The sequence below is a fragment of the Moraxella sp. CTOTU47616 genome (assembly GCF_032017465.1).
Classification (GTDB): domain Bacteria; phylum Pseudomonadota; class Gammaproteobacteria; order Pseudomonadales; family Moraxellaceae; genus Faucicola; species Faucicola tetraodonis.
In genome coordinates this window covers 57,672-173,014 of record NZ_DALZPU010000002.1, presented here as the reverse complement: position 1 = coordinate 173,014, position 115,343 = coordinate 57,672, and the positions used below count along the sequence as shown (strand labels likewise).

Annotated in this window: 95 protein-coding genes, 2 tRNA genes and 1 other RNA gene (2 of these 98 cut by a window edge); 61 read left to right on the top strand and 37 right to left on the bottom strand. The window is 42.6% G+C overall.

Going from position 1 to position 115,343, the window contains the following annotated elements:
* The 6 genes from pepN to nfsA all read left to right on the top strand — a co-directional run.
* A protein-coding gene (pepN, locus tag RTS10_RS02855; RefSeq protein ID WP_409455577.1) for an aminopeptidase N crosses the window boundary here: on the top strand, positions 1-267 show its 3' end. It extends 2,448 nt beyond the left edge of the window; 267 of the gene's 2,715 nt are visible here — the last part of the coding sequence; its start codon lies off the left edge, out of view; its stop codon occupies positions 265-267.
* Positions 268-322: 55 nt separating this feature from the next.
* Positions 323-1,576: a YbfB/YjiJ family MFS transporter gene (locus RTS10_RS02850; RefSeq protein WP_312539147.1), complete on the top strand. Its 1,254-nt coding sequence runs from the start codon at positions 323-325 to the stop codon at positions 1,574-1,576.
* Between the two features lie 21 nt (positions 1,577-1,597).
* Positions 1,598-2,338 (top strand): nitroreductase family protein, encoded by a 741-nt coding sequence (locus tag RTS10_RS02845; RefSeq protein ID WP_312539146.1) that lies wholly within the window; start codon positions 1,598-1,600, stop codon positions 2,336-2,338.
* 39 nt (positions 2,339-2,377) lie between these two features.
* A complete protein-coding gene (locus tag RTS10_RS02840) occupies positions 2,378-3,733 on the top strand; it encodes a solute carrier family 23 protein (protein WP_312115044.1) in 1,356 nt (451 codons plus the stop codon).
* A 108-nt stretch (positions 3,734-3,841) separates the two neighbouring features.
* Positions 3,842-4,705, top strand: coding sequence for an HpcH/HpaI aldolase/citrate lyase family protein (locus tag RTS10_RS02835; RefSeq protein WP_312384014.1), 864 nt, complete (start codon positions 3,842-3,844; stop codon positions 4,703-4,705).
* A 70-nt stretch (positions 4,706-4,775) separates the two neighbouring features.
* Complete coding sequence (gene nfsA / locus RTS10_RS02830) at positions 4,776-5,552, top strand: oxygen-insensitive NADPH nitroreductase (RefSeq protein WP_312384012.1); 777 nt, start codon at positions 4,776-4,778, stop codon at positions 5,550-5,552.
* A 111-nt stretch (positions 5,553-5,663) separates the two neighbouring features.
* On the opposite strand, the gene purB is transcribed toward nfsA, so the two are convergent.
* The 8 genes from purB to RTS10_RS02790 form a co-directional block, all read right to left on the bottom strand.
* Positions 5,664-7,046 carry an adenylosuccinate lyase gene (gene purB, locus RTS10_RS02825; RefSeq protein ID WP_312539144.1) on the bottom strand — a complete coding sequence of 461 codons (1,383 nt, stop codon included), beginning with the start codon at positions 7,044-7,046 and terminating at the stop codon, positions 5,664-5,666.
* Positions 7,047-7,126: 80 nt separating this feature from the next.
* Positions 7,127-8,173: a multidrug resistance efflux transporter family protein gene (locus tag RTS10_RS02820; RefSeq protein ID WP_312539143.1), complete on the bottom strand. Its 1,047-nt coding sequence runs from the start codon at positions 8,171-8,173 to the stop codon at positions 7,127-7,129.
* 59 nt (positions 8,174-8,232) lie between these two features.
* Positions 8,233-8,955, bottom strand: coding sequence for a 7-carboxy-7-deazaguanine synthase QueE (queE, locus tag RTS10_RS02815; RefSeq protein ID WP_312539142.1), 723 nt, complete (start codon positions 8,953-8,955; stop codon positions 8,233-8,235).
* Between the two features lie 72 nt (positions 8,956-9,027).
* Positions 9,028-9,423 carry a carboxymuconolactone decarboxylase family protein gene (locus RTS10_RS02810; protein WP_312539140.1) on the bottom strand — a complete coding sequence of 132 codons (396 nt, stop codon included), beginning with the start codon at positions 9,421-9,423 and terminating at the stop codon, positions 9,028-9,030.
* 35 nt (positions 9,424-9,458) lie between these two features.
* Complete coding sequence (locus tag RTS10_RS02805) at positions 9,459-11,285, bottom strand: ATP-dependent nuclease (protein ID WP_312115032.1); 1,827 nt, start codon at positions 11,283-11,285, stop codon at positions 9,459-9,461.
* Between the two features lie 87 nt (positions 11,286-11,372).
* Positions 11,373-12,194: a 2,3,4,5-tetrahydropyridine-2,6-dicarboxylate N-succinyltransferase gene (dapD, locus tag RTS10_RS02800; protein ID WP_203172024.1), complete on the bottom strand. Its 822-nt coding sequence runs from the start codon at positions 12,192-12,194 to the stop codon at positions 11,373-11,375.
* A gap of 170 nt (positions 12,195-12,364) precedes the next feature.
* Positions 12,365-13,054 (bottom strand): LrgB family protein, encoded by a 690-nt coding sequence (locus RTS10_RS02795; RefSeq protein WP_312539137.1) that lies wholly within the window; start codon positions 13,052-13,054, stop codon positions 12,365-12,367.
* Between the two features lie 56 nt (positions 13,055-13,110).
* A complete protein-coding gene (locus RTS10_RS02790; protein ID WP_312539136.1) occupies positions 13,111-13,572 on the bottom strand; it encodes a CidA/LrgA family protein in 462 nt (153 codons plus the stop codon).
* Positions 13,573-13,746: 174 nt separating this feature from the next.
* Between RTS10_RS02790 and RTS10_RS02785 the strand changes: the two genes are divergently transcribed.
* Together RTS10_RS02785 and cysK are read left to right on the top strand one after the other, a co-directional pair.
* Complete coding sequence (locus RTS10_RS02785; RefSeq protein WP_312523402.1) at positions 13,747-14,646, top strand: LysR family transcriptional regulator; 900 nt, start codon at positions 13,747-13,749, stop codon at positions 14,644-14,646.
* A 212-nt stretch (positions 14,647-14,858) separates the two neighbouring features.
* Positions 14,859-15,875: a cysteine synthase A gene (gene cysK, locus RTS10_RS02780; RefSeq protein WP_312539135.1), complete on the top strand. Its 1,017-nt coding sequence runs from the start codon at positions 14,859-14,861 to the stop codon at positions 15,873-15,875.
* A 195-nt stretch (positions 15,876-16,070) separates the two neighbouring features.
* On the opposite strand, the gene RTS10_RS02775 is transcribed toward cysK, so the two are convergent.
* Positions 16,071-17,441: an MATE family efflux transporter gene (locus tag RTS10_RS02775; protein ID WP_312523406.1), complete on the bottom strand. Its 1,371-nt coding sequence runs from the start codon at positions 17,439-17,441 to the stop codon at positions 16,071-16,073.
* A gap of 221 nt (positions 17,442-17,662) precedes the next feature.
* Positions 17,663-18,655 (bottom strand): hypothetical protein, encoded by a 993-nt coding sequence (locus tag RTS10_RS02770; protein ID WP_312539133.1) that lies wholly within the window; start codon positions 18,653-18,655, stop codon positions 17,663-17,665.
* A gap of 290 nt (positions 18,656-18,945) precedes the next feature.
* Between RTS10_RS02770 and hemW the strand changes: the two genes are divergently transcribed.
* The 8 genes from hemW to RTS10_RS02730 all read left to right on the top strand — a co-directional run bounded on the left by hemW (position 18,946) and on the right by RTS10_RS02730 (position 26,717).
* On the top strand, positions 18,946-20,094 hold the full coding sequence (gene hemW / locus RTS10_RS02765) for a radical SAM family heme chaperone HemW (protein WP_312385753.1): 1,149 nt from the start codon (positions 18,946-18,948) through the stop codon (positions 20,092-20,094).
* Between the two features lie 78 nt (positions 20,095-20,172).
* On the top strand, positions 20,173-20,958 hold the full coding sequence (locus RTS10_RS02760) for a TatD family hydrolase (RefSeq protein ID WP_219331390.1): 786 nt from the start codon (positions 20,173-20,175) through the stop codon (positions 20,956-20,958).
* A gap of 287 nt (positions 20,959-21,245) precedes the next feature.
* Positions 21,246-21,947: a TetR/AcrR family transcriptional regulator gene (locus RTS10_RS02755; RefSeq protein ID WP_312539131.1), complete on the top strand. Its 702-nt coding sequence runs from the start codon at positions 21,246-21,248 to the stop codon at positions 21,945-21,947.
* A 100-nt stretch (positions 21,948-22,047) separates the two neighbouring features.
* The gene (locus RTS10_RS02750; RefSeq protein ID WP_312539130.1) at positions 22,048-22,710 is read left to right on the top strand and encodes a pilus assembly FimT family protein; all 663 of its coding nucleotides are present in this window, start codon (positions 22,048-22,050) and stop codon (positions 22,708-22,710) included.
* Positions 22,707-23,129: a type II secretion system minor pseudopilin GspI gene (gene gspI / locus RTS10_RS02745; RefSeq protein ID WP_312539129.1), complete on the top strand. Its 423-nt coding sequence runs from the start codon at positions 22,707-22,709 to the stop codon at positions 23,127-23,129. The genes RTS10_RS02750 and gspI overlap by 4 nt, the downstream gene beginning before the upstream one ends.
* Positions 23,126-23,938 carry a type II secretion system minor pseudopilin GspJ gene (gene gspJ / locus RTS10_RS02740; RefSeq protein WP_312539128.1) on the top strand — a complete coding sequence of 271 codons (813 nt, stop codon included), beginning with the start codon at positions 23,126-23,128 and terminating at the stop codon, positions 23,936-23,938. Before gspI ends, gspJ begins: the two co-directional genes overlap by 4 nt.
* Positions 23,939-23,964: 26 nt before the next feature.
* Positions 23,965-25,188, top strand: coding sequence for a type II secretion system minor pseudopilin GspK (gene gspK, locus RTS10_RS02735; RefSeq protein WP_312539127.1), 1,224 nt, complete (start codon positions 23,965-23,967; stop codon positions 25,186-25,188).
* Positions 25,189-25,418: 230 nt separating this feature from the next.
* Positions 25,419-26,717, top strand: a complete 1,299-nt coding sequence (locus RTS10_RS02730) for an NCS2 family permease (protein ID WP_050325550.1) — start codon at positions 25,419-25,421, stop codon at positions 26,715-26,717.
* 60 nt (positions 26,718-26,777) lie between these two features.
* On the opposite strand, the gene ssrS is transcribed toward RTS10_RS02730, so the two are convergent.
* Positions 26,778-26,976, bottom strand: a non-coding RNA gene (gene ssrS, locus RTS10_RS02725) — 6S RNA.
* A 303-nt stretch (positions 26,977-27,279) separates the two neighbouring features.
* On the opposite strand from ssrS, the gene gpmI reads away from it, so the two are divergent.
* Both gpmI and RTS10_RS02715 read left to right on the top strand, forming a co-directional pair.
* On the top strand, positions 27,280-28,902 hold the full coding sequence (gene gpmI, locus RTS10_RS02720) for a 2,3-bisphosphoglycerate-independent phosphoglycerate mutase (protein ID WP_312539126.1): 1,623 nt from the start codon (positions 27,280-27,282) through the stop codon (positions 28,900-28,902).
* Positions 28,903-28,925: 23 nt separating this feature from the next.
* Entirely contained in the window at positions 28,926-30,443 is a 1,518-nt protein-coding gene (locus RTS10_RS02715) for a S41 family peptidase (RefSeq protein ID WP_312539125.1), read from the top strand.
* A 60-nt stretch (positions 30,444-30,503) separates the two neighbouring features.
* On the opposite strand, the gene cysE is transcribed toward RTS10_RS02715, so the two are convergent.
* The 4 genes from cysE to dnaE form a co-directional block, all read right to left on the bottom strand.
* Positions 30,504-31,430 (bottom strand): serine O-acetyltransferase, encoded by a 927-nt coding sequence (cysE, locus tag RTS10_RS02710; protein WP_409418205.1) that lies wholly within the window; start codon positions 31,428-31,430, stop codon positions 30,504-30,506.
* 119 nt (positions 31,431-31,549) lie between these two features.
* Positions 31,550-32,386 carry an RNA methyltransferase gene (locus RTS10_RS02705; protein ID WP_312385737.1) on the bottom strand — a complete coding sequence of 279 codons (837 nt, stop codon included), beginning with the start codon at positions 32,384-32,386 and terminating at the stop codon, positions 31,550-31,552.
* Between the two features lie 24 nt (positions 32,387-32,410).
* Positions 32,411-32,755 (bottom strand): Hpt domain-containing protein, encoded by a 345-nt coding sequence (locus RTS10_RS02700; RefSeq protein ID WP_219331382.1) that lies wholly within the window; start codon positions 32,753-32,755, stop codon positions 32,411-32,413.
* 172 nt (positions 32,756-32,927) lie between these two features.
* Positions 32,928-36,497 carry a DNA polymerase III subunit alpha gene (dnaE, locus tag RTS10_RS02695; RefSeq protein ID WP_312539124.1) on the bottom strand — a complete coding sequence of 1,190 codons (3,570 nt, stop codon included), beginning with the start codon at positions 36,495-36,497 and terminating at the stop codon, positions 32,928-32,930.
* A 148-nt stretch (positions 36,498-36,645) separates the two neighbouring features.
* On the opposite strand from dnaE, the gene RTS10_RS02690 reads away from it, so the two are divergent.
* A tRNA-Arg gene (locus RTS10_RS02690) sits at positions 36,646-36,721 on the top strand.
* 77 nt (positions 36,722-36,798) lie between these two features.
* On the opposite strand, the gene RTS10_RS02685 is transcribed toward RTS10_RS02690, so the two are convergent.
* Positions 36,799-37,200, bottom strand: a complete 402-nt coding sequence (locus tag RTS10_RS02685) for a hypothetical protein (RefSeq protein WP_060995430.1) — start codon at positions 37,198-37,200, stop codon at positions 36,799-36,801.
* 315 nt (positions 37,201-37,515) lie between these two features.
* On the opposite strand from RTS10_RS02685, the gene pdxA reads away from it, so the two are divergent.
* A complete protein-coding gene (gene pdxA / locus RTS10_RS02680; RefSeq protein ID WP_312114990.1) occupies positions 37,516-38,568 on the top strand; it encodes a 4-hydroxythreonine-4-phosphate dehydrogenase PdxA in 1,053 nt (350 codons plus the stop codon).
* 123 nt (positions 38,569-38,691) lie between these two features.
* Here the strand turns inward: pdxA and RTS10_RS02675 are convergent, their stop codons facing one another.
* Entirely contained in the window at positions 38,692-39,504 is an 813-nt protein-coding gene (locus RTS10_RS02675; protein WP_312539122.1) for a peptidoglycan DD-metalloendopeptidase family protein, read from the bottom strand.
* Positions 39,505-39,784: 280 nt separating this feature from the next.
* Positions 39,785-41,107: an MFS transporter gene (locus RTS10_RS02670; RefSeq protein ID WP_312539121.1), complete on the bottom strand. Its 1,323-nt coding sequence runs from the start codon at positions 41,105-41,107 to the stop codon at positions 39,785-39,787.
* Between the two features lie 129 nt (positions 41,108-41,236).
* On the opposite strand from RTS10_RS02670, the gene RTS10_RS02665 reads away from it, so the two are divergent.
* Positions 41,237-44,503, top strand: a complete 3,267-nt coding sequence (locus RTS10_RS02665) for an autotransporter assembly complex protein TamA (protein ID WP_312539120.1) — start codon at positions 41,237-41,239, stop codon at positions 44,501-44,503.
* Between the two features lie 149 nt (positions 44,504-44,652).
* A complete protein-coding gene (locus tag RTS10_RS02660; protein ID WP_312539119.1) occupies positions 44,653-49,419 on the top strand; it encodes a translocation/assembly module TamB domain-containing protein in 4,767 nt (1,588 codons plus the stop codon).
* A gap of 93 nt (positions 49,420-49,512) precedes the next feature.
* Here the strand turns inward: RTS10_RS02660 and RTS10_RS02655 are convergent, their stop codons facing one another.
* On the bottom strand, positions 49,513-50,136 hold the full coding sequence (locus RTS10_RS02655; RefSeq protein WP_312539118.1) for a TetR family transcriptional regulator: 624 nt from the start codon (positions 50,134-50,136) through the stop codon (positions 49,513-49,515).
* Between the two features lie 115 nt (positions 50,137-50,251).
* Complete coding sequence (locus tag RTS10_RS02650) at positions 50,252-51,640, bottom strand: deoxyguanosinetriphosphate triphosphohydrolase (protein ID WP_312539117.1); 1,389 nt, start codon at positions 51,638-51,640, stop codon at positions 50,252-50,254.
* 386 nt (positions 51,641-52,026) lie between these two features.
* Between RTS10_RS02650 and RTS10_RS02645 the strand changes: the two genes are divergently transcribed.
* Complete coding sequence (locus RTS10_RS02645) at positions 52,027-52,266, top strand: hypothetical protein (protein ID WP_312534914.1); 240 nt, start codon at positions 52,027-52,029, stop codon at positions 52,264-52,266.
* A gap of 123 nt (positions 52,267-52,389) precedes the next feature.
* Here RTS10_RS02645 and rsmD read toward each other — a convergent pair whose 3' ends face one another.
* A complete protein-coding gene (gene rsmD, locus RTS10_RS02640) occupies positions 52,390-53,013 on the bottom strand; it encodes a 16S rRNA (guanine(966)-N(2))-methyltransferase RsmD (RefSeq protein WP_309592689.1) in 624 nt (207 codons plus the stop codon).
* Between the two features lie 35 nt (positions 53,014-53,048).
* Positions 53,049-55,028 carry a penicillin-binding protein 2 gene (mrdA, locus tag RTS10_RS02635; RefSeq protein WP_312539116.1) on the bottom strand — a complete coding sequence of 660 codons (1,980 nt, stop codon included), beginning with the start codon at positions 55,026-55,028 and terminating at the stop codon, positions 53,049-53,051.
* Positions 55,029-55,510: 482 nt separating this feature from the next.
* On the opposite strand from mrdA, the gene RTS10_RS02630 reads away from it, so the two are divergent.
* The 6 genes from RTS10_RS02630 to adk all read left to right on the top strand — a co-directional run bounded on the left by RTS10_RS02630 (position 55,511) and on the right by adk (position 62,304).
* Positions 55,511-56,821: a DUF445 domain-containing protein gene (locus RTS10_RS02630; protein WP_312539114.1), complete on the top strand. Its 1,311-nt coding sequence runs from the start codon at positions 55,511-55,513 to the stop codon at positions 56,819-56,821.
* Between the two features lie 66 nt (positions 56,822-56,887).
* The gene (locus tag RTS10_RS02625; RefSeq protein WP_312539112.1) at positions 56,888-58,972 is read left to right on the top strand and encodes a heme lyase CcmF/NrfE family subunit; all 2,085 of its coding nucleotides are present in this window, start codon (positions 56,888-56,890) and stop codon (positions 58,970-58,972) included.
* A complete protein-coding gene (locus RTS10_RS02620; protein ID WP_050325568.1) occupies positions 58,959-59,534 on the top strand; it encodes a DsbE family thiol:disulfide interchange protein in 576 nt (191 codons plus the stop codon). Before RTS10_RS02625 ends, RTS10_RS02620 begins: the two co-directional genes overlap by 14 nt.
* A gap of 41 nt (positions 59,535-59,575) precedes the next feature.
* Positions 59,576-60,106, top strand: a complete 531-nt coding sequence (locus RTS10_RS02615) for a cytochrome c-type biogenesis protein (protein WP_312539354.1) — start codon at positions 59,576-59,578, stop codon at positions 60,104-60,106.
* Positions 60,106-61,386 carry a c-type cytochrome biogenesis protein CcmI gene (ccmI, locus tag RTS10_RS02610; RefSeq protein ID WP_312539110.1) on the top strand — a complete coding sequence of 427 codons (1,281 nt, stop codon included), beginning with the start codon at positions 60,106-60,108 and terminating at the stop codon, positions 61,384-61,386. The genes RTS10_RS02615 and ccmI overlap by 1 nt, the downstream gene beginning before the upstream one ends.
* A gap of 261 nt (positions 61,387-61,647) precedes the next feature.
* A complete protein-coding gene (gene adk, locus RTS10_RS02605; RefSeq protein WP_096489041.1) occupies positions 61,648-62,304 on the top strand; it encodes an adenylate kinase in 657 nt (218 codons plus the stop codon).
* 181 nt (positions 62,305-62,485) lie between these two features.
* Here adk and rpsT read toward each other — a convergent pair whose 3' ends face one another.
* The gene (gene rpsT, locus RTS10_RS02600) at positions 62,486-62,755 is read right to left on the bottom strand and encodes a 30S ribosomal protein S20 (protein WP_007117302.1); all 270 of its coding nucleotides are present in this window, start codon (positions 62,753-62,755) and stop codon (positions 62,486-62,488) included.
* Between the two features lie 350 nt (positions 62,756-63,105).
* On the opposite strand from rpsT, the gene RTS10_RS02595 reads away from it, so the two are divergent.
* The 5 genes from RTS10_RS02595 (at position 63,106) to RTS10_RS02575 (ending at position 69,908) form a co-directional block, all read left to right on the top strand.
* Positions 63,106-63,819, top strand: a complete 714-nt coding sequence (locus RTS10_RS02595; protein ID WP_312386045.1) for an NAD-dependent epimerase/dehydratase family protein — start codon at positions 63,106-63,108, stop codon at positions 63,817-63,819.
* Between the two features lie 43 nt (positions 63,820-63,862).
* Positions 63,863-64,378, top strand: a complete 516-nt coding sequence (gene rraA / locus RTS10_RS02590; protein ID WP_312539108.1) for a ribonuclease E activity regulator RraA — start codon at positions 63,863-63,865, stop codon at positions 64,376-64,378.
* Between the two features lie 165 nt (positions 64,379-64,543).
* Positions 64,544-65,800, top strand: coding sequence for an alanine racemase (alr, locus tag RTS10_RS02585; protein WP_312539106.1), 1,257 nt, complete (start codon positions 64,544-64,546; stop codon positions 65,798-65,800).
* A 232-nt stretch (positions 65,801-66,032) separates the two neighbouring features.
* On the top strand, positions 66,033-69,635 hold the full coding sequence (mfd, locus tag RTS10_RS02580; protein WP_312539105.1) for a transcription-repair coupling factor: 3,603 nt from the start codon (positions 66,033-66,035) through the stop codon (positions 69,633-69,635).
* Positions 69,636-69,704: 69 nt separating this feature from the next.
* On the top strand, positions 69,705-69,908 hold the full coding sequence (locus RTS10_RS02575) for an oxidoreductase-like domain-containing protein (protein WP_083106240.1): 204 nt from the start codon (positions 69,705-69,707) through the stop codon (positions 69,906-69,908).
* Between the two features lie 422 nt (positions 69,909-70,330).
* Here the strand turns inward: RTS10_RS02575 and RTS10_RS02570 are convergent, their stop codons facing one another.
* Positions 70,331-71,245 (bottom strand): sulfite exporter TauE/SafE family protein, encoded by a 915-nt coding sequence (locus RTS10_RS02570; protein ID WP_096489037.1) that lies wholly within the window; start codon positions 71,243-71,245, stop codon positions 70,331-70,333.
* Positions 71,246-71,334: 89 nt separating this feature from the next.
* The gene (gene ccoS / locus RTS10_RS02565) at positions 71,335-71,565 is read right to left on the bottom strand and encodes a cbb3-type cytochrome oxidase assembly protein CcoS (RefSeq protein ID WP_096489036.1); all 231 of its coding nucleotides are present in this window, start codon (positions 71,563-71,565) and stop codon (positions 71,335-71,337) included.
* 278 nt (positions 71,566-71,843) lie between these two features.
* Here ccoS and RTS10_RS02560 point away from each other — a divergent pair, with 278 nt between their 5' ends.
* Positions 71,844-72,179: a rhodanese-like domain-containing protein gene (locus tag RTS10_RS02560; RefSeq protein WP_227715609.1), complete on the top strand. Its 336-nt coding sequence runs from the start codon at positions 71,844-71,846 to the stop codon at positions 72,177-72,179.
* Position 72,180: 1 nt separating this feature from the next.
* Here RTS10_RS02560 and RTS10_RS02555 read toward each other — a convergent pair whose 3' ends face one another.
* From RTS10_RS02555 to lipA, 5 genes are all read right to left on the bottom strand, one after another.
* Positions 72,181-72,858, bottom strand: coding sequence for a YdcF family protein (locus RTS10_RS02555; protein WP_312539103.1), 678 nt, complete (start codon positions 72,856-72,858; stop codon positions 72,181-72,183).
* Positions 72,833-73,942 carry a UDP-N-acetylmuramate dehydrogenase gene (gene murB, locus RTS10_RS02550; protein WP_312539101.1) on the bottom strand — a complete coding sequence of 370 codons (1,110 nt, stop codon included), beginning with the start codon at positions 73,940-73,942 and terminating at the stop codon, positions 72,833-72,835. The genes RTS10_RS02555 and murB overlap by 26 nt, the downstream gene beginning before the upstream one ends.
* Positions 73,943-74,068: 126 nt before the next feature.
* Entirely contained in the window at positions 74,069-74,503 is a 435-nt protein-coding gene (locus RTS10_RS02545; RefSeq protein WP_036598052.1) for an RNA-binding S4 domain-containing protein, read from the bottom strand.
* 183 nt (positions 74,504-74,686) lie between these two features.
* Positions 74,687-75,574, bottom strand: a complete 888-nt coding sequence (locus RTS10_RS02540) for an alpha/beta fold hydrolase (RefSeq protein WP_312539100.1) — start codon at positions 75,572-75,574, stop codon at positions 74,687-74,689.
* Between the two features lie 112 nt (positions 75,575-75,686).
* Positions 75,687-76,760 (bottom strand): lipoyl synthase, encoded by a 1,074-nt coding sequence (gene lipA / locus RTS10_RS02535; protein ID WP_312539098.1) that lies wholly within the window; start codon positions 76,758-76,760, stop codon positions 75,687-75,689.
* 390 nt (positions 76,761-77,150) lie between these two features.
* On the opposite strand from lipA, the gene acnB reads away from it, so the two are divergent.
* On the top strand, positions 77,151-79,751 hold the full coding sequence (gene acnB / locus RTS10_RS02530) for a bifunctional aconitate hydratase 2/2-methylisocitrate dehydratase (RefSeq protein ID WP_312539097.1): 2,601 nt from the start codon (positions 77,151-77,153) through the stop codon (positions 79,749-79,751).
* 177 nt (positions 79,752-79,928) lie between these two features.
* On the opposite strand, the gene dinB is transcribed toward acnB, so the two are convergent.
* Positions 79,929-80,984: a DNA polymerase IV gene (gene dinB / locus RTS10_RS02525; RefSeq protein ID WP_312539095.1), complete on the bottom strand. Its 1,056-nt coding sequence runs from the start codon at positions 80,982-80,984 to the stop codon at positions 79,929-79,931.
* Positions 80,985-81,383: 399 nt separating this feature from the next.
* On the opposite strand from dinB, the gene RTS10_RS02520 reads away from it, so the two are divergent.
* The gene (locus tag RTS10_RS02520) at positions 81,384-82,385 is read left to right on the top strand and encodes a TerC family protein (protein ID WP_312539093.1); all 1,002 of its coding nucleotides are present in this window, start codon (positions 81,384-81,386) and stop codon (positions 82,383-82,385) included.
* Between the two features lie 110 nt (positions 82,386-82,495).
* Positions 82,496-82,975, top strand: a complete 480-nt coding sequence (locus RTS10_RS02515) for a YqhA family protein (RefSeq protein WP_312539092.1) — start codon at positions 82,496-82,498, stop codon at positions 82,973-82,975.
* Positions 82,976-83,088: 113 nt separating this feature from the next.
* Here the strand turns inward: RTS10_RS02515 and RTS10_RS02510 are convergent, their stop codons facing one another.
* Entirely contained in the window at positions 83,089-84,276 is a 1,188-nt protein-coding gene (locus RTS10_RS02510; RefSeq protein WP_312539090.1) for an aspartate aminotransferase family protein, read from the bottom strand.
* 79 nt (positions 84,277-84,355) lie between these two features.
* Positions 84,356-84,568, bottom strand: coding sequence for a DNA gyrase inhibitor YacG (locus RTS10_RS02505; protein WP_040404327.1), 213 nt, complete (start codon positions 84,566-84,568; stop codon positions 84,356-84,358).
* 90 nt (positions 84,569-84,658) lie between these two features.
* On the opposite strand from RTS10_RS02505, the gene RTS10_RS02500 reads away from it, so the two are divergent.
* Positions 84,659-85,297 (top strand): methyltransferase domain-containing protein, encoded by a 639-nt coding sequence (locus RTS10_RS02500; protein ID WP_007117322.1) that lies wholly within the window; start codon positions 84,659-84,661, stop codon positions 85,295-85,297.
* On the opposite strand, the gene RTS10_RS02495 is transcribed toward RTS10_RS02500, so the two are convergent.
* The gene (locus tag RTS10_RS02495; RefSeq protein WP_312539088.1) at positions 85,294-86,238 is read right to left on the bottom strand and encodes an RDD family protein; all 945 of its coding nucleotides are present in this window, start codon (positions 86,236-86,238) and stop codon (positions 85,294-85,296) included. The genes RTS10_RS02500 and RTS10_RS02495 overlap by 4 nt on opposite strands.
* Positions 86,239-86,543: 305 nt before the next feature.
* Between RTS10_RS02495 and RTS10_RS02490 the strand changes: the two genes are divergently transcribed.
* From RTS10_RS02490 to RTS10_RS02475, 4 genes are all read left to right on the top strand, one after another.
* Positions 86,544-87,473: a DUF3025 domain-containing protein gene (locus RTS10_RS02490; RefSeq protein ID WP_312539087.1), complete on the top strand. Its 930-nt coding sequence runs from the start codon at positions 86,544-86,546 to the stop codon at positions 87,471-87,473.
* A 175-nt stretch (positions 87,474-87,648) separates the two neighbouring features.
* Complete coding sequence (locus tag RTS10_RS02485; protein WP_007117325.1) at positions 87,649-87,933, top strand: hypothetical protein; 285 nt, start codon at positions 87,649-87,651, stop codon at positions 87,931-87,933.
* Positions 87,934-88,124: 191 nt separating this feature from the next.
* A complete protein-coding gene (gene mnmG / locus RTS10_RS02480; protein WP_160001626.1) occupies positions 88,125-90,011 on the top strand; it encodes a tRNA uridine-5-carboxymethylaminomethyl(34) synthesis enzyme MnmG in 1,887 nt (628 codons plus the stop codon).
* A gap of 83 nt (positions 90,012-90,094) precedes the next feature.
* Positions 90,095-91,051 carry an AEC family transporter gene (locus tag RTS10_RS02475; RefSeq protein WP_312539085.1) on the top strand — a complete coding sequence of 319 codons (957 nt, stop codon included), beginning with the start codon at positions 90,095-90,097 and terminating at the stop codon, positions 91,049-91,051.
* A 22-nt stretch (positions 91,052-91,073) separates the two neighbouring features.
* Here RTS10_RS02475 and RTS10_RS02470 read toward each other — a convergent pair whose 3' ends face one another.
* Positions 91,074-92,963, bottom strand: a complete 1,890-nt coding sequence (locus RTS10_RS02470) for an Lnb N-terminal periplasmic domain-containing protein (RefSeq protein WP_312539084.1) — start codon at positions 92,961-92,963, stop codon at positions 91,074-91,076.
* A gap of 384 nt (positions 92,964-93,347) precedes the next feature.
* Here RTS10_RS02470 and RTS10_RS02465 point away from each other — a divergent pair, with 384 nt between their 5' ends.
* Positions 93,348-93,638 carry a YeaC family protein gene (locus tag RTS10_RS02465; protein WP_219331352.1) on the top strand — a complete coding sequence of 97 codons (291 nt, stop codon included), beginning with the start codon at positions 93,348-93,350 and terminating at the stop codon, positions 93,636-93,638.
* Positions 93,639-93,771: 133 nt separating this feature from the next.
* On the opposite strand, the gene RTS10_RS02460 is transcribed toward RTS10_RS02465, so the two are convergent.
* Positions 93,772-95,085 carry an acetyl-CoA C-acetyltransferase gene (locus RTS10_RS02460; protein WP_095355327.1) on the bottom strand — a complete coding sequence of 438 codons (1,314 nt, stop codon included), beginning with the start codon at positions 95,083-95,085 and terminating at the stop codon, positions 93,772-93,774.
* 349 nt (positions 95,086-95,434) lie between these two features.
* On the opposite strand from RTS10_RS02460, the gene RTS10_RS02455 reads away from it, so the two are divergent.
* The 4 genes from RTS10_RS02455 to RTS10_RS02440 all read left to right on the top strand — a co-directional run bounded on the left by RTS10_RS02455 (position 95,435) and on the right by RTS10_RS02440 (position 99,912).
* Positions 95,435-96,817, top strand: a complete 1,383-nt coding sequence (locus tag RTS10_RS02455; protein WP_312539083.1) for a 3-oxoacyl-ACP reductase — start codon at positions 95,435-95,437, stop codon at positions 96,815-96,817.
* A 257-nt stretch (positions 96,818-97,074) separates the two neighbouring features.
* Complete coding sequence (locus RTS10_RS02450; RefSeq protein ID WP_312539081.1) at positions 97,075-97,971, top strand: MaoC family dehydratase; 897 nt, start codon at positions 97,075-97,077, stop codon at positions 97,969-97,971.
* Positions 97,972-98,078: 107 nt separating this feature from the next.
* Complete coding sequence (locus RTS10_RS02445; RefSeq protein ID WP_312539079.1) at positions 98,079-99,422, top strand: serine hydrolase domain-containing protein; 1,344 nt, start codon at positions 98,079-98,081, stop codon at positions 99,420-99,422.
* 70 nt (positions 99,423-99,492) lie between these two features.
* A complete protein-coding gene (locus RTS10_RS02440; protein ID WP_312539077.1) occupies positions 99,493-99,912 on the top strand; it encodes an HIT family protein in 420 nt (139 codons plus the stop codon).
* 40 nt (positions 99,913-99,952) lie between these two features.
* Here the strand turns inward: RTS10_RS02440 and modA are convergent, their stop codons facing one another.
* Positions 99,953-100,894, bottom strand: coding sequence for a molybdate ABC transporter substrate-binding protein (gene modA / locus RTS10_RS02435; protein WP_312539075.1), 942 nt, complete (start codon positions 100,892-100,894; stop codon positions 99,953-99,955).
* 241 nt (positions 100,895-101,135) lie between these two features.
* Here modA and RTS10_RS02430 point away from each other — a divergent pair.
* The 13 genes from RTS10_RS02430 to RTS10_RS02370 form a co-directional block, all read left to right on the top strand.
* Positions 101,136-101,222 (top strand) — tRNA-Leu (locus tag RTS10_RS02430).
* A 321-nt stretch (positions 101,223-101,543) separates the two neighbouring features.
* A complete protein-coding gene (locus RTS10_RS02425) occupies positions 101,544-102,659 on the top strand; it encodes a polysaccharide biosynthesis/export family protein (protein ID WP_065252762.1) in 1,116 nt (371 codons plus the stop codon).
* Positions 102,660-102,675: 16 nt separating this feature from the next.
* A complete protein-coding gene (locus RTS10_RS02420) occupies positions 102,676-103,107 on the top strand; it encodes a low molecular weight protein-tyrosine-phosphatase (RefSeq protein ID WP_312539072.1) in 432 nt (143 codons plus the stop codon).
* A 100-nt stretch (positions 103,108-103,207) separates the two neighbouring features.
* Positions 103,208-105,376, top strand: coding sequence for a polysaccharide biosynthesis tyrosine autokinase (locus RTS10_RS02415; protein WP_312539070.1), 2,169 nt, complete (start codon positions 103,208-103,210; stop codon positions 105,374-105,376).
* 44 nt (positions 105,377-105,420) lie between these two features.
* Positions 105,421-107,358, top strand: coding sequence for a polysaccharide biosynthesis protein (locus tag RTS10_RS02410; protein WP_312539068.1), 1,938 nt, complete (start codon positions 105,421-105,423; stop codon positions 107,356-107,358).
* 109 nt (positions 107,359-107,467) lie between these two features.
* The gene (locus tag RTS10_RS02405; RefSeq protein WP_312114902.1) at positions 107,468-108,439 is read left to right on the top strand and encodes a glycosyltransferase family 32 protein; all 972 of its coding nucleotides are present in this window, start codon (positions 107,468-107,470) and stop codon (positions 108,437-108,439) included.
* Positions 108,439-109,725 carry an oligosaccharide flippase family protein gene (locus RTS10_RS02400; RefSeq protein ID WP_312539066.1) on the top strand — a complete coding sequence of 429 codons (1,287 nt, stop codon included), beginning with the start codon at positions 108,439-108,441 and terminating at the stop codon, positions 109,723-109,725. Before RTS10_RS02405 ends, RTS10_RS02400 begins: the two co-directional genes overlap by 1 nt.
* 227 nt (positions 109,726-109,952) lie before the next feature.
* Complete coding sequence (locus RTS10_RS02395) at positions 109,953-110,945, top strand: glycosyltransferase (RefSeq protein ID WP_050325745.1); 993 nt, start codon at positions 109,953-109,955, stop codon at positions 110,943-110,945.
* A gap of 118 nt (positions 110,946-111,063) precedes the next feature.
* Positions 111,064-112,068 (top strand): glycosyltransferase family 2 protein, encoded by a 1,005-nt coding sequence (locus tag RTS10_RS02390; protein ID WP_312539064.1) that lies wholly within the window; start codon positions 111,064-111,066, stop codon positions 112,066-112,068.
* Between the two features lie 124 nt (positions 112,069-112,192).
* Positions 112,193-113,284, top strand: a complete 1,092-nt coding sequence (locus RTS10_RS02385) for a glycosyltransferase (RefSeq protein ID WP_312114896.1) — start codon at positions 112,193-112,195, stop codon at positions 113,282-113,284.
* Between the two features lie 4 nt (positions 113,285-113,288).
* Positions 113,289-114,371, top strand: coding sequence for an O-antigen ligase family protein (locus RTS10_RS02380; protein ID WP_312114894.1), 1,083 nt, complete (start codon positions 113,289-113,291; stop codon positions 114,369-114,371).
* Complete coding sequence (locus RTS10_RS02375; RefSeq protein WP_312114892.1) at positions 114,368-115,255, top strand: glycosyltransferase family 2 protein; 888 nt, start codon at positions 114,368-114,370, stop codon at positions 115,253-115,255. The genes RTS10_RS02380 and RTS10_RS02375 overlap by 4 nt, the downstream gene beginning before the upstream one ends.
* Positions 115,252-115,343: the beginning of a glycosyltransferase family 4 protein gene (locus RTS10_RS02370; RefSeq protein ID WP_312539062.1), read on the top strand. It continues 1,039 nt past the right edge of the window; 92 of the gene's 1,131 nt are visible here — the first part of the coding sequence; the start codon lies at positions 115,252-115,254; its stop codon lies beyond the right edge, outside the window. Before RTS10_RS02375 ends, RTS10_RS02370 begins: the two co-directional genes overlap by 4 nt.

Sequence of the window (115,343 nt, the reverse complement as noted above, 5' to 3'; positions counted from 1 at the left end):
CGGGTGCGTGCGGTGCTCGGCGGATTGCTTGCGCAGCCTACCAAAATTTGGACACAGCAGGGCGTTGAGCAGTATTTGAGCATGATGCAAGATTTGGATAAACGTAACCCACTGTTGGCGTCACGTTTGATTCAAGGTTTATCAAATTGGAATGCCTTAGTAGCAGACAAAAAGTCAATGGTTAACCAGGCTTTGATATTAAGCCAAGCTAATATGTCATCCAAAAATGTGAAGGAAACCTTGCAAAGTATGCTCAATAATCTTTAAAATGCAAGCTTAAACGCTGACAAGTCGTGTCAATAAAATCAAGGGGTAACGCAAAATGTCACAATCTGACCGACAACAGATTATATTTTGCTTTATCCTAGCGATTACCGCGCTTGCCGTGGCAATGGGAATCGGGCGATTTGCCTTTACACCGATTTTGCCTTTGATGATACAAGAAGGCACGGTGCATCTTGCGCAAACGGCGTGGTTATCAAGTAGCAACTATATTGGCTATTTGGTCGGGGCGCTGTCACTGCTTAAAAGTAAGCGACATCCGCTTTTTGTCATATTAGGTCTCAGCTTGGTGACACTCACCACTTGGCTGGCTTCGCTAAGCAGCTTTGCTTGGTTACTGGTGCTACGTTTTTTGGCGGGTGTGGCAAGCGCTTGGGTGCTGGTATCTATCAGTGCGTTTGCAATCAATTGGTTAAAATCAAGACAGGTAGTCACTAGCGGCTTGATTTACACGGGTGTCGGTATCGGTATCACCCTCACAGGATTGATTTGTAGCTATTTTATTTTTCAATCAGCGACGGCGACTATCGCGGCCCAGTCATCATTGAGTCCATTATCGAGTCGATTATGGCAGTATCTAGGCATGATTGCGCTGCTCGCCACCCTGCTTGTCACCTTTCTACTGGCGAAAATCAATTCGCAGTTTGCCTCAACAGCCGCTGCCAAAACCTCTCATACCAAAGCTACTCATACCAATCCTACCGCCTCTAGCATACCCCCAGCTGCCAAGCTAAAATTAGCGAATGTATTAACCGCCTATGGTTTGTTTGGGTTTGGCTATATTTTACCTGCGACTTTTTTGCCACAAATCGCCAAGCAATGGTTATCGGGTCAAAGTTATTTGCTGATTTGGCCGTTTTTTGGGCTGGCGGCGGCTTTGTCGGTAGTATTGTCGCAGGGGTTACAACACCGTTATAACAATTTTTCTTTGCTCGGCGTTTGGCGAGTGTCGCAAATTATCATGGCGGTTGGTACGTTATTGCCTGCGGTTTGGCAGTCGTTGGCAGGTTTGATGTTGTCAGCGCTGATGGTGGGCGGCACTTTTATGGTGGTGACGATGGCAGGGCTACAAGTGGCAGCAAGCCAAGTCACGCACTATCCTAAATACAATTTAAGTGCGCTGATGACCGCAAGTTTTGCCTTTGGGCAGCTTATCGGACCGCTAACTGCGCTAGTTGCAACAGGCAAAAATATTTGGCTTGCGTTGTTACCCGTCTCTGCCATCGTTTTGCTTATTGGGGTGGCGCTACTTTGGCGACCGTATCAACATCAACAATCATCAAATCATGTTTAAATCACTTCTAACGGGGTAATCATGAATAATCAAACCATTGAACTTTTACAAAATCATCGGGTGTATCGAGAATTTGACAGTAGCGCCACTGTGCCAGATTCGCAATTAAACGACATCATCAAATGCGCCCAGCAAGCGCCCAGTTGGCAAAACGGACAGCACTACAGCATTATCAACATCAGTGATAAGGCGTTACGTCAAAAAATCGTCGATTTGCAACCGCGTAACCCTCAGATTGCCCAATGTAGTGTGTTTTTGGTATTTGTGATGGATGGTTATCGCTCCTATTTGAGCAGTGAAGCGTATGATGGCAGCTTTGAGGGTTTTAAGGATAGTGATACATTGATTACCCTCGCTACCGATACGGCATTAGCAGCACAAAATGCCACGGTAGCGGCAGAGAGTTTGGGTTATGCCACCTGTCCGATTGGCGGTTTGCGTATGATTGCCAATGACTTAATCGAACTGCTTCAGCTACCAAAATATACCTATCCAATTTTTGGCTTATGTATCGGTAAACCAGCGGTTGAGATGCGCCTAAAACCGCGTTTACCAAAATCTGCAGTGTATTTTGACAATCAGTATCAAGTTGACGCGTTACCACAAACGCTCGCCGATTATGAGCAAACCATTTTGGCGTTTAATGAAGCGCGTGAGCGTAAGCCATACCGTCAAAAATTTGCCGATTACTACAGTCAACCGTATGTCGCTGCTGCAGAAGATTGGCTCAAAGCGCAGGGTTTTTTGACAAAACAAAAATAACGTGTAAAATTCGCGCAGTTGACAGATGAGAGCAAAATTATGGCAAATTCGCAAAGACAACCAACCCATCAAAATACCGGCAATGATAGCGGCTGGTTCCCAAAATGGCAGCCTTACGATGGGCATTTAGATCATCATCCTGTGCGTATTCATGAGTATTTACCTGCTGATAAAAGTCTGTTACTTGGGCTGCAACATGCGTTTGCGATGTTTGGGGCAACTGTGCTTGCGCCGCTATTGATGGGATTTGATGCCAACCTTGCGATTTTGATGGCGGGGCTCAGTACGGTGCTGTTTTTCTTTTTGACGGGTGGGCGAGTACCCAGTTATTTAGGGTCAAGTTTTGCGTTTATCGCGCCCGTGATTACCGCGACGGCTTATACAGGTTCAGGCTTTAACGGTAATTTATCCGTGGCGCTTGGTGGTATTTTTGTCTGTGGTATTTTTTATGGCATGGTCGGATTACTGGTGATGAAAACAGGGGTTGGCTGGATTGAGAAACTCATGCCGCCTGTGGTAACCGGTGCGATTGTGATGATTATCGGGCTAAATTTGGCGCCAGTGACTATCAAAGGCGTGTCGGGGAACCAGTTTGATAGTTGGGTTGCGTTGATGACGGTGCTGTGTATCAGTGCGGTCGCTGTGTTTAGCCGCGGTATGCTACGTCGTTTGTTGCTACTGATTGGTTTGGTATTGGCATATATGGCATATTTTGTGCTCACCAATGTGCTTGGGTATGGCAAGCCGATTGATTTTACCCCAGTTGCCCAAGCAGCTTGGGTGGGATTACCCAATTTTTATCATCCGACGTTTGATATCAACGCAATAATTTTGATTGCCCCGGTTGCCTTTATTTTAATCGCCGAAAATTTAGGCCATATCAAAGCGGTAGAAGCCATGACAGGACAAGCGGTATCGCCCTATATGGGACGGGCTTTTTTCGCCGATGGTCTATGTACGGCGATGTCATCGAGCATGGGCGGTACAGGCGTGACAACCTATGCGGAAAATATCGGCGTGATGGCAGTGACCAAAGTATATTCGACCACGGTTTTTGTGGTGGCAGGCTTGATTGCTGTGCTACTGGGGCTATCACCAAAATTTGGCGCGCTTATCCATACTATCCCAGCGCCGTTATTGGGCGGTGCCTCCATCGTGGTTTTTGGGCTTATCACGGTAGCAGGGGTCAAAATTTGGCTGGATAATCACATCGATTTTAGCAAAAATGCTAATTTAATCATTGCTGCGGTGACCGTCATTATGGGTGCTGGGGATTTTAGCTTACATATTGGACAATTTAATTTGGGTGGTATCGGTACTGCGACAGTGGTCGCCATCGTGTTAAATTTACTGTTTAGCCGCAGTGAAAAAGCCAAATTGACGGTTTTAAAATAACTTAAAAAACGCGCTACTTTGGGTAGGGCGTTGTTGCTGGATAAGCTGTTTGATAAGTTGTTTGCCAAAAAGAATATGTCACCAAAAATGGACGAAAAAGGATGTCGCATGAGCGAAAACAATGTAGCAAAACCCAAGGGATTGAGCGCAACCAGTTATTTGTTTGTACCCGCCATCAATATTGAGCGGGTGGAAAAAGCCTTTGCCCGTGGCGCAGATACGGTGATAATTGACTTGGAAGATGCGGTCAGTGATAGTGTCAAAATGGAGTCGCGTGACAATGTGGTCAATTATCTAAGCGGCGCTGATGCCCAGCCTGTTTGGGTGCGTATCAATGCCGCAAGTAGCAACCACCAAGCAGGCGATATTGATTTGCTCAAATCTTTGCCAGCATCTGCAATGAACAACGTGATTGGGGTAGTGCTACCCAAAGTCGAGCACGCCATAGAGATTGACCGTGTCCGTCATGCGCTCGCCAAACCCATGATTGCCTTGATTGAGACACCCAAAGGCATGGCAAATATACCCGACATCGCCGCTGCGGCAGGATTGACTGCGCTCAGTTTTGGCTTTTTGGATATCTGTGAAAAATTGGGCGTGCGCGCAGACAGCGAGGCAGGGCAGATGGTTGCCAACCAAATCCGTTATCAGCTAAGCTTGCATAGTGCCATCAATGCGCTCACCCCACCGATTGAATGCGTATACCCGCCTTTTAATGACGATGACGGTTTAACCCAGCGGGTAAATGGGTGGCGCGATTTGGGTTTTTCAGGGATGCTGTGTATTCATCCAAACCAAGTCGCCATTGTCAATGCACTGGCTAGACCCAGCCAAGCACAGCTTGCCTTTGCCAAAAAAGTGGCTGACCATTATGCACAGACAGGGCTTGCGGCATTTGCCATGGATGGACAAATGGTCGATACGCCGGTGATTGTGCAAGCCCAAAAGCTGATTGAAAAATACCAACCCTAAGGCTAATCAAACCCTAACCCAACTTATAACAACACAAACCATAACAAGGCAAATCATAACAAGGTAAATTATGACAACACATAGTGAGCATAGCGACAGTAAACCCACCCTAGAGACGATACTCAATCATCGTTCAATTCGCAAATTCACCAATCAGCCAATAGATGCAGCGACGTTTGAGCAGCTTATCGAAGCGGGGATGGCAGGCTCATCATCGGGATTTTTGCAGTCAGCAAGCATCATTCGGGTGACAGATGCAACGCAGCGCTATGACATACGCCGTATTTGCGCCGATGCCCAGCAAGCCAAAGACGGAGAAAAATACGGTCATCCCTATGTGGAGCAGTGTGCCGAGCTGCTAATTTTTTGTATGGACAACCACCGCCACCAAACCCTTGTACCCAATGCGCAAATTGATTGGACTGAAGTCACCATTGTTGGGGCGGTTGATGCAGCCATTATGGCGCAAAATCTGCTACTAGCGGCTGAGAGCATGGGATTGGGTGGTGTGTATTTGGGCAGTATCCGCAATGATATCAGACGGATGGGCGACATACTCAAACTGCCACAAGGCGTGGTGCCGCTATTTGGCATGGCATTGGGTTATCCTGACCAAAATCCTGCCATGCGTCCACGTTTGCCAAAGGCATTGGTGGTTTCCACCAACCAATATCAACCCGCTGACAAATCCGCATTAGACCAGTATAACCAAACCGTTGCCGATTATTATACGACGCGTGGTCAAGCAGGGTCAGATTGGGTGCACACCATTGAAAGTTATTTGGATAAACCCGTCCGTCCCGAGGTGCTGCCTTATCTGAACCAACAAGGCTATGCCAAAAAATAACCCAAAGCTCAATCAAACAATTCATCTAAAAAAAATTTATCTAAAAAAATCATGTAAAAAAATTCTGTAAAAAAAGGACGCTTAGGCGTCCTTTTTGATGAGCGAAAAGTCTTACTTTAATAAATTTTTCAAGTTTTTGGCTTGCTGTGCTGCATTACCTGTATAAGTGGCAGGGGTCAAATCAGCCAAACGTTGACGCTCAGCTTCTGGCACCGCTGTGAGTTCATCACCATTGACGAAGTTGACCATCATCTCACGGGTCATGGCTTGACCGCGGGTCAAGGCCTTTAGTTTCTCATAAGGTTTTTCAACATTGTAGCGACGCATCACGGTTTGGATTGGCTCCGCCAACACTTCTTGTGCAAGCGCTAGGTCTTCATTGAGACGATTGGCATTAAGCTCTAATTTGCCAATACCTTTTAAACAGGCGTCAAAGGCAATCAGACTTTGGGCAAAGCCCACCCCCATATTGCGAAGGACTGTCGAGTCGGTCAAGTCGCGCTGCATACGAGAAATCGGCAATTTTTCGCCCAAATGTGCCAACACGGCATTGGCAATACCTAGATTACCTTCTGAGTTTTCAAAGTCGATTGGGTTGACTTTGTGTGGCATGGTGGATGAGCCCACTTCGCCATCTTTGAGTTTTTGTTTGAAATAACCCAAGGAGATATACGTCCATACATCACGGTTAAAATCAATCAAAATGGTATTGTAACGGCGCAGCGCGTCAAACAATTCGGCGATATAGTCGTGTGGCTCAATTTGGGTGGTATACGGATTAAAGGTCAACCCAAGGCTGGTGACAAAGTTTTCGGCATTTTTTGCCCAGTCAATTTGTGGGTAAGCTGACAGGTGCGCGTTGTAGTTGCCCACCGCACCATTGATTTTACCTAGCAATTCTACGTTGTTAAATTGCTTGAGCTGGCGATGCAGACGGTATGCCACGTTTGCCATTTCTTTACCCAAAGTCGTTGGGCTCGCGGTTTGCCCATGCGTGCGCGAAAGCATGGGTTGGTCGGCATGGGTTTCGGCGAGCGCGGCAATCTCATCAATGATTTTTTGCATCGATTGCGCCAGTACGTCGCGACCTGATTTTAGCATCAACGCGTGTGATAAGTTATTGATGTCTTCAGAGGTACAGGCAAAATGGATAAATTCACCCGCGTCTTTTAGCGCATCGATATCGGCAATTTTTTCTTTTAAAAAGTATTCAACGGCTTTGACATCATGGTTGGTGGTGCGTTCGATGTCTTTGATACGCATCGCGTCTGCTTCGCTAAAATTGGCTACAATCGCATCCAAACGCTCATTGGTCGCTGCCGAAAAAGGCTGAATTTCATGAATATCGGCATGATTGGCAAGGGTCTGCAACCAGCGCACTTCCACCGTCACACGGGCATGAATCAAGCCAAATTCTGACAGGTAAGGACGTAAACTATCCACTTTACTGGCATAGCGACCATCAATAGGTGAAAGAGCGGTCAAAGTATTCATCAAATAATCCTAATCGGTTAAATAAAGGGTTAACGTAAAAGTGCCTGCATTATAGCAAACTATCACAACGTGGACTACCGCTAGCGTTGCTTGGCAAACAGCACAAGCCCAATAATCACCAACGCAATCCCCACAAAACTTAAGCCTGATGGCATGGGCGTGTGCAGCAGCAACATACCGCCTAACAACGCAAAAATAATTTCACTGCCTTGTGTGGCATCAACGGCGGCTAGTTGTTGTGGCTGTTTGGCAAGACTACGGGCATGTAAAAAAGTGGTCGTACCGAGCACACCTGCCATCAAGGCAACCAAAAAACTAATGGTCATTTGTGAGACACTGGGCGCGGGCGGTTGTACTATGACGCCTAATAGCAACCACATCGGCAATGACCCTAGCGACATCAGCCAGACTTTATGCAAAGGATTTGATAGCAGTGGGGAAGTCACTTGCGGCACTTTTTGTAGCAATTTGCTCGTTGCCAATTCGCTCGTTTCATTGCTCGTTGCCAATTTACTCGTTGCCTTGCTTGTTGCATGGGTATGATGGGTAGAGTCCCCTTTGGGTTGTCCTGCTTGCCAAATCAATTGATTACCTAAGGGAAAACAAAAACTTGCAATAAAGGCAGGCAGCGCACCAAATAGCAACAAAGCATGCCAATCAGTGCCTTGGCTCGTGCTATGCCTTAACCCTTCACCCACATTGGCAAGTACCACACCGATAAATACAATCACCGAATAGACAATGACCTTTTTTTGAAATGATTGCCCAAAAAAACTCAGCACCACCAAGCTTGCTACGACAGTGAATAAATAGGTCGCGGCAATCACCCACCCTTCCGCATAATCCGCCGCAAACGCTAGGAGTCCATACGTGCCCAGTCCAATGCCGCCCGTCACACACCAAAACTGCCAATGACTGACAAATAGTTTACCTAGCGCTAGTAGCTTGGACGGATTGAGTTTGTTTTGCAGTAAAATAAAAACCGATAACAACAGCCACATAAAAAAACAGCGAAAACTTGCTGACCAAAACCAATGTCCGCCTTGTACACTCATCAATTGATACAGTACAAACGACGTGCTAAAAAAAGCCGACGCAATCAGCCCCCAAACAATCATTTTTCCCATCGGCTTGATATTTCCCTAAGTTGTGTTCTAACGATTTGGCAGCGGCTAGTTGACAGCGGCTATTTGCCTTTGGCATCTGCCCAAATGATTTTATGCAGTTGCAGTTGAAAACGCACTGGCAGCGCATCGGCAAGTATCCATTCTGCCAAGTCAGTGGCAAGGGTAGGTACATTGGCTTGACGTTCTTCCACATTAAACATCGGAGAAAACCATACCGTTGCGACTTTTTTATCCAGTTGGTAGTCTGCGAGGATTTGTTTTGACCAGTCATAATCGTCGCGATTCATAATGACAAATTTGATTTGGTCATGGGCAGTTAAGTAGGGAAGGTTTTGCCACAGATTTTTATCGGCTTCTTGAGAGCTTGGGGTTTTGATATCCATGACCTTAGAGACCGCCGTTGGCACCTCTGCCACGGACAGCGCGCCCGAAGTTTCAAGCGAAATCTCGTAGCCATGCGAAAGTAGCAACTTCATCAAAGCGATTGCATTGGGCTGGGCTAAAGGTTCGCCACCTGTCAAACAAATACGCTGGCACGGAAAACTCTGACACACTGCCAAAATCCCTGCCAAACTCATGCGCTCGCCGCCGACAAAGGCATATTCGGTATCACAATACACGCAGCGCAGCGGGCAGCCCGTCAAGCGAATAAAAATCGTCGGTAATCCTGCAGTCAAGGCTTCACCTTGCAGCGAATAAAAAATTTCAGTGATTTTAAGTCCTGCTTCGGGGTCAGTGGTGGGAATGGCGGTATTGCGGATGGGTAGCGTTGAATTTGGCATAAATGTGATTAACTAATAAAAATTAGTGTTTATTTTATCAAATTTATGCCAATAAATCTTTGTGTTCAGCGGTTAAAGCAATTTCATTTCGGTTAACACGTCCACTGCAGCACGATAGGCTTCTTGTGCTGCTGGTGCACCGCAGTAAGGTAGACTATGCAGTAGCACTTCTTGAATTTCTGCCACGCTTGCGCCGTTATTAATCGCCCCGCGAATATGCCCTTTTAGTTCTGTCGGGGATTTTTGCGCGATTAAAAAGGCAAGGGTGACTAGCGAGCGGGTTTTACGATCAATGCCTTTTCCATCAGTGGCGTCGCGTTGCCATGTTGAGCCCCAGGCGTGTTCATTAATCCAATCTTGCAGTGGGGCAGTAAATTCGGTGACTTGTGACATGGCACGCTCCACATGCGCTTCGCCCATGACTTGTTTGCGCACGGCGATGCCGTTTTCGTAGTCTTGTTGTGCCATAAAAAGTCCTTAAATTTAATAATGGATGATAAAAACTATGAACTTATAAGTTTATCCAAAAATTCAATTAGTTCGCTTTCTAATATTTGTGACCATTCATTTTTGGTAGTTTCTTGAAAGATTTGATGATTATTTTTATATTTTAAATTTTTACCCTCTAGGTTGTTTTGCTCTACAAAATCTCTAAAAAATTTTTTGACATTTACATTGTCTTCAAAAACCTCAAAAGTATTTGGTGCAATTCCAATATTTGCGAACACTCTTTCTATTGCTCTAGGGTGATAATAGTTTTCAATACAGCTTTTTTTTAAAACATATCCATCAGCTTGATATTTACGAGCTATAAAAGAATCAACTCTTTGCTGTTGCTTTAACTTTTTTTCTTCACCTTGTTGTAAATCACTATCAATTAAAAGATACAAAAATCTATTAGAAGAAGAAAAATACTCAATATTAAGGAAGCTATCTATATCTTCACCCCCACCAAAAGGTAAAACTAGAATTCTAGGATTGCCTAATAAATTACCTAAGTCTAATGACTTGCATATACAATCATAAAATAAGGCATCGTTATGACTTTCAACAAATACTATTTTTTCATGACTATCCATTAAATTATAACTAGGCTTTATGCCTAATTCCTGAATAACTTTTCTAAAAAAAGTTTCGTTATTTAAATCATTCTTATATTCATAATTAGATTGTTGGGTTTTAGTACATAAAATTACTGAATCAAGAGCTGTTGAGCCAGTAAAAACTGGTGAATGAGTTGTAATAAAAATTTGATTTGTTTCAGATAAATCTTTGAAAGCTTCAATTAAATCTTGTTGCGCTGAAGGATGTAAAAAAGTCTCTGGCTCTTCAATCAAATAAATTATATTGCTTTGACGATTTTTTTCTGCCAAATAGCGAAATCTTGCTACCATAAAAATACGTCTATAGCCCGCTCCTTTGTGCGTCATAGGAATTAGTTTTTCATCATTATCGAACTTAAAGCTTACATCAACTGATTTAATGATATCTTTCCAAGAAATTAAAGGTCTGATTTCAACTTCAACCAAATTTGTCGCATATTCTTGCATGAAATGCTTAATAGCTTTTGCCTCTGATTGCATTTCAGTAAAAATTTCATTTTCAATTTTTTTTAATTTTGAATCTTCTAAACTATTTTCTCTATCAAAATAACTTAAAATTTCGCTGACAGATTGAGTTTTGAACTTTGTGTCTGCTTCTAAACCATAATCCGCTTTAAAAAACTCGACATCTGGAAGAAGGGTACTAATTTTAAATTCATCATTAACCCAATGGGCTCGAAATGGTTCATTAGCAAAATGGGATTTAATTTGTTTAATTTTTTCGTACTTGGAATTTCTGCCTTTTCCTGCTACAGGAACACTAATAGAGTTTTCAGCTAAAATTTTACTGATTTCTTCATCCGACTTAAAATAAATATTCTGTAAATCTTCTCTTTCAAAATCATTAAAATAGACCTTTTCTTCTGAAAATTTCGCTTGGTTAAAATTGATACTTTTACGATATTTTAGCGAATTATTATGTAAAAAAGATTCTACATATTCCTCTAAACCAGCTTCTTTTTTGAGTTTTGATTTTAGGCATTCTATCAGTTTGTCTTTCAGAAAATTATCTGTTAATTCTACTTCTATTTCTATGGGCTTATAAATATTGTTAAAATCATTATTACTTATGGGATAGTTCTTTAAGTCAAAAAAAGATGAAATAGCAGATAAAATTGAAGTTTTACCAGTGTCATTTTTACCTATTATAGAGTTGAAAGAGCCAAATTTAATTTCAGCTTCCTTAATACCTCTGTAGTTTTTTATTCTAATTGAGCTAATTAACATATCACTCCTCATATATTAATGAAAATTAAATAAAAAAACCGCTATTAAGCGGTTTAGTGTAGAAAGGAATGATATAAATGTCAAACATTAATCCATTCTTAACAAATCATTGATAGAGGTTTTAGAGCGGGTTTGTGCGTCTACTTTTTTCACGATGACCGCACAGTAAAGCGAGTGTGAGCCGTCTTTGCTTGGCAAACTGCCTGACACGACCACTGACCCTGCAGGAATACGGCCGTAACTGATTTCGCCTGTTTCGCGGTCTAGGATTTTGGTTGATTGACCGATATACACGCCCATCGAAATCACCGAGCCTTCCTCAACGATTACACCTTCAACGATTTCTGAGCGCGCACCGATAAAGCAGTTGTCTTCAATGATGGTTGGGTTGGCTTGTAGCGGCTCAAGGACACCGCCAATGCCGACACCGCCAGACAGATGCACGTTTTTACCGATTTGGGCGCATGACCCCACCGTCGCCCACGTATCGACCATCGTGCCTTCATCGACATAGGCGCCGATATTGACGTAAGATGGCATCAAGATAGCGCCTTTGGCAATGTATGAGCCTTTACGCGCGACGGCAGGTGGCACCACGCGCACGCCCGCTTTGGCAAATTGTTCATCGCCCCAGTCTGAAAATTTGGTTTCGACTTTATCAAAGAACTGCAGGTCACGACCGCCATTCATGATGCGGTTGTCGTTCAGACGAAAGGATAATAATACCGCTTTTTTGACCCATTGGTTGACCATCCATTCACCGTCTTTTTTTTCTGCGACGCGCAAGGTGCCCGCATCGAGCTGAGCGAGCACATCGTTGACGGCGGCACGCACATCGTCGGTGGCGTCATTGGGGTTGAAGTTGGCACGGTTTTCAAACGCATCTTCAATAATCTGTTGTAATGACATAATTTTTTCCTACAATCCAAAAAAAGGTAGGTCATTGTCGCTAATTTTATTTTGTTTGGCAAATATTAATACGTCATTTTGGCAAGTTTTCATGAGTAGATAGCTTTGAGGTGTTGTAAAATCACAGCAGGTATTAAAAGGCATGTGTTAAATAGCTTAAAGAGCATGGGTTAAATAGCCGTCATTAAATGAATCAGCGCAGGACCAAAAAATACCATAAATAACCCTGCCAATACCATCGTTAGACTGGCAATCACGCCTTCGCTTTCGTGGCGCTGACTGGCTCTTGCAGTACCAAAACCATGTGACGCATTACCCAATGCCACGCCGTGGGCAAGATGGAAACGGATTTTTGACCAGGCCAGTACCATATCGCCAATCACCATGCCGACCACCCCAGTAATTAAAGTAAATAGCGACACGAGCGCCGCTGAACCATGAATCTGCTGCGCCAAATCAATCGCAAATGGGGTAGAAATTGACCGTGCCATCAAACTGTAGGTGAGTGTGGCATCAAATTTAAATACGCTAGCAAACACCATGATGCTAGCAATACCCACCAACATGCCCACCACAATCGACACCGCAAGCACGGCAGCATAGCGGTAAATCAATTGACGATACTGATAAATCGGTATGGCAAATGCCACGGTGGCAGGGCCTAACAACTCAACAATCCAAGCGGTATCGGCAAAATAGGTTTGGTAAGAAATCCCAAGCACAATCATCAAAATAATCGTTACCGTCGCCACTGTGATGGCAGGATTGAGCCAAAATTTTGGGAAACGGGCATAGACCCGCTTTGCTAAAACATACGCCAAGATAGTCCAGATTAAACAGCCGATAGAGATAATATTCATAGTAAATTACGATTGGTATGATTAATGATTAATGATTAATGATTAATGATTAATGATTAATGATGGGCATGGTGCGTGCGGCGATACAACGCGCGCTTAACACGATTGCCTAGCATAAAAGTGATGGCAGAGCTCAGCATCACCAGTGCCGTACTCACGACAATGGTAATCATCAGCTGCCAACCTTTAGCAAAAAATAACTGCTGATATTGGGTAATCGACATCATCAGCGGAATAAATAACAGCACCAACTCACCCAAGATAAACTTCGCGCCGATATTGACCCAGTTGGGTTTAATTACCCCAGTTAATAGCAATCCCAGCATCAAAAACAGCCCCAAGATGCCAGATGACATAGGGAGGTTGAATAACTTTTTGAGGATGTCAGCTGAGCCCCATACCACACCAATGAGGGTGATTTGCAGTAAAATTTTGACCAGTGGCTTTTGTAACATAGGGTCTATTTTATGGGGTAACAGTTTATGACGTAATAGCTGCTGAAAAGTTGGAAGATTCATAGTGCGTTTCATGGTAAACAAGTCATCAACAATGAAGATATGTAGTATAAAAAAACCATTAACAAAAAATATGAATAATATTTTTAAAATTATGCGTAAAATCTATAGAGCTACAAAACGAAGCTATAACAATATAAAGCTATTTTATAAAGCTATTTTGGGCAGTGCACAAATATGATGACCTTAAAACAACTTCAATGCTTTATCACTGTGGTGAAGACCGGCGGATTTTCTCATGCTGCCGATACATTGAGTTTGACGCAGCCCACAGTGACCAAAGCCATTTCCAATTTGGAAGATACGCTAGGCGTGGCGCTCTTTGATAAGCAACTGATGAGCCGCAAGCGGGATATTGCGCTGACCGAAATTGGCGCATTGGTGTATGAGCAGGCGCAGACGGTGCTGCAACATGTCGGCTACCTTGAGCAGACGGTGACACAATATCAGCACATGGATCGCGGGCAGCTGCGGCTAGGGTTGTCACCACTCGGGGGTGAGTTGTTGAGCGATGCGATTTTTGAGTTTTATCAAACCCATCGCCATATTGAGCTGTCGTTGCTAGAAGATGGCGCAGAGTCGTTAAAACAAGCCTTGCTCGATGATACGCTTGATGTGTGTACCTTGATGCAACCGATTGAAGATAGCTTTGATTGTATCCCAGTGTGCGATTATCCCATTATGATGGTGGCACACCGGCAGCATATGGGCAATACCATCAAACAAGTGACTTTAAAATCTTTAAAAAATGCGTCGTTGATGTTATTTGCGTCTCATTCGTCATTCACCTCAATGATTGTCGAAGAGTGCCAAAAACTCGGCTTTGAGCCCAATATTATTTGCCACACCAACCAATGGCAACTATTGACGACATTGTTGAAAAAAAACATGGGGGTGACGCTACTGCCCAAATATTATACCGATAAACTCGATGACAAACAGCTGGTTTGCCTGCCGCTTGTCCAGCCTAATTTGACTTGGCAAATGGTGATGGCATGGCGAAAACACCGACCACTGACCCCAGCCATGCAAGCTTGGCTAAACATAGTACAGCGCCAAGCTAATAATAAAGTTTAATGGGAAAGTTTAATAGGAGAGTTTAATCGACAGGCTATCAACATTTGATAAACCTTTTGATAGCACTGTGTTACAGCTTTGTGTTACAGCCTTGTATTATAGACCCGGGTGTTAACGCTTTTTGATATATGGAATTTACCAAATGATGTTAGACACCGCAAAATCACTGCCGTAAAATCATTCAACAATACCTCAAAAAAAAGGGAATACCTATGCTACAACAACCTGACGACCACTACTCCGCACCCGCCAACCTTGGCACAGCGGTATATGCCAACAATGCTGATGCGATTGGTAACACGCCGCTGGTACGTCTTAATCATATCATGCCACAGGGGGTGACCGTGCTTGCCAAAATCGAAAGCCGTAACCCGGCGTTTTCGGTCAAATGCCGAATCGGTGCAGGCATGGTGCAAGCCGCTGAGCAAGCAGGGTTATTAAAGCCGGGTATGCAAATCATCGAGCCGACCAGTGGTAACACGGGGATTGCGCTGGCGTTTGTGGCAGCAGCCAAAGGGTATAAAATCACGCTGACCATGCCAGCTTCAATGAGTATGGAGCGCCGTAAAGTGCTGGCCGCCTTGGGCGCACACTTGGTGCTCACTGAGCCTTCGTTAGGTATGAGAGGGGCGGTGGAAGCTGCGCAAGAAATCCATGATAACCATCCTGGCGAATACTTTTTGCCGCAACAGTTTGATAACCCTGCCAACCCAGACACCCATGTCAAAACCACCGCACCTGAGATTTTTAATGCCACCGCGGGTAAGGTCGATGCGCTAGTGGCAGGCGTGGGTACAGGCGGGACGATTTCGGGTATCGCCCGGTATTTTAAACAAATCAAACATCAGCCGCTTTATACCGTCGCGGTTGAGCCTGCGGAATCACCGATTATTACCCAGACGCGTGAAGGTAAACCCATCACCCCAGGTCCGCATAAAATCCAAGGGATTGGCGCCAACTTTATCCCAAAAAATCTTGCGCTTGATTTACTTGATGAAGTCATCACAGTAACTGGCGATGATGCGATTGCATGGGCAAGACGGGCGATGACCCAAGAAGGTATTTTATGCGGTATCTCTTGCGGTGCAGCGCTGCAGGCAACGTATCAACTAGCAAACCGCCCTGAGATGCAAGGCAAAACCATTGTGGTTATTCTGCCAGACAGTGGTGAGCGTTATTTAACCAGTGTGCTATTTGATGGCATCTTCACTGGCGAAAACTTTAATTAACAAACTTTCATGAACGATAAAAAAGGGCGTTAGTTCGCCCTTTTTTACTTTATTTTTAATTTAAAATCGCTATAAAAATCATCGGTTGAATAAACCAAACATGGTCATCAACCCATGACCTATAAAAAATAACCTACAATAAATAGCCTAAGCGACTTTTTAATCATTGTCGATTGTTTTTCTTTTTAGGTTATTCTATAGCCAAGCCACTTTTAAGCGTTTTTGCTGACGTAATAAACGCGTTCCTAACAGCAGTGACGCCAATCCCAGCGCTGCAACTAGCGCGATCCAAAATCCCTTAGCCCCCATATCGGTATGGCGCACCAAATAGGTACCCAGCGGAATCGCCACCACCCAATAGCAAAACAAGGTGATGAACATCGGCACTGTGGTATCTTGCATACCGCGCAAAATTCCCGCAAAATTGACCTGCCAGGCATCAAACAACTGATACACGGTGGCAAACCATAATAACAGCGCGGCTTGCTGAATCACTTGCGGATTTTCACTAAAGAAAGTTGGCAGGGTTTGCCGAAAAATGGCAGTTAACAACATGCTAATCACCGCAAATGACGTGGCTACGGCAATGCCGATGAGCTTGATACGTTTAAGCTCTCGGTAATCTTTGGCGCCATAGCGGTTTGACACCATGATGGTGAGCGCCATCGCGACTGAAAACGGGAACATGAATAACTGCGATGAAATCGTCAACGCGACCTGATGGCTTGCCACCGCGATTTCACCCAGCGGGCTGATGATAATGGAAGCTAGACTAAACGCGCTCACTTCAAAAAAAATCGACATACCAATGGGAATACCAATCGATAATTGCTGACGCAACTGAGCAAAATCCATGCCGGCAAAATTGGCAAAAAACCGTTGATTGGCAAAATCTGACTGGGGGCTCAAAGTCAAATAGCTTACCAACATCAATAAATTTATCCATAACGCAATCCCAGAGGCAAAACCACAGCCCGCACCGCCCATGGCAGGAATCAGCGCAGTATCGCCGAGGGTGACGCCATGAATAAACGCATAGCTGAGCGGCACATTTAAAATCAAACCAATGAGGCTAATCACCATGACCACGGTGGGATGTTTTAAGCTTTCGGTGTAGCAGCGCAGTGAGGTATATAGACAGACCGCAGGAAACCCAAAAGAGATACCAAACAAGAATTTTTGGGCGATATGCTGAATATCCTTTGGTACCTTCATCCAATCAAACAAATAATGCAGCTGATTGACCGCTACAAACCCTATCATACCGATGATAAGCGCCAGCCATAGCGATTGTTGGGTGATAAATGGCACTTTTTGTAGTTGCTGCTGACCAATCGCTTCTCCAATCAATGGCGTGGTGGCAAGCAAAATACCAACCGCCAGCAAAAAAGTGGGCATCCAAATACCCGCGCCGATGGCCACGCCCGATAAATCTAGCGCAGAGACTTGACCTGCGAGTAAGGTATCGACCAAGGCGAGCCCTGACTGGCAAATCTGAGTGATTAAAATAGGGAAGGTCAAGACAAATAATTGTTTGAAGTCTTGACGAGCAATAGCTGACAGCATGTAATGACCAAATATTCGTTGAAAATTCAATAAAGGCGGCAGTTTAACAGATTTTGCGGCATGATTTTTTATTGTTTAATTTATTGTTTAATTTATTGTTTAAGCAGGTCAGCAAATTAACAGGTCAAAAAAGTTAGCGTTTGATTGTGATAGCATCAACATACAAAAGCCTTTATCAAATGTCGCCACAATTTGATAAAGGCTTTTTTCAACAATAGATTTTAAAGCGCTTTAATCATGGCTTGATAGCCTGTCAGTTTATTGGTGGCATCAAAGGTCTGTACCACAAACGCATAATTGGCTTTAGTGGCATCCACAAAGGGTGTAAAAGTAGTGCCGTAGGTTAATTGGTTGGTGCGTACAAAACCCATACCGCGGTCAGTGGCTTTATCCAAGTTGATTTGGGTGACAAGGGTGCGAGCGGTGTTGGCAGGCGCAGCCCAATTGAGGTTTAGGGTACTACCTGTCCCCATGAGATTAACGCCTAAATTGCCGACAGTAGCCGTGAGTGGTAATACTTTAAAATCGCCATCGCCGCCTAAGGTATAGTTGACATCACAGCCGTCTTTATTGTCAGATAATTGTTTGCCAAAATCGACACCCACCTGATAACTATATTGACCATCCCAATAATCGCGCTTGCTATCATAATCACCATTAAATGGCATGCCTGCCACAGAGGTTTTTAATTCGTCAAACTGTAAAAATTTAAGGACCGTATTATCAAATTTTGCTGCTGGGTCGAGTGTGCCAGACAGTACACCACCCATCTTTTGGTCAGTTTTAATAGAGATTTTTTCTGTGGTTAAGATGTTTGGGTCTTGGCAAGTTTTTTGTTGATAGCTCATTTGACCATACACCGAGGCAGCATAATCATTGCCAATATCAAAATACACCACACCCAAGTCGCTATCATTGGGCTCGTTGTCGTTGTCTTCCACAAAATAGCCAACATACAACCCCCCTTTACCGCCTTCTGGGGTGATTTTGTCCAAAAAATTATCTAAGCTGTCTTCGGGCAAAAAGATACTTTGTAAAATCTCTGGCATGCTTTTTTCTTTATTGGTTAATTTATCCTCGACTTTTTTGTAGGCAGCGCGGACATCCGTTGCAATGTTTTTATAACTATCATTGGCATCGTTTAGGGCATTGTCGACAGTCTCACTACCTGAGCCGCCACACGCAGATAGGGCGATGGTGAACGCAGTTAGCATGCCTATTTTATAAGACGCTTTTTTATAAGGCACCTTTTACATGGCACTTTTTTACAAGACGCTTTTTTATAAGGCGCTTGGGTATATGACATGATGACAATCCTTCCTTGATAATAGATGAAATAGCAATAAAAAATAGCGATAAATTATTAAATAAAATCAAAATAAAAGTTTGGGGCTATGCTACCATTGTTATTTTTTAAAGTATAGCCAAATAGTAGCGATTATCATCAAAAAATTGTTGGCTATAGCGTGTCAAATTATCAATCGAATGAATTAGTTACTGATTAATGCCAAATCCAAACCTTATCCCTTTGTCGCTTTATATCCATATTCCTTGGTGTGTTAAAAAATGTCCGTATTGTGATTTTAACTCACATGAAAGCCGTACACCGATTGATTTTGTAGGCTATGTCGATGCACTGTTAGACGATTTAAAAACCCAACTAAGCTTTGTACAAGGGCGCAAGATTTCCACCATTTTTATTGGGGGAGGCACGCCATCGCTGCTGCCGATTGCGCAATATCGGCAGCTTTTTGCGGGTATCAATGCTCAGTTAACACTGACTGACGATTGTGAAATCACCATGGAAGCCAATCCTGCCACCGTGGAGCATGCGCCATTTCATGAGTATTTAGCGGTGGGTATCAATCGGTTGTCGCTCGGTGTGCAAAGTTTTCAAACCCAAAAACTTGCTGCCTTGGGGCGGATTCATAACCCGCAGCAAGCGCTTTTAGCCATTGCCAATGCCCAGCAAGCAGGGTTTAAAAAGTTAAATGTCGACTTAATGCATGGCTTGCCCAACCAGACATTGGCAGACGCCCTGAGCGATTTGCAGCAAGCGATTGATTTGGGCGTTTCGCATATTTCGTGGTATCAGCTCACCATTGAGCCCAATACCGTGTTTTATCGCAATACGCCGATTTTGCCTGATGACGAGATATTGGTGGATATTTTTGAGCAAGGGGCTCAGCTTTTGCAAGCCAATGGGTTTGTGCAATACGAAGTGTCGGCATGGTCAAGACAGGCAGATTTTCAGCCCAGTCAGCATAATCTCAACTATTGGCAGTTTGGTGATTATCTAGCAATTGGGGCAGGCGCGCATGGTAAAGTCACGCGGCCTGATGGCATTTACCGGTTTAGCAAATCCCGTTTACCAAAAGATTATAGGATTAATCAGTCAGCGATAGGTTGGCAAGCCATTGAGCCTGCTGATTTACCGTTTGAATTTATGATGAATGGGCTGCGGCTAAAAAATGGCGTGCCCAAACAGTTTTGGACACAGAGAACAGGCTTGGCATGGTCAGTCATTGAGCCACAATTGATAAAACTACACAATCGGGGGTTGGTTGAGTTAAGCGGTGACCATATCCACTGCACAGCGCAAGGGTTTTTATTTTTAAACCAAGTGCTGCAAGAATTTTTACCCGATGATTAACGCTTTGACGGTGCATTTGATTGAATTTATGCGCCGCAGCCTTATTTAAGCGTCAATCAATTAAAAAAAGAGAGTGATATGTTTACCGATACCCATGCGCATCTAAACCGTTTGGATTTAGAAAAATATCAAGGTGATATCCGTCAAGCCTTACAAGCCGCCAAGGATGCCAATGTGCAGCGGATTATGGCGATTATGTGTGAGCTGGATGAATACGATGCTATTTATGAGATTATTAATACAAAAATTGACGGGCTGACGTTGGGGATGAGTGTGGGCGTGCATCCCTGCGAAGACATTGCCATGCTAAAAAGTGCAACGGTTGAGACACTCGTTGAAATGGCAAATCAGCCGCATGTTTGGGCGATTGGCGAGACGGGGCTAGATTATTATTGGTCAACAGAAAATAGCATAGAACAAAAAGCCAGCTTTGCCCGCCATATCCATGCCAGTCAGCACCTAAAAAAACCCATTGTCGTTCATACCCGTGAGGCCAAACACGATACATTGGATTTATTAAAAGCAGAAAAAGCCGAGCATGGCATTATTCATTGCTTTACAGAAGATTATGAGACCGCCAAAAAAGCCTTGGACTTGGGTTTTTATATTTCTTTATCAGGGATTGTGACCTTTAAAAACGCCACTGAATTACAAGCCGTGGCGAAAAAACTGCCTAAAGATCGCATTTTGATTGAAACAGACAGCCCTTATCTTGCGCCAGTGCCCAAACGCGGCAAATCTAACGAGCCTGCTTTTGTGCCCTATGTGGCGGATTTTCTCGCCAAACATTATGACATGCTAGTCGATGAGTTCGCGCACTTAACCCATCAAAATTTTGACGCATTATTACATCAGTATGCTTAAAAATAGTTAACTAAATCTTTATACTTTATTAAGTAGGTAATAAAATTTATGTGATAAAACATTTGGCAATGACTCATCAGTCATGTATCATACGTAACAACCTTGCTCTTATGTTACTAAGCGAGCTTATTAAGCTGGGTTACTATGCGAGGTTATTAAGCAAAGTTACTAAGCGAGCATTTTTTTTATCATTTATTTTTTATCGTTTAACAGTTGTGCGTAGATGGGTTGATGTAACGGGTCTCGTCAACAATAGGGGCTACTAGAACAGACTGATGGAGTAATCAATGAGTCGTCAACAACAATTCAAAAATCGTGAAGAAGTCATATTGGCAGTTGCCGAGCAGTTGCTATTAGAGTCTGGGGAAGGCGATATCACCCTAGATAGTTTAGCCGAGCAGCTAGACTTAGCTAAAGGTACGCTCTACAAGCATTTTACCAGCAAAGATGAATTGTTTTTACGCATCATTATCCGTCATGAGCAACAACTACTAGCGCTGAGCGAAGTCGGCGATTGTCCTGCCGCAGGTGTGGCACGTCTTACCCTGTTTCAACTCATCAATCCGCAAAAAGCTATATTACTCAACCAAATCGAAGAACGCTTAGCCAACTCTGCTGTAGGTCTTAATAAGCTTTTTTCGCAGTTGTATGAAATTCGCCGTGAACGCATGAAGCGATTAATCAACACCACGGCTGAATACCTGCAATCATTACACAGTACCATGAGTACCCGAGACTATCTGTCGACCATTTGGGCGATGGGTCAAGGCGGTGCAGGACTGCTGAATTCTAGTTTTTATCAACGCTATCTCGGTCGCCGCGATACGCTACGCTTTGCCTTGGTTCAGCATATTTTAGACATTCCCAAGCAATACCCTGCTGCGGTACAATCAGTCGATGCGCCTACTGGGGCAAACCCACCCAGCGCCGCTAGTCATACAGCAAATTCACAGACTGAGTCAAACTTGACGCCGCGCAATGTCAAATAATAGTAAATGTTAAATAGTAAATGTCAAAGAATACTAGTTAACTATCATCACCCACGGTTAAGCTTTATAAACTATCCCTGTTTTGTCTGAGTGCATGACGATGCGATTGCTATTTGGTCGGTCTTGTAAAACTTTCACTCCCGCACCCAGTGCGATGGGTGGGCAACAAGGGTTTACCTTAATCGAAATCATGGTAGTCATCGTCATTTTATCTATTTTTGCTGGGATGATGAGCCTATCGGTAGGGGGTAGTGAAAATCGTAGAAACACGGCGTTTCATGAGCGTTTGACCAGTAATCTTAATTATGTACGCTTGTTATCAACGGAACGCATGCAGCCTTATGGGCTGGCAATCAAACTGCCGCAAAATGACACGCCCAATCAGCTAGTAGTGGTTAAATTAGAAAACGCCTTTACTAATTCTCAAAGTGCTGTTCGCAATGCCAATGCCGCAACAACCTCGCAACCTGTCCCACCACAATGGGTGATAGAAAAACAAATCCCACCGCTGGATGTGCCAGACAACCTTGACGTCAAAATCCGCCCACTGGATAACCCATTTAATACTAACGCCGCCCAAAATACCCAACCCACCGCCAGCTGGTTAAGCGGCAGCGAGGCACCGCCTGTGGTGTGGTTTGGGACAGGCGAGGCGACACCCGTGCAAATCAGCATCCAAAAAACTAATGCCGACAAACAAACCTTTGCAGTTGGCAATCCCATCATCGTCAACCAAGCCGGGGCAATCGAGGTGGCAAAATGACCATGGCTACCTCAAATAAACTGGCTATCAGGCAGCATCAGCAAGGATTTACGTTACTTGAAGTCATGGTGGCATTAGCGATTTTGGCGGTGGTTGCGGTATCAGCCAGCCAAGCCAGTCGCAGTTATGTACAATCCGTAGATAACATGAAAACACGAACCTTTGGCTATTATGTGGCGCAAAACACGCTGGCAGAATTGCGACTACAAAAAACTTGGCTCACCGCATCCGATACGCGGCAAATCACCTCGCAAGGCCGTCAGTGGCAAGTGGTTATCTCACCGCAAACCACACAAACCAGTCAAGGCTTTGTCCAACCCATTCATATTCGCGTGGCACCTATTGTCGATGGCAGCGCAAAAAAAGACGTGGTGGATATCGATGCAGTCCTGGTAAAGGATATGGGGACAACGCCGTGAGCCCTTTTTCTATTCATTGCTCTGCTGCAATGGCACCGCATAAAACATCCCAGCAAGGCTTTACCTTAATCGAAATGATGATTGCGTTGGTGATTTTTGCGATGCTGGCATTAGCGGGATGGCAGATTATGGATAGTCTGACCAAAAGTCGCGAGCGCGGCTACCAACATCAAAAATCATTATCACAGCTTGATTATGCTTATTTACAGCTGTCGCAAGATTTGGCACAAACCAGCAATTATGTGGCGGTGCCAATCCTGTCAGCGACTGACAATAATACGGCATCGGTGAATACTGCCGCTATGACACCAACCTTTGTATTAAATGCGTCACAAATAAGTTTTATCCGTTTTGCCGCGCCCGATCCGCGTTATCAGCCGTCACCTATGCTAGCAAAAATACAATATTCGTTGGCAGGTGAAACGCTGACAAAACGGCGTTTTTACCAGTTAGACGACAACAACGAAACCCCTGCAACCAGTGTGTTATTGACAGGTATCAAGGATGCCAGTTGGCGAGCATTGACGCCTGACGTGGTCAGTGTTTTCCCAGATGAAGCCACGCTGCAAAAGGTACAGCAAATACAAGCGCAAAAAAACACCAATCAAACGGCCAATGTTTCAACCGATCCGATTCCTAACACGCCTGATAACGCAACAGATCAAAATGGCAATTTGCAAAACAGTATAGATTTAACCCCTTATCAGCAGTTACCACGCGGCATCGAGCTTAATTTTAGTTACCAAGGCGAGCCGATTACTTGGCGATTTGCGTTACCAAACACACCGCCAAACGCACCGAACCCATAATTCAATCAAATTTTAGCAAATACACCATGCCAACAAACCGCACTCCGTCTAAAATTTTTGCAAATATTGCCATAGCAAACCCGCCATATCGGCATGGGCAACAAGGGATGGCACTCCTGACTATTTTGTTGTTGGTGGTGGCGATTACCATCGTGGCAGGCAGTATGCTTGCCAATCAAAAAGTGATGATTCGAGAATTTGAGCTGACCAAAGGTCAAGGGCAGCTTAGGGAATATGCCTTGGCAGGGGAAGCTATGGCGACCAATGTGATCGCGCAAGACAGCCAAGTCAACCAAGTCGATAGTTTAGCAGATGCTTGGGCAAAACCCATAGCTGAGCAAACCCTGAATCAAGCCAAGGTCAGTATTAAAATCGACGATGATGCCAGCCGTTTTAATATTAACAACCTGTATCACGATGGCAAAGTAGATGACACGGCACTGGCATTTTTTCAGGCGCTGTTACAAGCCAATGGCTTATCGCCCAATATTGCGATGGCGGTGCTTGATTGGCAAGACCCAGACAGTGACACCCGTGCCGACGGTGGCGCAGAAGCAGCGTATTATCAAAGTACGGGCAAAAAAATGGCGATGGGTATCGCTAACCAGACTTTTATCTCAATCAATGAATTGCAATATGTGCGCGGTATGGATAGCGAAGGATTGCAAAAATTAGCGCCGTATCTGACCGCAGTGCCATATTATCTGCCCATGAATATCAACACAGTGAAGCCCGAACTATTAAGCGTACTGGTGAATTTACCCACCGCAACCAGTGGCAACCATCCGCAAGGCTCAAACCGTTCGGACAGTAATGACGCCCCACAATCTGGGCAAGACACTAGCGCAGCTTCAAATGTGGCAGCTACCCACCAAATTGACGATACGGCAATCATCAATTGGGCAAATGCCCGAGCAAACAACCTAGCGGTGCAAAACTTGACTCAATTGTGGGCAGTACCAAGTTTTGCCCAGATTGACGAGCGCAACAAAGCACGCATCGCCAAGCTGTTAGCCACCCAAAGTCAAAGTTTTCACGTCGTTGTCAGTGTCAAAAGTGACGACAAGCAGCTTTTTTTGCATAGCCAAATCGCTAAGATTTTACCTAAAGCTGACAATGACCCAGCGGCTGCTTCTGGTGTGTCAGCGACACCCATGCCAGTACCACCTAACATGCAAAATGGCACGCAAAATAATACGCCGCCACAAATCATCACTTACAACCGCCAATTTTTACCCTTTGCCCAATAAGGCAGCAAAGAAATAAATTGGCTTCAAAATTCCCAGTTATTTTATGTTTATTTTAATCAGTTATTTGTTGCTGGCATATTCTAGGGTAAAATAAGGGGTTTTTCTTGGGCGTTGTTGAATGACGATGGGGCAGAAAACGGGCACAAAAGCGTTGTCTACACAACGGATACAGATGCAACCTAGATGTAACCTAGACGCATAAATTGGATGAATAAATTGGGTGAATATAGATGAATGTAATCGAGCGCTATTTTGGCATAGATGGCCGCAATACAACGATAAAAACTGAAATTCTGGCAGGTCTGACAACCTTTTTGACCATGGCTTATATTATCTTTGTCAATCCCGACATGTTGGCAAAAGCTGGGATGGATAAAGGGGCGGTATTTGTGGCGACGTGTCTAGCCTCAGCGCTGGGCTGTTTTTTGATGGGATTGATTGCGCGTTTGCCCGTGGCATTGGCACCTGGCATGGGTTTGAATGCGTTTTTTACCTTTACCGTCGTCTTGGGAATGGGTAAAAGTTGGCAAGTGGCGTTGGGGGCAGTATTTATTTCAGGCTTGCTCTTTGTGCTGATTAGTGCCTTTAAACTGCGTGAATGGATTATCAACGCGATTCCCTATACCCTTAAACAAGGTATCGTGGCAGGGATTGGGGCGTTTTTAGCGTTTATTGCGCTTAAAAGCTCGGGCATCATTGTGGCGAGTCCTGCCACGTTTGTGACCATGGGCAAGCTCACTGATTTTGGTCCTGCGATGGCGATTTTAAGTTTTTTTCTGATTGTCGTATTTGTGCAGCGTAAAGTCCCTGCGGCAGTGATGTTGTCAATTTTGATTGTGACGGTGATTAGCTTGTTGGCAGGGGAAACCCATTATTCAGGGATTGTATCAATGCCGCCATCGATTGCACCGACCTTTATGCAGTTAGATATTGCAGGTGCGCTTGATGTGAGTATGGTTAGTGTGATTTTTGCCTTTTTATTTGTGGTGTTATTTGATACATCAGGCACATTAATTGGCGTGACTAAAAAAGCTGGGTTAATGTCTACCGATGGTCAAATCCCGAATCTAGGTAAAGCCTTGTTTGCTGACTCAACGGCGGCTGTGGCAGGGTCAGTGCTAGGTACTTCATCGGTAACGAGTTATGTAGAAAGCACAGCTGGGGTGGCAGCGGGTGGACGCACCGGTTTGACCGCGATTGTGGTGGGTGTGTTATTTTTATTGGCGTTATTTTTTGCGCCATTGGCTGGGATGATTCCTGCGTATGCGACGGCAGGGGCGATTTTTTATGTCGCGGTATTGATGTTATTTACGCTGCGTGAGATTGATTGGGATGACTTGACCGAAGCATCACCTGTCGCGGTAGTGCTGCTATTGACGCCGCTTACCTTCTCAATTGCGGATGGGATTGCGTTAGGTTTTATCACCTATACCATTGCCAAATTGGTGAGTGGACGTTATAAAGAAGTTAGCCCTGCGGTTTGGGTGTTAACGGTGATTTTATTGGCAAAATTGATTTTTTTGAGTTAATCAATGGCTGAGCAAAAAAAACCATCTAGCCGAATTGGGTTAGATGGTTTTTTTATTAAATTTTGGTCCAGAGTACCGCTGTCTATGTGAACCCATGAACTGTAACGTTCAGGGTGGGTATGGCAACCACTCTTAAGGCTTCCTGAATCATCGCAGCGTAGCTGGATGCAGGCTTGCACAACAAGTGAAAAGAACGCATACCCTTATATAAATTATCAGCTCAGGTAAAACCATAAACTGGCGAATACCCCAGATGCACTCATTGTAACAGATTACCTAGGATGATGCAAAAGCTCGCTCGTTAATTCAATGATTGATTAAATTAATCACACTTGACGGTCAAAATACCATTCAAATCGTCAACACACATCACAAGGTTTTTTGTTCTCATCATATTGCTTAGCAGTTGACAGTTAACAGGCTTAGCAGTTAACAGGCTTTGCAGTTAACAGAATGACGCAAAATCAGGGTTAAAGAGATTGAGCGAGCTATGCTATAATTTTCAAAATTTTTTTAATACTAGTTTTGTATTTTCCTTATTTTAGCTTTTCTAGAGGCAACAATGAATCAAGCGTCTAACTCGGTTACCCATCAATCGACGGTTAAAAAAACTCCCCATGTGTTGATGATTTTAGATGGTTTTGGACATCGCGAAGATCAGCGTGATAATGCGATTGCCGCGGCGCACACCCCAAACCTTGATTATTTGTATCAGCATTATCCCCATGGCTTGATTTCAGGATCAGGTGAAGACGTGGGTTTACCCGCAGGGCAGTTTGGTAACTCTGAAGTCGGGCATATGAATTTGGGTGCAGGTCGTATTTTGTATCAAGACTCTACCCGTATTCACAAAGAAATCCGCGAACAGCAATTTTTTAGCAACCCTGCATTAACCGAAGCAGTAAAGCTTGCCAATAACCGAAACGCCAATGTGCATATCATGGGATTGTTATCTGATGGCGGGGTTCATTCGCATCAAGATCATATTGTCGCGATGGTGGAGCTGGCATTGCAGCAGGGTGCAAAGCAGGTCTTTATCCATACATTTTTGGACGGGCGTGATACGCCGCCTAAAAGTGCGGACAATTATGTCGCACAATTAGAACAAGCGCTTGCCACGCTTAATCAGCGATATGAGGGCACGGCTTATTTGGTGAGTCTTATTGGTCGCTACTTTGCGATGGATCGGGATAAACGTTGGGATCGGGTACAGCAAGCGTATGATTTGCTGACCCAAGCCAAAGCAGAACGGGTGGTGCAATCAGGTGCTGAAGCGATTAGCGCAGCGTATGGCGCAGGTGAAAGTGACGAGTTCGTCAAACCGACTTGGGTGCGTTATGCTGACCAAAACGCTGACTTTGGTATTATCCAAGACAATGACAGTGTGATTTTTATGAATTTTCGTGCCGACCGCGCCCGTGAAATCAGCCAAGCACTGGTTTCAGCTGATTTTGATGGCTTTACGCGTGAAAAACTGCCAACGCTGTCAAAATTTGTGATGTTGACCAAATACTCCGATGAATTACAAAACAATGGCGTGACCAGTATCGCCTTTGAACCGACATCGCTAACCAACACCTTAGGCGAGTATTTGCAATCGCAAGGCAAAACCCAACTGCGCATTGCTGAAACCGAAAAATACGCGCACGTGACTTTCTTTTTTAGTGGTGGGCGCGAAGCAGAATTTGAAGGGGAGCAGCGTATTTTGGTCAACTCGCCTGCGGTTGCTACTTATGATTTACAACCTGAAATGAGTGCGCCAGAAGTCACTGAAAAATTGACCCATGCCATCAATTCGGGCGCGTATGATGTACTGATTGTGAATTATGCCAATGGCGATATGGTAGGGCATACAGGTGTGTTCGATGCCGCTGTCAAAGCCGTCGAAACGTTGGATAACTGTGTGAAAACCATTGCCGATTGTGTGATGGCCAATCATGGGCATTTGCTGATTACCGCTGATCATGGTAATGTTGAGCAAATGCAGGATTATGATAGCGGACAGGTACACACCCAGCACACCACAGAGCTAGTGCCATTTATTTATGTCAATGAGCAAGCGCCTGATACCGTGCACATTCGCACGGGTGGTAAGCTATCGGATGTGGCGCCAACCCTATTGGACTTAATGCACCTTGCCAAACCTGCCGAAATGACAGGTGAAAGCTTAATCGTAGCAAACTAACAGTTAATGGGTGCAACTATCGTATGGTAACGCAGCGTCTGAAATCACTATCCAACCCTACTTTCAAAAGACACATTATAGCGCTGGCATTGTGGGGGATAGGGTCATTGGGTTATGCTGCTAACCGACCGACTGTCAGTGCGCCTGTCAAACCACCGGTCAAATCTGCTACCTCAGTTGCGGCAAAAACCAATAAAACGGCATTAAAACCTGCAATCACTCAGGCGATTGCGAGTACTAATCCTACTGCCGTGCCCGTTAGTGCGGTGAATGCACCTAATGCTGTACCAGATGGCGCTGATTATGATAATTCGACGGATGACGGCGCTGACGATGGCGGGGAAGTGGATATTACGTCAACCACGCCTATGGTGACTAATCCAGCTACTCAGCCAAACCTAGACACTCAGCCCATCGCGCCAGCTTCTGGGCAAATCCAGCAAGTGGCGTTGGAGGCGGTATCACCCGTCACAGTCGAAAAATTTGTCAAAATGATTGATATCATCCGTCAAAACTATGTGACGAATGTCGATGATGAATCCCTGTTTGCCAATGCGATGGCAGGCACTTTAGCTGGTCTCGATCCTTATTCTGAATATCTGGATGCAAACGCGTTTGAAAACTTAAGGTTATTTACCGAAGGCGATATTGGTAGTATTGGTGTGAGTGTGAGTTTTCATGCCGATGTAGATAGCTGGGTGTTTGATGATGTGCTGCCCAACTCGCCTGCTGCAAAAGCGGGTATTCAGCGCGGCAATTATTTGCATCAAATCAATGATAATAAGCTGGACAGCACGCGAACCCCACAAGATGTCGATCAGCTGCTGACAGGCATCGCAGGGACAACGGCTCGCTTGTTAGTCTCGGATAAAGGTCGTCGTAAACATCTGGTGGTGGTGCAAAGAACCTTGGTACAACAACAAGCCATGAGCAGCAAAATCATTAATGGTGTTGCGGTGGTGCAAATCCCTGTGTTTCAAAACAATACTCAGCAGCAATTTTTAATGGCGCTCACCAAATTAAATCAGCCGTTTAACGTGCTGGTACTCGATTTGCGCAATAACCCAGGTGGCGTGTTGTCAGCTGCCAATGATATCGCAAGCTTATTTATGAACGATAAAGTGGTGGTGCAGATTAAAAATCGCCAGGGCATACAAGAGGTGATGCGCACCCACGGCAAAGCCCAGTTTGCCGATTTACCGTTGGTGGTGTTGCAAAATCGTTATTCTGCTTCGGCGGCTGAAGTATTAGCCAGTACGCTACAAAACAACCAACGAGCTAAGGTGTATGGCGAAACCAGTTATGGTAAAGGCTCTATCCAAAGCATTGTACCCATCAATGATAACGAAGCGGTAAAGCTAACGGTCGCGCATTATTACTCAAGTAAAGGCGACAAAATTGATGGCGTAGGCGTCAAACCGGATGTGACTTTGACGGGTGCAGAAACGAGTTGGCAAGATCAGGTATTAGCGGATTTGCAAACCACCAAACGAAGCAACCAATTTTTACTTAAACCTACGCCAACGCCTCAGTCTTTTTAAGCTCATCACCTAAGCCGTCACCCAATAATCTGTCATATTTATCATCGGGTGGAATTTATCTTACAATTCATCTTCCATAAAAAATTGCGGATCGACGGCATCCAAATCACGCACATCAAGTTTGGTATAGTGTTTTTTGCAGAAATTTGGATCCAATTTGCACATCGCACTTTGCAATTCATCAAGGCGCGCTTCAGACTGGCGAATGTGCTCGAGCATTTTGATAAAAGTCATTGCCACAGGGTCTTGGGTGTTTGGGTCAATGCCATATTGATGAAAAACGCCCGCTTGCTCTAACTTAATTTTATTGCAATCATCCTCATTGGTAGCAGAGGTATTGATGGAGGTTTGTTCAACCGCTTTCATCTGCTCAGCATCGGTTGTTTTTTTGATGACGGTTTTTTCGATATAGTCGTCAGTTGGGGTGACCCCATTATTTGCCAAGCTATCAAGCCCCATTTGCTCCGCTTTGGCTTTATCATGAATCAAACGCGCCGCGCCGCCTACCATGGTCGCACCGGCAGGCACTTCTTTGACCACGACAGCATTAGAGCCGATTTTGGCATATTTACCCACGGTAAATCCGCCTAATACTTTGGCACCTGCACCGACAACCACGCCATCTTCCAGGGTGGGATGGCGTTTGCCTTCACTTAATGATACCCCACCGAGCGTGACGCCGTGATACAAGGTGACGTCATCACCGATTTCAGCGGTTTCACCAATGACCACGCCCATGCCATGGTCAATAAAGAATCGCCGCCCAATTTTTGCTGCAGGATGAATCTCAATCCCGGTCAAAAATCGATTGCCAAAGGATACAAACCGTGCCAAGCCTTTGTTATTGTGTTGCCACATACTGTGGGCGACGCGGTGAATCAATAGCGCATGGACGCCAGGATAAGTCAACAGCACTTCAAGCGTGTTACGTGCCGCAGGGTCACGGTCAAACACCGCTTGGATGTCCTCTTGTAATTCTGCTTTGATGGTCTGGGTTTTTTTGGATAAATTTTGGATGACGGACAACATACTGACTACCGATTTTAAAAATTTTAAGTGATTATGATATCACGAACTCATCAATTGCTTGAAAATTTTAAACAAGCTTAGGATTTAAGTAATTTTGCGATGGTGGCTTGCAGTAACTGATATTCTTTGATATCAAGCTGTAATCTACTAAGCAGTCGATTAATACGCTGAGGCATCACTTTAGATTGGGCAGGGTTGTAGATATCTAAATTCTCCAGCAATGCCAACAGCCTATTTTCTAGCTGTAAACGCTGCTCATTTGAGATAGGCGGCTCATCCCACTGCTGGCGAAAAGTCAAATCAATGGATTTTTCAGCCGCTGTTTTTGCCGTCAATGCCAATTCGGCGGTTTCGTAAAAAACGCTGGCAATCACTTGAACCGCAGCCGCCACATTTAACACCCCATACTCAGCATTGGCAGGAATTTGAATATGGTAGTCGGCCAGTTGCAGCTCTTCATTTGTTAAACCCCGATCTTCACGGCCAAACACAATGGCAAGTTGCCAATTGCGATGCGGAGAGTCTGTCATTAAATCGTCAAGGTTTTGAAAATTAGTGACCATCAATTCAGCCGCTTGTCGGGGCGATAACACGGGTCTTGGAATATGGCGTTGGCGACTACTGGTAGCAATTACCCAGTGGCAATCTTGCAGGGCTTGCTCAAGGGTGTCACAAATGGTCACAGCGTCTAAAATTGCTTTGGCACCTGCGGCATGGGCATAGGCATCTTCGTCAATCGGTAGTTTGGGCGCCACTACCGTGAGCTGCGTTAGTCCCATGGTGTGCATGGCACGGGCGGCAGAGCCAATATTGGCAGGCAAGGTGGTATTCACCATCACAATGCGAATACCGGCTAAAAATGCCGCAAGGGTTGAGAAGGGTTGCGGGGAAGCGTTAGTGTCAGTCGTTACCATGGGTTGTCAAATTTTAGCCAGTCGTTACGCAATAAGCGATTGTATTTGGTCATTCACTGCATGGCATTCCGCTTTGATTTCTTCAATCAATTGTTCATGTTGATGGATATGACCCGTGCGGCAGATTTCTTGCAGTTTATAACAAAGTTCGGTCAGCTCGGTAGCGCCAAGGTTAGAGCTAGCGCCTTTTAAGCCGTGCGCTGCATTATACCCCAAACGGTTGTCTAAGTTGGCATACGCTGTCTCCATTTCCGATAAACGTTGTAAGCTATCTTCCATATAAGTATGAATCAAATCGACAAAATCTTCGTCAAGTAATGCTCTTAATTCTTCAAACTGGGGCAAGCTGATATGGGATGGCTGAGTCATATGATTTTCCTGTTGATGGGACATTAAATAAAACATCATTGATTAAATTTGATTGGCTTATTTTAGCCCATATCTCATTGAATTTTATCAAAACTTTGATGAAAGTCAGTTTAAAGGATACAAACGTTTATCACATGATGGGTTTATCGGCCAAATTCACCAAAATCAGACGCTAACTAAAATGTAAATGCAAATCTTCTTCATTGACCAAGCTTTTGAGTTTGCCAAAATTCTCTTCAGTCGGCACAATTTGCCAATGCGTTGGCATATTAAGATGGGCAATCGCATAGTCGTTATACACACATAGGTTAATGGGTACCCCTAATTGACCCGATTGAGCCAATGCATTGGCGGGCTGATTGTCGGCAAATTGGACATTGTCGGCAGGGTGATTCAACTGATGCGATAAATAGTGAATTGTTGAGTTATTGGCGGTCGCTAACAATTGTTGTATTTGTTCAAACAGTGCCATATCATGACCTGCAATTTTGATGCTGATTTTTTTTAGCCAGCGTTTGCGCGCATCGGTTAAAGTCATTACCTCTTGTAGGCTGGCATAAAACGTGCCATCGCGTTCACGAATAGAGCCGTCGATGATCACCACGGTTTCCACTTTAAGCTTGTCTTTGACGCGGGCAAAGCGCTCGGCATAACAACTCACTTCGATACGACCTGTGCCGTCATCGAGCGTAATCACTGAGCGATTACCAAAGTTTGCGACATCGAGTATCAAGCCTGCAAAAAATACGGTTTCGCCATAGCTGGTTTCGCTCAAATCGCCCAATGTCTTTGGCGTATAGCGTTTTAACTCATCGCGATAACTATCAATCGGGTGGCCGGTGAGATAAAGTCCTAGCGTGTCTTTTTCGCCTTTTAAGCGCTCAGCATCTGTCCAGACTGGCTCACGGGGCAATGGGGGCGGCGCAGTGACTTCTTGTATATCGCTAAATAAATCAATCATCCCTAGGCTGTCATTGCTACGCTGTTGCTCAGCTGCTTGTACCGCTTTTGGCAATTCGGCAAGTAACGCGCCACGGATGTGATAAGCTTCATCCGCAGGCAAATCAGGTCGTAATTTTGGCGCAAAACTATCAAAACAGCCTGCTTTAACCAATGCTTCAAGGGTGCGTTTATTGACTTTTCGCGTGTCAACACGGCGGCAAAAATCATACAAATCGGTAAACTCACCGCCTGAGTTTCGCGCTTCCACGATAGACTCTACGGCACCTTCACCGACACCTTTGATACCGCCTAACCCATACACAATGGTCTTCGGGTTAATCGGCACAAACGCCCAATTGGAGTGGTTAACGCTAGGGTTTTCTACTTTTAAACCAAAATTTTCGCGGCAATCATTGATAAAAAACACCACGCCATCGGTATTATTCATGTCCGAGGTGATGACCGCCGCCATAAATTCGGCAGGATAGTAGTGTTTTAAATAGGCGGTTTGATAGGCTAGCACGCCGTATGCCGCTGAGTGTGATTTGTTAAACCCGTAGCCGGCAAATTTTTCCATCAAATCAAACACGCCACCTGCAAGTTTATCATCGATGCCTTGATCAATTGCCCCTTCCACAAAAATACTGCGCTGTTTTGCCATTTCTTCGGGTTTTTTCTTACCCATCGCGCGGCGTAGCATATCGGCACCGCCTAGACTATAGCCTGCCATCGCTTGCGAAATTTGCATTACCTGTTCTTGATAGACAATGACCCCATAGGTATTTTCCAGTATCGGCTCAAGTCGGTCATGGTCATATATGACCTCTTCGCGGCCGTGTTTACGGTCAATGTACATATCGACCATCCCGGCATCGAGTGGACCCGGGCGGTACAGCGCACACATGGCGATGACGTCTTCAATATTGGTCGGTTTAAGCTTGGCCAAATATTTTTTCATGCCGGTACTTTCAAGCTGGAATACAGCGGTGGTATGGGCATCTTGTAGCAGCGTATAGGTGGGCTTATCGTCTAAGGGTAAAGTCTCAAGATCAAGCGGTGGCTTCTGTTCTTTAGCGCGGCGTGCATTGATATTTTTTACTGCCGCATTAATCACCGTTAGGTTTCGTAGACCCAAAAAGTCAAATTTTACTAAGCCAACTGCTTCCACATCGTCTTTATCAAACTGACTGACGGGATGACCCTCTTCATCACAATAGATTGCGCTATAATCGGTGATTTTGGTCGGCGCAATAAGTACGCCCCCTGCATGTTTACCAACCCCCCGGGTAATCCCTTCGAGCCGTACTGCCATTTCCCAAATCTCATTGGCATCTTCATAATCCATATTGTCAGGATTGTTAAGCAAATCTTTGAGCTGCGGTTCGGCTTCAACCGCGTCAGCCAGCGAAATACCTGGGGTTTTCGGGATAAGTTTGGAGATTTTATCAGCAAGACCGTACGATTTACCTTGAACGCGTGCGACATCACGCACCACCGCTTTTGCCGCCATCGTACCAAAGGTGATGATTTGGGATACCGCTTCTCGTCCATATTTTTGCGCCACATAATCAATAACGCGGTCGCGCCCTTCGATACAAAAATCGACGTCAAAGTCTGGCATGGATACCCGCTCAGGGTTCAAAAACCGTTCAAACAGTAGGTCATATTCAAGCGGGTCTAAGTCAGTGATATTGAGCGAATACGCCACTAACGACCCCGCGCCTGAGCCACGACCAGGACCTACAGGCACATCATTGGCTTTTGACCAACGGATAAAGTCCATCACGATTAAGAAATAACCGGGGAAACCCATATTCAAAATCGTCGTGAGTTCAAACTCCAAACGCGCATCATACGGCTTGCGTTTTTCGGCCCAGCTGTCGTCGCGTTTTTCGATGGGGTAGAGTTTTTCAAGGCGTTTTTCTAGACCTTCTTGGGCAGTGCGCCGGAAAAAAGTTTCAATGGTATCGCCTTCGGGAATGGGGAATTCGGGTAAATCGTGATGACCCATGTGAATAATGACGTTACAGCGTTTTGCCAAATCCAAGGTGTTGTCAATCACCGCTGGCATGTCGCTAAACAGGGCAGTCATCTTATCTTGGGTTTTTAAATATTGCTCAGGGGAATAATCACGTGGGCGATTGGGGTCGGCAAGCACTTGCGAATTGGCGATACACACCCGTGCTTCGTGCGCTTCAAAATCATCTTCTGTTAAAAAACGCACGTCATTATGGGCAATGATAGGCACATCAAAGGCATTTGACATGCGAATGGCTTGCTCGATAAAACGGTCTTCGTTGGCACGCTGGGTGCGTTTAATGGCAAAATAGACACGATCGGCAAATGTGGTTTGCCATTGTTGTAGTAGGCTATCGGCTTTTTCTGGGTGAGCTGATAACATGGCTTGACCGACGTCTGATTTTTCGGTGAACAGTACAATCACGCCTTCACTGCGCTCAAAAATCCAGTCACGCTGAATAATCGGTTTGCCCATTACTTGACCATCGACAAAGCCTTTTGACACGATATTGGTCAAATTCTTGTAGCCGACTTGGTTGCTGGCAAGTAGCGTTACTGTCGTACTATCATTTTCAAGCCAGACTTCAGAGCCAATAATTGGCTTGATACCGGCATCCAAGCAAGCTTTATAAAATTTGACCGTGGCATATAGGTTGGATAAATCGCTAATGGCGAGCGCCAGTTGGTTGTCGGCTTTGGCAGCTTTGACCAGCGCTTTGATGCGTACAATCGAGTCGGTGATAGAAAATTCGGTGTGAATACCAAAGTGTACAAATGCCATGGATTGCCTTTATTGCGGTTTATCTTTAGCCCACTATTATACTATGAATTGCCAAACTGCGAACCTACAAAATCAGCAACAAAATGCCTAAAAAGTATCAGCGGATGCTAAGCATTTACCATTTAATATGATAAAATAGTAGCCCTTTACGCCTATAGCTTAACTGGATAGAGCAGTTGCCTCCTAAGCGACCGACGTGGGTTCAAGTCCCGCTGGGCGTACCAGTTTTTTTGACATCAAAAACTTATAAAAATAAAAAACCCAATAAAAAATTATTGGGTTTGGTTGAAAAAAGTAAAACTTAGCTTAAACGTTTGGCATTAGCGGCCACGCGGCTATAGATAGGGTGCATCCCTTTTTCTAATACATGCAGCGCTTCTTGGTTAACAGCATAAAAGAAGTTTTGCAATGAAATCGGTTGACCCAAGCTTAATTTCATACAATTTGAAAACATTAATTGCCCAATATTTTGCTGCGCAACGAGCGCTTGCCAAGCCATTTGCGTCCAAGATTCAAAAAATGCGATGGGTTTTTCAGTCACCATACGCTCCATTTCTTTCATTTCTTTGGCATTATTGAGGGGGTTTTGTTTCGCTATCATATAGATGCGGCGCTGCATGACTTGTGGTACGCGAACTGAAAAATCTTCAGATTGCTGACACATTTTTTCAACTTTTTGGTTAATATGTTCGTAGGTAGCCATAAGGACTCCATTGATAACAACAGTAAAATACAGGATTGACAGTAAAGTGTAGTGCTATTATACACTGATTTAAATTAAGTTAATAATAGCAAACTCATTGGGTATACAATAGTTACTTAACATTACGCAAATAATTAGATTTCATTTAATCAAACCATTGGTAATTGCTAACAATCATCCGCGTAATCAGGGTTTTAGTTCAACTCATGAGCATGGAACTATTTTATCAAGTTAACTATAAGCCGCATTATTGTTAATGAATTCAATAATTACTAAACCGAATCGTTTTATCAGTGTTTATCAAAAGGTATAAAAATGACCACGCAAAGTCTTCCCTTAGTAATTACCTCGGGCGAACCTGCGGGTATTGGCATGGATATCATACTGATGCTTGCTGACAGACAGCAATTAAATCTGCCCAATCGCGCTGTCATTGTGTTGGCAGATATCAACGCGCTGCAAGAAAGGTATAGTGAGCTCAAACAAAAAGGCGCTGTAAAAGACGGATTGATGATTCAACAATTAGCGACGCATGAGTTACATGAGTTAAAAGATTTACCGCAAATTGCGCAACCCTCAGCGCATGATACTATTTTGGTGGTGGATGTGCCGACAGCACAACCTGTGGTAGCAGGGCAGTTAAATCCTCATAACGCGCCAATGGTCATCGCACAGTTGCAACTGGCGCATAAGCTCGCCATCAGCAAACAAGTCGCTGCAATTGTCACCGCGCCACTGCAAAAATCGGTGATTATGACTGTGTTGCCAGACTTTATGGGGCATACCGAATTTTTTATGCAGCAGTCGGGGCTGGATAAAGTGGTGATGATGCTCGCCAATAGCCTGATGAAAGTGGCTTTAGTCACCACCCATTTGCCCCTGCGTGCGGTCGCCGATGCGATTTCCCACGAAGAAGTGGCAAAAACCGTTGATATTGTCATCCATGATTGTCAGCAAAAATTTGGTCTCACTCACCCAAAAATATTGGTCTGTGGACTCAATCCTCATGCCGGGGAAAGAGGCTATCTAGGCAGAGAAGAAATTGACATCATCAATCCGGTGTTACAGCACTATCGCGATCAAGGTATTGATATTAGTTTGGCGATGCCAGCCGATACCTTGTTTACCCAAAAGCATATCGCCACTGCCGATGCCATTATCGCCATGTATCACGATCAGGGACTGGCGCCGCTCAAATCACATGGGTTTGGCGAAACCGTGAATATCACTTTAGGGTTGCCTTATATTCGCACCTCAGTCGATCATGGCACAGCACTGGATTTGGCAGGGACAGGCAAAGCGAGTGCCGATAGTCTGTATCGTGCGATTGACTATGCCAATAACATGGCGACCGCGATTGCCCACTAATCATCCTCACCGATAATTATCCTCACCGATAATTAGGCTCACAAAAAAAGCCAATCGTCATGGATTGGCTTTTTTATTGCGATATTTTAAATAGATTTTTAACTATTTTAAGCAGCTATTTAATTATTTTAAATAACTGGCAGGGTTCACTGGCGTACCCCGATATCGGATTTGGAACTCTACGGCAGGTTGATTCAAATTATTGTCCGTCCCAACGGTACCGATAGTTTGACCCGCTTGTACCGTTTGGCGCTCTTGTACAGCAAAACTTCCCAAATGCGCGTAGGCACTAATGTAGTCGCTGTTGTGCTGAATCAGTATCAATTTGCCATATTCTGGCAAATCACTACCGACATACAGCACCGTACCTGGCTGGCTGGCGACAACATTTGCCCCTGCTTGTCCGCCAAACCACATACCTAGCGTACCTGTTTGCTGGTTAAACGGCCGCAATAGATTGCCATTGGTAGGACGTAACCAACCTTGTGACAAGCTGCTGGTTGGCACGATGACTTGATTTGGCATCGGTAACGGGGTTGATGAATTATTGGCTTGTCTAGGTGGGTAATAAGTCGGGTTAGACGGGCGGGATGATTGGTTGACCGTCACCGGGCGAATGGTTGTTGGACGATAAGAAGTGGGACTACTTGCTGAGGTTAAAATCAAGCGTTGCCCTGGATAAATCGTATAGTTGCTATCGAGCCCGTTGAGCGCACCAACCCGACGATAATCCAATCCATAAGTGGCGGCGATTTTGCTTAAAGTATCGCCGTTTCTGACAATATAATAGTTGGGCACACCCCGTACATACACAGGGCGCTTATCCACGGTCGCGATCTTCTGTGAAGCGCAAGCGGTCATCAACACCGCCGTACAGGCTATCGCGCTGAGTTTTACCAGTTTGGGCGTGCAGAGTGTTTTATAAGTGGCAAACATAACAGTCATTCCTAGCAAGTGATACAAAAAAAATTACAACAAGTCAGGGTATAGTAACTAACTTTTAACCACTTACAAAGTAACTGGAGTTAACAACAACGTTTCTTTGCCAAACGATAACAAACAGCAACATTTTGTACTCAAATGAAAAAATGCCGTAAAGCCCCTTATTTATCCATTGCTTGCCATCCATCCGTTGCCTAGCATTCCTAAAAATTTGTACGGACTATTTAACTTAATAGGGCGATTAAATAGGCTGATTGAACAGGGCAATAGAGTGTTATTCATAGTTCATAATGGGCTTGGCAGGGCTATATTTTTTTAGTTTTAAAAATAGCCAAATGCCTATGACCAAATTTATCACCCCGACAATCGCAAATAGCATCGGCAGGCTTACGTTAACTAGCGTCAAACAAATAATCGAAAAAATCGCTGAACCTACCATAAATACCGCATTTAAAATATTGTTGGCACCGATAATGCGAGCACGGCTTGTTTCGGGTGAATAAGCTTGCATATAGGCGTATAAAGGTACAATATAAATACCGCCTGAGAAACCCAATAAAAACAAATCGACAAACACACGAATGGCACCCGGCGTGGCAAAAATCATACCAATACTATAGTGCGCGTTGTTGGCGAGTGGCGGCAAATGCATCGCTGAGAGCGTCAAATACAAGTCAATCGCAAAAATCGTCAATCCTGCAATCCCAAAGGGCAACAGCTTTAAACTCACTTGGTTTTTAGTCAACGTTTTACATAACAGTGAGCCGAGCGCCGTACCGACAGAAAACAGCGTTAATAAAAATATCACGACACTTTCATCGCCTAGCAAAATAGACTTGCTAAATTCAGGTACTTGGGTCAAAAACGTAGCACCATAAAACCAAAACCAACTATTACCCAAAATGGTAAACCACATAATCGGTAAGCGATATAGATTGGCAATGGTTTGCCAGCTAGTACGAAAGATATTCCAGTCGATGGTCAAATCAGGCTGCGGCGCAGTCATGATGGGAATAAACCGAGAAGCCAAGTAGCCCATAATCGCCACAAAAACCGTCACCCCAGATATCCAAAACAGCGGACTGTCCAACTTCATCAACACGCCAGCCAGCATCATCCCTGTCAAAATAGCCAGTGACGTGCCCATTTGAAACAGCCCATTGGCACCCACCAACTCATTGGTGGTCATGGCTTGGGGTAGGTAAGCATATTTGATAGGACCAAAAAACGTCGAATGGGTACCCATCAAAAATAACGCAACAAATAAGAGCGGATAAATCTCAAACACAAACCCAAATGCGGCAACTACCATGATGACGATTTCAAGGATTTTAATCAGCCTTGTCAGCCAAGATTTTTCATATTTATCAGCAATTTGACCCGCCAAGGCGGAAAACAAAAAAAACGGCAATACAAACAGCATCGCCGCCAGATTGTTGAGCAAACTGACACGCATCCCCAATTTTGCCGCTGCCATAAAGGTCAGTACTAAAATCAAACCTTGCTTAAATACATTGTCATTAAATGCCCCTAAAAACTGGGTGGCAAACATGGCACTAAACCGTTTGTATTTAAAAAGCGCAAATTGGGTACTCATGAGCAATCCTAGAAATGTCTGATGATGCCTATCTTAACAAATATTTTACAAAGGGTTGCGAAAATGTTTGGTTAGTAAAATGTTTATGCTAAAATCGCCTAGTGCTCGCTCAAGGATTTGATTTTTATCATGAAACCAATAAATTTGCTACCCTATCGTCCGTCAATCGCATTGACCGATAACCCGTTTAGTTTTGTTCATGCCATTTCTCTACTATCGTCAAATCCTTATCAAAGCCCGACCCAATCTAGCGTATCAAACCATTCGCTGTTTCGCTTGACACCCATACGTTTGGCTATTGCTTTGGTTGGTATGGGTGTGGTGCCTGCTTGGGGGGCACAAACGCCAACAATAACAATGCCAGCTACTGTTAGTAGTTCAGCTAATAGCTCAGCAACGAATAGCACGCTAACCACGAACAGCGCAGCGCACACGACCGCCAATGACAGCAAGGGCACCACGGCAACGCAAAATACCACGCCTGCGGCAACTGGGCAAGATAGTATCACTACCGATGCCAACACCGCTCAACCTTATCTGTATCAACTCAATCAGCAGCGTGTTGAAAATAAAATTGGACAACAACTCGATAATCAGACCTTGGCAGACTTTAATAATTTTAACCAACCTGTGGCGACGTTGAAACAAAACCAACCTAGTGTCGGCTACAGTAAAGCATTAGACCAAACAACGCCGCAGTCGGTTGCCAATCAAATCAACAATAGCAAGCCTGCACCCAGGGCAACCGTGAACACTCAGGCGCAAGCACAAATCACTGAGCAGCTAACCACCGAAAAACAGAATTTCGACGCGATTAATCAAAAGGTGAGCGAGCAAACCAATTTATCTAATCAAAATATCGCTAACCAAAATGTTGCTAATCAGAATGTTAGTAATCAAGGCGTTGCCAATGATGCCAGCAATATCAAATCCACCGACACCATCAATCCCAATGATTACTTGCCCGCCTATCAACAGCAAACAACGGCATTGACCACCCCACAAGCCAACTCAACCGTGACCGCAGAGTCGCAAGGCATCGTGGCGCGTTTGAAGAACAAAATCATTGGTCGCGGCGAAGGGCTCAACTATATTGATATCAGCTTTGCCAATGCAGATGCCAAACTTGAGCCTGCGCGCAATATCAAGGCAGCATTGGAAAAAGTGACCGTCGAATCGGTGTCGGATTTTAATGCCAGTGTGAACAAATTACGCCAAATTGCCAAAGATGCGGCAGAGGCGGTGGGTTTTTATGACACTAAAATCGCTTTCAAACATTTAGGCAAAGACAATATCCAAGTCAGCTTAGAGGTCGGCAAACCCGTCATCGTGCAAAATCGCATCATTGATATCCGTGGTGAAGGTGGGGAAGGCGATAACGCCCTGCCGGTGTATCCTGTGATAGAAAAAGAAATCCCGCCCAAAGAAGGGGATGTGTTCAGTCATGGTATCTATAAAGCCGCAAAGGCCACGATTGAAGGCGTCGCGCAGACCAATGGTTACTTCGATGCCAAATGGCTCAATAGTTCGGTGGATATTATTTTGCCGGACAATACCGCGGATGTTGACCTAATTTATGACACAAAAACTCGCTATCACTTTGATGATGTGAAGATATATAGCATTGATAAACAAGGCAATCTGACCGATGACCCCGATAAACTGCCTTTAAAGCCAAAGCTGCTCAAAGCCTTAATGACGTACCAAAAAGGCGATGCCTACTATCAACCCTTTGTCAGCGAATTTACCAACAACTTGACTGCCACCCGTTATTTTAATGGGGTGGATGTCGATGTCATCATGCCATCAGACGAAGCAGCAAGTGATATCGCATTTGAACAATCGGGCTCGGCGACGCTCAGCGATGCCAACAGCAGCAATACCACAGCCGACAATACCGCTGACACTTCTGATACAGCCGCCGGTATTTCACCCGCCAATTCAACCGATCAAAGTCTCGCATCTCAAAGCAATTCAACTCAAAGCAACTCAGCTCAAAGTCAGTCATCCGAACTTCAATCCGCAGGTACTGTCGATAGCACGACGCAAAAAACCGTCAATCAGGTGCAAGACCCCAATGACATCGCGCCGATTCAATTTGAAGTCGATGACTCGACCGAACAACGTCTCAATGCCATCAGCCGAAAAGCCAAAAATTTATTGGCCGCACCCGAAGATATGGAATTATCACCCGAGGCTGAAAATAAAAGTAAAAATCCGCTGGTGGTCATTGCCAATGCGGTCAGTAAAACGGCAAAAAAACTGGATAAAGACAAAGACTTACCCATCAAACCACGAGAAGACCAAGTCATACCAAAGCTCACGCCACAACAAGTGTATGAAACAAAGCAAATCCCAACCTATGTGGTACTCAATGCCACCAAGCCGCATGAGGCACAGGTGGGTTTGGGTTATGAAACGGACGTAGGCGTGCGCTTGACTGGTAAATATCAAAACAACTTGGTTAACCGAAGTGGTCTGCAGACTGGGGCATCAGTGGCGTTATCCAAAGTCGATCAAGCGGTGGAATTTAATGCCAGTTTACCCTATAAGCATCCCCTCAACGATAAGCTGACAGGCACAGTCGGCTATCAGCACAAAGAAGTTGATGACCTAGTCAACACCTTTGAGGCGGACACGGTCTATGCCAGTATTGCCCGCAATATTTATCATGATAGTGGTTGGAACCGCACCTATTCACTGCGCTACCGCGGCGATAAATTGACCGTCGATCCTGAAAAATATAGCACCGATAGCTTGCCTTATCCTTTTAACAACTACGCATCGGATTATACCCAACAAGCCTTGTTAGCGGGTTATGCAATCAATAAAACGGTAGCAGACAATATGCTGACGCCAACGTGGGGATATAGCCAACGTTATTCGCTTGAAGTCGGTGCTAAAGGGGCACTGAGTGACACCAATATGGCCATTCTACGTGCGGGTGGTACTGGGATGTATACTTTTGGCAAAGATAACAAACAACAAGTGATCGGGCGGCTGGATTTGGGCTATCTATATAGCGGTGATTTTTATGATGTGCCTTATCGTTCACGCTTTTTTGCAGGCGGTGATTCTAGTATCCGCGGCTACAACACCGATAGTTTAGGACCGACCTATGGCGGCGAAAATTTCTTAGTCGGCGGTGATGCCTTAGCGGTAGGCTCGGCAGAGTATAACTATGAGTTTAGACCGAGTTTTCGTGGCGCTGTGTTTACCGACTTTGGTAATGCGTATGATACGACTGGCGAATATGATAACACAACGGCGGTCAGTATTGGTACAGGTATCCGCTGGCAATCACCGATAGGCTTGGTACGGCTCGATGTGGCAAAAGGTCTGACAGGGGATAACAACGATGTCCGTTTACACTTCTTTATCGGTTCACCGCTATAATAGTTTGGCTAAAAATCATTGCATTATTTTGTGCAAGGTTTTTAGTTAAGATTTTTGGATAAAACTTTGCTAGTATGTGAGGTTTATCCAATATACAGCGCATACAACCTGTGTTTTTGTAGTTAGCCAACGATTGATTTGCGATATTAATGAAAGACGATAATAACAACGACTCATTGCCCGAAGATGGCACCAAGCCTGACGATAAATCGTTGGTAGATAATGACCTAGACGCTAAAATAGACACTGAAAATCTAAAAACTAAAAGTCCAGACGGTGAAGATTTAGACCCTGCAAAAAAAGAGGCGGGTTGGCTTCGGCACTGGTATCGACAGGGTCTTGTCACCAAAATCGTGATGGTGTTAGCCGTTATTTTGATAGCAGTTTTATTAGGGGCTTATTATGCCGTCGGCACCCCGTGGGGTACACGGTTACTTATCAATGCCATCGTTCAAGAAACAGGTATCAGCCTAAAATATGGCAAAGGCAATCTTCGCGATGGCATTTGGGTTTACGATCTTAAAATTCCTGATAAACCGCCAAAAAATTATGTTGAAGTCACCGTCGATAAAGCCTATGTCAAAATTGGCTGGCGCGCCCTCATCCATAAACAAGTGCATTTGCGTGAAGCCAACATCAATCGCATGGTCATCACCTACAAAAAACCACCTTCCAATAAACCCTTTGATTACCCACGCATTGCGCTGCCTGTTAACTTAACCTTAGATGACGTACAAGCGAATTTAGTGCGCTATCAGCAAGTGACCCGCGACCCTATTGATTTTAAACAAGCGCATATCCAAAAGTTTACTTGGTATGATACCCAAATCACGGTTGACGAAGGCAAGTTGGCGTATAACAATTTATTAAGCGTCGATAAAGTCAAAGGCAAAATTGACCTGCAGCATGATTATCCGCTGGATGTGACAGGACTGGTTATTGTCAATTCATTGTCAAAAGTGTATGTCGATGCGCTTGATACCCATGCCACAGGCAGTTTGAAATTTTTGACCGCGGATATAAAGAGTAAATACAATAAATCGGATGTTACTGGGCATTTAACGGCGCAGCCGATGGATAAAAACGCGCCATTTAATGCCAAACTTGAATGGAAAGATGTGTTATTGCCCTATGCCACCAGTCAAAACATCCACCTAAAAAATGGCTTAGCGACCGCAACAGGGGTGACCAATAATATCCAGCTGCGTATCAATGCTGATTTGACTGCCAAAGATATCCCCGATGGCCATTATCAAGGTCGCGGCGTGATTGCCAATCAAAAACTCAGTATCGAATACCTCACGGCTAAAGTCGCGCAAGGCACATTGACGAGTCAGGGCACGATTGATTGGCATGACCGCACCCGTATTGCCATGATGAATACGGGGAATGGCTTTAAGATTCGTCAGTTGTTGTCAAAAGACATCGCCCCCTATGCGCCAGAGACCTTAACAGGCAAATTAGGCATCGTCTATGATGTGGCAACCGATAAATTGCCGATGCAAGTACGGGCAAATCTGCGCCAAGATGACGGTGAAATTATCAATGCCGATATCCGACAAGCCAAAGGCAACCATAAACCTTATACTATCGATGCCAATTGGCAACGGCTGATACGTCACAATTTACCGAGCATTGGCGAGCTTAACAGTCCCAATGGCAAAGCGCAGGTGATTTTTCAGCCGGCAGACGGCAAGCGACCCAGCAGTGTACAAGCGCAAGTCAATGCCAATATACTAAAGCTCAATCAAGCCCCAAGCGGTAATTACCAAGTCGATGTCAATAAAACAGGTCAGCTGGTTGACATCACTCAATTGCTGTATCAAGGCGTGGCAGGTAATTTGGCAGGCAATGGTAAAATTAAACTAGCGAGCGGCAATCAGCCGTTAGCTTGGCAAATCAATGCCAAAACCAACCATTTAAATGCACACAGCATTTTAAATAGCATCCCGCTGCAAGACTTGACAGGCAATGTGGTTGCCAGCGGTACCCTGCAACAGATCCGCCAAGCCAATCGAGCAGTCGTGACCCGTCATGATGTCACCATCAACCAAATTGACATGACGGGGGATTTATTGGGCGCCAACAATAGCAAAAAACATTTAGCATTAAAAGGCGCAGGCAAAGTACGTGCCGATGTACTGGGCAATAAGTTATCTTATATCGCCGCCAAATTTGATGGTAGCCTCAATGCGCCAAACGTACCCGCAGGCGTGTTTAAATTTGATATTGCAGGCACGCCACAACAGCTCAAAATTAATCAATTTAGTCATCAAGGTAAAGAAGGCTACATCAACGCCAACGGTAGCTTTGATATGACCAATGGTATCGGCTGGCATATCAGTGCTGACATGAAAAATTTTGATGCCAGCTATTTTGTGCCAAGTCTGCCAAGCCAAATCACCGGTACCATCAATACCGATGGCTATTGGCGGGCAGGCGCTCAGTACATTCATATCGCCAATATGAATCTCACAGGCAGACTAAAAAATCAACCTTTGATGGCAACGGGTCAATTGACCGCAAAACTGAATTTGCCAAAAGACCTCAGCACGCTGCGCCAAGTCATTGAAAATAGCGCCAATAATCAAAAATACGGACAAATCCGCCGTCTTGTTGAAAGTCTGCAAGCCAATAATCTGCTGGTACAATGGGGCAGCAATCGCATCACCGCCAATGGCAACCAAAATCAACTAGTGACCAGTGTCGATATCAGCACACTCAATCAGCTAATGCCGCAGCTAAAAGGTATCGTTAAAGGCGGTATTGTCTTAACCCAAGGTAACAACCAAGCCCTGCCTAACATCTATGTGGATTTAGTCGGGCGTAACATTTCACTGCCAAACTTTGTGGTACTCGATGCCAAAGTCACCGGTAAATTGGTCAATCTTGCCAAATCACCCAGTCAGTTGCAATTGACTGCAACGGGTATCAACATCGCCAATCAACCGCTGCGCTCTGTGCAATTGTATTTTAACGGTACCCAAGACAATCACACCTTGGATGTCAAAGCAGATAGTACCAAAGGACAAGTGCAAGCGACGCTCAAAGGTCGTATCGATCTTGCCAAAAAACAGTGGTCGGGTCTGCTTGGCAATGGACAAATTGGTACCAAATATGCCAAGTTGCAACAGCTACAGCCCGCCCAAATGCTATTTGGCTGGCAAAACCTAAATGTACAAATGGCGGCACACTGCTGGCAAATGGTGGGTCAAAACGGCAGTCTGTGTCTAAAAAACAACCTCGTGGTCAGTAATGAGCAAGGCAATGTCGATGTCAGCGTGCAACAAATTGATAGCCAAATTTTCTCTGTGGTGATGCCGCGTGATATCGCTTGGTCAGGAAAACTCAACGGCACCGCACTCGTTCATTGGCAGAAGAACCAACGACCCAGTATCAATGCCAGCTTCTTTACCGATAACGGGGTATTTGGTACTGCCCCACAAACCCCTGAAGAAAATCCAACGACCATTGCCTATGAGCGTATCAGTGTCATTGCGCGTTCAACCGCAGAAGGGCTAAAACTTCGTGCAGATATCAAAACAGCCAATGGCGCGGGCAATGGGTATTTGGACGCCACCGTCAATCCCTACATACAGTCAAAACCGATTTCAGGCACCGTTGTTTTTCAAGATATTGACTTGGCGGTATTTAAACCTTTCTTCCCATCGTTTGAACGCTTGACAGGTAACGGTCTAGTGGCAGGTAAAATCAGCGGCTCATTAATGCAGCCCAAATTTGTTGGGGATATTGAGCTACAAGATGCCGGTCTTAGCATCACAGGCGTGCCGATGCGCTTTGATAAGATTAATGTGTTATCGCACGTGGCAGGCAATCAAGCCTCTATCAATGGGTCTTTTGCCAGTGCAGGCGATGGTCAAGGTACCATTACTGGTACAGTTGACTGGACACATGAGCTGCAGGCCAAGCTGAAGTTGCAAGGTAAAGCGCTGCAAGTGAGTCAGCCACCTGAAATTACTGCCATTATTAATCCAATTTTTGATGTGATTGTCAAACCTAGCCAGCGCTACGTGAATATCGTAGGCGTGGTTGATGTGCCTCGTGCCACCATTCGCCCACCTGAAACCACAAGCAATGTGGTGAGCAAATCCCCAGATGTTAACGTGATTGATAGACGCTTGATGGGTCAGATTGATGATGTACTAAAAGTCACCCAACCCTGGAGCATCAACGCAGATGTGGGTGTGGATCTCGGCGAGCGCGTAAGCTTCCAAGGTTTTGGGGCACGCTTGCCATTGGCGGGTGCACTGCATATTACCCAGCGCGGTCAAGGCACCATGAAAGCAGAAGGGGTGGTACAAGTATCACGCCGCTCAAAAGTCGAAGTATTTGGGCAAAGCTTGACTCTAAACTTTGCGCAAGTTCGGTTCAATGGTGAAGTGATGAAACCACTGCTAAACGTAGAGGCAGTAAAAGACGTGCAAGGCGTACAAGTGGGTGTCAAAGTCAAAGGCAGCACCAGTGCGCCAAATATTACCGTGTTTAATAATGGCGGACTCAGTGAACAGCAGGCGATGAATGCGTGGGTGACAGGTAGTCTAAATAACAATTCAGGTGAAAATACCAACGAACAAGACTTTAGAAACCGCGTCGACAATACCATTGCCGCAGCAGGGTTAAGTTATGGCTTAAGCGGGACGCGCCAATTTACCAACCAAATTGGTCGGGCGTTTGGGTTGCAGCGTTTAACGTTAGATGCCAATGGCTCGGGCAATGACACCTTGGTCAGTCTAACGGGGTATATCACCCCAGACTTGTTTATACGTTATGGGGTAGGCGTGTTCACCTCGCAGCCTGAGCTGAGTATGCGTTATCAATTAACAAGACGCTTGTATATTGAGTCTAAATCTGCCATCAATAACTCTGTCGATTTGATTTATAACTGGCGCTATTAATGGGTTGATAAACAGTAAAAAGGCTGAGTTAATGCTCAGCCTTTTTTGGTTTCACGGTTTGTTGGTTTCACGGTTTTTTAGCTTAAGTTTTGGTTAAGGATACCAATTACGGACGCCATAAAACAGCACTTGCGCCTGTTTGATACAGCGATTGAGATACTCTTGTTTACCTTGTATCTCTGTGGGGTCAAATTTGAGCCATTGATACACCCAAGAAAAATACATATTCACGCCCATATCTGCAATCAACAAGCGTACTTCTTGATTTAAATGTCCAAAGGCAGGTTGCATCGCCAAATCATCGGTCATGATTTGCGCAAACAAGCTGATTTGCTCATCAAGTGCATTTTGCACAGCTTGGTTGCCACCATAGCGCTCAGAGACAATAAAGTGCCAGTGCAATGACGCGTGCTCCACACTTTCTAAAAAGAAACCCACGCTTGAGGCAATTTGACCTTCATGCGTTCGGGTGCGACCCAGCTGCAAATGATCGCGCAGACTTTGCAGCGTGTGACCGAGTTCTTCATTGACTAAGCAGGTGCCAAGCTCATCGATATCCTGAAAATGTCGATAAAAAGCCGTTGGCACTACGCCCACTTCGCGGCTAATCTGGCGAAGTGAAATCGACGAAAACGCATGCCCCGACCTCGATAACTGAAGCACCGATTGAAAAAAGGCTTGACGGGTTTGGCGTTTTTGCAAGTCACGGCTAGTCATTAGGTATCCAATCAGCGGGTTAAATAAGGAAAAATATTCTAAGCCGAAAACGCCAAATATACAATCGTTGACGATTGACGATTGACGATTGATGATTGAAGCTCAGCGATGAGGTTTAAATATTCACCGACCAATTGCCCTTTAATGCTTGCGCGAGCCGATAGGCTTCATGATCATTCATGCCAGTCAGCATGTCTAAAATACACAAGATATTTTGATAAACATCATCCCCTAATTGCCGACTAACATTGCTTAAATGGGCATTTAATAGATTAAGCAGTCGTAATTGCTCAAACTGAGCAATACTCTCTGCTGAATTACCCGTCAACGCCAGCGGCATAAACGCATCAAGTAGCGTATGTAAACAGCGGTTTGACATGATTTCAACACGTACTTTGCTTGGATGTTGAAAAATACGGGTATTGGCTAGGCTTTTGGCTTCACTGATACTACTGCGTACGTTATTGGGGCAGTAGTCAAATAAGCTGCCCGTCAGCTCGCCTGCCAATAAGGCGGCTTGGTTGGCAACAAAGGCATCAGTGACTTTGTCTACCAATCGCCGCATTGCTCGCCCCCGTAGTGCGGCTAATTTTTGGGTGATAGGCGCATTGGTCGTGACTTCAGGCGGTACGCCAAGCCGTTTACCGACGAGTTTGAGCAGCAGTGGCTCAACTTCATGATACTCTAACATACCCAGTAAAATCCCATCTTCCAAATCAATCAGCGCATAACAGATATCATCGGCGGCTTCTAGCAAATAAGCCAATGGATGACGTGCGTAACCCCTTTGGGTCTTGGGTAGTCGCAGCTGCTCCGCCAAATCCTGTAAATACGGCGCTTCACTTTCAAAACAGCCAAATTTCTTGAGCGTTAAGGGTGAGGGCAGTGAGTCACTGTCACTGACTGAATTGATAGGGGTGGAAAGATAAGGGTATTTCATAAAAGCGCCCAGCGTCGCCGCTGTCAGGCGCATGCCACCTTCATCGGGATGATGCTCGTTACGGGTCAGCAGTCGAAAACCTTGCGCATTGCCTTCATACGCTAATAAATCTATTCGCTGGCGTGGGGTAAGCCGCCTTAGATACTGGCGCTGGGCAGGCTGAAAAAACCAATCTCGAATCGCCTGCTCACCTGCATGCCCAAACGGGGGATTACCGATGTCATGTGCCAGACAAGCTGCCTGCACAATGACTCCCATGTCCGACATGGTAAAGCCGCTTGGCAAGTCATTACCGAGTTTCTCCGCGCTCATCATCCCTAGCGAGCGACCAATACAAGACACTTCAAGCGAATGGGTTAAGCGGGTATGAATACCCATCTCATGGGTTAACGGATGCACTTGGGTTTTTTGATTCAATTGGCGAAAAGATTGCGAAAAAACCAGCCTGTCATAGTCCTTATGAAATGCCGTCCTTGACGTCTTGGATTGGGTAAACTGATTGCTATGATAGATAGGTTTGGCAGATAACAGCGCTTGCCATTGCTTGTGTGTATTTTTTTTCATTATTATTTTCAGTCTTACAGAAAAATGGGGTGGATGGGATTAACTAACTAGCTAATTAATTCTAGCTAGATAATTGATTATTAACCAGTTTGGATGAATATTTTTTCAAAAGTTTGATGACACTATACCATTTATCGCAAAAAAATGACCAAATAGGAATTTTTCTGATAAAACAATTGTGTAATTTTTTATTATTGTTATAATTTAGTAACAAATACATTGTAGAATGTAATCACCATAAGATAAATGTAATATTTGATTACCTTTGTAAATTGCTTTTATAGCCCTACCACGCATAGTTTTCGGTCTATGTCGTATATGGATAGTTGCTAAGTAACACGATGAAATTTAATCGGTTAAATTTCAAATTTTTTAGGACATAAGTTATGATCCATCAAGTGAACGATACTAAAGGCACCGATGATAGTGTAGAAATGACGCGCCATCACTCCAAAATCAACATTCATAGTGTTGTACTGGTAATTATGTTAGCGCTCGTGGTGACATTTTTGATGGTGGTTGGGGTCAGTTATCTGTATGAAGCCAACAACTTAAAAGGACAGTCATCAAAATATTTATGTCCGTCAGCTTCTGCCGTACAAGTGGGTATATGCATTAAAAGCTAATAGTGGGTTTGCTATTAGGCGTGAATGGTTATTATATCTGCCGACTGGGTTAATCCAGTCGGTTTTTTAATGGCTAAATTAAAACGCTTTGAATTAAAATGCTTTTAATTGATATGCTTTGAATTAAAGCGCTTTTAGCTGATAAATGCCGGCAAAAATTTGCCCCATTTTTTTATATTTAAGTGGCTCAAGTGACGCGGTAAAAGATTCTAACAGGTGGCTATGATCTTGATCGCTTTCGATATACAGTAATGTCTGCGGATGAATTAACTGATGGTTGATTAACCCATGCAAAATTGTATCCCATAACGCTAGTTGATAAGGCGGGTCGATAAACACCACATCAAACGGCTCGGTCTTTGCCAGTTGTGGTAAGGCATGTTGTATCGTAGCTTCCATTGTCACAATTTTTGTATCAGCAATACCTAACAGGGCTTGGGTGGCTTTAATTTGCCTACATTGCTCATGGTTAGGCTCGATAGAAGTTAACTGCTTGGCACCCCGCGACAAGGCTTCAAAACCGAGCACCCCACTACCAGCACAGCAATCTAGTACCTTGGCATTGACTAAATCATCGGCAAGCCAGTTAAATATTGTCTCTCGGACACGGTCGGGGGTTGGTCGCAACCCATCGGCATCGATAAACGCTACCAAACGCCGCCGATACTCGCCGCCGATGATACGGACGTGAGAAATAGGGGGGGATTTGGTGGCTTTATTGGCTCGTTTGCTAATTTTGGACATCATGGTTTAGAAATCATAGTTTGGACATCTACATTACGTTAGTCAGCGCCACCCACCGCAGGGAGTTTGGCGGTATTGGGTTTTGAGATAATAGGTTTACCTGACAAAACTAACGCTGCCCGTTGCAATTTGGCAGCTTGTTTTTCGGCATTGATTTTGACAAGTTCTTCAGGGGACGGTGGCACAATCGGTTTTTTGATTTTATCAATGAGCCAGTAATCCATCATTTTACGCACAATTGGCGCTACCCAGCCACCATGGCGCCCATTTTCTACGATAACGGCAATGGCAATTTGCGGGTTTTCTACCGGGGCAAAACCAACAAACCAGCCATGATCCCAGTGACGCGAGTCAAGCGCGGCTTCGTTATAGCGTTTACCTTGTGCGATAGATTTGACCTGCGCTGTGCCTGTTTTGCCAGCGATGCGATAAGTTGGCGTGTAAATATTATGCGCTGTGCCTTTTTTGACCACATCTTCCATCGCTAGGTGCATACGCTGCCAATCATTGGGGTTACCGTTGTATTGAATTTTACCATCGGGCTTTTCAATAGGGGTGACATGTTCGGCACCGGTGGATTTTTTAAGCAGATGGGGGGTTAAATGCTGTCCATCACCGGCTAGCATGGCGATACCATTGGCAATCTGTAAGGGTGTCGCCAAAAAATACCCTTGCCCAATACTCACAGAAATGGTTTCCCCAGGCAACCAGGCTTTTTTGTAAGTTTTCATTTTCCATTCAGTAGAAGGGTAGACGCCGGTTTTCTCTCCCGGCAAATCAATCCCTGTTTTACTACCAAAATTAAAACGCGTCATCCAATCATGAAGCCGGTCAATACCGAGTTGATAAGACAGCTTGTAGTAGTAGGTATCGACAGATTCGACCACGGATTTATGCAAATTGACGTTACCATGACCCGATTTTTTCCAGTCACGAAATTTATGGCTATCGCCAGGCAGACTAAAATAACCCGGATCATAAATACTACTGTCCCATCCCATTATGCCGTAATGAATCCCTGCCAAACCCTCAATCGGTTTGATAGAAGAACCCGGGGGGTATTGCCCTTGTAGCGCACGGTTGTACAGTGGCATGTCGGGGTCTTGTTGCAGTGCCTTGTATTCTCTGCTACTAATTCCAGTGATAAAGGGATTGGGGTCAAAACTTGGATTGCTCACAAAGGCTAAAATCTCGCCAGTGCTGGGGTCAATTGCCACCGCTGCGCCGCGTTTACCATTTAACAAATCGCTGGTCAATTTTTGTAAGCCATAATCAAGGCTTAGATAAATATCATTACCGGGAATGGGCGGTTTGGTATCGAGTTTTTTGATGATATCGCCATAGGCATTGGTTTCAATTGATTGATAACCGGGTTTGCCCAGTAGCAGCGACTCGTAATATTTTTCAATCCCTGTTTTACCTATCAAATCGGTGCCTGCATACAGCTTTTTATCCAACTTTTTACTATCGTTGTCGCTGATACGCCCAACATAGCCAATCACATGGGCAAATAAGTCACTGTAGGGATAGGTGCGCGTGAGTTTACTTTGAATCGTCACGCCTTTAAAAAACGGTTTGCGTTCACTAAACTGGGCAACTTGCTGTTCGGTAAGTCCAATTTTAATGGTGACAGGTTCATTTTTACTTTTTTTAAGGGCTTTTGAAGCTTCACTGATTTCTTCAGGTGTCAACTGAAAAATCGGGGTGAGTAGTGCTAAGGTATTGTCAGGATTGTCAATTTCATCAGGACTGATAACAGCGGTAAAAACAGGCTGGTTATCCGCCAAAATTACACCGTTACGGTCATAAATGTAGCCGCGACTGGGTGGCGCAGAAACCAGCTTGATACGATTATTGTCAGACTGGGTGACGTACTGGTCGTGAGTATAAATTTGTAGATAAGCATAGCGTACAATCAAGCCCACCAAGCCCAAAAACACAAACACCGATGCCAAAATTACCCGGCGGCGAAAGATGAGATTTTCACGTTGCATATCTGAAGAATGGGGTGGTTTCATAAGCGGGTAACAGCAATTAGAACGGTTTTAAAAAGGGTCGCGGTGCGATGAATGTTTAGCTTAATGCAAATATAGGGATATCACCCAGCTACTAAGCTCCTATATGGGTGGCTTAAGTATGGGTGGCTTAAATCTGATGGCTTAAGTCAAAATTTAAGAGCGATATACTAGCATAAAATGTGGCAAATAAGCATGCCCAAATCCTGTCAAAATCGCAAATAACTAACGGCTGCTGTCAAAACAACTGTATCAAATTATGATAGCAGCATTGACGGCAATATGGATAATAACATAGGGACGCAAAACCGCTAAAAATACAACTTCTTCAGGTAAAATATATCTTTCTGTGCTAAAATCTAGCGGTTTGAACGCACCCATATTCACGCACCCATACTACAGACGTTGTCAAGCAAACCTTGTAATGTCATCTCGGTTTTATGGTCCTTTGATTTTAGCTTTTTCACCATGTGAGCTTTTTTGATATGTTTGCAGAAATTTGGCACAAGCTTGCAACCCATCCGCAATTTTTCGCCATGCTGACCATTCCATTTGTGACAGCAATCGTGACTTGGGCGCATGTATGGATGGCGCTCAAGATGCTATTTTATCCCATTCATTTTTGGGGCATTAAGATTCAAGGTTTCCCAGGCGGCGGTATCGGCTGGCAGGGCATTGTGCCACGCAAAGCGGGTAAAATATCCGGGATTATCGTTGACCAAACTTTATCCAAGCTTGGCTCGCTCGATGAGTTTTTCCAAGCCATGCACCCTGAAGAAGTGGCGGATTTTATCAGCCAAACCATGAACCAAAACTTGGATTTGCTGATTGATGAAATCATGAATGAGCGCTCGGCAACGCTATGGGCGAATCTGCCTTTTGCTGTCAAACGCCGTATCTATGCCTATGGACACGAGCAATTGCCAGCTATCATGAAAAATCTGGTGCTCGACTTGACCTACAATGTCGAAAACTTGGTTGATATGCGCGAGATGATTGTCAACAAGATGGAAAGCGACCGTGCGCTGATGGTGCGGATGTTTTTGAAGGTAGGTCAAAAAGAGATTAATTTTATTTGGCATATCAGTGCGCTGATTGGGTTTGTATTTGGTATTTTGCAGATGGCGATTTTTTGGTTTGTGCCGCAGCATTGGACGGTGCCGTTTTTTGCCGCGATTTGGGGGCTGTTGACCAATTGGATTGCCATCTGGATGGTGTTTAATCCGATTGAGCCGCATTATTATCGCTATCCCAAATTTTTTAGTTTTAGCAAATCGCTGCCGTTTATCCGCTTTGAAAAACCGCATATGGGACAATTTAACTGGCAAGGTGGTTTTATGAAACGCCAGCCTGAGGTCTCTGAGGTGTTTGCTGAGATTGTGGTCAAAGATTTGGTCACGCTCAAAAATATCATGCATGAAATGATGTATGGCAGCCGTGCGATGCAAACGCGTGAGCTGATTAAAAAACACCTAAACCCAATGTTGGAATCACAGGTGATTCAAACAAGCTTGAAATTTGGTTTAGGTCGTAAAGAGTTTGGTCAGCTCAGACACGTGATTATTGATAAGTCAATTGCAGCGACCATGGTGCCGATGAGTAATCCTGAGCTTAACCTTAGTCGCGCAGAAAAAATCTTTGGGCTGTTTCGAGACCGAATTCGCGCATTGACGCCCAATGAATTTCAAAATCTGTTGCGTCCTGCCTTTCGTGAAGATGAATTAACGCTCATTATTTTGGGCGGTGTGACAGGGTTTTTGGCGGGCTGGATACATTTGATATTGGTGTTTTATTAATTTGACCCATTTTTTTGGTGAAAATTCTACAGTGTGATAACCACTACAGCGATAGGAGCAGTGGGTATGTTAATTACTGAATTGGGCTATTTTGCGCTTATTTCAGCCTTGGTGATTGCCATTTTACAGGTTATTTTGCCAGCAGTGGGGGTGTTTAAACACCAACCTGCTTGGCAACGACTGGCGGGAAGTTTTGCCATTGCTCAGTTTTTGGCAACCGGTACGTCATTTTTGTGCCTGATGTATGGGTTTTATGCCAATGATTTTACGTTGATTTATGTCGCTAATCAGTCAAATTCTTTGCTGCCTTGGTACTATCGCCTATCCGCCACGTGGGGCGGGCATGAAGGCTCACTGTTATTGTGGGTCACCATTTTGGCGACTTGGGGCGCGGCGGTGGCCGTTTTTAGTCGAAGCTTGCCGCTTGCCATGCGCGCACGCGTGTTGGTGATTATAGCCTTTGTGCAAATGATGATGCTAAGCATGGTGATTTTTGTGTCGTCACCTTTTAATCGCAGTCTACCCAGCATCCCAGTGGATGGCAAAGATTTGAATCCACTACTGCAAGACCCTGGATTAATTTTTCATCCACCGATGCTATATATGGGCTATGTGGGCGCGGTGGTACCGTTTGCTTTTGCCATGGCAGCATTATGGGCAGGTCGGTTAGATGCGGTGTGGACGCGTTGGTCGCGTCCTTGGACACTAGCGGCTTGGTGTTGTTTGACCTTAGGGATCGTGTTTGGCTCAATGTGGGCATACAACGAACTTGGTTGGGGCGGCTGGTGGTTTTGGGATCCTGTGGAAAACGCGTCGTTTATGCCTTGGCTCGGTGGGGTCGCATTATTACACTCATTGGCAGTTACCGAAAAGCGCGGCGTGTTCAAAGCTTGGACGATTATGTTGGCGATTTTCACTTTTGCCTTGAGTTTATTGGGTACGTTTTTGGTACGTTCGGGGGTTATTACCTCAGTTCACTCATTTGCCGCAGACCCCACCCGCGGTCTGTTTATCTTGGTGATTTTGGGCGTGGTCATCGGTGGCGGTCTGGCGATGTTTGCGTGGCGCGGTTGGCGTTTAACCCAAGAAAGCCATTATCAGCTCAAATCTCGTGAGACATTATTGGTCATCAATAACATTATTATATTAGTCGCAACCATCGTGGTGGTGATTGGCACACTTTACCCAATGCTGGCGGATGCGTTAAAACTGGGTCAAGTATCGGTCGGTGCGCCTTACTTTAATGCGTTATTTGTGCCATTAACTTGGTTGTTGTTGTTATTTTTAGCCATTGGACCTGTCAGCCGTTGGAAAAAAGACACCCGTCCATTGTTAGGTACAGGTCTAGCGATTTTAGCCAGCTGTTTTGTGTTAGCCGGGGTTTTAAGCTATTTCTTGGCCAGTAACATTAACATCAACATATTTATGTCAGCGGCATTGTGTTTATGGGTGTTGGTATGGATGGTGATTGATATCAAAGACAAAACCCGTAACGCGCGCTCGCTGGGCGCTGGGCTGAAACGTCTGCACATGGGCTATTGGGGAATGCAGTTGGCGCATTTGGGTATTTTGCTATCCGTCATGGGCATTGCCATTACCACAAGCCTAAGTATCGAAAAAGACATTGCCATGCAAAAAAACCAATCGGTTGAAGTACAGGGCTATCAGTTCACGATGGATGAGCTAAAAAAAATCCGCGGCGCCAACTTTGATGCTACCCAAGCGGTCGTCAGTGTTCGTAAAAACAACCAAATAGTCGCGACCCTTTATCCAGAAAAACGCCATTATGTGGTCAGTCAAATGCCCATGACCGAAGCTTCTATCCAGTACAACCCATTAAGAGATATCTATATGGCAATGGGTGAGCCGATTTTAGGTGTTAATCAAAGCGAAGCCGATGCCACTAAATGGGCGGTGCGTATCTATATCAAACCTGGCGTACGCTGGGTGTGGTGGGGTGGTTTTGTGCTGTCGCTCGGTGCGATTTTAAGTATGTTTGATAAACGCTATCGTAAACTGCCGAGACTTGCTGATATGAGTGATGACAAGTCAGGAAATTTGGCAGCGGTTAACAGAGCAGCGGTAAACGCCACCGTGTTAGTAAAAAGTGACAGTGAGTTAGGTGAGGAGAGTGCTCATGGCAATGCGTAAAAGACAACTTTGGTTTTTGATTCCTTTGGTGCTTTTTTTGATTATCATTGCGCTGTTTTATACGCGTTTGGGCAAAGATACCACAGTAGTGACCAACACCTCGCTCAATCGCGCTTTGCCAAGTTTTAGCTTACCGTCTTTGGGTAACCCATCACAAATGATTACCCAAGCACAGCTACCCAAACAGCCATTTTTACTCAATGTATGGGCGTCTTGGTGTGTGACTTGTAAAGTTGAACACCCGTTTTTATTGCAAATGTCAAAAGCCGGCGTACCGATTGTTGGGGTCAATTATAAAGATGAAACCAAAGACGCGCTCGATTATCTCAACACCCATGAAGACCCATTTACCCTCAATGTGCAAGATAAAGAAGGGAATTTTGGCATTGATTTGGGTTTAACGGGTGTGCCAGAGTCATTTGTGGTTGATGGCAAGGGCAATGTGCGCCAGCATATCTTGGGTGAAATCAACGAAGAGCGCTACAACAAGCAAGTATTGCCTTGTATGACTGCGCTGCGTGAACAAGCCGCTGATGCTAAAATCCGTGAGGTGTGCCAATGAGTATCACATTTGCAAAAATTCTTCATTTGATAGTCAGGGCGATGGCTACGGTGTTGCTAGTCGCAGGGTTATCCATGTCGGCTTGGGCAAATATTGATACCTACCAATTTGACAACCCTCGCCAAGAAGCCCAGTATCGTGCGCTCATTGAAGAATTTCGTTGTCCAAAATGTCAAAATCAAAACTTGGCAGGTTCCGATGCGCCAATTGCCCAAGATTTAAAACAAAAGACCTATGATATGGTCAAAGACGGTCGTTCCGACGCCGAAATTCGCCAGTATATGAATGAGCGCTACGGTGACTTTATTAGCTACAAACCACCTGTGCGCCCATCCACCTGGATTTTATGGTTTTTTCCGCCGGTGTTGTTGGTATTTGTGATGCTGGCTTGGTTTATTCGTAACCGTAATTCGTCAAAACGTGCCGCTGTCATCGCTAATCCCATAGAAGACGGCTATGCGCCACTCTCAGCCGCCGAACAACAGCGATTACAAGATTTGTTAAACGCCAATGATAACGCTGCCAATGCTAAAACTAGTGAAATCAATCAAGCAGCGGCTAAGGAAAATTAATGTCAACGCTAATTATTTTTATCATTGTCGCGCTTTTGTTTGCTATCACGCTTGCGGTATTTATCTTGTTACCTTGGTTGCAAACCCAAGACTATCACGCCATCGCCAATCGCGCTGATAATCAGTTACTAACGCTCAATATTGAAGTATTTAAACAACGGTTGGTAGAACTTGATGCCGATTTTGGCGAGGGTCAAATCGATGAGGCGACTTATCAAACCCAAAAACTGGCGTTAGAGCGTCAATTACTAGACATCAGTGACAATCAAGATACCAGCCATTTTACCCCCAATTGGAAAAGCCGTCTGATAGTTATCATCTGGATTCCGCTGTTATCTGCGATGGCTTATGTGATGATTGCCGACCGCACGCCCGTCTATCAGTTATGGGATGCACAAAATCGCTTGGGACAAGTCGCAGATGATTTGCTGACCGCAAAAATCGATACGCCACCCGAATGGGCGACCAAAGACAGTGTGGGACTAATTAGTGCCATGCAAACCAATGTGCATCATCATGCCACCGATCCGCTACGTTGGTTCCGTCTGTCTGAAGTGTTTGTAGCTTTGCAAGCACCCGAGCAAGCAATTGAAGCCTTGGCAAGGGCGTATCGTCTCAATCCTGATGATGAAAAAGTTGCCATCACCTACGCCCAAACTAGCTTTTTTACCCAAGGCGGGGTAATGGATGACAAAACCCGTCAAGTGGTTGAGCATATTCTAGCCAAAAGTCCCAAACACCAAGGCGCACAAATGCTGATGGCAATGGGCGAAATGCGGGCGGGCAACTACGCGCAGTCTCGAAAATGGGTAGAACTGCTACGCACCGAAATCCAAGCGCGTCCTGGCGATCATACCCAAGCCTTAAGCAGCTTATCTGAACTTGAGCAGACTATCAACCAGCGGGAAGCCCAAGGCGAACAGGCGATTACAGTCAATGTCAAAGTCACCCCGGAGATATTAGGGCGGGTGAAAAAAGGCGAAAGCTTATTTGTTAATGTGCGTAAGATGGCAGGTGGTCCCCCTGTTGCTGCCAAAAAACTGTCAGCAGATAGCTTAACCATCAATGGTATGGCAATTAACATCAGCGATAACGATAGCATCATGCCGACCATGACCTTAAGTTCGGCGATTAGCACGAATGAGCCATTGGTGATTACTGCCCGGATTAGTGCTTCAGGTGACGCCATGCCGCAAAGTGGTGACTTGACGAGTAACCCCGTACCGCTAGAGAAAACGGCTGACTCGACAACCGTATTGATTGATAAAATCGTGCCTTAAATCGTTATGAAAAATCTCTTGATTGAATAGGGGATTAATTGAATAAGGGGCGGATTAAAGCTTGCCACATTTTTATTTTTAATACCCCTATCAATTTAAATTATTTTGCAAAAATTGCTTGAGATTTTAGCGGTTAACGAGTATTGTTAACCCAGTATTTCAAAACTGTTAGTTATTCGAACACACCATTTGTGGGTCTTTTTTGCTATTGCAGTAATGAGATAGGGCGATTTTAATAATTTCGACTTAAGGAATAGGTTTATGAAGCGTATTATTCTTTTAGGGCCACCTGGCGCTGGTAAGGGTACCCAAGCACAAATCATCACCAAGGAATTTAATATTCCACAAATCTCAACAGGTGATATGCTACGTGCCGCTATCAAAGAAGGTACTGAGCTTGGCAAACAAGCCAAAAGTATCATGGATGCCGGCGGACTTGTCTCAGATGATTTAATTATCAACCTAGTTAAAGCCCGTATTGCGCAGCCAGATTGTGCCAACGGTTGTATTTTTGATGGCTTTCCGCGTACCATTCCACAAGCCCAAGCGTTAGCCGATGCAGGCGTACACATCGATAACGTGGTAGAAATTGCCGTACCTGATGAAGACATTGTGTCTCGTTTGTCAGGTCGTCGTTCTCATCCTGCTTCAGGTCGCGTGTACCATGTGGTTTATAATCCACCCAAAGTGGAAGGTAAAGATGACGAAACCGGTGAAGATTTGGTCCAGCGTGATGACGATAAAGAAGATACCATCCGTGATCGTTTAGCGACTTATCATAACCAAACAGAAGCTTTGGTTGGTTTTTATCAAGACTTGGCAAAATCAGGTCAAAATGCGCCGCGCTATGCTAAATTTGATGGTACACAAGCGATTGATAAAGTCAGTGAACAAGTCCTTGCCGAGTTAAAAGCATAATTAAAACCATGATTAAAAGCGTCAATGGGTTTTTAAGAAAATTAATATTAGGTAAGCTAAATAAAAAGCTGAAATTTTGATTTCAGCTTTTTTTTATAACTAAATCAATTTTATAGCTAAATCAGTCTCAATAAAAAAGCCAATTCAATATGAATTGGCTTTTTAAGTTTTAAACAAACAATTAAGCAGTTTTAAGGGCTTTAATTGCTTTGTTTAAGCGGCTTTTATGACGTGCTGCTTTGTTTTTGTGAATCACGCCTTTGTCAGCAATACGGTCAATCACTGGAACTGCTTTTTTGTAAGCTTCAGTCGCTGCTTCGTAGTTTTTATCTTCAACGGCTTTTACCACATGTTTGATGAAAGTACGAACCATAGAACGTTGTGATGCTTTTAATTGACGACGTTTAACGTTTTGACGAGCGCGTTTGCGAGCTTGTGCAGAATTTGCCACGTAAATCTCCTTGGATTTGCAATATAAATCGATCTGTTAGTAAGTGAGCAGCCATTCGCTTATTACAGACACGGGTAGTTAGGGTTGCTTGAATCCTTGAATCACTAGACACGGAAACACAATTAACGATATCAAGCGGATTTAAAGCCCGCTATTTTAGCAAACTCACGCTACAATGACAACTTATTCGGCAGATTATTCAGCGTATTTCGTCTGTTGACCAAAAAACCATCGCGCAATGCCCACCAACGCTGAAAAAAACGTATTTGTAGGTGAAAGTTTTGATTATCTGTGATTAAATAAAATGACATTAAAAACTCATAAAATATTCATACTGAGGTCATTGTTTTATGCAGCGCACAGCATTAATTATCGGTGCAACCGGGTTGGTAGGCAATTCATTACTCACTCAGCTTGGCAGTCTCTATCAAAAAGTCATTATCATTGCGCGCTCTCAGCCAAAAGGGTTGAGTGATTCGATGCATTTTTACCAGCTTAAAGATTTTAATCAAATGCATGAATTTGTGTCTGCGCTGTCGATTGGTAAAGACACCGATGCTTTTAGCTGTCTGGGTACCACCATTAAGGAAGCGGGTAGTGAAGCGGCTTTTCGACAAATCGACTTTACCTATAATGTCGAATTTGCAAAAGCTTGCAAACAAAAAGGCGTAGAGCGGTTTTTTTTGTTATCGGCAATGGGCGCCAATGCCGATAGTCGCTTTTTTTATAACCGTGTCAAAGGTGAGCTTGAGACGGCGATTGGTAATTTAGGCTTTCAAGAATTGGCAATTTTTCGTCCCTCTTTGCTGCTTGGCAAACACGATGACCGTAAACTTGAAACCATCGCGCAGACGGCGTATAAACTCATCAAACCTATTGTGCCTAAAAAACTGCCTGTCCGTCCCATAGAAGCCGATAGGGTAGCGATGGCAATGGCGCTGGTGAGCAACAATTGGCACATCAAACATACCTATGAAAAATGTGCTAATAGCGTCGATACCGCCAAGAAAACCCAAGTTATCAGTAACGGTGAAATGCTAGCGATGACGCGGTTTAGAAACTAACCTTCCCAAAAAACGATTGACTTAAGGAGCCATGATGAGCGACATGACGTTACAAAATTTTATTACCTGCGATTTATTAGATGATAATCCAGAATGTCAGGTTTGTGCACCCAACATGGAAGGCAAACGCTTTTTTAGCTATGGCGGTAACACAAAATTTGGCGGTGAAGTGGTAACTGTCAAATGCTTTGAAGACAATAGCCGTGTTAAAGAGCTGTTAGCCACGTATGGCAAAGATGATAAAGGTAATGGCAAGGTTTTGGTGGTAGACGGTGGGGCGTCAATGCGCTGTGCGTTGTTAGGTGATATGATTGCCCAAAGTGCGGTGGACAATGGCTGGGCTGGCGTGATTGTGTATGGCTGTGTGAGAGATGTGGATGATATGGGCAAAATGCCAATCGGGGTACAAGCGCTCGGCGCCATTCCCCGCAAATCCAATCGCAAAGGTGTGGGCGATGTGGGCGTAACGCTCAATTTTGGCGGAATGACGATAAATAATGGCGACTTTGTGTATGCTGATAACAATGGCATGATTGTAAGTAAGACATCATTGCTTTAAGCAGCTAACTTAAGCTACTACACTAAAAAGTAGCCTAGGTTAGTTAAAAACCCGCATCAATTGTTGATAGATTAACTGGTTATATGGCTTGATTGTGGTAACATCAGCGCATAAAAACGCTTACTTTTTCTGATTTTTTATTGTCATATCATTTTGGGAATTATTATGAAACTATATCAAACTCTGCTATCGCTTGCCATCGCCACCCTTATGTATCACGCTGTGCCCGCGCAAGCCGCGCCCGCGCTAACGTATGCTGGCGATAATCCTCATATCGTTAATCTTGCCAATACCAACGCTTGGCTTGAAGTAGATACTGAAGCGTACGGGCATAATATTGAAGCGATGCGCGCGCATTTAGGTGGTAAATCCCAAATCTGTGCGATTTTAAAAGCCGATGCGTATGGCTTTGGCATTGATAATTTGATGCCTACCGTGATTGAGCATAAAGTGCCTTGTATCGGCATTGCCAGTAACGAAGAAGCCCGTATCGCCCGCAAACACGGCTATAAAGGACGAGTGATGCGGGTGCGTACGGCGACCAACCAAGAAATTGAAGACGGCTTAAAATACAATGTCGAAGAGTTATTTGGTACCCTTAAACAAGCCCAAACTGCCAGTGATATCGCACGAGCAGCGGGCGTGGTCATTAATTTTCATATGGCACTCAACGACGGCGGCATGGACCGTAACGGCTTGGATTTGAGCGTTGAGAAATCTAAACAAGACGCTTTGACAATTACCAAGCTTAAAAATCTCCATATCGTCGGTATCATGACCCATTTTCCTGTTGAGGATAAAGCCGATGTACAAAAAGGGTTGGCTAGTTTTAAACAAAACACTGATTGGCTGATTAAAACCGCCAAACTCGACCGTAAAAAACTCACCATCCATGCGGCGAATTCGTTTGTATCGCTGAACGTGCCAGAAGGTTGGTTTGATATGGTGCGTCCTGGAGCGATTTTGTTTGGCGAGCCTTACTTTGAACGTCCAGATTTTAACTACATCATGTCGTTCAAAAGCCGTGTGGCTAGCGTCAATTTCTATCCTAAAGGCTCAACTGTTGGCTATGACCGCACTTATACCTTGACACGAGATAGCTATTTGGCAAATCTACCATTTGGTTATTCAGACGGCTACCGTCGCGCCTTTACCAACAAAGGTCATGTCTTAATTAATGGTCATAAAGTCCCGGCATTGGGCAAAATCTCGATGAATACCACCATGGTCGATGTCACCGATTACCCCGATGTCAAAGCAGGCGATGAGGTGGTTATCTTTGGTAAACAAGGTAGTGCCGAAATCACCCAGTCGGAAATCGAAGATATTACAGGTACACTCTTTACCGAAATCTACGCCAACTGGGGTAACTCAAATCCTAAATTTGTCAAAGCCCAAATCACTAAATCGCTCAAAAAATAACGTCAGCTTGACAAAAAAGCACCGTCAAATTGGCGGTGTTTTTTTGCATATCACTTTGGTAAAAAACGCTAGATTGCTGCATTGCAGGGATAAAGTGTTAAAGTGTTATTGCCAAAAAGTCTGCTAAAACACTGCTATTTTAGCTTTAATTTTTCAGCAAAAACCCCCACAATAACGTCATTATTTTTCGCCTTTCTTAATCAAAAGACTTATAACCAAAAGACCGATAACAATGACGAATGCTACGCACCCACTGTCTCATCTTTCCTTTCGCCTTAACCAATCGTTGTTTGACAATGCTAAGCATGACAAAAAATGGCTGGGCAACTTACAAGGCATGACCCAAGCCTTATGGCTCACCAGCCTCACCAGCAGCGATAGTGGTCAGCAAAACCGACTTAAAGTCGTCGTGACCCGTGACCAAAATCAGCTCAATCAGCTTGAAACAGAGTTGGCATTTAGTGGGGTGGATGCCCATGTGTTTCCTGATTGGGAAACGCTTACCTATGACGAACTGTCACCGCACCATGATATTGTCTCTGAGCGGATTCATTTACTTACCCATATGCCAACGGATGGTATTTTACTGATTTCGGTGCAGACCTTAATGCACCGCGTCGCCCCTGCATCATGGTTATTGGGGCAACACTTTGATTTGTCAGTGGGTGACACCTTTGATGTGGCAACCGAACGCCGAAAACTGGCGACTGCGGGCTATCATGCGGTAGACAATGTCTTTGAGCCTGGGGAGTTTGCTGTGCGTGGCAGCGTGATTGATTTGTTTGCCATTGGTCAGCCGTTTCCAGTGCGCATTGATTTATTTGATGATGAGATTGAGAGTATCCGTTTTTTTAACCCACAAACCCAGCGTAGCTTGACCCAAGCGGATTTGGACGAGTTAAAAGACAGTGACCCCCATCAATATGTCAAGTTTATCAATAGTCAAAAAAAATCGGGTGAAACCATCGGTAAAATCACCAGTTTTCAGATTTTACCCGCGCGAGAATTTCCCCTAGATGAGGGTAAAGAAACGTTTCGCGCCAATTTTGCTAGCACCTTTGCCAACACATCTGCCCGCCGTTTTGAGCTGTTTAACGATGTGATGAACGGCATTGCACCCGCCGGAGTGGAGTATTATCAGCCATTATTCTTTGAAACGGATACTTGGCAAAATGGCTCGGATTTTTTTAGTTATTTGCCCAAAGATAGCTTGTTTATCGTCGATAATCAAATAGAGACGGCTTACCAAAATTTTTGGCAACAAATCCAAACTCGCTACAATGACCGCAGGCACGATATCGAAAAACCGATTGTGGCACCGCAAGATTTGTATCTAGCAGAACATATCTTTAACGAAAAAATTGCCCAATATCCCCGCATTATCACCAGCGAACAGCCAATCGATGACACCAGAGCAGGGGCAATCAATGCATTGGTTGACACACCCCCTGATTTAACCGTTGACCACAAACTTGCTGAGCCACTGCAAAGACTAATGGTATTTCGCGATCAGTTTGCTAAACCGATATTATTGGTCGCCGAAACTGCGGGTCGCCGTGAGATTTTATCGGAGCTGCTGCAAAAACGCTTTAATTTGCAAAGTGTTTCAGGATTGACTGATTTTCTTGCAAACATGGATGAGGCGCATAGCACTACGATTGCCTTGACCATTGCACCGATTGAACGAGGCGCGTTGCTCCCCGATAAGTTTGCGATTCTCTCAGAAACCCAGTTGTTTGGACGGCAGGTGTTACAGACTCGCCGCCGTCGCCAAAGCGATGTGTCTGATGAGTTTTTGGTTAAATCGGTCAGTGAGCTTAATATCGGCGACCCTGTGGTGCATATTGATTTTGGCATTGGGCGCTATCAAGGCTTGATTACCCTTGAGATTGATAGACAACTGCAAGAGTTCATCCATCTCACCTATGCCGATGATGCCAGTGTGTATGTGCCTGTGGCAAATCTGCAGCTTATCAGCCGTTATGCGGGTGGCGACTCGGCAACCGCACCGCTTCATACCATAGGTAGCGGTAAATGGGATAAAGCCAAAGCAAAAGCACTCAGCCAAATTCATGATGTGGCGGCGGAACTGTTAAATGTGCAAGCTCGCCGTGATGCCAAAGTGGGCATTAACTTCCCAATTGACCAAATCCAATATGACCTATTTGCCAGTCAATTTGCGTTTGAAGAAACGCCCGACCAAGCCAATGCCATTGAAGCGGTTAAGTTTGATATGAAGCAAAATAAGCCCATGGATAGGCTGGTGTGCGGTGATGTCGGCTTTGGTAAAACCGAAGTGGCAATGCGTGCCGCTTTTATTGCGGTACAAGCAGGGTATCAAGTGGCAGTGCTAGTACCGACGACGCTGCTTGCTGGGCAACACGAAGACAACTTTTTGGATAGATTTGCCGATTGGCCCATTCGTATTGAAAGCCTGTCTCGCTTTGGCACCAAAAAACAACACGATGCGATTCTCAAAGGCTTAGCCGAAGGTAAAATTGATATCGTCATCGGTACCCACCGTATTTTGCAAGAAGATGTCAAGTTTGCCAACTTAGGTCTGATGATTGTCGATGAGGAGCACCGTTTTGGCGTCCGAGATAAAGAGCGTATCAAAGCCATGCAATCGGATGTCGATGTATTATCAATGACCGCGACACCCATTCCGCGCACGCTGAACATGGCGTTATCGGGTATGCGCAACATGTCGATTATCGCCACGCCCCCGGCAAGGCGGTTGGCAATTAAAACCTTTGTCATGCAAAAGTCTGATAACTTACTCAAAGAAGCGATTTTGCGTGAATTATTGCGTGGCGGACAGGTGTTTTTACTGCATAACGATGTGGCAAGTATTGAGCGCATGGCAGAAACCGTGCGAGAGCTTGTGCCCGAATCTCGGGTTGCAGTGGCTCACGGTCAGATGAAAGAACGAGAGCTTGAGCAAATCATGCAATCGTTTTACCACAAAAGACACAATGTGCTGGTGTGTACCACCATCATCGAAACAGGCATTGATATCCCCAATGCCAATACCATTATCATTAACCGTGCCGATAAATTCGGGCTAGCCCAGCTTCACCAACTGCGCGGCCGCGTTGGGCGTAGTCACCACCAAGCTTACTGTTATCTACTTGTGCCGTCTATTAAAGGCTTGACCAGCGATGCACAAAAGCGGCTTGATGCCATCAGCCGTGCCAATACATTGGGGGCAGGCTTTATGCTTGCCAGTGAAGACCTTGAGATTCGTGGGGCGGGCGAGCTACTGGGCAAAAACCAAAGTGGTAATATGCAAGCGGTTGGTTTTAACCTGTATATGGATATGCTAAACCGTGCCACCAAGGCCATCAAAGCAGGTAAACAACCTGATTTGAACACCCCATTATCGCTAACCAGTGACATTAATCTGCATTTGTCGGCACTCATTCCTGAAGATTATCTGGGTGATGTCCATCAGCGGCTATTGTTTTATAAAAAAATTGCCAATGCTGAAGACTATGACAGCCTAATTAGTATCCGCAGCGAAATGCTAGACCGTTTTGGCAGTTTGCCCGAGCCGACCAAAAATCTATTTGCCATTCACCAAATCCGCTTAATGGCTGAAGCGCTGGAGATTAGCAAAATTGATGGCAATGAGCGCCAAGTCACCTTTGAGTTTTCACCCAGCACCCCTGTAGAAGCCATTACCATTATTGGGCTTATTCAATCGAATCCGAAAAAATTTAAAATGAATGGCGCGACAGGGCTAAAAATGATGGACGACAAAGCCCTTGCCACACCAGAAGGACGGATTGACGCGGTGAAAAATCTCATAGAGAAATTATCTTTAAAAACGTGATGATGACCTGATAATAAATAATTATTGTCTCATCATAAGCGTGTTATAGCGAAAAAGAAGATTTAGAAAATGATGGAAAATCAATTACCTAATGGCGAGCGCCTGATTGAAGAACCTACCTATCCTGAAGATTGGGAATGTTGCAACAACGGCTGCGAAGAATTGTGCGTGTATGAAATTTACCGCGTCCAAAAACAAGCCTATGACGAACAGCAACAGCGACTCAAAAGCGTGCCAAAACTACTTAGCGACCTCGACAAACCTGCTCGGTAGCTGGATTATTCTTCAATAAAAGTAATTTTTTGTAAATTCATATTCCTGTCACATGAATTTCATGCTAATGTCATCAAACTCACGTTAAATATCATGACGTTATGAAGTTGCATTGATAACGTAAAATAGTAAGTAAACAACTAAAAAATGGCAAAAGCCTTAAAATGAATAAAAAATCCATAATCATTGGATAAAGAAGGATAGGAGTAAAAAATGTTAGATATGTTAAATGAAGCGTTTGAATATGAAACCGATATCATCTATCTTGACGAAGGCGATGACGCGGTAGAAATGTAAACTGCAAGTTAAGCGTAAAACCTAAAAATTCGTAACCGATAACCTCTTAATATACCGATTAAGAGGTTTGTTTTTTTTGGGCAATATAAATGAATGATTACTGACTAGTAACTAGTAACTAGTGATTAGGGACTGGTACTGGCAGGCATCGCCACCTCATGGTGCTTATCCATATCCTGCATATTGTGCATGTCGTGATTCATGTTATGATTATGGTTCATATCATCACTCATATTATGGTTCATAGGCATGGTAGTCGAAGCTGGCATAGAAGCAGGATTAGACGCAGAATGATTCATCGTCGACATATCGTGGTGCATACTCGTCTCATTCATGGCATGACTGTGTGAACCTTGATTATGTGAACCATGGTTATGGTGCATCATCATCGGGATAAAAATCACCGCAAGCCCAGACAACATCATAATCACCCCATTAATTTGGCGAAGACGAAAATTTTTAATACTCGACTGTAGCATCCCCACAGTTTTTTGCGTGGCAATCAACATCGGCATGGTACCTAGCCCAAATACAAACATTAGAGCCGCCCCTGTAGCGACGTTGTTGCCAGCAATCGCCATCATGAGCGCACCATACACCAATCCACACGGCAAAAATCCCCAAAGCAAGCCAGCAAACAAAGCTTTACCAAAGCTATCAATCGGAAACACTTTTTTGCGTATCGGGGCAAGCGATTGCCAAAAGCGCATCCCGAACTTTTCTAACTGATTAAACAGCGGTAACCCAAGCATCGCAAGCCCAATCAACACCAATACCGCACCCAGTACAATTCTTGGCGCACTGTTGCTCATAATGGATTGAAAGATTGCCACCCCAACAAAACCGGCAATCAATCCAAGCAAGGAATAACTGATGAGGCGTCCCAAATGATACGTCAAAATCAAGCCATTTTTTTTGCTGTCCGATACATGCTGCATAGACAGCCCAAAAGCCGTCACAATGCCACCGCACATCCCCAGGCAGTGCGGTGAGCCAAACAATCCCATGCTAAACGCTGCCAAAAATAATGCCCAGGTCATAAAATGCTCCAAAAAAGTCTAAAAATTTTTGCAAGACGTAAATAAATCAATAGAAACAAATCAGCAGGAAGAAAGATAACACCAACGCGTTATTTTTGCTCGTCAGTAGGGTCTTGTGTTTTTGGGGGCTGAGAAGATGAAGGCTTGGCGGGATTTTGCCCCAATTGTTCACGGCGAAATTGTCTGTCATCCAAAATGACCCGCTGAGATTCATTGTCCAAATCATCAAATTGGCGTGATTTGATGGCGTAGTAAATGGCAAAAATACCCAATACAAATAGCACTAAACTAATAGGAATCAAAAAATACATGCTTTGCATCGGGCATCCCCATTACTTGGCGTAAATAAACGAATTAAGTTAAGAAAACCATTATACGCTTATTTTGCCATAAATAAATGCGGCAAAATGTCGCAGTGTTGCCCTAGCAATTAAATAGCAGCAATCAAATAGCCATTGGTATGATTACAAAATAAACACATGGGTTGCAAATCAAAGCAACTCAGTGATTTGAGTGCGAACAATGAATGCTATAATAATAGCAGGTTAAACATTGAGGTTTGACTTGGTTTTAAAACTCAAAATTCTACAAGGAAATTATGATGTTGATGCCTAAAATCTTTAAGCCTTCCCTTAAGCTTTCAAAGAAACAGTTGCTTGCCTTAGGCGCGGCTGTCATGGTTGGCGCATTATTGATGCCAACAGCAAACGCGGCCACAGTGGTCATTGATGTGCGTACCCCAGAGGAGTATTCTGTGAATCATCCAACCGGTGCCATTAATATTCCACACAGTGAATTACTTGCCAAAATAACGGCGCAAGGTATTGCAAAATCAGATACCATTAAAGTGTATAGTCGTGGTGGCGGTCGTGCCCAACAAGCCAAGTCTGCCTTACAGTCAGCTGGCTACACCAATGTAGAGATTCAAAAATAACTCATTTATTGGTTGGTTGGCAGTCGTATTGGGGTTTAACAAGATCGCGAGCGAATGCCAACAATTCATACAAGGCACGTCTTGAATGCTGCAGATTCTGATCAAAATGCTGCCAATCATTTGCCTTTGGTAATGGGGCGATACTTGGAATACTAGCCACCCCATTGATGGCAAACTGCCGTCTTGAGCGGTCCATGTGATACGTATCGGTCACCAAAATTACCTGTCTGACATTGACCATTTCTGCGGTATATTTTGCATTTTGGCAGGTGTTAAAGCTGTTTTTTTCTGCTAAAACCCACATAATGCCTTTTTTTTGTAGCCATTTTGCCATCCATGGCGCCTCCTTACCACTGACGATGATGGGTAAGCCAGTCTGCTGATATACTTGGCTTGCTTTAATCAATCGACTTTCGGTGAATTGGTTAATCACAATCTCATTTTGCTGATTATTGGTTAGTCCGCCACCTAATACCACAATCGCCGTTGCAGGATTGACGCTCACCGCCGATTCTGGTAGGCGATAGCAATCTAAGATAAACAATACGATGGTAGAAAACAGCGGTGTAAAAAAACTGAGTGTGATTAAACACCCCACCAATACAACAACGGTCAAAATCCGTTTGATGATTGAAAAAAATCGCTCAAGGTAGTTAATGAGCTTGGCGAATGCTACCATCAGATTCAATCCAAACCGGTTCAGCTTCCAATTTTATCCCAAATTTATCCAATACAGTCTGCTGTATAAATTGCATACTTTTGGCGACATCACGTTGCGTCGCAACTTTTGGCGCATGGTTAGTCAATACTAGCGCTTGTTTTACATGCGTTAAAATCGGTGCAATGCCTTTACCTTTAAGCCCTGATTGGTCAATAAGCCAGCCAGCTGCAACTTTGCAGTAATCGGTCAAATTGCCTTGGGCATCTTTGACAGGATAATGCACTAGATTGGGATGGCTCTGTAGTAACTGGTCAACTTGAGATTTGGCAACGATGGGGTTTTTAAAAAAGCTGCCACAATTGGGCAAGTCGTTGGTATCGGGCAATTTACTTTGACGAATGTCGATGATGGCGTTCATGGTATCCACGGGTGTGACTTCATCGCGACCCGCTTGGCTAGCATAGTGCTGAGCAACTTTTGCCACATCCCCATACTGGGTATTGGGTTTGGCAGTTTTACTGAGGGTAAAAATGACGCTGGTAATGAGCCACTGTCCTGCTTGCTGTTTAAACAAGCTGTCACGGTAGCTAAACTCGCAATCAGCGTTGCTTAGATGATGCCACGTTAAGCTCGGTATATGAAACGCTTTTACACTGTCTATCACATCTTCAGCTTGTACCCCATAGGCACCGATGTTTTGCACGGGACTGCCACCCACCCAGCTTGGGATTAACGCCAAATTTTCCAGTCCATACCAACCTTGATTGACCGTGTCTAGCACTAGCGTATGCCAATCCTCGCCAGCCATCACCTCAAGGGTTATGGTTTGGGTGTCTTCAGACAGGATAGTTTTACCTTTAAGACTGGGTGACACGACAACCGCGTCCAACACTTCGGGCAAAATGATATTACTGCCATTGGATAGCACAACAAACGCTTGTTGATGGGCTGCCAGTTGCTTAAAAGTGGGCTCAATATCAGATAGTTGAGTTAGGCGAATGAATTGTTTGGCTTGGCAGGCTAATGCCATGGTATTGTATGCGCTAATATCCACATAGCTAGCATTAGCCTGCACAGGGTTAGGTTCAAAAAGATTGGTCATAAAAATATCGTTAATAATCGGCAGAGTTGCTCATCGCCAGTGCAATGACTAGTGCAATGATAAAGTGCTTATTATAACGAAATATCACGGGGAAAATTGCGATTTTTATGACCCCATGACAGCCACCTAAAAACCTTCTTCATCACTGCCAAAATGGTTAATATCCCTAAAACGGCTTAACTGACGACGCTGTTTTTTATTTGGGCGATGATCGGGGCGGGCAAGATTGGCAAGTTTTTTTTGTTCGGTGAAAAATTCTCGTTGACTGATACTGGCATCGGTCTCTTGATAAAGCACACTGGCGGCAGTGGCATTGCCGCGCACTTCAGACAGCGCTAGCACCTTGACCGTCTTTTGGGTGTAATGATTGGCTGACCCTTGACGAATCGTCAATTCATCGCCCACCGCTATTTCTTTACTGACCTTGACGCGATTGCCAAAATGGTGGACCCGTCCCGATTCAATCGCTTCCTTGGCTAGGGTACGGGTTTTATAAAACCTTGCTGCCCATAGCCATTTATCTAAACGCACTTTAATTTTATCAGTTGTACTCAATGACATTTCCTATAACTTAGCTGCATGAATAACTTTAGATTAAATGGTTGTTTTTTCGAATCTTTCAATACGTCACATCGATATTTCTAACAAGCAACTGGCGTGTCAAAACGAGGCTAATAGTCTATTCATCATGACAGTTATAAAACCCCGCCTAAAGACTTAGTGGTAAGACTCAGGGATTTTAAACTAATTGATAGGGTGAGTGAGCCAAGCCAAAATATCATCATACACTTGTTGGTGATTAGGCTCTAGCAAGATTTCATGGCGCATCGCTTCATATTGCTGCACGCTCACCGAAGCAAAATTATTTTGTTGCAAACGTTTGACGATACGCGGAATGCCTTTTCCCATCTGCCCAACGGGGTCATCTTTTCCGCTGACAAATAGCAGCGGTAACTGTCTGGGTACTTGTTGATACCAATGCTTATGGGTGCCTGCTTGCATCAACGACATAAGCGCAAAATAGCCATTGTTGGTAAACTGAAAGCCGCAAAGCTTGTCATCAAGGTAGGCTTTTACTTGCTTAGGATCTGAATTGAGCCAATTAAACCCTTGTAAATCGGGTTCTTTTCTAAAGGGTAAGTTATTAAATTGGTTTAAAATCTTATCCAATACCGGATTGGTGCGCCGCGTGGTAAAGTGATTAAGATTTTTGGTCACCGGCACAAACAAGTTTGCCAATGGGTTAAAATCTGAGGTGCCCATAATTATTGCGCCCGCAAATCGCTCACCATAGCGCTGCAAAATACAGCGAACGATAAATGACCCCATACTGTGACCCAAGATAAAATGGGGGATATCAGGGTATTTTTCAGCGATTAACTGCGCATGGTCCATCACATTGTCAATCATCAACTCAGCAGGATTAGGGTTACCCATATAGCCTAAGCAACCATTGTCATAGGCTTGCTGTCCATGACCCAAATGGTCAAAGGTCAACACCGCAATACCATGATTTGCCAAAAATTGCGCAAAAGGTTGGTAGCGCCCTTGGTGCTCTGCCATGCCATGTACGATTAGTAAAGTAGCAACGGGCGGCACCTTAGGCAGATAGAATGTGTAGTTGTTATCCATCGCAAATTTCCTGTATGTTATTTTACAATTAGGGTAGCATAAAAAAGCCGTCTAATGACGGCTTTAAATCAACGCACAAATTCACAAATCAATGCACATATCAACGCAAAAATCAACAACCTGATTTTTTCATGTCCGCTTCTGATAACGGATTGGCACCACGGGTAGGGCGCGGACAAGGCTCACCATAATATTGACGATCGGCAAAATAGCTTGAGCGCACCATCGGACCTGCCCAAATATTTGCAAAGCCCAATTTTTTACCGTGTGCAGTATAACGGTCGAATTCATCCGGATGCACAAATCTATCAACTGGGGCGTGAGATTTGCTTGGCTGCAAATATTGACCGATGGTAATTAAATCGACATCATGCGCCTTTAAATCATCGAGTAAGGCATAAACCTCTTCTTCAGTCTCGCCAAGACCCACCATAAAACCACATTTGGTGACGATATCAGGGCGACGCGCTTTGTAATCTTTTAACAGCTGTAATGAGTGCTGATAATCCGACCCTGGACGAAACGCTTTATACAAACGTGGCACGGTTTCGATATTGTGGTTAAACACATCAGGCGCTGTGTTACTTAAGATATCAAGTGCCACTTGCTCACGACCCCGAAAATCAGGGACTAAAATCTCAATCAAGCAATTAGGGCTTAACTGACGAGATTCTTTAATGACATTGGCAAAATGTTCCGCGCCGCCGTCACGCAAATCATCTCGGTCAACCGAGGTAATCACCGCATATTTTAACCCTAGACCCGCAATGGTCTCAGCGGTGTGAATCGGCTCAAGCTCATCGAGCGCATTGGGGCGACCATGCGCCACATCACAAAATGGGCAGCGACGGGTACAAATATCTCCCATAATCATAAAGGTCGCGGTGCCATCACCAAAACATTGGGGCAGGTTAGGGCAAGCCGCTTCTTCACAAACCGTATACAGCTTTTGTTCACGCAAGGTTGACTTGATGCGCGCTACTTCACTGGGCGATGACAGCTTGACGCGAATCCAGTCAGGTTTTTTTGGGGTTTCTACCGTTGGAATGATTTTAATCGGAATACGGGCAACTTTATCATGGCCACGTAGTTTTTCACCCACTTCAGGACGTTTTGGCTTTTCACGAGCGATGGGTCTATCGGTGTGCGGCGTTGAAGGGGCAAAAGTTTGTACAGTGTCGGTCATTGCTATGATTAATCCTTGAATTCATTTAGCAGATTTTAGGGGGTTATTATAACAGAAATCTAGGCTGACGAATTTAAACTATTTTGGGATAAGCTTTGTTGTTTAAAGTACACAGCCAAAGTTATTTTTCATCCTAGTAAAAAAAGCGACAATCGGCTCAAACGCATTTATTAAAAATTATTGGGCTATTTTTTTAAAAAATAATGGCTATGTTAACAAAAACGTATTTTCTCATTAACATTTCATCACATTTCAAGTATATTAGAAGGGTTAAATTTTTTAGCCAAAGCCATGCTGGCTAGTAGCCATTTCAAAATTCAACTGTGTTGTGAAGAGGGCTTGCAGACGCATGGTTAACACAATAATCTTACATGACTATGAGGACGATTCATGCTAGAGAACTATCGTAAACACGTCGAAAATCGTGCGGCACAGGGTATTGTGCCACAGCCACTTAACGAACAGCAAACGGCTGATTTGGTTGAACTATTAAAAAATCCACCAGCGGGTGAAGAAGAAACACTTGTAGACTTATTAGAAAACCGTATTCCACCTGGGGTTGACCAAGCAGCGTATGTTAAAGCGGCATTTCTAGCGGCCATCGTTAAAGGCGAAACCACTTCGCCGCTGATTTCAAAACAAAAAGCGATTGAATTATTGGGTCATATGCAAGGTGGCTACAACGTAGAACCATTAATCCAAGCATTAGATGATAAAGAATTGGCCAAAGGTGCGGGCGACGCGCTGAAAAAAACCTTACTGGTATTTGATGCCTTTAATGATGTCACTGAAAAAGCGGAAGCGGGCAATGAAGTAGCCAAAGAAGTGTTACAATCTTGGGCAAACGCCGAATGGTTCACCAGCCGTCCAGAAGTGCCAAAAAAAGCCACTTACAAAACCTTCAAAGTCACCGGTGAAACCAATACCGATGATTTGTCACCTGCCCAAGATGCATGGTCACGTCCAGACATCCCACTGCACGCATTAGCCATGCTAAAAAATGCGCGTGAAGGCATTGTGCCAGACCAAGACGGCGTGATTGGTCCGATGAAACAAATCGAAGAGATGAAAAAAGACGGTATTCCATTGGCATATGTGGGTGATGTGGTCGGTACCGGTTCAAGCCGTAAATCAGCGACCAACTCAGTGTTATGGTTAATGGGTGATGACATCAAAGGCGTGCCAAACAAACGTGCTGGCGGTCTGGTATTGGGTGGTAAAATCGCACCGATTTTCTTCAACACCATGGAAGATGCTGGCTCATTACCTATCGAAGTAGATGTTAGCAAACTTAACATGGGTGATGTATTTGATATCTACCCACATGACGGCAAAATCACCAAACATGATTCTGATGAAGTGATTGCAACTTTTGAATTAAAATCACCAACGCTTCTTGATGAAGTGCGTGCCGGTGGTCGTATTCCATTGATTGTAGGTCGTGGCTTGACCAACAAAGCCCGTGAATATCTAGGTTTGGGCGCGTCTGACATTTTTGCAAAACCCGAACAACCTGCAGACACCGGTAAAGGCTATACTTTAGCGCAAAAAATGGTCGGTAAAGCTTGTGGCGTAGAAGGTATTCGTCCTGGTGCCTACTGTGAGCCAAAAATGACGACCGTGGGTTCGCAAGATACCACAGGTCCTATGACCCGTGACGAATTAAAAGACTTGGCTTGTTTAGGCTTCTCTGCAGATTTGGTCATGCAATCATTCTGTCATACGGCAGCTTATCCAAAACCAATCGATGTAGAAACTCAGCACACACTCCCTGACTTCATCATGAATCGTGGCGGTGTATCATTACGTCCAGGTGATGGTATTATTCACTCATGGCTCAACCGTATGCTATTGCCTGATACCGTTGGTACAGGTGGTGACTCACATACCCGCTTCCCAATGGGTATTTCGTTCCCAGCAGGTTCAGGTCTAGTGGCGTTTGCTGCAGCAACCGGTGTGATGCCATTAGATATGCCAGAATCAGTTCGTGTACGTTTTGTCGGTGAAATGCAGCCTGGTATCACCTTGCGTGACTTGGTACATGCGATTCCTTACCAAGCCATCAAAGAAGGTTTATTGACCGTTGAGAAAGCCGGTAAGAAAAACGTATTTAACGGCCGTATTCTAGAAATCGAAGGTTTAGAAGACTTAACCGTTGAACAAGCATTCGAATTATCAGATGCCTCTGCCGAACGTTCAGCCGCAGGTTGTACTATCACCCTGTCTGAAGAATCAGTAAAAGAATACCTAACGTCAAACATCACCCTACTCAAATGGATGATTTCTGAAGGTTATGGCGATGCGCGTACGATTGCACGCCGTATCAAAGGTATGGAGGCATGGCTTGCCAACCCAACATTGTTACGTGCTGATGCAGATGCAGAATATGCCGCTGACATCACTATCGATATGAGCGCCATCAAAGAACCGATTCTTTGCTGTCCAAACGACCCAGATGACGCCAAAACCTTGGCAGACGTTGCTGGCGACAAGATTGATGAAGTATTCATCGGTTCATGTATGACCAACATCGGTCACTTCCGTGCAGCGGGCGCGTTGTTAAAAGAAGTACCTGCTGGTAGCTTAAGCACACGTCTATGGATTGCACCACCCACTAAAATGGATGCACGCCAATTGATGGATGAAGGTCTGTATAATGTCTATGCACAAGCGGGCGCACGTACTGAAATGCCGGGTTGTTCACTGTGTATGGGTAACCAAGCGCGTATCGCACCAAAATCAACCGCCGTATCAACTTCGACACGTAACTTCCCGAACCGTTTAGGTCAAGGTGCCAACGTGTACTTGGCTTCTGCCGAGTTGGCGTCGGTGGCTGCAGTACTTGGTAAACTACCTACCAACGAAGAATACCAACAATATGCTGGTAAGCTCAACAGCATGTCAGCAGATATCTACAAATACTTAAACTTCGACCGTATGAGCGAGTATACTGAAGAAGCAAACAAAATTAACGTAGCACAGCTTACCTAACAATCGTTAAGTTAGGCTCATCTAATTTTAATTAAGTAGGATAGCTTTTAATTAAGTAGGATAACAATAAAGTAAGACCCTGCAATATAGCAGGGTTTTACTGTTGTTAGCATTTACATAAAAATTATTTAAACGTTTAGCTAAAAAATATATTGGCAAAATTTGGCTTATAGTGGCTTATAATAATGGCATCTGTGGTGAGGCTTCAGCTTGCAGCAAATTTGAATAAGTCACCCCAACCAAACGTACGGGTAAAAGTTTTGGGGTATGCTCGTATAGCCATTGAATCCAATAATGGGCATCGGATTCTTGTTCAAAGTGGGAAGAAATACTATGAGAGCGGGTAATCACACTAAAATCGCTGTATTTGATTTTAATGGTGATGGTGCGAGCGTAACGCTGCTTTTTTTGTAAATCTTTAAACGCTTGGCTATTTTCGCGATATAGGGCAGCCACAATGACTTTATCATCCATGGTATTTTGTAAAAACGTTGTCTCAGAACCCACAGATTTATGTTTGCGCTCAGCTTTAACCTCTCGATTATCAATACCGTGGGCAATCTGGTGAAAGAAATCACCCCGTTTGCCAAAGCGTTGTTTTAATATGTCAGCTGGGGTATTGCGTAAATCCAATCCTGTAAATATACCCATGTCATGCAACATTTTGACGGTGGCTTTGCCAATCCCATGAAATTTTTTTACCGGTAAATTGGCGATGAAGTCCAATCCTTGCTCAGGTGTGATAACCGCAATTCCGTTGGGTTTATTTAAATCTGACGCGATTTTGGCAAGCATTTTGTTATAAGACACCCCGGCTGAAGCGGTCAGCTGCGTTTGTCGCAAAATCTGTTGGCGAATGCGATTGGCGATTAGTGTCGCAGAATTTTTTTCATGCGGGCTATTGGTCACATCTAGATACGCCTCATCCAGTGATAAAGGTTCGACCAGTGGCGTATATTGGTACATAATGGCACGAATTTGCTCACTAACTTCATGATACACCTCAAAGCGTGGTTTGACAAAAATTGCTTGTGGACATAGCTGACGCGCTCGATAGCATGACATGGCAGAATGCACACCGAACTTGCGTATCTCATAACTTGCTGCTGCGACGACACCGCGCCCATTGGGATCACCGCCAACGACCAAAGGTTTACCTTGTAACTCAGGATTATCCCGTTGCTCAACACTGGCAAAGAACGCATCCATATCGATATGAATAATTTTACGCATGGGTGTTAGTTTATCATCCTAACTGTATGGGGAAAGTATTTAATTAATTGTCTAAACGCTAAATACGCTAGCTAACATAAACAATAAATTCAAAACTTACTGATTGATAAATTCAATTGATAAGTCATCGTTTATCTGCTACATTATCGCTATCAAGGGGAGTAACTTCTCACTTCAGCAGTTTGTGATTTATCGTCATTACGTAAGTAGCCGCTTACCGGTAAATCAGCTATTTTTTAGCCATATATTGAGCTAATTATCAAATAGTAAGCCAGACCTTGACTTAACACAACCACATATTTGGTCGGTGTGAGTCAAGGTTTTTTTGTGCTTAGCATTTCCCAAAATCCTTTGACTTATTGCCAGCCATAGTTTGTAAATGCATACTAAGGAGCGATAATGTTACTTGCAGCAGTGAATCAAATGACAGAACCCATGAGCATTGGCAGTCCCATGCTGTATGCTGTGTTCTTTGCTATCGTAGCAATACTATTATTGGTTGATTTTTTTACCTTTAAAACCCCAAAAAATGGTGAAGCGGTTTCGATGAAACAAGCGGGTATTTGGAGTGCCATTTGGGTGGGCGTGTCTGTGTTGTTTGCAGGCGGTCTATGGTGGTATCTATCACAGAATTTTGGCGGTGCTATCGCCACTCAAAAAGTAGGGGAGTTTTTTACAGGATATTTACTGGAAAAATCGCTCGCCATTGATAACGTCTTTGTATGGTTGATGATTTTTGCGGCGTTTGCGGTAAACCCAGTGATGCAGCGTAAAATCTTATTGTATGGCGTATTGGGTGCTATCATCATGCGTACGGTGATGATTTTTGCAGGTGCTTGGCTTGTCACAGAGTTTAGCTGGATTTTATATATTTTTGGTGCGTTCTTGCTCTACACCGGGGTGAAAATGTGGCAAAACCATGACGACCAAGCAGACCCGAAGCAGTCAGGGCTGTATAAGTTTTTGCAAAAATATCTGAGGGTCACTGATGACAGCCATGATGCATCAGGTCAAGAGCGGTTTGTGTTGGTGAAAAATGGCGTAAAATATTTTACCCCGTTAGCGGTGGTGCTTATCTTGGTTGAATTGTCAGATGTGATTTTTGCGGTGGATTCGATTCCTGCAATTTTTGCGGTCACTACCGACCCATTTATTGTTTTGACGGCAAACTTGCTGGCTATTTTGGGTCTACGAGCGATGTTCTTCTTGTTATCGGGTTTGGCGGATAAATTCCATTTATTGCCTTATGCGCTTAGTGTCATCTTGGTGTTTATTGGCGCTAAAATGCTGCTGCTTGATGTGTTCCATGTGCCGATGGCTATCTCGTTAGGCTTTATTGCCACCGTGCTAACAGTGACAGCAATTTTATCGGTGAAGTTTCCAAATTTAGGTAAAGCATAATTTGGGTAAAGCATAGTTGGGTAAAAGATAGCCCCTGTGGCAATTACAAAATCCCCATCCTAAAATTTGAGTGTGATAAAATAAGCCTTTTTGATAAAGGCTTATTTTTTATGATTGAAAAACTGTTTAAAAATAGCCGTTATTTGGTATTTCTAACCATTATGGTCAGTTTAGTATCTTCGGTCACGCTTTATGTGGCGTCCTTAAATATTATTTTTCATATACTCTCTGACTTTTTTACTAATCCCACCATCAAACCGTTAGATGGGCAAATTTTGGCAGTCAATCTATTAAAAACATTAGATATTTTACTCATCGCACTGAGTTTTCAAATGATTGCCATCGCCAATTATCGTTTATTTATTTCCAATAAACCTGCCCAAGAATCGCGTTTTCTCACCGTGTTAGGCATCAAAGATTTTCATGACTTAAAGATTAACCTGATGCAAGTGTCGATGATTATTTTAGTGATTTTGTTTTTGGAGCAAGCGGTTGAGGGTGGTGCAAACATCAATACCTTTTTATATGGTGCATCCATTGCCATGGTTGTCATTGCGATGGTATGGGCGATTAAAAGCTTGCGACATTAATTGGCAAATCCTTGCTTAGTCGCCAATTTGGTTACCAATTAAGGTGCCTATTAAACGGCTTTTAGCTGAGCAAGCTTATTTTCTAAAATTAAAAAACTCACTGAGGGGTGAGTCTAATACAGGGCTGATTGGATAAGGTGAATGAGGCGCTCACCGATTTGGACGGTTTCATCGGCACTCATGTTGAGCGGTGGCAATAAACGAATGGCATTACCGCCTGCCACATTGATGATTAGATGATGATTGTCACGCGCTTTATCGACTAAGCTATCAAATGCAATGCCGCGATCCTGTGGCATCACCACCCCTAGCATCATGCCTTTACCCCGTACAGTAACCCCTTCGCTACCTAGCTCGCTAGTGATTTGCTCAATCAATGCTGCGCTATTGCTTAAGGTAGTTGCCATCATATTCTCATCATCAATGACATCAATCACTTCACTAACCACACGGCAAGCAAGCGGTGTACCACCATACGTTGAACCGTGTGAGCCATAGCTAAAAATATCATTGGCTTTTGCGCTGGTCATGCACGCACCTACAGGAAAACCATTCCCCAAACCTTTTGCTGTGGTCAAAATATCAGGTTTGATGGATGAATGTTGATAAGCGAAATATTGCCCCGTCCGACCATTGCCCGTTTGCACTTCATCTAAAATCATTAATAAGTCATGGTCATCACAAACTTTGCGAACTTGGGTTAAAAAATCAAAGCCATTGGCAGCGGTATTGACGCCACTTTCACCTTGGATAGGCTCAAGCATCACAGCGCACACATTGTCGTTATCGGCAATCGCTTGGCTAATCGCTTCAATATCCCCAAAAGGCACGCGAATAAAATCATCATCTAAGGTAAAAAATCCTGCTCTAGCCATTGGATTTGCGGTGGCGGATACGGTCAGTAGGGTGCGTCCATGAAAGGATTTTTCCATCACAATCACTTTGGCTTGGGTTTGCCCACGATTTGATGCAAACAGTCGCGCCATCTTTAATGCTGCTTCGTTGGCCTCGGCACCGCTATTGGCAAAAAACACTTTATCCATGCCTGCGACTTGGCATAACTTTTCACCCGCGCGCTCTTGCCAATCAATACCAAAAAGATTGCTAGTATGCACAAGCGTTGCGGCTTGATCGGCAATCGCAGCAGTGATACGCGGATGACAATGCCCCAGTCCACAGACAGCAATCCCTGTTAACGCATCCAAATACGGCGTTCCGTCAGCGGTATAAAGATAACTACCTTGACCTTTGACAAAGCTAATGGGCTGGCGTTTGTAGGTGGGGAGTAAATAAGAGCTCATGGGGATTCCTTTAATCATAGTTAGCGAATCATAGTTAGCAAATCATAGCTAGCGCAATTACTAACCAATCAAATCTACGTTATTTAAAAGCGTCTAATTCGTCACTAAACGGGGTGTCTTCTGCACCGACTTTATAGTCTTCATTCGCCCAAGCGCCTAAGTCAATGAGTTTACAGCGTGCACTGCAAAATGGCTTGGTGGGGTTATCTGCCCAAACGGTGGGTTTGCCGCAGCGCGGACAGGGGTAAGTTTTGACAGGTGCATTTGATGGGGTGGGCTCGGTTTTAGACATAAACAAAAGGTATTCTGAAAAATGGTGTATCGGATTATTTGCCATAGTATACTATAAATCCTTTTTTTTGGGCGAATCAAGCGACTGTTCATGCTAAGTCATCAATTTACCAGACCGTTTCAACCCGATCGTATCCGTCATCCCAGAGATTTTCAGCCACTTGCCGCAACATTTTGGCAGCAGCCCGCCATTTTTCTTGAAATCGGTGCAGGGAAAGGCAAGCATGCCTTGAGTTTTGCCAGCGATAATGGCAATGCCCATCTCATCGCGATTGAACGTACCGCAGAAAAATATCAAGCCATGCAAAAAATGGCGAATCATGCCAAGTTGTCTAATTTAACCACTATTCATGCTGATGCCATTGCTTGGGTCACCCATGCTGTGCCCGCGCAAAGCTTGTCAGGGGTGTTTATTCTTTATCCCAATCCAGAACCGCATAACCCCAACCAACGCTGGCTCAACATGCCGTTTTTTGAGTGGTTACTGTCTCGGTTAAAACCAGGTGGCGAGCTTATACTTGCCAGTAATATTGAAAGTTATATCGAGGAAGCCGAGCATAAAGCACAGACGGTTTGGCAAGTACCGGTGGAGAAAACCCAAGTACCCAATCATAGTGACCGCACGCATTTTGAGGTGAAATACCTAGCGCGTGGTGAGGCCTGTTGGCAACTGACCATAAAAAAACCGCATGGTTATACCACACGGTTTGATGATTTTAAGTTACTTTAGTCAGGTTTTAACGCAAGGGGTGTGGTTTGGGTGTCATCGGCACGTACCACATAAGTTTTGGCGATTTTATCATGCAGGCTTAATCGCTCTTTGCTGGTGAGCATCATGACCAAATCAACAACTAACACAACCAAACCAAAAATCGATAAAGAGTAAGCCAATGTGGTAAATAACCCACGCATAATGATTAAGTTAAAAAATCCAGGAATGGCATTGGATTGGCGATCCAAAATACGTATGCCCATTATCATCTTACCGATGGTCTGACCACGGCGCATCAATAATAGGACTTGCGCAATCATTAAACCCCATACCAAAATATTGGTTAACAACAATATATGCTCAGGTAATGCTGACATGAGTTCCATCTGCTGGGCAGATGTCAGTCTGGTTTGTCCGGCTTCTGCCCATTTGAGTAACTTATCAAAATTTGGGCTGTTATATAGGGATATGAACAGGGGCGACGACGCCAATACCATAAGCAGGGTATCTACTAATTTTGCTGCGATACGGCTACCGACGCTGGCAAGGTCTAACTGTTTTTTGGCATGGGCAATGTCTTGGTTTGAGCTAAGTTTTTTGCTCAATGTGACCTTGGTAGGGTTAGGGGATTTGTGCGGGTTATTCACTGAATACCGATCCCAAACATTCTCAGAATCTTCTGAAGGCGATATAGGATTAGGCGTGTTGTTAATAATATAATCTGCTTCATCAGAAGCGGGCTGCTCACGTTGGTGGGTATCGACTGACAAGCTTTCATCAATTATTGGACGGTAAAAAAATTGCCCATCCGTCATCGCATTGACCGTGTTCCAGTTATCCATCCCTTGATGCCACATCAAATCAGTGAGTAACACTTGCCCTGTGGCAAGCATTTGATTAAGTTGTTCAAGGGTATAAGGGCCGGCTTGCACATTATTGCGAGCTAGAAAAATATGCATGTAATAACTCTACTTCTACTGGGTGGTAAAATTTGAATGACTGTATCTTATTATATGATGTTTTGCAACATCGTGCTAAAAATCGCTTATTATGCAAAACAGGTTATACAAACATGCCATTCAAAAAATCGCAATAGCTTGATGAATTGAAGTCAACAGTATCTAAACCATTAGCTATGCTTGGCTGGTAATGATTGGTAGGTGGTAATTATCTGTCATGGGGTTAACCAAAAGTATGCTAATATTTTTCGTTCAGCCTACGATTATTTTTCTTATTCTTATTCTTATATTATCAGATTGTATTTATGTCAGCGACTCATCCCACCAACGCCCTCATTGATTTTAATCAACCTTGGTATCACTATTTGACTTATTTTCCGAATTTTCCCAAGCTTGACGCAAAACATACTCATTCAATACATAGTCATGCCCTTGCTATCAATGCTATCAATATTGTTGAAAATTTGAATGCTTGTTTGGATAGATTTGAGGATGTAAACGCCAGCCGTATAGCCAATTTTGAAAAATTACCCATTCGCTTTGTTGGGCAAGCGTGTCTGCCTGAGGATGAGGCTTATGAGAGTTTTATTGCCAAGACAGGGAAAATTCCAACCCGTGACAATCACCATGATTTGCTGAACGGTTTAATTTGGCTGAATTTTCCGCAGGCTAAAGCGGTATTTAACGAACTTCATGCCAAAGATATTTTGCGACATGGTATTCATAACGCCAGAACAGCGCTGCGTAATGCGTTAACCGTATTTGATGAAAATGGCGGCATTGTGGTGAGTTCAGATAAACTATTGCTTGAACAGTTACAAGCATTTAAATGGCACGCAGCTTTGGTCACTCATAGAACAAATTGGTTGGGTCAACATCGTACCATTGCCTTTTTTCCATTTGGTCATGCCCTGCTTGAAAAATTGGTTAACCCAAGAAAAAATATCACCAGTCATACCTTGCTGATTTTAGTAGATGAGGGTTGGTTTGAGCAATCTATAGACAGTCAGAGAAACCAGCTTGATACGGCAATTGCTAAGCTATTTCGACAACTGGCAATGCCATATTTAGCGGATAATGCAGTTAAGCTATCATCCAAAAGCTTTCAGCCGTTACCTGTGATGGGTATCCCTGGCTATAGTGATGACAATGTGATACCAGAATTTTATCAAGATGAGGCTGTTTTTAGGCGTCCAAGAGCGTTTAGCGCGCCTATTTTTTCATTACATGACTGATAAGTGACCAGAAAATTTATAACCGTGGCTAGAGTGGTTGGGGGTGATTACCCAGTCTATGAATCTTGCTTGATAAAAGCCGGTTAATCCGTTAGCATTAAAGCAATTTCTAGTTCATCTAGCCGCATTTATTGATGAAACTCATAATGACTAATAAAAATATTGGAGTATCAGCATGACCACCAAAGTCGTCAAAATTGATAATAAAGTTCGTATGATTACAGGTAAATTAGCCCCCCATCTTGAAATTCAGTGGGAACACTATACCTTAGCAGAATTACAATCATTGCTTGAGACGGTGGTTCGTTTTGAAATTGAGCACAACTTTCGTCGTCACAAAGATTATAAAGATAGCAAAGGCGCTAATATCCAAGTGTTTAATGATGCCAACGAACTTAAAGTCACAAGTCTAAAAGATGAATTACTAATCATCCGCGATAGCCAAATCGATTCACAATAACTATAAATCCGCGAATCAATCAAAATCCAAGCCGAATAACTTGGATTTTTTTCGTCATGTTGTTGGTAATTATTAAAGCAAAGTATCACCCTAAACGCTCAATGATTGGCATTGATAAAAAAATAATCGATAGCCGTTTAAGCATGGTATAATTGTCAGTTTTTATTGACAAGCGAATCATGGGTGACACAATGAAATACCCTAAAATCTACGACGTAATTGTGATTGGTGGCGGTCATGCTGGCACAGAAGCGGCGCTAGCGGCTGCGCGCATGGGTCAACAGACGCTTCTACTTACGCATAATATTGAAACCTTGGGACAGATGAGCTGTAATCCTGCGATTGGCGGGATTGGCAAGTCGCATTTGGTGCGTGAAGTCGATGCGTTGGGCGGCGCTATGGCGCTTGCCACCGACAAAGCAGGGATTCAGTTTCGTGTGTTAAATAGCCGTAAAGGTGCCGCTGTCCGTGCCACACGCGCCCAAGCAGACCGTATTTTATATAAAGCGGCGATTCGCCATACCTTAGAGAATCAGCCAAACTTGGATATTTTCCAACAAGCGGCGGATGATATTTTGGTTGAAAACGGCAAAGCGGTAGCCGTGGTTACCCAATCGGGGATTGAATTTGCTTGCGGCGCAGTGGTGTTGACCTCTGGCACTTTTTTAGGTGGTACTATTCATATTGGACTGGAAAACCACAAAGGTGGCCGTGCAGGCGATCCGCCTTCTATCCGTTTGGCAGATAGATTGCGTGAACTTAAGCTGCCGGTTGGACGCCTCAAAACAGGCACGCCCCCACGCATTGATGCGCGCACGGTAGATTTTAGTGTCATGACCGTGCAGCCCGGGGATACACCACTGCCAGTCATGTCATATTTGGGCGATGTGTCCATGCATCCGCGCCAAATCAACTGCTATATCACCCATACCAATGAACGCACCCATGACATTATCCGCAGTGGGCTAGATCGCTCACCCATGTATTCAGGGGTGATTGAAGGCATTGGTCCCCGTTATTGTCCATCGATTGAAGATAAAATTCATCGGTTTGCTGATAAAGACAGCCATCAGATTTTTATTGAGCCTGAAGGGTTGACCACCCATGAGCTTTATCCCAATGGGATTTCAACGAGTTTACCATTTGATATTCAGTTGGCTTTAGTCCGATCCATGAAAGGGCTGGAAAATGCGCACATCTTGCGTCCTGGCTACGCGATTGAATACGATTATTTTGACCCACAAAATCTTAAACCAAGCCTTGAGACCAAATCGATTGATAACCTATTTTTTGCCGGTCAAATCAATGGAACGACAGGGTATGAAGAAGCCGCTGCGCAAGGTATCTTAGCTGGGTTAAATGCTGCACGTCGCACCCAAGGACTGGATGCTTGGACACCGCGCCGCGACCAAGCATATATCGGTGTGTTGGTAGATGATCTCATCACCAATGGTACCAAAGAGCCGTACCGTATGTTTACCAGTCGTGCCGAATACCGTCTGCTGCTACGGGAAGACAATGCCGATCAACGCTTGACAGAAATTGGGCGTGACTTAGGACTGGTGGACGATGCGCGCTGGCAAGTGTATAGCGATAAAATGACAGCGATTGAGCAAGAAACCGCACGTTTACGCTCGCTTTGGGCAACACCTACTAATACGCTGGGTCAATCATTTATCGATAAAACCGGTGAAGTATTGACCAAAGAGAATAACGCGCTTGATTTGTTAAAACGTCCGAATGTGTCATTTGATGATATTAGCGAATTGACCCAATCTCCCGTGTCTGCCGAAGTGGGTGAGCAAATCGAAATTGGTGTCAAATACGCCGGTTATATCGATCGTCAGCAAGTTGAAATCGGTCAGATGAAAAAACTTGAACACACGCTGATTCCAGACGATTTTACTTATCATGATATCTCTGGGCTTTCCAATGAAATCGTGCAAAAACTTGAAAAAGTGCGCCCAACGACGCTTGCCCAAGCCAGTCGCATTAGCGGCGTCACGCCAGCTGCGGTACAGCTTTTGGCAATGATGATTAAAAAAAGCAAAAAAGCACGTGAAGTGCTAAGCTCTTAACTTTAGACCATGCTACATAAGTCCCATGGTATTGGTATGTGCCAAACTTGGGACTTTTTTATTTTCTACTCAAAAAAATTATTATGCTAACTGCCTTCCTCTTTGCACTAAAAATTACCTTGCCCAATATCTTGCTGATGTTATTGGGGGTGATGATGCAAAAAAAACAAACCATCAACCAGTCGTTTGTTGAAATCGCCTCTGATATGGTCTTTAATTATTGTCTGCCATGTTTGCTGTTTTTTAGTATTCTAAAAAGTGACATTCATTTTGCGGAGCAGGTCGATTTGATTAAATCGGGATTGATGGTCACTTTTGGGCTGTTTTTTCTCGGTGAGCTATTTGCCTATTTTTTTGTCAAAGACACCCGCGATAAAGGTGTGTTTGTGCAAGGTGTCTTTCGCAGTAACATGGCAATTATGGGACTGGCGACTGTGACCAACGCCTATGGTAGCCAAGGCGTCAGTATCGGTGCGGTTTATATGGGTCTTTTAACCATTGTGTATAATGTGTTGTCTGTGATTAGCCTAAGCAGAAATGACAACAACAGCCAACGCGTGGTTAAAAAAGCCATCACCATGACCAAAAAAATCGGGCAAAATCCGTTAATTATCGCATTGGTATCAGCGTTTGCTTATAAGTTATTGCAGCTGCCGATGCCGCCTGAATTTATCATCAAAACAGGCGAGTTATTGGCGGCGGTAGCGTTACCTTTGGCTTTGATTTGTGCAGGCGCGACACTCGATATTAAGTCGATGCTCAATATGACAGGCGTGTCTATGCAGGCAAGCATCGGTCGAATTATTGTAGCGCCTATCACCGCGGTCGTGGTGGGTGTATTGATGCAATTATCACCGATACAAATGGGCGTGATGTTTATTATGGTAACATCGCCTGTTGCTGCTGCCAGTTATGTGATGGCTCGCAGCATGGGGGGCAATGAAATATTAGCGGCCAATATTTTAGGATTTACCACCGTGTTTTCCATGTTTAGTTTAGCCATCGGCATGGCGTTGCTACGCCATTTTGGCTTGGCTTAGCACAAAATTGGCTAGGCGTAGATTATTCAAAATAGTGTAGCCATTTTAGCGCAACTTCATCAACGTTATCGATATTGTCAGACTTTGGCAGCCATTCACGGCTAGCGGTGACCCGAATCGCATTGGTTTGATTGATATCATATTGACTACCAATACTGAGTTTGGGCTGCCAATAGCTTTCATTATCACTATCGCCACTTAACCAAAATGGCAGTGTTAATTCCGATATCGCGCGCCAATTTGGACGCAATTCTGCATTGCATCCGACATTGACACCAAGCCCAACACGATAACCATGATATAAGCCCTTACCAAACTGCGCTGCAATAGTGCCCAAGCCATAGCAAATATTGGCGGGCATATCGCCTGTATTTGGGGCAGCGCTACCGATCGCCACGCTTTTACCAAATTCACCGCTGATATTTGCGACCAAATGATTGTCTATAGCGCTGTGGTCATCTTTGTTGCTACTGTCGATACCCTTGATACCATCAAAGACTCGCTGTAAGCCAATATTGCCACCCCATGAAACACCTTTTTTTGCGCTATTAATCGGATGCAATGAACGCACATCAAATAATCCTAGCTGCTCAAGTTGTACGGTATCTTGGTGGTCGGCGTTGTCATGGATGCTAAGACCCATACTCAATGCCGTCAATTGTGAGCCTATGGGATAGCCGTCAATTTTATCTAACGCATCACGATACACCATGCGATAATTTAAAGTGACAGCCTGGTTGCTGTCTAATTTAGGTCGTCCACTGACCCTATCAAACGACTGCTGGCTGACCCCGATATCAAATCGACTTAAAGGATTAGCCAGTTCAGGATTGTCGCGGCTAGGCAATATTTGAGGACTTGACGCTATATCTTGATGGGGATTGTTAAAAGCCTTGGGATGATTTGTCGCGTTGCGGGCATTTAATTGCGCTTGCACTACAGTCGGTGTTGAAGGACTAAAATTGGTAGCGCGAATCAAATTTTCGTGGTTTAGCATGCGTACCACTTGGGCGGGGGAAACCATCGGGGAGTCAGTGACTAAAAAATTTTTATCGGGAAAAATAGAATTTAGTAACACCAAAATTTCAGAGGCGCAATTATCGGATAACAGATAATAAGGCAAATTTTGGTCTTTAATTTCCCAAGTTCGATAGGCAAGTTGTTTAACCTGTTTATCAGTAAGATTGAGCTGATATTGCCATACGTTGCGCCCATTATCTTGCAAATATTCTTTAATACCTTGCTGATAATTGGTCATGGTAAATTCGCCCGTATTGCCACCGATACTGGATTTGTAAGCAAATTTTAAAAAATGCTCACCGTCAGTGACTTTCGGGGTGAAGTTCAAATAGTATTGATTGCTAAGATCGGCATTATCAAATCGCAAAAAACTATGGGCAAATGCAGACGGTGGGCTATCTAAATACTCACTGGCAAAAATTAATGAGACGGATTGGGGATTGATTTTTTGTAGCCATGAATCGAGCGCATCGCAATGTTGATTAGGGATGGTTGAGGTATCGATGGCTAAGTTTTCAATGAGCCACTGTGTACGAGCGGGAAAGCGACATTGGACAGAGGCATTATTTTTTTGACTTGGGTGAAATAACTGTGTGAGCATTTCATCAAGTTCTGCTTGTGGATTTTTGGCGCCTTGCGCGCTGGCAAAAAATTGTCGTTGGCTCGCTTGTGAGTTAAAACGATTGTTGACCCGACTTTCAAAGGGCTGTTTTGTGGTGACTGTTTCAGGATAATACAATAATCGCAGCCACGCTTTTTGCGCAGCTAAGTTTTGCTCATGGGCTAATGTTAATGCCGTTTGCAGCGTTTGGGTAGTGGCAATAGGCGTCGGCTTAGATAGGGCAGTGTTAGACAAAAAATGCTGAGCTGGCGCAGGTGATACATGTGACACAGGCGCTGCTAACGCACAATTTTGGCCAGATATTAGGCTTAATACAAAGACTGCTTTAGCCAACTGCTTTTGATTAAAAGCTGTTTTCTTTTGATTAAAAACGCTGGTTACAGCATGTTGATGATAACCGTATTTGAGAGAGTTCATAGCGGTGCTCTTTTTTATAAGGTAAGTTTTCAAAACTTTTGATAAGCAAAGCATATAATATCTGTGTGCAAATTAACATTGCCCAATTTGTAATCACGCCATTGTAGGCAGCTATCTGGCTATAAGACAACTTGCCAAATAGATTTTATCCGCTTAATTTGCTATAATTTTTTAATTATTTAGCAAAATTTTTTTAAACTATTCTGATTTATTCAAGGGTATAAGGACAATTCAGTCATGGATAAACAAGCGATTTTATCAGCGTTAACGCCTGAAATTGTTGAAAAATTTCGTCAAGCGATTTCGCTTGGCAAATGGGAAGATGGTCGAAAGTTGACGGAAGAACAGCGTCAAACTTGTATGCAAGCGGTGATGGTGTGGGAGCATGAGTTTTTGGTTGTAGAAGAGCGTACTGGCTATATTCATCGACCCAAAAAAGCGGCAGAAGACTGTGATATCGGTCATGATCATCACTACCCAAATAAACCGCAGGACGAGGACGGTGAAAAACCGATTAAATTTAGTTAGGCGATAAAAAAGGCGAGTTCATTATCTCGCCTTTTTTACATTATTTTTTTAAGTACTTATTTATCAGTTATTTGAATACTTAAGTACTTAGGTATAAGTACTTAAGTATAAGTAATTGGTATTAGTTACTTGATTATTTTTCTAAAATGGCGACCACACCTTGTCCGCCCGCCGCACAGATAGAAATCAGCGCACGACCTGACCCTTTTTGATCCAAAAGTTTAGCGGTGCTAGCAAGAATGCGACCACCGGTTGCGGCAAACGGATGCCCTGCAGCAAGTGATGAGCCATTTACGTTGAGTTTACTGCGGTCAATCGCGCCAAGTGGTTTATCAAGACCTAAGCGTTCTTTGCAAAAACTTTCGTCTTCCCATGCAGCAAGTGTAGACAATACCTGTGAGGCAAATGCTTCATGAATTTCATAATAATCAAAATCTTGCAGCGTTAATCCTGCACGTTCCAACATACGTGGCACAGCATACGCAGGTGCCATCAATAAGCCTTCTTTAACACCTTTTTTACCTGTAAAATCAACTGCAGCGGTTTCTTGGTAGGTGAGATAAGCAAGCGGTTTTAATCCATTCGCTGCAGCCCACTCATCTGTCCCTAATAACACACAAGATGCGCCATCGGTCAACGGTGTTGAGTTGCCCGCCGTCATGGTTGGGTTGGCATTTTTCTTACCAAATACAGGTTTTAATGACGCCAATTTTTCTAACGAAATGTCGGGACGTAGATTATTGTCGCGTGTTAAACCCTTAAATGGCGTGATTAAATCATCAAAAAAACCCTCATCGTACGCACGCGCCAAGTTTTTATGACTATTAAAGGTAAACTCATCTTGCGCTTCACGGGTGATCGCCCATTCAAGTGCGGTGATGGCTTGGTGGTCACCCATCGATAATTTAGTACGCGGTTCACCATTTTGCGGTGCATCAATCAAGTCTTTTGGATTAATGCTTAATAACGCTTGTAAGCGATCTTTATTGGTTTTGGCATTATTAAGTTTTAACAGCGCTTTACGCAGCCCATCACCAATGCCTAAAGGGGCATCAGAAGTGGTGTCAACACCGCCTGCAATCCCTGAATCAATCAGCCCCAAGGCGATTTTATTGCTCACCGCGAAAGCCGCTTGTAGTCCAGTACCACACGCCTGTGACACATCATAAGCAGGCGTTTGTGGACTTAACGCCGTGCTTAACACACATTCACGGGTGAGATTGATATCACGGCTTAATTTAATGACCGCGCCCGCTACTACTTCACCCAAGCGTTTATCTTGTAAGTTATAGCGTTCCACCAAGCCATTAAGCGCAGCCGTCAACATTTCAGAGTTGCTGACATTGGCGTATTGGCCATTTGAGCGAGCGAATGGAATACGGTTGCCACCTAAAATAGCGACCTTTTTGCCAGTAGGCTGGTGAGTGGGATGTTGAAAATTGTCCATAGAAAAGTCCTTTTGAGCAATCAATTAAAAAAATTGGCTAAGCTTAAACCAAATAACTTTTTAAAAATAACTAAATTTTTTAAAAATAACTAAACTTTTTAAGTTGCAGTGATGTTACCATAAAACTTAGACAAAAATATCGCCTAAAGGTATATATATAACGATAATTTATATAAATCAATAAAACCAATAAAATTTTATTTGATATGACTATTCAAGGCTGCTTGATTGGTATAAAATTTACACAGTAAATAGGTTTAGCAGCTGTATTTAATTGAGTGTTTAACTTACTTTTTAATTGAGCCTTATCTAATAGCCTAAGCAAAACTAATTCTTCAAAGGAGTCCTTATGTCAGACCATTATTCCGAATTTGTGCAAAATCCATTGGGACGTAAGATTGCCCAAAATTTGGGGCTACCGATGCCAATCAGCCTTGAGCGTTATAAAGACGGTCAAGCACCTGTGACAGGCAGTGTCATTTTTGGGGTCAGTGAAAACGCTGTCCTGGCAAATGACATCGCCAAAGTATTGGCCAATGTGCAAGCGGATGTCTATCTAGACCTCAATGAGTCAGCGCGTGATGCTTTACAAAATGCGCAGATTGACGCTGAGCAGTTTGGCGCGAATCAGTATTTTAAAGTGGCTATTTTCGATGCTTCAGGTATTAACACAACCCATGAGCTGAAACAAGTTTACAACTTCTTCCATCCGATTGCGCGTTCGATTGACCGCTCAGGTCGCGTTATCGTTATTGGCTTGCCACCTGAAAAATGCACCAGCATCGCACAGGCAGCAGCCCAGCGTGCTTTAGAAGGATTTGTCAAATCCGTCGGTAAAGAATTTAAGCGCGGTATCACAAGCCAGCTTATCTATGTAGACCCAAATGCGGCGCAAAACCTTGAATCTACTTTACGTTTTTTTGCCTCACCGCGTTCTGCTTATGTGTCAGGACAAGTGGTCAGAGTGGGTGAAGGCAACCCAGTCACGGTTGATTGGCAAAAACCTTTAAAAGATAAAACACTGGTAGTGACTGGCGCGAGCCGAGGTATTGGTGAAGCCATCGCAAAGGTATTGTCGCGTGATGGCGCACATGTCATCTGTGTCGATGTGGCTGCCCAGCAATCAGACTTGCAAAAAGTAGCAGGCGAGATAGGCGGCTCTACTTTAACATTAGATATCACAGCAGACGATGCCGGTGAAAAAATAGCCGCAGCGGCAGCCAAACGTGGCGGCTTAGATGGTATTGTGCACAATGCAGGCATAACGCGTGACAAGACATTGGCAAAAATGGATGATAATATGTGGGATGCCGTCATGAACGTCAATCTCAATGCGGAAGAAAAAATTGATGATTATTTACTCAGTCATGACAGTTTCAATGAAAATGCGAGAATTGTATGCGTATCATCCATTAGCGGTATTGCCGGCAATTTGGGACAGACCAATTATGCCATGAGCAAAGCTGGCGTGATTGGCGCGGTACAAGCAACTGCGCCTACGTTAAACAACGGCATTACCATCAACGCGGTAGCGCCAGGATTTATCGAAACCCAAATGACCGCTGCGATACCTTTTGCGATTCGAGAAGCAGGTCGCAGGATGAACTCAATGAGCCAAGGCGGTTTACCGATTGATGTGGCTGAGACCATTGCTTGGCTAGCTTGCCCTGCATCGGGCGGCGTCAATGGCAACATTGTCCGCGTCTGTGGTCAAAGTGTGTTGGGCGCTTAATTTTGACGGGCTGAAAAAATCAGTATCGAGCATGTCGCTACTGATTTTTTTTAATCATTTTTTCTAAGTCAAACTTAAACTAAGCTTTATGCAAAAAATCAACAATTAGATTGTGACATTCGATTATAATAAACTAAGTTCTCAGATTTTGAGATCTGACCGTAATGAAAAGTAATGGAATATACCCCGAATACTATCTAATCAAATAGCCATTTTGTAGCTCAAGCTTAAAAAGTAAAAAAGTAAGGACAGTCTGTATGTCAGACCAAAATTTTAGTCGTTTGCCAAAGCCGCACACCACCTATGCCAATATTATCAAAAGTTTTTTGCCTATTGGTGACCAAGACAAATCAACCAATGCGGTGTTGCCCAATGCTACTTATAGCGTCAATACGCTTGAAATCGACCATGATAATTTAGCCGATTACCGCAGAATTTGTGGTTTTGAAAACAATAGCTACGTGCCGCCGACGTATTTTGCGGTGCTGTCACAGTCGTTACAGATGAACATGATGGTCAAAGAGCCATTTCCCTTTGCCATGCTAGGCTTGATTCATGTGCAAAATACTGTTACCCAATATCGGCGCATTAAAGATAGCGCAATTTTTAGAATGGCGGTGAGCTTTGCTAACCTGCGCGACCACGATCGTGGTAAGCAATTTGATTTTGTGACTAAAGTTTTTGAAAAAGATGAGCTGGTTTGGGAAGGGACTTCGACGTATTTATCACGCCAAAAAAGCAAAAAAACGACTCACAAAGCATCGACGACGCAAGTAGAACCCAAGCCCACACTTGATGACAACGATATGCATGAATTTTGGGAAATTCCCGAAGATATTGGGCGTCGCTATGCGTTTATCTCTGGGGATTTTAATCTGATTCATTTGCATCCTTTATCCGCCAAAGCATTTGGTTTTCCAAAAGCCATTGCCCATGGTATGTGGACAAAAGCCAAATGTTTGGGTGCGTTGGGTGATTTGCCAGAGAGCTTTACCTGTGATGTGACGTTTAAGTTGCCGATTTTTTTGCCCTCTGAGGTAGAGTTTATCGCAAAATTTGATAATCGTGATGAGCAGGTGGATTTTGGTGTGTATGATCCCGCTACGCCAAAAGCCAATTTGATTGGGAAAATCACCCAAGCGCAGGCTAAATAATAGCGATAAATAGCGATAGAAAAATCTCAATAAGGGTTCAATGTTAAGCGGCTATTTTTTAGTAGGGTGTTTTTTAGCATAGGATTTTTTAGGATGCTATTGAAGCAATGAAAGATTTAATGGATTATCAAGCGCTCAATCAAAGCCTAGCACAACTGTTATCACAATTTGATCTTAATCAAAAGGTAGGTGGCTGCAGTCTTGTCATTTTTCATGAAGGTAAAGCGGTCACTCAACTGGCCCATGGCGTAGCAAATATTGATAAAACTAATCAGCAAATTACCCCTTGGCAGCCATCTACTCTATCGCTGAATTTTTCGACAGGCAAGGGAATACTGGTTACGTTGATTCATATTTTAGTGAGTCAAAACCTTTTAGCGTATGACAAAACCCTTGCTAGCTATTGGCCAGCGTTTGCCCAAAATGGCAAAGATAGCGTCACTTTGCGTGATATGCTAACCCACGAGTCGGGATTATTTAATATTGTCAGTATTACCGAACATGCCAAAGACATGCTAGATTGGCAATTGATGCTCAGTAATGTTGAGCAAATGGCATTAAATAGTCCAACTAATACGCATAGTTCAGGTAGTGGTTCAGCTAATAAAGATTCTGTTAATCAGTCGACTCAATCCAGTGCGGATTCTAGCGCCGCTTATAGTGCCTTGGTATCAGGCTGGGTATTAGGTGGGCTGATTGAAAAAGTAACCCAATTGCCCCTGCAGCAAGTGCTAGAATATTATTTATTGGAACCGCTTAATTTGGTCGGTCAAGCTTACTTTGGGGTACCCAAAGACAAAGTCGAGCAGGTTGCCGGTCAAATACGTGCCAAAGAGACTCAAGCCAAACCTTTACTCACTCAAGATGCCGACTCAACGCTACAATTTTATCAATCCTTGCCTTTTTACCCCGAGTGGTTAACATTGTCTCAATCGGGCTCTCCTTTGACAACGCAGGCCATTAACGCGCTGTATTTTCAACCTGCTAATATCAATATCGAAGACTATAAGTCAGCACTGGTACCCATCGGTAGTAGACAATTTAATTATTATCACCCTGTCACGCTACAGGCGAAAATTCCTGCCGCAAATGGTGTCGCCAGTGCGATAGCGTTGGCTACCGTCTACGCCATGCTTGCAAATCGCGGTGTTTGGCAAGGTAAAACGTTAATCAATTCTGCTGTTTTTAAGGCGCTTTCAACCATTCATAACGAGCAATTTGACAAAATCATGCCAGCGGTAATGGCATGGCGACTCGGTTATCATCGCGTGTTTAGTCTGTTCCATGATGTGTCTGATGCATTTGGACATATGGGGTATAATGGGTCTATGGCTTGGTGTGATCCCAGTCGCGCATTAGCAGTGAGCTTTGTACATAATTATGATGTCACTATGCTGGGTGATGATCGCCAATTTATCTTGAATGAAACCATATTAGATTTTTTTGCTTAGCCTAATTGCTAAGGCTTGTTTCTTAGTCTTGTTTCTTAGCCTCATTTATAGAATAAAAGGAATGTAATCAATGCAGTATGACAATCAAAATATTTTTGCCAAAATTCTTCGTGGTGAGATTCCTAGCCATAAAGTTTATGAAGATGACAAAACGCTTGCCTTTATGGATATCATGCCGATGGCAGAAGGGCATGTTTTAGTCATTCCAAAATGTGAAGCCGTCGAATTGTCGGATATGCCAGCAGATTACATTGCGGCAGTTTTCAGCACCGCGCAAAAAGTCATGGCAGCGCAGCGCAAGGTATTTAATCGCCAAGGTATTGTGCAGATGCAGTTAAATAATGCAGAGGCAGGACAATCGGTATTTCATTACCACGTTCATTTGATTCCAAGCAGTATCTATCATCTCGGCTTGCATGAAGATCGTCAAGGCGATCATGAGCGTCTAGCAGCGCTGGCTAATCAATTAAAATCAGCGATTGCAAATTAATTCGCGACTTGCAAGTAGCGGATAATTAACACCCAACCCCCTATTTGCAAGCAGGTAAGATAGTTGTCGAGGTACAAATCGGCAAAAACCCCGCATCGGTTAAAACATCTTGTGCTTTTGCCGATTTTAGATAATCCACAAAAATTTGACTGGTGTCAGGTTGATTCAAAATAATGCCATCTTGCAGAATTGGCGGATAACTATTTTTAGGCAGTATCAAATAGTTATTGCTTAGTGTATTGACATTTTGTAGGGCAATGTTATTGGGTTTATTCAACACTTGCGAGAGACCTACAAATCCAAAATCTGCTTTCCTACTATCCGTTAACGCAAAAGTTTCATCTAGGGTATTGGTATAAATAATCTTAGGCTTGATATTATTATAAAGGTTTTGATTGACCAACCAGGCTTCTGCTGCCACCCCATAAGCTAAATTCTCTGGATTGGCTATCGCTAAACTAAAGGGTTTATTGTCGAGCATCAACTGATCGAGCGTGGTTGTAGGGCTAATGTCCATGGGATATTTATGACTATAAAGCACTAGCTGACCACGGGTATAAGTAAAAGGCGAAGATTTAACACCCTTAACACTGGCAAGCATTTGCTTTGGGTAAGTCTGATTACCCGATAAATAAATATCAAAGTTTTGTGGATTGGCATTTACCGTATTATAGAGCGCAGCATTGGGCTCAAAGGTAATTTGAATCTTTATATTCGGATAATTGTGATTAAAATCTGATACCAAAATAGGCAATACCATGCGAAGATTGGAAAAAGCGGCTATATGTAGATTTTCAATCGCTTTAGGTGAAGAGGCAATAGGTGCATTGTTTGAAATAGCTTTGGTAGTTTCTTTGGTAGATTGGTTATTTGGCGTCGTTGAATTTTGATTGCTATTTGAAGAATTACAACCCGCCATTAATGCTGTGACAATACATAGCATCCTATTGAAAAAGTTCGAGGCAGGTTGATTAAAAGTCATAAATTAACAAATTTTACCCTAGTTTTAGCGATATTATGATTAAGTGGCGGGCAAGAATACTATACAAAGTAGTAAGTGAGTGTGTAAAAAACGTATCGATTTTATTGAGAAATTATTTTTTAGGTATTTTTTGTTTTGACGCAGAAATAATTTAAAAAGTTGTTGCAAAAAAAAATAAAGTTGCTAAAATACCACCCCACATAGCCAATTACAGATAAACTAAAAAGCTATAGCCATCTATGCCAGTGTGGTGAAATTGGTAGACACGACGGATTCAAAATCCGTTGCCTTTAAAAGCGTGTCGGTTCGAGTCCGACCACTGGTACCAAATTAAAGCTCCTAATAACAGGGGCTTTTTTTTTGAACTAAAATTGCTTTATAAAAGAATGATTAAGGTATTATTTTTAATTGTTTATCAAGCAAATCTATAATGCTATAATGGATTACATGTTACTCAGTCGCAGTGCTAATACTTTTGTTAGGGGCTAATAAAAAAATTAAGTGGTGATGACGGTCATATTGCTTACTTAAATTTACAAAATTTACAAGCGTGTAGCATTCAACTTTGATTACAATTACGCACTATTATTGGTTTACTGTTAGATTTTGCCTTTTATCCTACGAGCCTTTTATCTTACGAGATTGTCACATGTTAGCAAAGCTCATAAAACTATCGCCTTTATTATTAGTTATATCTATTAGCGCCTGTAGTTCTAAAACCGCTATTACTAGTGGAATGTATTCGGGTAAACTGCCAGAAGTCTTGACGCCAGATCAACCTGTTTCATTTGTTGCAGATAATGGTATACGATTTAATGTGGCTGAGTTAAGTGTAAACAATATACCCGCTCCTGATATTTTTGCTAAAAGAACGGTCTCTTTTCCTCCATTGACAAGAGGCGGGGGTGTATATAATCGTATTGCTAAAGGAGATGTATTAGGAATTAATCTTCCGGGATATCCTGAAGTTGTTGGTACTAGTTCAGCAGCAGGGAATAGCATTTACGGCAGTGGCTTTTTAGTTGATCAAAGCGGTTATATTCAATTTCCAATGATAGGACGAATAAAGGCAGAGGGGCTTACAGTAGCTGAACTCACTAGTCAATTAACTATTCGTTTATCACGTTATCTTAAACATCCAGATCCACAAGTTCGTGTACTTTCCTACCGTGGTAATAAATTTTATGTTGATGGCCAAGTAAAATCGCCTGGGCAATATGACATTGCGGATCAGCCTATCAATCTTTATACCGCTATCAGTATGGCAGGTGGTACGAGTGAAAAATCTGATACAAATAATATCCAGCTGATTAGAGCTGGAAGAACCTATAACTTTGGTTTCAAGTCACTGCAAAATGCTGGGTATTCTCCTAATCAAGTGATAATTCGTAATGGTGATACAATCAAAATCGGTGATTTGACCGAAAATAAAATTACTGTCATGGGCGAGTTTAATAAAATCAGTAATATTGAAATTCCTGAAAACGGTATCAGTTTGGCTGGAGTCATAGGGGAAGCGAATGGATTAATTGGTACTACTGCGAATGCTAAAAAAGTTTATGTATTACGTGAAAATTCGTCGAATAATGCTAATATCTATTACGTTGATATGACTTCCCTAACAAATTTTTCTTTAGCAAATCGCTTTAAAATGCAGCCGGGTGATGTGGTGTATGTAGACCCAACTGGTTTAACACGCTGGAATCGCATTCTTAGTCAAATCCTTCCTTCAGCGGCATTACCTGGAGTTGTAAGACAATTTTAATAGCTAGGTTTTTATTATGTCATTTAAAAAAATTTTAGTGGTATGCGTTGGTAATATTTGCCGTAGTCCTATCGGTGAAGCGCTCTTACAGCAGCAGCATCCTAATCTAATCGTTAAATCAGCGGGATTAAGCGCATTAGTGGGTGAAGGGGCAGATGAAAAAGCCATTCAAGTGATGGATGAATGGAATGTTGATATGAGTAGTCATCGCGCGCAGCAGCTTACCCAAGAATTGATGCAAACCTTTGATTTAGTACTGTGTATGTCCAAAGATCAAGAGAGTTGGATAAAACAAAATTACTCAAGCCAACGTGGGAAAGTATATCGGATTGGTCACTGGATAAACAAAAATGTAGCCGATCCTTATAAACTACCTATTGAGAAATTTTATGAAAGTCGAGCAGTACTCAGTGAAGCCGTAGAAAGTTGGAAGGATAAATTAGCGTAAATTCTGACGCGAACAAGTTTTTCGAAATTATAAGAAAGATTTATTTATTCTGTAACAATTAAAATGTATTTTATCGTAGTTTAGAATCAAGTGAGTAAGCATGGATCAGAAAGTAAATGATGATGAAATTGATTTAAGAGCGTTAATCGCAGTTCTATTAAATCATTGGAAATTAATTTTATCAATGCTGTTACTTGGTTTATTAGGCGGTCTCTATTATGCCCAATCGGCAACGCCAATCTATAAAACAAACTCATTGATCCAAGTTGACAAAAAATCCTCAGGCGTTTCTGCGTTAGGTGAGGATGTTGCCGGTCTTCTAAACGCTCAAGATGGTTCTGCACAAACGGAAGTAGAAATCATCAATTCTCGCATGATTCTGTGGCCTGTCATTAACCAATTGCATTTGGATTTAACTGTCAATCAACTTAAAGACAGTTTTTTAGACAAATTACTTACCAAGAAAAGTGTTCTAGTTAGTCATACAGACAATGGTGTGGGTAACTTAAAGGAGGGGCTTTGGATAGTTGAATTTAATGTACCATTAGCTTATCAAAACAAGAATTTCGTGTTGACAGCAATTGACAGCCAAGATTTTAAACTGATTTCGCCTGATGGCGCTGAGTTTACCGGTAAAGTTGCAACGGCATCACGTTTCAAAACGAGTGCGGGTAATATAGATATTCAAGTCACTTCATTAGCACCTGGTTATTCTTATAACTTGAGTAAACTTACACCGGCTAAGGCGATAGATAACCTTAGAGCAAATCTTGCGGTGGCTGAAAAAGGTAAACAAACAGGCATTTTAGACGCTTCACTTACAGGCGCTAATCAAGATGAAATCACCCATACATTAACGCGCATCGTTAAAATGTATGAAATGCAAAATCTTGATAAAAGTAGCGCGGAAACGACTAAAACCCTGGCATTTATGCAAGAGCAACTGCCTAAACTCAAATCAAAACTTGCCGAAGCGGAAGCAAAATTTAATAATTTTCGTGAGCAAAATGCGACAGTTGATATAGATAAAGAAGCGGAATTGGCGGTCACACAAAGAGCGACAATTGAAACTAATCTACGTGAGCTTGAGCTAAAACGAGCAGAATTATCCGAGCGTTACACGGATGAATACCCAGTATTAAAGCAATTAAATATGCAAATACAGGAGCTAAGAGACAAAGAAGAAGCGCTTAAACAAAATATTACGCGTATTCCAGAGGTTCAGCGGCAATTTTTGGAATTATCAAGTGATGTTAAGATTAGCAATGAGATTTATTTAAATATGCTCAAAAATTATGAGCAGCTTCAAATTGTCAAATCTGGACAGCTGGGCAATGTACGCATCATCGATTTACCGATTAACACTTATGTACCAATTGCCCCTAAAAAGGCGCAAATTGTTTTAATCGCGACCCTTTTAGGGTTAATGCTAGGCATCGGACTGGCCTTCTTAAAGTCATTGCTATTCGCCGGCGTGAAAAATTTAGAAGAATTAGAGAACAACACGGATGTTCCGGTTATCGGTGTCATTCCTCATTCGCCTCGATTAACGCGGTTGTTAAAAAGTAAATCAACTAAAATTCCTTTGGTTGAAAACATTGAACCTGAAGGTATTGTTAGTGAAGGCTTTAAGTCCATTCGCACTCATTTATTGTTTAATGCAACAAAAACTGATGGCAATACGTTGTTAGTGACCAGTGCAGGACCTGGTATTGGTAAGTCATTTATTGCCGCCAACCTTGCCGTGGCGATGGCGATGACAGGCAAACGGGTACTGTTAATTGATGCGGATGCTAGATTAGGTCATCTGCAAGATCGATTTAATTTGCCAAATATTAATGGACTGGTTGATTATTTGGTTGATGATACGATTGATGCGGCTAATAGCAGCTATATGATTCAAACCACGCTATATGAAAATCTGCATTTTATACCTAGGGGCAAAGGCCATAGCCACGCTTCAGAATTGATCTTAAATGGAAAAATGAAAGCGCTTCTAGATTTTTATCGTCAGTTTTATGATTATATCATTATCGATACCTCACCTGTAATGGGCACTTCAGATGCGCTATCGATAGGGCAGTTGGTGGATGCAGTCTTATTTGTCGTACGATATGACGTTTCAAACGTAAAACAGGTAAATTATGCAATCGAAAAACTACAACGTGCGAATGTAAAAGTAGAAGGGATTATTTTCAATGATGCTAAGCAGTCTTTAATTGGCGCCTATAATTATCACTATGGTTATGAATATAAATCAAAAAATTAACGATATAAAGATAAATCATAGCCATATCATCTACTAGGTTTTATATGAGCAATACAACTAACGCTACTAAAGCGCCTTTAGCTTTTACTGTACTATCCAATGCGATTGAACAGCCTCGCTGGCTAAAAGTAGTGAGTCTGTTTGTGATAGATTATATTGCATCTATTATTACTTTGATTTTAGCGATTGCCCTAAGGTATGCAAAATTTGATTTTCATACCAATATTTTGTCAATTATGTTACTTGCCGCTTTACCTGTTGTCTTTTTAGCGGTTACTAATTTTTACTCGCATGTTATCCGAGTTTTTCAAGATGAGAGTATGCGCTGGGCGCTCGTAGTTTTGTTAGGTTATCTATTAATTAGTCAAATACTGATTTTTTTAGGAGTAACGCCTGATATTCCTAGAGCAGCGACCGCTATCCATGTTTTTTTGCTTTATTTATGGATATGGAATAGCCGAATTGTTTTGCAATTTATTATTTCAAGAACATTGCATCCTGAATTTTACACACAAAAAAAAGAAAATGTATTAATTTATGGTGTGGGTCACATCACCAAAGATTTGATGCATGTGCTGCATCAAACTCACCAATTTAAAATAGTTGGGATTATCGATGTCAATGATAACTTTATTGGTGCTAGGGTATTAGGGGTTAAAGTCTATTCTAAAGATAACCTTGAGTCTTTAATTGCAGAATTAGAAGTTAATCATGTATTTTTTGTACTCCCCAGCCATCAGCGTCATATCCAAGAGCGTATTGTCAAGCAATTAGAAAATGTACCAGTTAAAATTAGTGAAATTCCAAGTTTGGAAGAAATCACCAGTGGTCGTATCAAATTATCAGATATTAAACCGGTTGATGTGCTAGATGTACTACAACGAAATACGGTTAAACCAGATATGTCGCTACTTGCCAAAAACATCAAAGATAAAGTTGTGATGGTCACAGGGGCGGGCGGTTCAATTGGCAGTGAGTTATGTCGCCAAATTTTAAAGCAGCAACCCAAAGCACTGGTATTGTTTGAGTTATCTGAATATGCACTGTATGCCATACACAGTGAACTACAAAAACTTGCCAAAAATATGCAGCAAGACCGGCAACTACCGACTGTGACGCCGCTCTATGTGCACCTAGGCAGTGTTACCAATCAAAAACTTATTCAACTGCTATGCAATCAGTACAAGGTTCAAACCATCTACCATGCAGCCGCTTATAAACATGTCCCTATCGTTGAAAGTAACGAATACGAGGGTGTAATCAATAATTTTGTTGGCACTTACAATACTTTAAAAGGCGCAGTCAGTGCAGGTGTCGAAACCTTTGTGGCCATCTCCACTGACAAAGCCGTCCGACCAACCAATGTCATGGGCGCGACCAAACGCATGGCAGAGTTGGCATGTCAAGCGATGGCTGCAGACCAATCAACAACCACTATCAGTATGGTGAGATTTGGTAATGTATTAGGTTCATCAGGCTCTGTTGTACCGCTGTTTAATAAACAAATTGCCGCTGGCGGGCCTATCACCCTGACACATCCAGACGTGACAAGGTATTTTATGACTATTCCTGAGGCTGCCCAGCTGGTTATCCAAGCAGGTGCGATGGCACATGGCGGCGAGGTGTTTGTGCTGGATATGGGTGAGCCAGTCAAGATTATGGACTTGGCAAAACGTATGATTAGCTTAAGTGGACTTAAAGTTAAAGACCAAAATAATCCGAATGGCGATATTGAAATTGTCATTGCGGGTTTACGACCTGGTGAAAAACTGTATGAAGAGTTAATCATCGATGGGGATAATATAGAGAAGACCCAGCATCCATTAATTATGCAAGCAAGAGAACGTAGTTTTGCTAAGATTGAACTTGATAATTTCATAGACCATATTATCGAACAATATAATAATGAAAAAGATTTATATTGGCTAAGACAGAGATTTGAGTATTTTGTCGAGGGATATAGGAATAGAATTAACCCCTAGCTAATAGGCATCTGTAATATAGAAAATTACTAATGGTTTTAGCCTATCTAATTTAATGAAATATGTATTCATTTCTAAAAGTCTATCTATTTACTATGGTTTAACCCCAATGAATAAAACTCAACTGTTAAAAAATTTAGGTCTATATGAATACGCACTTTTTTTAAAAGAGAAAATGACATTTAACTTTAATGAGTTTTCTAAGCTAGTTTATAATGAGCAATTAGAGAAAGATATTATCATTAAAAATAATAATAAAAAAAATGCTGATATACCAAAAATAATTTGGATGTTTTGGGATAGTGAAAATATTCCTGCAGAGGTTAATCTATTTAAAGAACGTATAGAAATTGATAATCCTGAATATCAATTAAATTTAGTAACTTTTAAGAATTTAAATTTATATTTAGATGAGTTAGTATTTGATGAAAATATTGAAATCCCTATTGCCAATAAAAGTGATGTAATTAGATTGGCGCTGCTTTATAAGTATGGGGGTATTTGGCTAGATATTACTACGATATTATTAAAACCGCTTTCCTGGTTTTTACAAATTGATAATATTAATAATTTTGATTTGATTGCTTTTTATCGTGAAAAATCAACGACTGATTTTTCTCGACCGATTATAGAAAATTGGTTTTTGGCTGCCCCGCCAAATAGTGAATTTATAAAAAAATGGTATGAGGCATTAGCGCCTTTATTGACTATGGGAGCAAAAAAATATTTTTTTAAATTAAAGGAAAATTCAAATTATACTCAGATTTCACAATCTATAGATAGACCTGATTATCTCTTGGCTTATTTAGCTGCCCAATTAGTGTTATTAAACCATCCCACTCAATACAATTTTTATCTTCGAAAGTGCGAAAATAATGCTTTTTTGATTCATGAAAATGTGAAATGGGATGCTATTAAGATAAATAGCTATTTAGCATTTAAAAACATACATAAGACCAAGGGGTTACCAATTGTCAAGATTACGTCCATTGAACGTACGTTCTTAAAGTATTTACTACAAAGTAAATTAATTAATGCAAATAGTATTTACGGCTCATTATATAAAGATAAGAAACGCTAATGAAAAATAGTCTAAAGAAGATATTAAATGGACGATTAAAAAATTCTTTATGGATGGTAAGTGAAAAAGGTATAAGTTTTTTTGGCTTAATATTTGTCACTTCCTTAGTGGCAAAATATATAGGGCCTTCGGTATATGGAGAGTTAGCATTAGCAGGCACTATTTTTGCTATTATAAGAGCGGTAGCAATATTAGGGATAGATCAAATTTATTTTAAGCAGGCAAGCAAAAAATCTTATCAAAATAGCCAATTAATTGTAAATGCAATTTATATTATAAGCAGTATCTATATACCTTTTTCTGTCTTAACGTTGGGCTGGTTTTATTTTTATGGTAGTGGTCAGCATACAGTGTTTTTCGTGGCAACCTGTTTAGCAGTGTATATTGGTGTCATTGATATTAGAGCTATTCATTTGGATGCTATTTTGCTTTCTAAGTATAATGTAATGGCAAATTCAGTTGGTATCCTAATTAGCTTGATTTCACGATATCTGATAGTAAAATTTAACTTGCCTATTGAATTATTATCAATTCCAATTATTCTTACTGCTTTTGTACCGTTTGTATTACGACAGTTAATCTTTAGTTCTAAAGTTAAATTGCAAAATCCTAAATTAAAGATTATTCATTTTATTAGTTATTACAGATATTTTTTAAAAGTTGGAATTCCGTTAGTTGTATCGAGTTTATCAGTCACAATTTATACGCAATGTGCTAACTTGATTTTAGCTTCTCTCGAAAGTACTAAAGAAGTTGGTTACTATTCAATCGCCTCAACGCTAGCAGGTTGTTGGTATTTTGTACCTGTTACTCTTATGATGTCTTATCTATCAGGCATTTATAATGAAAGGGATGAGGAAAAATCACTAAAAAAATCAGTAAGATTGTTTAGGAGTATTAGTATTTTTTGTATTTTTATTATTACAATGTTAGCTTTATTCGGTAAATTCATTATTACTAAATTATACGGTGATGCGTTTATACCTTCAATTAAGATATTTTACTATCTACTCTTAGCAAATTACTTTTCAGTCATGGGATTTTTCTTCTTTAGATTGACATTAAAATATGGAGGTTATAAATTCTTAGCTAATAAGATGGTATTTTCCTGTGTAATTAATGTACCTCTTACATATATTTTCGTAAGACTTTATGGCGTTATTGGCGGCGCTTACGCAATTATTATCACTGAGTTTATTTCAAGCTTTATAATTAATCTATTTTATAAACCTTTGAGGGCAAAAGAAATACTATTGCAAACAATTGGATTTAGTAGCGCTAAATAACTTAATGATTAAAATTTTACTGCGTACGATAACGTACTTATTCAAAAAACTTTAAAAATTTTTAAATTAATTATAGAGAATGGGTATGAATTCTACTTAAGAAAAATGATTACACTTTTATATCATGTATATTTGGTCTAAATAAGAAATATAAAACATTTTTAATTAATAGTGTTAAAAAGGGTTTTAGAAATCTAGTAAAATATAATGACAGATAAGGTAGGAAGATGTCACGGATTAAATTAAGTTTAGTAATACCAATGTACAATGTTGAAAATTATATTGTAGAGTGTATTAATAGTATAAAAAGTCAGATTACTGAGGAAGTTGAGGTAATTATTGTTGATGATGGGTCAACGGATAATTCAAAAAAAGTACTTGATGATATTATTTTAAACTTGCCAAAAATTAAATCTAATCAATTTAAAGTTCTTAGTCAAAAAAATCAAGGGCAGAGTGTCGCCAGAAATACCGCCTTAGATATTGCTATCGGTAGTTACGTGGCTTTCGTAGATTCTGATGATATTTTACCTGAAAATTATTTTAAACAGGTCGTAGAAATAATTGATACTTATCAACCTGATGTAATATGCTGTGAAGCAGAGCGTTTTCTAAGGAAACCTAACGATACTAATTTTAGAATTTATTTATCTGATCAAGAGGGTTATGTTGAAAATACTCAAGAAGTAAAACAAAGAATTTTTAATCAGCATAATTGGTACCCATGGTTATATATTTTCAAAAGAGAAGTATTTGCAGATAAAAGATTTATCCCAGGTATTTATTTTGAAGATATTATATTTATGACGGATGTAATTATTAGAGCTCGTAACTTATATTTTTCTAAAATGGTAAGTTATTATTATCGAAGTAATGCTGAAAGTAGTCTCAGAGCTGTAAATCTAAGTAATATAAAGAAACAGAAATTAAGTTATGAATTTGTGATTAATTACTCCTATGAAAAAATACTGAGTAATAAGCTGTATGCAATAACTTATATATATTGTTTAGCTGATTATATTACTGACAGTGTTAACAAATTCAACATGAAACCTTTACAAGTAATGAAAAATTATTTTCCACTAAGAGATTTGGAAAATAGGGTTGATCTAAATTTGATACAACGTCAAGGCTATCATAACTTTTATCAACATGGTTTCATATTTATAGGGTGGATTTGGCTACATCATAAACTAAAGAAGCAAAAAATGGCTAATTAAAGTACTAAGTAATCTCAACTGTATAATAAAGTATTATTTAATGAATTATTATTTAAAAATTAATTTACCTTCATTGAAAAATATTATTATTGATAGATAGAAGTTAGTGAGAACAATCATGTATTTACAGCAGAAAGTTTCAATTGTAATGCCAGTGTATAATGTAGAAAATTATATAGCATCCTCTATTAAGTCTGTACTTAATCAGACCTATAAAAACTTTGAGTTAATCATTGTGATTGATGGCTCAAAAGATAATAGTGAAGCTATCGCCAAAGAATTTGAAAAAGCAGATAATAGAGTAAAGGTTTACACTAAACCAAATGGTGGTATATCAGATGCTAGAAACTTTGGTCTTAACATAGCCACGGGTGAATATATATTTTTTTTAGATTCTGATGATTGGATTGAAAATAATTTACTAAAAGAAAATATAGAAATTATGGTTGATAAGCAATTAGATTTTTTGGTGTTTGGCTTTTATCAAGATAGTGTAGATGAAGAGGAAAAATTAATTAAACAAGTTAAACATTTACCTGAAGATAATATTTGGCTAAATGGTGAAGCTATTCATCTATCACCTTATATGTTAAATATTCTAGGTTATGCATGGAATAAAATTTATCGTAAGCAGTACTTAAACCAAAATAATATAAGCTTTATAAATGGAATATCATTATTTGAAGATATACTATTTAATGCCAAGGTATACCAACATTCAGATAGAATTTTATTTAACAAGAAAGCCTATGTACATTATATTCAAAGGCCAGTGGAAACACTGACAAAACAATTTCATGAAAATAGCTTTGATTGGGTAAAGTTGAAACATAAAGCATTATTAGAATTTATTGATACATGGTCATTTATTAATAAAAAAGAGATATTAGCGACAAATTTAATCGGCGGTTTACGATACTGTGTACTAAATTTATTTCATTTTAATAATCAATTTATATTCAATCAAAAATTAGCATATGTAAGTAAAATGTTGAATGACAATGATCTAAGACAGTTTTATAAATTTTATAAGCCTATTACCATGCAAGATAAAATCTATTTTATGTTAATTAAATTTAAATCTAAGTATATAATTACTTTTTTAGCTCAATTAAGAAGTTAAATCGTATACTAAAATAATTTTGAATTAGTACTTATGTACCAATTTAGAAACCTTTATATCCACTAACTAAAATCTTTAGTACACAAGTTTGCTTAGATAAAAAAATTAATTATAGAGTCATAAAATGAAAAGTATTCTTCATATCATTGGTAAAATGGACAGAGCAGGGGCTGAGACCATGCTCATGAATCTATACCGTCAGATTGACCGTTCAAAAGTACAGTTTGACTTTGTTACTTTTACTTATGACAAAGGTGATTATGATGATGAAATCATTGCAATGGGTGGCAAGATTATTCCAATCGTGGCTAAAGACTCTATAAGTCGCATGTTTAAATTACAGAAATTTTTAAAATCCCATCCCGAATATCAAATAATACATTCTCATGTCCTGCTTAATAATGCCTTTCATTTAATAGCTGCTAAAAGTGCTGGAATCAAGCATAGAATTTCTCATTCTCACAACACAAGTAATGGCGCAGATTCAAAATTAAAAAAACTATATGAAATTTGGGCTAAAAAGACCATTCAAAAATTAGCAACTTATCGAATAGCTTGTGGGGTTGAAGCTGCCCAATATCTGTATGGCACTGCAGATGACGTCTTGATATTAAATAATGCGATAGATTTAAAAAAATATGCCGATGTTGCAACAACTCAAAAAAGTTACTGGGATAACGTATTGCCACATAAAGGGCTTAGACTTATCCAAGTTGGCAGATTAACTGAAGTAAAAAATCATGAATTTTCATTGAAAATTGCCAAAGCGTTGAGAGAACAAGGTTTTGAATTTACTTTTTTTATTGTTGGGCAAGGCGGTTTGGAAAGTAAAATTCGAGATTTAATAATAGAATATGAGTTATCAGAACAAGTACATTTACTAGGCGTTAGAGATGATGTGCCAGAGTTAATGGCAGGAGCGGATTTAATGTTGATGCCGTCGCTCCATGAAGGTTTTCCAGTTGTGTTAGTCGAAAGTCAAGCAATAGGCTTACCTTCACTAATTTCAGCCAATATATCAAGAGAAGTTGATTTGGGTTTAAATCTAATCAATTTTAAAGATTTAGATAAAGTTAATTCTTGGATTTGTGAGATAACTAAATTTGATACCAGAAAAATAGAAAAGGATAAAATTCTAAGCTCTATGTCGATCAAAGGGTTTAATATTCATAAAAATTCTAAAGAACTAACTAATATTTACTTTCAATTTGGTTGATTAGATGAATATTGCTCTATTAATCGCGTTAGGATTTTTCTTAAGCCAGTTTTACCTTTGGTCAAGTGGTCTACCTCAGCCATCACATATTATAATAATTTTGGCAATAATCGCATATTGTTCAAAATATAAAAAGCTTAAGTATTCATCAGCGCTACAAGCATTAGCAATATTTTCCACATATGCCTATGTAGTAAACATGGCTTTTCTTATTATAGAATTCGGAGATACTTCATACATAGTTTCGTTGTTGTATTGGATATTTAATCTAATGGTATTTGCAGTAATGACAAGCTTAGATGAAGTCTCTATTCAAGCATTCATTAAATATCTTAAATTTTTTATACCTTTAAGCTTAGTCTTGAGTATTTTAATTTGGGCTATTGGTGGTGGTAGATATGATTTTGCACCTAGATATAATGGTTTTTTCAATGACCCAAATCAAATGGCATTTTGGATATTATCAGCATGTGCTATGAGTTTTATAATTTTTGAAAAAAATTATATCAAAATAATCATATATGCTTTGTCCGTGTTTATAATTCTTTTGACAATGTCAAGGTCTGCAACTATTGGATTAGCGGTTTTAACATTAGGGCTGATATTGCAACAAAAAGGTAGAATTGAACAGAAAATTATTTTAGTTCTTTTGGCTGCTTGTTGTGTAGGAATTGCAGGATATATTTTATATAAGTATGGGTACTTAGATAATATCATCACTAGATTTACAGAGGGTGTTGATGAAGAAGATAAACAAATTTCTGATAGAGGTCTTGACCATCTTTTAAACTATCCAAAATATAGTATTTTGGGAGCAGGTCAAGGTGGCTACTCAAGGTTTTCTGAAACAGGGCATGAAATACATTCTACATGGTTTGGTATTGCTTTTTATTATGGAATAACAGGTTTAATATTATTTTTGTATTTCTTAAGCAGAGTTTTTAAAAGATTAACATTTGCAGAAAAAGTAATTCTTTTAGGACCTATGTTTTACGGATTCTCAACTTATAATGCAAGAACATTAGCTTTTTGGATATTAATAGTAGTGTTTTATTTTGCCAAAGAGGTCAAGGAGAATAAATTATGAAACTCATTACTATAGGTATTCCCATCTATAATGCAGAAGATTTCCTAGCAGATGCCATAAAATCGATATTAGCTCAAAGCTATCAAAATTTTGAGCTTATTCTAGTTAATGACGGCTCAAAAGATAACTCACTCGAGATTGCTAAAGATTTCGCAAAACAAGATAGCAGGATTAGGGTGATTTCAGATGGTATAAATAAAAAATTACCTGCGAGATTAAATCAAATTATCCGTGAAGCCAAAGGGGATTACATTGCAAGAATGGATGCCGATGATATGATGCATTCAGAACGAATAGCTAAACAATTAAATTTTTTGCAATGCAATCCACAATTTGACTTGGTTTCTACTTCTATGATTTCCATTAAAAATAGTAATGAAATTATCGGTACTAGGACTTATTTTCCAAAGCAAATTACAAAAAAAGATGCCTTACTTGGTCAGTCGGGTATTTTACATGCCTCTATATTAGCTAAAAAAGCATGGTGCGAACGTAATTTATACAATGAAGTTAATGCACTTGCAGAAGATCATGAACTTTGGCTATCTGCTGCCATTAACAATGATTTAAAAGTTGGTTTTTTGCCAGAATATTTATATTACTATCGAGAAGAAAGCAGTGCTACAAAGAAGAAAATGCTGAAGGGTTATAATACGCAAATGCAAATTATTAGTAAATATTACAACAGTATTCTTTCTGAAAAAGATTATCAAAATATCATGCGAAAGTTTGCTGCGAAAAAAATGATTGTAAACATTGCTGATGCAATGAAGATGATGCATATCATATTGAATCGTAGAAGCAAGAGAGAGGTTTCTACTGTTATTCGAAATGAGTATGAAAAGCAATTAAATATTATTCAGCAGTTGAGTAATAAATCATGAAAATAGTTATTATAGGTACTATTGCTTCAAGTTTATACACCTTCAGAAAAGACCTTATATTATCAATGATTGATAAAGGCTATACCGT

Excerpts from the sequence above, each read along its gene's own strand:
- RTS10_RS02595 (WP_312386045.1), top strand. The coding sequence starts at position 63,106 with ATGCAGCGCACAGCATTAATTATCGGTGCAACCGGGTTGGTAGGCAAT.
- mrdA (WP_312539116.1), bottom strand. The coding sequence starts at position 55,028 with ATGAAACCACCCCATTCTTCAGATATGCAACGTGAAAATCTCATCTTT.
- RTS10_RS02395 (WP_050325745.1), top strand. The coding sequence starts at position 109,953 with ATGTCACGGATTAAATTAAGTTTAGTAATACCAATGTACAATGTTGAA.
- RTS10_RS02575 (WP_083106240.1), top strand. The coding sequence starts at position 69,705 with ATGATGGAAAATCAATTACCTAATGGCGAGCGCCTGATTGAAGAACCT.
- alr (WP_312539106.1), top strand. The coding sequence starts at position 64,544 with ATGAAACTATATCAAACTCTGCTATCGCTTGCCATCGCCACCCTTATG.
- RTS10_RS02545 (WP_036598052.1), bottom strand. The coding sequence starts at position 74,503 with ATGTCATTGAGTACAACTGATAAAATTAAAGTGCGTTTAGATAAATGG.
- RTS10_RS02495 (WP_312539088.1), bottom strand. The coding sequence starts at position 86,238 with ATGCATATTTTTCTAGCTCGCAATAATGTGCAAGCCGGCCCTTATACC.
- cysK (WP_312539135.1), top strand. The coding sequence starts at position 14,859 with ATGCTACAACAACCTGACGACCACTACTCCGCACCCGCCAACCTTGGC.
- dinB (WP_312539095.1), bottom strand. The coding sequence starts at position 80,984 with ATGCGTAAAATTATTCATATCGATATGGATGCGTTCTTTGCCAGTGTT.
- RTS10_RS02420 (WP_312539072.1), top strand. The coding sequence starts at position 102,676 with ATGTCATTTAAAAAAATTTTAGTGGTATGCGTTGGTAATATTTGCCGT.
- RTS10_RS02805 (WP_312115032.1), bottom strand. The coding sequence starts at position 11,285 with ATGTTAATTAGCTCAATTAGAATAAAAAACTACAGAGGTATTAAGGAA.
- RTS10_RS02455 (WP_312539083.1), top strand. The coding sequence starts at position 95,435 with ATGTCAGACCATTATTCCGAATTTGTGCAAAATCCATTGGGACGTAAG.
- RTS10_RS02770 (WP_312539133.1), bottom strand. The coding sequence starts at position 18,655 with ATGCTAACTGCGTTCACCATCGCCCTATCTGCGTGTGGCGGCTCAGGT.
- RTS10_RS02390 (WP_312539064.1), top strand. The coding sequence starts at position 111,064 with ATGTATTTACAGCAGAAAGTTTCAATTGTAATGCCAGTGTATAATGTA.
- RTS10_RS02490 (WP_312539087.1), top strand. The coding sequence starts at position 86,544 with ATGTCAGCGACTCATCCCACCAACGCCCTCATTGATTTTAATCAACCT.
- RTS10_RS02630 (WP_312539114.1), top strand. The coding sequence starts at position 55,511 with ATGTTTGCAGAAATTTGGCACAAGCTTGCAACCCATCCGCAATTTTTC.
- RTS10_RS02810 (WP_312539140.1), bottom strand. The coding sequence starts at position 9,423 with ATGGCACAACAAGACTACGAAAACGGCATCGCCGTGCGCAAACAAGTC.
- RTS10_RS02820 (WP_312539143.1), bottom strand. The coding sequence starts at position 8,173 with ATGGGAAAAATGATTGTTTGGGGGCTGATTGCGTCGGCTTTTTTTAGC.
- dnaE (WP_312539124.1), bottom strand. The coding sequence starts at position 36,497 with ATGGCATTTGTACACTTTGGTATTCACACCGAATTTTCTATCACCGAC.
- RTS10_RS02405 (WP_312114902.1), top strand. The coding sequence starts at position 107,468 with ATGAATAAAACTCAACTGTTAAAAAATTTAGGTCTATATGAATACGCA.
- RTS10_RS02685 (WP_060995430.1), bottom strand. The coding sequence starts at position 37,200 with ATGGCTACCTACGAACATATTAACCAAAAAGTTGAAAAAATGTGTCAG.
- RTS10_RS02415 (WP_312539070.1), top strand. The coding sequence starts at position 103,208 with ATGGATCAGAAAGTAAATGATGATGAAATTGATTTAAGAGCGTTAATC.
- RTS10_RS02445 (WP_312539079.1), top strand. The coding sequence starts at position 98,079 with ATGAAAGATTTAATGGATTATCAAGCGCTCAATCAAAGCCTAGCACAA.
- RTS10_RS02655 (WP_312539118.1), bottom strand. The coding sequence starts at position 50,136 with ATGACTAGCCGTGACTTGCAAAAACGCCAAACCCGTCAAGCCTTTTTT.
- lipA (WP_312539098.1), bottom strand. The coding sequence starts at position 76,760 with ATGACCGACACTGTACAAACTTTTGCCCCTTCAACGCCGCACACCGAT.
- RTS10_RS02510 (WP_312539090.1), bottom strand. The coding sequence starts at position 84,276 with ATGAGCTCTTATTTACTCCCCACCTACAAACGCCAGCCCATTAGCTTT.
- acnB (WP_312539097.1), top strand. The coding sequence starts at position 77,151 with ATGCTAGAGAACTATCGTAAACACGTCGAAAATCGTGCGGCACAGGGT.
- RTS10_RS02500 (WP_007117322.1), top strand. The coding sequence starts at position 84,659 with ATGCTAAGTCATCAATTTACCAGACCGTTTCAACCCGATCGTATCCGT.
- RTS10_RS02665 (WP_312539120.1), top strand. The coding sequence starts at position 41,237 with ATGAAACCAATAAATTTGCTACCCTATCGTCCGTCAATCGCATTGACC.
- pdxA (WP_312114990.1), top strand. The coding sequence starts at position 37,516 with ATGACCACGCAAAGTCTTCCCTTAGTAATTACCTCGGGCGAACCTGCG.
- RTS10_RS02400 (WP_312539066.1), top strand. The coding sequence starts at position 108,439 with ATGAAAAATAGTCTAAAGAAGATATTAAATGGACGATTAAAAAATTCT.
- RTS10_RS02625 (WP_312539112.1), top strand. The coding sequence starts at position 56,888 with ATGTTAATTACTGAATTGGGCTATTTTGCGCTTATTTCAGCCTTGGTG.
- RTS10_RS02730 (WP_050325550.1), top strand. The coding sequence starts at position 25,419 with ATGAATGTAATCGAGCGCTATTTTGGCATAGATGGCCGCAATACAACG.
- ccoS (WP_096489036.1), bottom strand. The coding sequence starts at position 71,565 with ATGCAAAGCATGTATTTTTTGATTCCTATTAGTTTAGTGCTATTTGTA.
- RTS10_RS02760 (WP_219331390.1), top strand. The coding sequence starts at position 20,173 with ATGTTTACCGATACCCATGCGCATCTAAACCGTTTGGATTTAGAAAAA.
- RTS10_RS02555 (WP_312539103.1), bottom strand. The coding sequence starts at position 72,858 with ATGGTAGCATTCGCCAAGCTCATTAACTACCTTGAGCGATTTTTTTCA.
- RTS10_RS02465 (WP_219331352.1), top strand. The coding sequence starts at position 93,348 with ATGGATAAACAAGCGATTTTATCAGCGTTAACGCCTGAAATTGTTGAA.
- RTS10_RS02650 (WP_312539117.1), bottom strand. The coding sequence starts at position 51,640 with ATGAAAAAAAATACACACAAGCAATGGCAAGCGCTGTTATCTGCCAAA.
- RTS10_RS02790 (WP_312539136.1), bottom strand. The coding sequence starts at position 13,572 with ATGAATCTTCCAACTTTTCAGCAGCTATTACGTCATAAACTGTTACCC.
- murB (WP_312539101.1), bottom strand. The coding sequence starts at position 73,942 with ATGACCAATCTTTTTGAACCTAACCCTGTGCAGGCTAATGCTAGCTAT.
- RTS10_RS02670 (WP_312539121.1), bottom strand. The coding sequence starts at position 41,107 with ATGAGTACCCAATTTGCGCTTTTTAAATACAAACGGTTTAGTGCCATG.
- RTS10_RS02540 (WP_312539100.1), bottom strand. The coding sequence starts at position 75,574 with ATGGATAACAACTACACATTCTATCTGCCTAAGGTGCCGCCCGTTGCT.
- rsmD (WP_309592689.1), bottom strand. The coding sequence starts at position 53,013 with ATGATGTCCAAAATTAGCAAACGAGCCAATAAAGCCACCAAATCCCCC.
- RTS10_RS02840 (WP_312115044.1), top strand. The coding sequence starts at position 2,378 with ATGGCAAATTCGCAAAGACAACCAACCCATCAAAATACCGGCAATGAT.
- adk (WP_096489041.1), top strand. The coding sequence starts at position 61,648 with ATGAAGCGTATTATTCTTTTAGGGCCACCTGGCGCTGGTAAGGGTACC.
- RTS10_RS02380 (WP_312114894.1), top strand. The coding sequence starts at position 113,289 with ATGAATATTGCTCTATTAATCGCGTTAGGATTTTTCTTAAGCCAGTTT.
- RTS10_RS02425 (WP_065252762.1), top strand. The coding sequence starts at position 101,544 with ATGTTAGCAAAGCTCATAAAACTATCGCCTTTATTATTAGTTATATCT.
- hemW (WP_312385753.1), top strand. The coding sequence starts at position 18,946 with ATGCCAAATCCAAACCTTATCCCTTTGTCGCTTTATATCCATATTCCT.
- RTS10_RS02485 (WP_007117325.1), top strand. The coding sequence starts at position 87,649 with ATGACCACCAAAGTCGTCAAAATTGATAATAAAGTTCGTATGATTACA.
- RTS10_RS02450 (WP_312539081.1), top strand. The coding sequence starts at position 97,075 with ATGTCAGACCAAAATTTTAGTCGTTTGCCAAAGCCGCACACCACCTAT.
- RTS10_RS02410 (WP_312539068.1), top strand. The coding sequence starts at position 105,421 with ATGAGCAATACAACTAACGCTACTAAAGCGCCTTTAGCTTTTACTGTA.
- queE (WP_312539142.1), bottom strand. The coding sequence starts at position 8,955 with ATGCCAAATTCAACGCTACCCATCCGCAATACCGCCATTCCCACCACT.
- dapD (WP_203172024.1), bottom strand. The coding sequence starts at position 12,194 with ATGTCATTACAACAGATTATTGAAGATGCGTTTGAAAACCGTGCCAAC.
- mnmG (WP_160001626.1), top strand. The coding sequence starts at position 88,125 with ATGAAATACCCTAAAATCTACGACGTAATTGTGATTGGTGGCGGTCAT.
- RTS10_RS02845 (WP_312539146.1), top strand. The coding sequence starts at position 1,598 with ATGAATAATCAAACCATTGAACTTTTACAAAATCATCGGGTGTATCGA.
- RTS10_RS02520 (WP_312539093.1), top strand. The coding sequence starts at position 81,384 with ATGTTACTTGCAGCAGTGAATCAAATGACAGAACCCATGAGCATTGGC.
- RTS10_RS02700 (WP_219331382.1), bottom strand. The coding sequence starts at position 32,755 with ATGACTCAGCCATCCCATATCAGCTTGCCCCAGTTTGAAGAATTAAGA.
- RTS10_RS02835 (WP_312384014.1), top strand. The coding sequence starts at position 3,842 with ATGAGCGAAAACAATGTAGCAAAACCCAAGGGATTGAGCGCAACCAGT.
- RTS10_RS02705 (WP_312385737.1), bottom strand. The coding sequence starts at position 32,386 with ATGGTAACGACTGACACTAACGCTTCCCCGCAACCCTTCTCAACCCTT.
- RTS10_RS02375 (WP_312114892.1), top strand. The coding sequence starts at position 114,368 with ATGAAACTCATTACTATAGGTATTCCCATCTATAATGCAGAAGATTTC.
- gpmI (WP_312539126.1), top strand. The coding sequence starts at position 27,280 with ATGAATCAAGCGTCTAACTCGGTTACCCATCAATCGACGGTTAAAAAA.
- RTS10_RS02715 (WP_312539125.1), top strand. The coding sequence starts at position 28,926 with ATGGTAACGCAGCGTCTGAAATCACTATCCAACCCTACTTTCAAAAGA.
- nfsA (WP_312384012.1), top strand. The coding sequence starts at position 4,776 with ATGACAACACATAGTGAGCATAGCGACAGTAAACCCACCCTAGAGACG.
- RTS10_RS02755 (WP_312539131.1), top strand. The coding sequence starts at position 21,246 with ATGAGTCGTCAACAACAATTCAAAAATCGTGAAGAAGTCATATTGGCA.
- RTS10_RS02795 (WP_312539137.1), bottom strand. The coding sequence starts at position 13,054 with ATGAATATTATCTCTATCGGCTGTTTAATCTGGACTATCTTGGCGTAT.
- rraA (WP_312539108.1), top strand. The coding sequence starts at position 63,863 with ATGACGTTACAAAATTTTATTACCTGCGATTTATTAGATGATAATCCA.
- mfd (WP_312539105.1), top strand. The coding sequence starts at position 66,033 with ATGACGAATGCTACGCACCCACTGTCTCATCTTTCCTTTCGCCTTAAC.
- RTS10_RS02515 (WP_312539092.1), top strand. The coding sequence starts at position 82,496 with ATGATTGAAAAACTGTTTAAAAATAGCCGTTATTTGGTATTTCTAACC.
- RTS10_RS02645 (WP_312534914.1), top strand. The coding sequence starts at position 52,027 with ATGATCCATCAAGTGAACGATACTAAAGGCACCGATGATAGTGTAGAA.
- RTS10_RS02560 (WP_227715609.1), top strand. The coding sequence starts at position 71,844 with ATGATGTTGATGCCTAAAATCTTTAAGCCTTCCCTTAAGCTTTCAAAG.
- RTS10_RS02475 (WP_312539085.1), top strand. The coding sequence starts at position 90,095 with ATGCTAACTGCCTTCCTCTTTGCACTAAAAATTACCTTGCCCAATATC.
- RTS10_RS02675 (WP_312539122.1), bottom strand. The coding sequence starts at position 39,504 with ATGTTTGCCACTTATAAAACACTCTGCACGCCCAAACTGGTAAAACTC.
- purB (WP_312539144.1), bottom strand. The coding sequence starts at position 7,046 with ATGAATACTTTGACCGCTCTTTCACCTATTGATGGTCGCTATGCCAGT.
- RTS10_RS02440 (WP_312539077.1), top strand. The coding sequence starts at position 99,493 with ATGCAGTATGACAATCAAAATATTTTTGCCAAAATTCTTCGTGGTGAG.
- RTS10_RS02570 (WP_096489037.1), bottom strand. The coding sequence starts at position 71,245 with ATGACCTGGGCATTATTTTTGGCAGCGTTTAGCATGGGATTGTTTGGC.
- RTS10_RS02460 (WP_095355327.1), bottom strand. The coding sequence starts at position 95,085 with ATGGACAATTTTCAACATCCCACTCACCAGCCTACTGGCAAAAAGGTC.
- RTS10_RS02775 (WP_312523406.1), bottom strand. The coding sequence starts at position 17,441 with ATGCTGTCAGCTATTGCTCGTCAAGACTTCAAACAATTATTTGTCTTG.
- modA (WP_312539075.1), bottom strand. The coding sequence starts at position 100,894 with ATGACTTTTAATCAACCTGCCTCGAACTTTTTCAATAGGATGCTATGT.
- RTS10_RS02785 (WP_312523402.1), top strand. The coding sequence starts at position 13,747 with ATGATGACCTTAAAACAACTTCAATGCTTTATCACTGTGGTGAAGACC.
- gspK (WP_312539127.1), top strand. The coding sequence starts at position 23,965 with ATGCCAACAAACCGCACTCCGTCTAAAATTTTTGCAAATATTGCCATA.
- RTS10_RS02850 (WP_312539147.1), top strand. The coding sequence starts at position 323 with ATGTCACAATCTGACCGACAACAGATTATATTTTGCTTTATCCTAGCG.
- RTS10_RS02660 (WP_312539119.1), top strand. The coding sequence starts at position 44,653 with ATGAAAGACGATAATAACAACGACTCATTGCCCGAAGATGGCACCAAG.
- ccmI (WP_312539110.1), top strand. The coding sequence starts at position 60,106 with ATGTCAACGCTAATTATTTTTATCATTGTCGCGCTTTTGTTTGCTATC.
- RTS10_RS02620 (WP_050325568.1), top strand. The coding sequence starts at position 58,959 with ATGGCAATGCGTAAAAGACAACTTTGGTTTTTGATTCCTTTGGTGCTT.
- gspI (WP_312539129.1), top strand. The coding sequence starts at position 22,707 with ATGACCATGGCTACCTCAAATAAACTGGCTATCAGGCAGCATCAGCAA.
- RTS10_RS02505 (WP_040404327.1), bottom strand. The coding sequence starts at position 84,568 with ATGTCTAAAACCGAGCCCACCCCATCAAATGCACCTGTCAAAACTTAC.
- RTS10_RS02615 (WP_312539354.1), top strand. The coding sequence starts at position 59,576 with ATGGCTACGGTGTTGCTAGTCGCAGGGTTATCCATGTCGGCTTGGGCA.
- RTS10_RS02385 (WP_312114896.1), top strand. The coding sequence starts at position 112,193 with ATGAAAAGTATTCTTCATATCATTGGTAAAATGGACAGAGCAGGGGCT.
- RTS10_RS02750 (WP_312539130.1), top strand. The coding sequence starts at position 22,048 with ATGCGATTGCTATTTGGTCGGTCTTGTAAAACTTTCACTCCCGCACCC.